Annotated in this window: 105 protein-coding genes and 1 tRNA gene (2 of these 106 cut by a window edge); 40 read left to right on the forward strand and 66 right to left on the reverse strand. The window is 47.4% G+C overall.

Annotated features, from left to right (window positions below; genetic code table 11):
* Window positions 1-1419: the 5' portion of a DNA internalization-related competence protein ComEC/Rec2 gene (locus tag MHM95_RS01565; protein WP_239384015.1), read on the reverse strand. It extends 711 nt beyond the left edge of the window; the window shows 1419 of its 2130 coding nt (coding positions 1-1419); it begins with the start codon at window positions 1417-1419; its stop codon lies beyond the left edge, outside the window.
* A gap of 108 nt (window positions 1420-1527) precedes the next feature.
* On the opposite strand from MHM95_RS01565, the gene MHM95_RS01570 reads away from it, so the two are divergent.
* On the forward strand, window positions 1528-2046 hold the full coding sequence (locus MHM95_RS01570) for a DUF2062 domain-containing protein (RefSeq protein WP_239384016.1): 519 nt from the start codon (window positions 1528-1530) through the stop codon (window positions 2044-2046).
* Window positions 2047-2098: 52 nt separating this feature from the next.
* Here MHM95_RS01570 and MHM95_RS01575 read toward each other — a convergent pair whose 3' ends face one another.
* The 7 genes from MHM95_RS01575 to MHM95_RS01605 form a co-directional block, all read right to left on the reverse strand.
* A complete protein-coding gene (locus MHM95_RS01575; RefSeq protein WP_026111357.1) occupies window positions 2099-2716 on the reverse strand; it encodes an FKBP-type peptidyl-prolyl cis-trans isomerase in 618 nt (205 codons plus the stop codon).
* A gap of 81 nt (window positions 2717-2797) precedes the next feature.
* On the reverse strand, window positions 2798-3172 hold the full coding sequence (locus MHM95_RS01580; protein WP_239384017.1) for a hypothetical protein: 375 nt from the start codon (window positions 3170-3172) through the stop codon (window positions 2798-2800).
* A gap of 90 nt (window positions 3173-3262) precedes the next feature.
* Window positions 3263-3353 (reverse strand) — tRNA-Ser (locus MHM95_RS01585).
* Window positions 3354-3409: 56 nt separating this feature from the next.
* A complete protein-coding gene (locus MHM95_RS01590) occupies window positions 3410-3787 on the reverse strand; it encodes a hypothetical protein (RefSeq protein WP_239384018.1) in 378 nt (125 codons plus the stop codon).
* A gap of 229 nt (window positions 3788-4016) precedes the next feature.
* Window positions 4017-4568 carry an NAD(P)H nitroreductase gene (locus MHM95_RS01595; RefSeq protein ID WP_239384019.1) on the reverse strand — a complete coding sequence of 184 codons (552 nt, stop codon included), beginning with the start codon at window positions 4566-4568 and terminating at the stop codon, window positions 4017-4019.
* Window positions 4569-4686: 118 nt separating this feature from the next.
* Entirely contained in the window at window positions 4687-5370 is a 684-nt protein-coding gene (locus tag MHM95_RS01600; RefSeq protein ID WP_239384020.1) for a DoxX family protein, read from the reverse strand.
* A 111-nt stretch (window positions 5371-5481) separates the two neighbouring features.
* Window positions 5482-7449, reverse strand: a complete 1968-nt coding sequence (locus MHM95_RS01605; protein WP_239384021.1) for an NADPH-dependent 2,4-dienoyl-CoA reductase — start codon at window positions 7447-7449, stop codon at window positions 5482-5484.
* 198 nt (window positions 7450-7647) lie between these two features.
* Between MHM95_RS01605 and sppA the strand changes: the two genes are divergently transcribed.
* Window positions 7648-9513 (forward strand): signal peptide peptidase SppA, encoded by a 1866-nt coding sequence (sppA, locus tag MHM95_RS01610; protein ID WP_022946603.1) that lies wholly within the window; start codon window positions 7648-7650, stop codon window positions 9511-9513.
* Between the two features lie 55 nt (window positions 9514-9568).
* A complete protein-coding gene (gene ansA / locus MHM95_RS01615; RefSeq protein WP_022946602.1) occupies window positions 9569-10579 on the forward strand; it encodes an asparaginase in 1011 nt (336 codons plus the stop codon).
* 122 nt (window positions 10580-10701) lie between these two features.
* Here ansA and MHM95_RS01620 read toward each other — a convergent pair whose 3' ends face one another.
* The gene (locus MHM95_RS01620) at window positions 10702-12435 is read right to left on the reverse strand and encodes an amidohydrolase (protein ID WP_239384022.1); all 1734 of its coding nucleotides are present in this window, start codon (window positions 12433-12435) and stop codon (window positions 10702-10704) included.
* 99 nt (window positions 12436-12534) lie between these two features.
* The gene (gene gndA / locus MHM95_RS01625; RefSeq protein ID WP_053910488.1) at window positions 12535-13908 is read right to left on the reverse strand and encodes an NADP-dependent phosphogluconate dehydrogenase; all 1374 of its coding nucleotides are present in this window, start codon (window positions 13906-13908) and stop codon (window positions 12535-12537) included.
* Window positions 13909-14184: 276 nt separating this feature from the next.
* Here gndA and pyk point away from each other — a divergent pair, with 276 nt between their 5' ends.
* Window positions 14185-15621: a pyruvate kinase gene (gene pyk, locus MHM95_RS01630; RefSeq protein WP_022946599.1), complete on the forward strand. Its 1437-nt coding sequence runs from the start codon at window positions 14185-14187 to the stop codon at window positions 15619-15621.
* 37 nt (window positions 15622-15658) lie between these two features.
* Window positions 15659-16648: an ATP-dependent 6-phosphofructokinase gene (locus tag MHM95_RS01635; protein WP_239384023.1), complete on the forward strand. Its 990-nt coding sequence runs from the start codon at window positions 15659-15661 to the stop codon at window positions 16646-16648.
* Here the strand turns inward: MHM95_RS01635 and MHM95_RS01640 are convergent.
* The 4 genes from MHM95_RS01640 to ggt form a co-directional block, all read right to left on the reverse strand.
* On the reverse strand, window positions 16645-17472 hold the full coding sequence (locus tag MHM95_RS01640; RefSeq protein WP_022946597.1) for a LytTR family DNA-binding domain-containing protein: 828 nt from the start codon (window positions 17470-17472) through the stop codon (window positions 16645-16647). The genes MHM95_RS01635 and MHM95_RS01640 overlap by 4 nt on opposite strands.
* Window positions 17469-18542 (reverse strand): histidine kinase, encoded by a 1074-nt coding sequence (locus MHM95_RS01645; protein WP_045978310.1) that lies wholly within the window; start codon window positions 18540-18542, stop codon window positions 17469-17471. The genes MHM95_RS01640 and MHM95_RS01645 overlap by 4 nt, the downstream gene beginning before the upstream one ends.
* Before the next feature lie 169 nt (window positions 18543-18711).
* Window positions 18712-20430 carry an NAD-dependent malic enzyme gene (locus MHM95_RS01650; protein WP_022946595.1) on the reverse strand — a complete coding sequence of 573 codons (1719 nt, stop codon included), beginning with the start codon at window positions 20428-20430 and terminating at the stop codon, window positions 18712-18714.
* A 184-nt stretch (window positions 20431-20614) separates the two neighbouring features.
* A complete protein-coding gene (ggt, locus tag MHM95_RS01655) occupies window positions 20615-22372 on the reverse strand; it encodes a gamma-glutamyltransferase (RefSeq protein WP_239384024.1) in 1758 nt (585 codons plus the stop codon).
* Between the two features lie 125 nt (window positions 22373-22497).
* Here ggt and rrtA point away from each other — a divergent pair, with 125 nt between their 5' ends.
* On the forward strand, window positions 22498-23052 hold the full coding sequence (gene rrtA / locus MHM95_RS01660) for a rhombosortase (RefSeq protein ID WP_239384025.1): 555 nt from the start codon (window positions 22498-22500) through the stop codon (window positions 23050-23052).
* Between the two features lie 20 nt (window positions 23053-23072).
* On the opposite strand, the gene MHM95_RS01665 is transcribed toward rrtA, so the two are convergent.
* The 5 genes from MHM95_RS01665 to MHM95_RS01685 form a co-directional block, all read right to left on the reverse strand.
* A complete protein-coding gene (locus MHM95_RS01665) occupies window positions 23073-25559 on the reverse strand; it encodes a prolyl oligopeptidase family serine peptidase (protein WP_239384026.1) in 2487 nt (828 codons plus the stop codon).
* Window positions 25560-25758: 199 nt separating this feature from the next.
* Window positions 25759-26952: an endonuclease/exonuclease/phosphatase family protein gene (locus MHM95_RS01670; RefSeq protein ID WP_239384027.1), complete on the reverse strand. Its 1194-nt coding sequence runs from the start codon at window positions 26950-26952 to the stop codon at window positions 25759-25761.
* A gap of 158 nt (window positions 26953-27110) precedes the next feature.
* On the reverse strand, window positions 27111-28250 hold the full coding sequence (locus MHM95_RS01675) for a 5-(carboxyamino)imidazole ribonucleotide synthase (RefSeq protein WP_045978314.1): 1140 nt from the start codon (window positions 28248-28250) through the stop codon (window positions 27111-27113).
* A gap of 11 nt (window positions 28251-28261) precedes the next feature.
* Window positions 28262-28744, reverse strand: a complete 483-nt coding sequence (gene purE / locus MHM95_RS01680) for a 5-(carboxyamino)imidazole ribonucleotide mutase (RefSeq protein WP_022946589.1) — start codon at window positions 28742-28744, stop codon at window positions 28262-28264.
* Window positions 28745-28917: 173 nt separating this feature from the next.
* On the reverse strand, window positions 28918-29106 hold the full coding sequence (locus MHM95_RS01685) for a hypothetical protein (protein ID WP_151172694.1): 189 nt from the start codon (window positions 29104-29106) through the stop codon (window positions 28918-28920).
* An 82-nt stretch (window positions 29107-29188) separates the two neighbouring features.
* On the opposite strand from MHM95_RS01685, the gene MHM95_RS01690 reads away from it, so the two are divergent.
* Entirely contained in the window at window positions 29189-29725 is a 537-nt protein-coding gene (locus MHM95_RS01690; RefSeq protein WP_239384028.1) for a TetR/AcrR family transcriptional regulator, read from the forward strand.
* A 6-nt stretch (window positions 29726-29731) separates the two neighbouring features.
* Here MHM95_RS01690 and MHM95_RS01695 read toward each other — a convergent pair whose 3' ends face one another.
* The gene (locus MHM95_RS01695; RefSeq protein ID WP_268837975.1) at window positions 29732-30250 is read right to left on the reverse strand and encodes a GNAT family N-acetyltransferase; all 519 of its coding nucleotides are present in this window, start codon (window positions 30248-30250) and stop codon (window positions 29732-29734) included.
* 85 nt (window positions 30251-30335) lie between these two features.
* On the opposite strand from MHM95_RS01695, the gene MHM95_RS01700 reads away from it, so the two are divergent.
* Entirely contained in the window at window positions 30336-30539 is a 204-nt protein-coding gene (locus tag MHM95_RS01700) for a hypothetical protein (RefSeq protein ID WP_022946585.1), read from the forward strand.
* Window positions 30540-30602: 63 nt separating this feature from the next.
* Here the strand turns inward: MHM95_RS01700 and htpX are convergent, their stop codons facing one another.
* The 5 genes from htpX to bioB all read right to left on the reverse strand — a co-directional run bounded on the left by htpX (window position 30603) and on the right by bioB (window position 35223).
* Window positions 30603-31472 carry a protease HtpX gene (gene htpX / locus MHM95_RS01705; protein WP_239384029.1) on the reverse strand — a complete coding sequence of 290 codons (870 nt, stop codon included), beginning with the start codon at window positions 31470-31472 and terminating at the stop codon, window positions 30603-30605.
* A 157-nt stretch (window positions 31473-31629) separates the two neighbouring features.
* On the reverse strand, window positions 31630-32310 hold the full coding sequence (gene bioD, locus MHM95_RS01710) for a dethiobiotin synthase (RefSeq protein ID WP_239384030.1): 681 nt from the start codon (window positions 32308-32310) through the stop codon (window positions 31630-31632).
* On the reverse strand, window positions 32307-33062 hold the full coding sequence (locus MHM95_RS01715) for a methyltransferase domain-containing protein (RefSeq protein ID WP_239384031.1): 756 nt from the start codon (window positions 33060-33062) through the stop codon (window positions 32307-32309). Before MHM95_RS01715 ends, bioD begins: the two co-directional genes overlap by 4 nt.
* Window positions 33059-34180, reverse strand: a complete 1122-nt coding sequence (locus tag MHM95_RS01720) for an 8-amino-7-oxononanoate synthase (protein WP_239384032.1) — start codon at window positions 34178-34180, stop codon at window positions 33059-33061. The genes MHM95_RS01715 and MHM95_RS01720 overlap by 4 nt, the downstream gene beginning before the upstream one ends.
* Window positions 34180-35223, reverse strand: a complete 1044-nt coding sequence (gene bioB / locus MHM95_RS01725) for a biotin synthase BioB (RefSeq protein WP_053910476.1) — start codon at window positions 35221-35223, stop codon at window positions 34180-34182. The genes MHM95_RS01720 and bioB overlap by 1 nt, the downstream gene beginning before the upstream one ends.
* A 97-nt stretch (window positions 35224-35320) precedes the next feature.
* Here bioB and bioA point away from each other — a divergent pair, with 97 nt between their 5' ends.
* Window positions 35321-36613: an adenosylmethionine--8-amino-7-oxononanoate transaminase gene (gene bioA / locus MHM95_RS01730; protein ID WP_239384033.1), complete on the forward strand. Its 1293-nt coding sequence runs from the start codon at window positions 35321-35323 to the stop codon at window positions 36611-36613.
* A 239-nt stretch (window positions 36614-36852) separates the two neighbouring features.
* Entirely contained in the window at window positions 36853-38190 is a 1338-nt protein-coding gene (locus MHM95_RS01735) for a lysine 2,3-aminomutase (RefSeq protein WP_022946578.1), read from the forward strand.
* Between the two features lie 41 nt (window positions 38191-38231).
* Here the strand turns inward: MHM95_RS01735 and MHM95_RS01740 are convergent, their stop codons facing one another.
* Together MHM95_RS01740 and MHM95_RS01745 are read right to left on the reverse strand one after the other, a co-directional pair.
* Window positions 38232-38738 (reverse strand): phosphate-starvation-inducible PsiE family protein, encoded by a 507-nt coding sequence (locus MHM95_RS01740; RefSeq protein ID WP_045978320.1) that lies wholly within the window; start codon window positions 38736-38738, stop codon window positions 38232-38234.
* Between the two features lie 22 nt (window positions 38739-38760).
* On the reverse strand, window positions 38761-39192 hold the full coding sequence (locus MHM95_RS01745) for an ATP-binding protein (RefSeq protein WP_022946577.1): 432 nt from the start codon (window positions 39190-39192) through the stop codon (window positions 38761-38763).
* 550 nt (window positions 39193-39742) lie between these two features.
* On the opposite strand from MHM95_RS01745, the gene asnS reads away from it, so the two are divergent.
* Window positions 39743-41140: an asparagine--tRNA ligase gene (asnS, locus tag MHM95_RS01750; RefSeq protein WP_151172680.1), complete on the forward strand. Its 1398-nt coding sequence runs from the start codon at window positions 39743-39745 to the stop codon at window positions 41138-41140.
* 139 nt (window positions 41141-41279) lie between these two features.
* Here the strand turns inward: asnS and MHM95_RS01755 are convergent, their stop codons facing one another.
* The gene (locus tag MHM95_RS01755; protein ID WP_045978322.1) at window positions 41280-42206 is read right to left on the reverse strand and encodes an FAD-binding protein; all 927 of its coding nucleotides are present in this window, start codon (window positions 42204-42206) and stop codon (window positions 41280-41282) included.
* Entirely contained in the window at window positions 42203-42955 is a 753-nt protein-coding gene (locus tag MHM95_RS01760; RefSeq protein ID WP_239384034.1) for an electron transfer flavoprotein subunit beta/FixA family protein, read from the reverse strand. Before MHM95_RS01760 ends, MHM95_RS01755 begins: the two co-directional genes overlap by 4 nt.
* 231 nt (window positions 42956-43186) lie before the next feature.
* On the opposite strand from MHM95_RS01760, the gene MHM95_RS01765 reads away from it, so the two are divergent.
* The 5 genes from MHM95_RS01765 (at window position 43187) to MHM95_RS01785 (ending at window position 48867) form a co-directional block, all read left to right on the forward strand.
* The gene (locus MHM95_RS01765; RefSeq protein ID WP_239384035.1) at window positions 43187-44833 is read left to right on the forward strand and encodes an electron transfer flavoprotein-ubiquinone oxidoreductase; all 1647 of its coding nucleotides are present in this window, start codon (window positions 43187-43189) and stop codon (window positions 44831-44833) included.
* A 105-nt stretch (window positions 44834-44938) separates the two neighbouring features.
* Window positions 44939-45406 (forward strand): acyl-CoA thioesterase, encoded by a 468-nt coding sequence (locus MHM95_RS01770; protein ID WP_022946572.1) that lies wholly within the window; start codon window positions 44939-44941, stop codon window positions 45404-45406.
* A 249-nt stretch (window positions 45407-45655) separates the two neighbouring features.
* Window positions 45656-46252, forward strand: a complete 597-nt coding sequence (locus MHM95_RS01775; protein ID WP_045978324.1) for an outer membrane beta-barrel protein — start codon at window positions 45656-45658, stop codon at window positions 46250-46252.
* Window positions 46253-46356: 104 nt separating this feature from the next.
* A complete protein-coding gene (gene tsaA, locus MHM95_RS01780; RefSeq protein WP_239384036.1) occupies window positions 46357-47064 on the forward strand; it encodes a tRNA (N6-threonylcarbamoyladenosine(37)-N6)-methyltransferase TrmO in 708 nt (235 codons plus the stop codon).
* Window positions 47065-47139: 75 nt separating this feature from the next.
* Entirely contained in the window at window positions 47140-48867 is a 1728-nt protein-coding gene (locus MHM95_RS01785) for a proline--tRNA ligase (RefSeq protein ID WP_239384037.1), read from the forward strand.
* A gap of 34 nt (window positions 48868-48901) precedes the next feature.
* Here the strand turns inward: MHM95_RS01785 and MHM95_RS01790 are convergent, their stop codons facing one another.
* Entirely contained in the window at window positions 48902-49138 is a 237-nt protein-coding gene (locus tag MHM95_RS01790) for a DUF333 domain-containing protein (RefSeq protein WP_138547342.1), read from the reverse strand.
* 328 nt (window positions 49139-49466) lie between these two features.
* Between MHM95_RS01790 and MHM95_RS01795 the strand changes: the two genes are divergently transcribed.
* The 3 genes from MHM95_RS01795 to MHM95_RS01805 all read left to right on the forward strand — a co-directional run bounded on the left by MHM95_RS01795 (window position 49467) and on the right by MHM95_RS01805 (window position 53488).
* Window positions 49467-50267 carry a UDP-2,3-diacylglucosamine diphosphatase gene (locus tag MHM95_RS01795; protein WP_022946567.1) on the forward strand — a complete coding sequence of 267 codons (801 nt, stop codon included), beginning with the start codon at window positions 49467-49469 and terminating at the stop codon, window positions 50265-50267.
* Between the two features lie 177 nt (window positions 50268-50444).
* Window positions 50445-52022 (forward strand): peptide MFS transporter, encoded by a 1578-nt coding sequence (locus MHM95_RS01800; protein WP_022946566.1) that lies wholly within the window; start codon window positions 50445-50447, stop codon window positions 52020-52022.
* 209 nt (window positions 52023-52231) lie between these two features.
* Entirely contained in the window at window positions 52232-53488 is a 1257-nt protein-coding gene (locus tag MHM95_RS01805; protein WP_022946565.1) for an aromatic amino acid transport family protein, read from the forward strand.
* A 78-nt stretch (window positions 53489-53566) separates the two neighbouring features.
* Here the strand turns inward: MHM95_RS01805 and MHM95_RS01810 are convergent, their stop codons facing one another.
* From MHM95_RS01810 to MHM95_RS01845, 8 genes are all read right to left on the reverse strand, one after another.
* On the reverse strand, window positions 53567-53752 hold the full coding sequence (locus MHM95_RS01810) for a hypothetical protein (protein ID WP_239384038.1): 186 nt from the start codon (window positions 53750-53752) through the stop codon (window positions 53567-53569).
* Window positions 53753-53832: 80 nt separating this feature from the next.
* Window positions 53833-54372: a tetratricopeptide repeat protein gene (locus MHM95_RS01815; RefSeq protein WP_239384039.1), complete on the reverse strand. Its 540-nt coding sequence runs from the start codon at window positions 54370-54372 to the stop codon at window positions 53833-53835.
* Between the two features lie 12 nt (window positions 54373-54384).
* On the reverse strand, window positions 54385-55524 hold the full coding sequence (locus MHM95_RS01820; protein WP_239384040.1) for a hypothetical protein: 1140 nt from the start codon (window positions 55522-55524) through the stop codon (window positions 54385-54387).
* A gap of 40 nt (window positions 55525-55564) precedes the next feature.
* Window positions 55565-56329 carry a hypothetical protein gene (locus tag MHM95_RS01825; RefSeq protein WP_239384041.1) on the reverse strand — a complete coding sequence of 255 codons (765 nt, stop codon included), beginning with the start codon at window positions 56327-56329 and terminating at the stop codon, window positions 55565-55567.
* A 107-nt stretch (window positions 56330-56436) separates the two neighbouring features.
* The gene (locus MHM95_RS01830; protein ID WP_239384042.1) at window positions 56437-57711 is read right to left on the reverse strand and encodes a hypothetical protein; all 1275 of its coding nucleotides are present in this window, start codon (window positions 57709-57711) and stop codon (window positions 56437-56439) included.
* A gap of 100 nt (window positions 57712-57811) precedes the next feature.
* Window positions 57812-59020 carry an ABC transporter permease gene (locus tag MHM95_RS01835; RefSeq protein ID WP_239384043.1) on the reverse strand — a complete coding sequence of 403 codons (1209 nt, stop codon included), beginning with the start codon at window positions 59018-59020 and terminating at the stop codon, window positions 57812-57814.
* Entirely contained in the window at window positions 59013-59804 is a 792-nt protein-coding gene (locus MHM95_RS01840; RefSeq protein WP_239384044.1) for an ATP-binding cassette domain-containing protein, read from the reverse strand. Before MHM95_RS01840 ends, MHM95_RS01835 begins: the two co-directional genes overlap by 8 nt.
* Window positions 59804-60613, reverse strand: a complete 810-nt coding sequence (locus MHM95_RS01845; RefSeq protein WP_239384045.1) for a DUF3025 domain-containing protein — start codon at window positions 60611-60613, stop codon at window positions 59804-59806. Before MHM95_RS01845 ends, MHM95_RS01840 begins: the two co-directional genes overlap by 1 nt.
* 108 nt (window positions 60614-60721) lie before the next feature.
* Here MHM95_RS01845 and MHM95_RS01850 point away from each other — a divergent pair, with 108 nt between their 5' ends.
* Together MHM95_RS01850 and MHM95_RS01855 are read left to right on the forward strand one after the other, a co-directional pair.
* Window positions 60722-62350: a M28 family metallopeptidase gene (locus tag MHM95_RS01850; protein ID WP_235418966.1), complete on the forward strand. Its 1629-nt coding sequence runs from the start codon at window positions 60722-60724 to the stop codon at window positions 62348-62350.
* A 61-nt stretch (window positions 62351-62411) separates the two neighbouring features.
* Window positions 62412-63587: a putative manganese transporter gene (locus MHM95_RS01855; protein WP_235418965.1), complete on the forward strand. Its 1176-nt coding sequence runs from the start codon at window positions 62412-62414 to the stop codon at window positions 63585-63587.
* Between the two features lie 42 nt (window positions 63588-63629).
* On the opposite strand, the gene MHM95_RS01860 is transcribed toward MHM95_RS01855, so the two are convergent.
* The 7 genes from MHM95_RS01860 to seqA all read right to left on the reverse strand — a co-directional run bounded on the left by MHM95_RS01860 (window position 63630) and on the right by seqA (window position 71562).
* A complete protein-coding gene (locus MHM95_RS01860) occupies window positions 63630-63995 on the reverse strand; it encodes a DUF805 domain-containing protein (RefSeq protein ID WP_022946553.1) in 366 nt (121 codons plus the stop codon).
* Window positions 63996-64161: 166 nt separating this feature from the next.
* Complete coding sequence (locus MHM95_RS01865; RefSeq protein ID WP_239384046.1) at window positions 64162-65739, reverse strand: dihydrolipoyllysine-residue acetyltransferase; 1578 nt, start codon at window positions 65737-65739, stop codon at window positions 64162-64164.
* 10 nt (window positions 65740-65749) lie between these two features.
* Window positions 65750-66727 (reverse strand): transketolase C-terminal domain-containing protein, encoded by a 978-nt coding sequence (locus tag MHM95_RS01870; protein WP_239384047.1) that lies wholly within the window; start codon window positions 66725-66727, stop codon window positions 65750-65752.
* Window positions 66727-67944, reverse strand: a complete 1218-nt coding sequence (locus tag MHM95_RS01875; protein ID WP_022946550.1) for a thiamine pyrophosphate-dependent dehydrogenase E1 component subunit alpha — start codon at window positions 67942-67944, stop codon at window positions 66727-66729. The genes MHM95_RS01870 and MHM95_RS01875 overlap by 1 nt, the downstream gene beginning before the upstream one ends.
* A 291-nt stretch (window positions 67945-68235) precedes the next feature.
* Window positions 68236-69270 (reverse strand): succinylglutamate desuccinylase, encoded by a 1035-nt coding sequence (gene astE, locus MHM95_RS01880; RefSeq protein WP_022946549.1) that lies wholly within the window; start codon window positions 69268-69270, stop codon window positions 68236-68238.
* Window positions 69271-69365: 95 nt separating this feature from the next.
* Complete coding sequence (pgm, locus tag MHM95_RS01885) at window positions 69366-71006, reverse strand: phosphoglucomutase (alpha-D-glucose-1,6-bisphosphate-dependent) (RefSeq protein ID WP_239384048.1); 1641 nt, start codon at window positions 71004-71006, stop codon at window positions 69366-69368.
* Window positions 71007-71016: 10 nt separating this feature from the next.
* Window positions 71017-71562 carry a replication initiation negative regulator SeqA gene (gene seqA, locus MHM95_RS01890; RefSeq protein WP_053910513.1) on the reverse strand — a complete coding sequence of 182 codons (546 nt, stop codon included), beginning with the start codon at window positions 71560-71562 and terminating at the stop codon, window positions 71017-71019.
* 182 nt (window positions 71563-71744) lie between these two features.
* Between seqA and MHM95_RS01895 the strand changes: the two genes are divergently transcribed.
* The 5 genes from MHM95_RS01895 (at window position 71745) to fur (ending at window position 74275) form a co-directional block, all read left to right on the forward strand.
* Complete coding sequence (locus tag MHM95_RS01895) at window positions 71745-72521, forward strand: alpha/beta fold hydrolase (RefSeq protein WP_239384049.1); 777 nt, start codon at window positions 71745-71747, stop codon at window positions 72519-72521.
* Between the two features lie 125 nt (window positions 72522-72646).
* Window positions 72647-72868 (forward strand): DUF2788 domain-containing protein, encoded by a 222-nt coding sequence (locus tag MHM95_RS01900; protein ID WP_022946545.1) that lies wholly within the window; start codon window positions 72647-72649, stop codon window positions 72866-72868.
* Between the two features lie 2 nt (window positions 72869-72870).
* Window positions 72871-73149 (forward strand): LexA regulated protein, encoded by a 279-nt coding sequence (gene ybfE, locus MHM95_RS01905; protein ID WP_022946544.1) that lies wholly within the window; start codon window positions 72871-72873, stop codon window positions 73147-73149.
* A gap of 14 nt (window positions 73150-73163) precedes the next feature.
* On the forward strand, window positions 73164-73691 hold the full coding sequence (gene fldA / locus MHM95_RS01910; RefSeq protein WP_022946543.1) for a flavodoxin FldA: 528 nt from the start codon (window positions 73164-73166) through the stop codon (window positions 73689-73691).
* A 137-nt stretch (window positions 73692-73828) separates the two neighbouring features.
* Window positions 73829-74275, forward strand: coding sequence for a ferric iron uptake transcriptional regulator (gene fur / locus MHM95_RS01915; RefSeq protein WP_022946542.1), 447 nt, complete (start codon window positions 73829-73831; stop codon window positions 74273-74275).
* Between the two features lie 53 nt (window positions 74276-74328).
* Here fur and MHM95_RS01920 read toward each other — a convergent pair whose 3' ends face one another.
* Window positions 74329-77133 carry a collagenase gene (locus MHM95_RS01920; protein ID WP_239384050.1) on the reverse strand — a complete coding sequence of 935 codons (2805 nt, stop codon included), beginning with the start codon at window positions 77131-77133 and terminating at the stop codon, window positions 74329-74331.
* 313 nt (window positions 77134-77446) lie between these two features.
* On the opposite strand from MHM95_RS01920, the gene MHM95_RS01925 reads away from it, so the two are divergent.
* Window positions 77447-78481 (forward strand): GGDEF domain-containing protein, encoded by a 1035-nt coding sequence (locus MHM95_RS01925; protein ID WP_045978342.1) that lies wholly within the window; start codon window positions 77447-77449, stop codon window positions 78479-78481.
* Between the two features lie 39 nt (window positions 78482-78520).
* Here MHM95_RS01925 and MHM95_RS01930 read toward each other — a convergent pair whose 3' ends face one another.
* The 12 genes from MHM95_RS01930 to MHM95_RS01985 all read right to left on the reverse strand — a co-directional run bounded on the left by MHM95_RS01930 (window position 78521) and on the right by MHM95_RS01985 (window position 96269).
* A complete protein-coding gene (locus tag MHM95_RS01930) occupies window positions 78521-80038 on the reverse strand; it encodes a glycogen/starch synthase (protein WP_239384051.1) in 1518 nt (505 codons plus the stop codon).
* 2 nt (window positions 80039-80040) lie between these two features.
* A complete protein-coding gene (glgC, locus tag MHM95_RS01935) occupies window positions 80041-81333 on the reverse strand; it encodes a glucose-1-phosphate adenylyltransferase (protein WP_239384052.1) in 1293 nt (430 codons plus the stop codon).
* Between the two features lie 2 nt (window positions 81334-81335).
* Window positions 81336-83831, reverse strand: a complete 2496-nt coding sequence (locus MHM95_RS01940; protein WP_239384053.1) for a glycogen/starch/alpha-glucan phosphorylase — start codon at window positions 83829-83831, stop codon at window positions 81336-81338.
* Window positions 83828-85903 (reverse strand): glycogen debranching protein GlgX, encoded by a 2076-nt coding sequence (glgX, locus tag MHM95_RS01945; protein ID WP_239384054.1) that lies wholly within the window; start codon window positions 85901-85903, stop codon window positions 83828-83830. Before glgX ends, MHM95_RS01940 begins: the two co-directional genes overlap by 4 nt.
* On the reverse strand, window positions 85896-88127 hold the full coding sequence (gene glgB, locus MHM95_RS01950; RefSeq protein WP_239384055.1) for a 1,4-alpha-glucan branching protein GlgB: 2232 nt from the start codon (window positions 88125-88127) through the stop codon (window positions 85896-85898). The genes glgX and glgB overlap by 8 nt, the downstream gene beginning before the upstream one ends.
* Window positions 88108-90111, reverse strand: coding sequence for a 4-alpha-glucanotransferase (gene malQ / locus MHM95_RS01955; RefSeq protein ID WP_239384056.1), 2004 nt, complete (start codon window positions 90109-90111; stop codon window positions 88108-88110). The genes glgB and malQ overlap by 20 nt, the downstream gene beginning before the upstream one ends.
* 2 nt (window positions 90112-90113) lie before the next feature.
* A complete protein-coding gene (locus MHM95_RS01960) occupies window positions 90114-90416 on the reverse strand; it encodes an isoamylase early set domain-containing protein (protein WP_045978348.1) in 303 nt (100 codons plus the stop codon).
* Window positions 90417-90866: 450 nt separating this feature from the next.
* Window positions 90867-91274: a GFA family protein gene (locus MHM95_RS01965; protein ID WP_045978349.1), complete on the reverse strand. Its 408-nt coding sequence runs from the start codon at window positions 91272-91274 to the stop codon at window positions 90867-90869.
* A gap of 150 nt (window positions 91275-91424) precedes the next feature.
* Window positions 91425-92210: a DUF2071 domain-containing protein gene (locus MHM95_RS01970; RefSeq protein WP_045978350.1), complete on the reverse strand. Its 786-nt coding sequence runs from the start codon at window positions 92208-92210 to the stop codon at window positions 91425-91427.
* Window positions 92211-92869: 659 nt separating this feature from the next.
* On the reverse strand, window positions 92870-94114 hold the full coding sequence (locus tag MHM95_RS01975; RefSeq protein WP_045978351.1) for a hypothetical protein: 1245 nt from the start codon (window positions 94112-94114) through the stop codon (window positions 92870-92872).
* 78 nt (window positions 94115-94192) lie between these two features.
* Entirely contained in the window at window positions 94193-95173 is a 981-nt protein-coding gene (locus MHM95_RS01980) for a hypothetical protein (RefSeq protein WP_045978352.1), read from the reverse strand.
* 535 nt (window positions 95174-95708) lie between these two features.
* Window positions 95709-96269 (reverse strand): type 1 glutamine amidotransferase domain-containing protein, encoded by a 561-nt coding sequence (locus MHM95_RS01985; RefSeq protein WP_239384057.1) that lies wholly within the window; start codon window positions 96267-96269, stop codon window positions 95709-95711.
* Between the two features lie 439 nt (window positions 96270-96708).
* Here MHM95_RS01985 and MHM95_RS01990 point away from each other — a divergent pair, with 439 nt between their 5' ends.
* The 4 genes from MHM95_RS01990 (at window position 96709) to MHM95_RS02005 (ending at window position 99729) form a co-directional block, all read left to right on the forward strand.
* Window positions 96709-96924 carry a hypothetical protein gene (locus MHM95_RS01990; protein ID WP_022946522.1) on the forward strand — a complete coding sequence of 72 codons (216 nt, stop codon included), beginning with the start codon at window positions 96709-96711 and terminating at the stop codon, window positions 96922-96924.
* Between the two features lie 45 nt (window positions 96925-96969).
* Window positions 96970-98322 (forward strand): N-succinylarginine dihydrolase, encoded by a 1353-nt coding sequence (gene astB / locus MHM95_RS01995; protein ID WP_239384058.1) that lies wholly within the window; start codon window positions 96970-96972, stop codon window positions 98320-98322.
* 100 nt (window positions 98323-98422) lie between these two features.
* Window positions 98423-99097, forward strand: coding sequence for a lytic transglycosylase domain-containing protein (locus MHM95_RS02000; protein ID WP_239384059.1), 675 nt, complete (start codon window positions 98423-98425; stop codon window positions 99095-99097).
* Between the two features lie 92 nt (window positions 99098-99189).
* Window positions 99190-99729: a DUF2937 family protein gene (locus MHM95_RS02005; protein WP_022946519.1), complete on the forward strand. Its 540-nt coding sequence runs from the start codon at window positions 99190-99192 to the stop codon at window positions 99727-99729.
* Here the strand turns inward: MHM95_RS02005 and MHM95_RS02010 are convergent.
* Window positions 99701-100582 carry a LysR family transcriptional regulator gene (locus tag MHM95_RS02010; protein ID WP_239384060.1) on the reverse strand — a complete coding sequence of 294 codons (882 nt, stop codon included), beginning with the start codon at window positions 100580-100582 and terminating at the stop codon, window positions 99701-99703. The genes MHM95_RS02005 and MHM95_RS02010 overlap by 29 nt on opposite strands.
* 142 nt (window positions 100583-100724) lie before the next feature.
* On the opposite strand from MHM95_RS02010, the gene MHM95_RS02015 reads away from it, so the two are divergent.
* Window positions 100725-101417 carry a haloacid dehalogenase type II gene (locus MHM95_RS02015; protein ID WP_239384278.1) on the forward strand — a complete coding sequence of 231 codons (693 nt, stop codon included), beginning with the start codon at window positions 100725-100727 and terminating at the stop codon, window positions 101415-101417.
* Window positions 101418-101420: 3 nt separating this feature from the next.
* Here the strand turns inward: MHM95_RS02015 and MHM95_RS02020 are convergent, their stop codons facing one another.
* On the reverse strand, window positions 101421-101990 hold the full coding sequence (locus MHM95_RS02020; RefSeq protein ID WP_239384061.1) for a DUF922 domain-containing protein: 570 nt from the start codon (window positions 101988-101990) through the stop codon (window positions 101421-101423).
* A 223-nt stretch (window positions 101991-102213) separates the two neighbouring features.
* Here MHM95_RS02020 and MHM95_RS02025 point away from each other — a divergent pair, with 223 nt between their 5' ends.
* Window positions 102214-102957, forward strand: a complete 744-nt coding sequence (locus tag MHM95_RS02025) for an EAL domain-containing protein (RefSeq protein ID WP_239384062.1) — start codon at window positions 102214-102216, stop codon at window positions 102955-102957.
* Between the two features lie 17 nt (window positions 102958-102974).
* Here MHM95_RS02025 and MHM95_RS02030 read toward each other — a convergent pair whose 3' ends face one another.
* Window positions 102975-104288 carry a PAS domain-containing methyl-accepting chemotaxis protein gene (locus MHM95_RS02030; RefSeq protein ID WP_239384063.1) on the reverse strand — a complete coding sequence of 438 codons (1314 nt, stop codon included), beginning with the start codon at window positions 104286-104288 and terminating at the stop codon, window positions 102975-102977.
* 231 nt (window positions 104289-104519) lie between these two features.
* Between MHM95_RS02030 and MHM95_RS02035 the strand changes: the two genes are divergently transcribed.
* The 3 genes from MHM95_RS02035 to MHM95_RS02045 all read left to right on the forward strand — a co-directional run bounded on the left by MHM95_RS02035 (window position 104520) and on the right by MHM95_RS02045 (window position 106684).
* Complete coding sequence (locus MHM95_RS02035) at window positions 104520-105743, forward strand: HD domain-containing phosphohydrolase (protein WP_239384064.1); 1224 nt, start codon at window positions 104520-104522, stop codon at window positions 105741-105743.
* A gap of 132 nt (window positions 105744-105875) precedes the next feature.
* On the forward strand, window positions 105876-106157 hold the full coding sequence (locus tag MHM95_RS02040) for a PepSY domain-containing protein (protein WP_045978359.1): 282 nt from the start codon (window positions 105876-105878) through the stop codon (window positions 106155-106157).
* Entirely contained in the window at window positions 106157-106684 is a 528-nt protein-coding gene (locus tag MHM95_RS02045) for a cytochrome b/b6 domain-containing protein (RefSeq protein ID WP_151172633.1), read from the forward strand. Before MHM95_RS02040 ends, MHM95_RS02045 begins: the two co-directional genes overlap by 1 nt.
* Before the next feature lie 199 nt (window positions 106685-106883).
* Here MHM95_RS02045 and MHM95_RS02050 read toward each other — a convergent pair whose 3' ends face one another.
* The 3 genes from MHM95_RS02050 to MHM95_RS02060 are packed head-to-tail and all read right to left on the reverse strand — an operon-like array spanning window position 106884 to window position 108632.
* Entirely contained in the window at window positions 106884-107384 is a 501-nt protein-coding gene (locus MHM95_RS02050) for a hypothetical protein (protein ID WP_239384065.1), read from the reverse strand.
* A complete protein-coding gene (locus MHM95_RS02055; RefSeq protein WP_239384066.1) occupies window positions 107377-107712 on the reverse strand; it encodes an STAS-like domain-containing protein in 336 nt (111 codons plus the stop codon). Before MHM95_RS02055 ends, MHM95_RS02050 begins: the two co-directional genes overlap by 8 nt.
* Window positions 107709-108632: an ATP-binding protein gene (locus MHM95_RS02060; protein ID WP_239384067.1), complete on the reverse strand. Its 924-nt coding sequence runs from the start codon at window positions 108630-108632 to the stop codon at window positions 107709-107711. Before MHM95_RS02060 ends, MHM95_RS02055 begins: the two co-directional genes overlap by 4 nt.
* Window positions 108633-109320: 688 nt before the next feature.
* On the opposite strand from MHM95_RS02060, the gene sbcB reads away from it, so the two are divergent.
* Window positions 109321-110772: an exodeoxyribonuclease I gene (gene sbcB / locus MHM95_RS02065; protein WP_239384068.1), complete on the forward strand. Its 1452-nt coding sequence runs from the start codon at window positions 109321-109323 to the stop codon at window positions 110770-110772.
* A 17-nt stretch (window positions 110773-110789) separates the two neighbouring features.
* On the opposite strand, the gene MHM95_RS02070 is transcribed toward sbcB, so the two are convergent.
* Window positions 110790-111674 (reverse strand): NAD(P)-dependent oxidoreductase, encoded by an 885-nt coding sequence (locus tag MHM95_RS02070; protein ID WP_239384069.1) that lies wholly within the window; start codon window positions 111672-111674, stop codon window positions 110790-110792.
* Between the two features lie 97 nt (window positions 111675-111771).
* Between MHM95_RS02070 and MHM95_RS02075 the strand changes: the two genes are divergently transcribed.
* Both MHM95_RS02075 and MHM95_RS02080 read left to right on the forward strand, forming a co-directional pair.
* Window positions 111772-112284, forward strand: coding sequence for a glutathione peroxidase (locus tag MHM95_RS02075; protein ID WP_022945131.1), 513 nt, complete (start codon window positions 111772-111774; stop codon window positions 112282-112284).
* A complete protein-coding gene (locus MHM95_RS02080; protein ID WP_239384070.1) occupies window positions 112250-113230 on the forward strand; it encodes a 2-hydroxyacid dehydrogenase in 981 nt (326 codons plus the stop codon). The genes MHM95_RS02075 and MHM95_RS02080 overlap by 35 nt, the downstream gene beginning before the upstream one ends.
* Before the next feature lie 18 nt (window positions 113231-113248).
* Here the strand turns inward: MHM95_RS02080 and MHM95_RS02085 are convergent, their stop codons facing one another.
* Window positions 113249-114571, reverse strand: a complete 1323-nt coding sequence (locus MHM95_RS02085; RefSeq protein ID WP_239384071.1) for a sodium-dependent transporter — start codon at window positions 114569-114571, stop codon at window positions 113249-113251.
* A 90-nt stretch (window positions 114572-114661) separates the two neighbouring features.
* Here MHM95_RS02085 and MHM95_RS02090 point away from each other — a divergent pair, with 90 nt between their 5' ends.
* Window positions 114662-115343 carry the 5' portion of a 4'-phosphopantetheinyl transferase superfamily protein gene (locus MHM95_RS02090; RefSeq protein WP_239384072.1) on the forward strand. It continues 32 nt past the right edge of the window, so the window shows 682 of its 714 coding nt (coding positions 1-682); its start codon is at window positions 114662-114664; its stop codon lies beyond the right edge, outside the window.

Genomic DNA, 115343 nt, shown 5'->3' on the forward strand with positions numbered 1-115343 from the left:
GACATCAAGCACATCAAGTTGCCATCTGGGTTGATAAACCCATTGCTGTGCACAATAGCCAACAAACAATCCCCCTGCATAACACACAGGCCATAAACTGGGTTTTATCAGTATGGCCATAACTGTAAGGTAATAAATAATAACCACTGTGGTATCAAGCTCACCGGTGGAAAACCAAAGTACTGGGCCAAGCTCTATCGCCCCTTCTAACGTCGAGGATAGCGCCAAGTCCAATTGACGCAATAGCCATAGCATTGGTTCGCTGAACCCAGTTAATACCACGACAATCAGTAAAGGCAATAAAATAAAGCTGACAAAAGGCACGGCAATCAGATTCATCGGGGCACTGGCCCATGAAAATCCACCGAATGTCGCTGCACTCAATGGCGCTAAGGCAATAAACAACCATAGCTGAATGAACATATAACGACTAAGCCAGTGCCATCGTTGCGACTGCACCAAAGCAATAACAATGGCCGCCACAGCTAAAAAAGAAAACCACAGCCCGATATTAAGTAACGCAAAAGGATTCGCTAACAACACGCAGGCCAAGGCGATAAGCAAGCAGCGCGACAACGAATAGTGTTGTCGTGAAAAATACAGCCAAACAAAAACGGCTAACATCAGCCAAGCTCGTTGAGCACTGATAGGCAGCGCGCATAACAGCACAAATATACCGGATATCAAAAGCGCCACATCTGCCACTAATCGGTTTGTAAGGGCCTGTTGCCATTGTCCTGAGCGCACCCCATGCGCTGCACACCAAAGTCCGCACTTAATACCTATAAAGCACAACCCGTACAGCAAAGAGATATGCAACCCGGAAATAGCTAATAAATGGATAATACCGCTGTGTTTGAAGAACTGATTGTGCTTGGGCTCTATATCACTGCGTTCTGCGCTCAGTAGTGCTAAGTATACGCCTTTTAACTCAAGCGGTTGCAGCTGCGCTTTCAACCAAGCCAGGTAACGCTGCCTTATCGACGGCGGTGCGTTAGTAATCGTTATGTTTTTAGCTGAGCTTCCCGTGAAACTGAACCCATGTAAAAACCCATAAATTCGCCTATCGAGCACATCGTAGTTAACACGCCAGCGTTTCGATTTGACGCGCATATCAGCGCTCAGCTTAGCACCCATTGCGACAGGCTGATTGGCATGCACCGCTACACTGAGTAAATGGTTTTGATAAAAAGGAACAGCGTAATCAGCCACATCATTGAGGCGCAAGGTGACAAATTGAGTTGCCCCCAATACCCGTGTTTGTTGCACTGTGCCATGCACCTCAACGTATGCACCACTCAACGATGGTCCATGCCAGGTAAATATAAGTTGGTAGTAAACCAGGGTATAGCCAATGGCGAAGACCACACCGCGAATAAAGCCTAAAAATACACCACAATACACCCTGATTATTGCCATTATAGGTATTATGATAAAAAGTACTGGCAGTGACGGGGTGAAAAGTGACAAAATACACCCGAACGCGAATCCACTGCACACCGCAATAGATGTACAGGGCCCTATCCCATGGCGAAGAAAACCATTCAACGGTTTTTACCCGATCACAATAAGATTAAACAGCAAAAGTCGCTACGCATATTTGGGCGATTTTTACATGACGCTAATCTGTGGCATTTAAACAGACGATCGGCGCGAGGTGCCTTTTCCGTAGGCCTATTTTTCGCATTCATTCCGGTTCCCTTCCAGATGATTTTAGCGGCTGCTGTGGCAATACCTCTGCGGGTCAACCTGCCTTTGTCCATCGCCCTAGTGTGGATCACCAACCCTTTGACTATGCCGCCGATTTTCTATTTTTCTTATTTGGTCGGTACGTGGATTTTAGGACATCAAGAGCAAGCCTTTTACTTTGAAGCGAGTTGGCAGTGGCTGAGTGACAGCCTCACAACCATTGGGCCTGCGTTTTTAGTAGGTTCGCTGGTGTGTGGCACAGTCGCCGCGCTTATTAGCTTTATAGTAGTTGATTTTTTGTGGTGTCGCGGTGTTAAAAAAGCATGGCAAGCTCGAAACTCTGACCATGGCAGCTAAATTTAAGCCATAAAAAAACCGCCAGTTGGCGGTTTTTTTATGCGTATAACACTTACAGGATATCGATAAGCTCGATATCGAAAATAAGTGTTGAATAAGGAGCAATAGCTGCACCTGCACCGCGCTCACCGTAAGCAAGGTCATGCGGCACATACAAGCGCCACTTTGAACCTGTAGGCATCATTTGTAACGCCTCGGTCCAACCTTTAATAACACCACCTACTGGGAACTCTGCAGGTTCGCCGCGCTCGTAAGAGCTATCAAATACAGTACCGTTGATAAGTGCACCGTGGTAATGAGTGCGAACGGTCGCATCAGCGCTAGGCTTGTCACCTTCGCCCTGTTCGATTACTTCGTACTGTAGACCCGATTCAGTCACTGTTACTTCTGCACGCTTAGCGTTGTCAGCTAGAAAAGCTTCGCCTTCTGCGGCCAATACTTTTGCTTCTTCTTCGCGGCGTTGCTGAATCTCAGCGTTAATTTTTTCAAACGCTGCCTGGATTTCAGGGATTTCTACTTGGAAGCTTTCACCGGTAAAGGCATCCTTCATTCCTTCAAACACGGAATTTACGTTCATTCCTTCGAAAGGGGTTGCTTTTAGTTGCTCACCCATTTGTAGGCCAATGCCGTAGCTTGCCTTTTCCGCGTCGGTATTAAATTTATCAGACATAAAGTTGTTCATCTTTTGTTTCTATAAATGCCTGCACAGGGTAACACACTGAAAAACGCACGTCAGTGCTGGCTAGAAAATCTAAGACGATGAGCGCTCATTTGCCGAACTATTGGCCACTTTTGCGCTGATCCAAGGCATTAACCAAACGAAAAGCAGCAAAGACACAATGCTAAATACCCATAGCCAATAAGGGAGCCCAACGAATAATGGCTGGATCATGACCCCAAATACGATGATGCCCAAACAGCTTATGATCAGTGCGCTTAAAATAGCCAAGGTGTTATCGTATTTTGTGATTAAATGGGCGGTAAGCAGGTTAAAACTGGCGATGGCAGTTAACGTCATAATCCAGTTTAGCTCGGCATCGCGAACAAGAGTTAACACCACATCTAAGCCCTGTGCATATAAAAATGCCACAATGCCCCAAGCAACAATACGCATTACATTATGCATGAGCGAGTAAATCCTAATAGGTTAATAGCCGCCATTATAACGGGAAGCAAAACGAAAAAAACCGCCAATAAGGCGGTTTTGGGAATGAGGTGGCGGAGAGATAGGGATTCGAACCCTAGATGGGCTATTAACCCATGCCGGTTTTCAAGACCGGTGCATTCAACCGCTCTGCCATCTCTCCGAATTGGCGCGCATATTAATGGCTTTTGTTGGCGCTGTAAAGCGTTTTAAATCAATTTAGTAATATTGCCGAGGGCGCTTGGCGATCAGCGCACAAATAACACAGCCTATAAGCGCCAACAGTGCAAAAATCACACTTTGGGTAATAAGTTCTGGCCGTTGATTCTTACTGGCAGGAACAATGAGCAAACACAAAGCCGGTAATGCACTGAAACACAAAATATAAGCGGAGACCTTAAGTGCTCGTAAAAAGCCAAAACGTTTAGTGTAAAGCATCCAAATGGCAATAAACACGACCACGGCCATGGCGCTCAAGGTGATGTAAAGAGGCGCTTTGGTTAGCATCGCCACATAGGTCGTCATTAACGCCCCAACGACACCCCAGAAAGTCCATAAGCCCCAGCGTTCTTTCTCTCTTAAAAATAGGTTACCCATAGCAATACATCTTCTTCTTATTATTTATTAGGGTCTGCTCAAAACTTAGCCTAACAAAAATAATCATGATAAAAAACCGAGCATTTAGATTATTTTCCCGTTAATTTGGCGAAATTCGACACACGATAACAAATAAAAGGTTAATGAAAGATGACTCATTCGTAGCTGCGGGCACAATATAATGCTCGTTGCCCGCACAGGGCGTTTGACACTAACTTATTAAAATAGTTCACAGCGAGTCAGTAAAAAAATCAGCGACTTGGTGGCGACGCTTCTTAGGACAATCCACGGTAGGCGTTCCCAGATAAAGGAAGCCGACAATTTCATCGTCATCAGTGAGCTTTAAAGCCTGTTTAACTGTGGCTGATTTTGCAAATGCACCCGTTCGCCAAATACCCGATAAACCTTGAGCAAATGCCGCTTGTTGCATAGCAAATGTCGCGCAGCTAGCACTGGCCACTTGCTCGACCCACGGCACTTTATCGTGTTCAATGTACTTCATGATACAGACGATCACCATTGGAGCTCGCTCAGGCAATGACGCTGCACGCTCAATCACTCGCTCGCCCATGTCTTCTTTTTGCGCCGCCTGTAAGAAAATATCACCTAGCTTTTCGCGCTGGCGTTCTTGTAAAACGATGAATTTCCACGGCGCAAGGTGGCCATGATCTGGTACTCTCAATGCCGCTTGCTGAATAAGTTCAAGTTGTTGAGCATTAGGCCCGGGAAAAGAAAGCTGGCTATCAGATTGACGATTTAATAAAAGCTCTTTTGCATTCATGGCTATATATGAGAATGTGAATAATTAACAAAAGAGTACCATATTCAAGCGATGATAAAAATGGCCCAAACGGGCCATAGAATTGTAGCTCCTGAGAATGAGTGTCTAGCACCTGGCGTTATTCACGAGGTGCTGGACGCAAGTAATAATCGAGGCTGACAAAACGACCACCACCATAGAAAAATAGCGCTAACAACATGGCAAAATAGATACTCGCAAACTCAATACCGTTATTAAGAATGACGATGTTGCCGGTTTCATATAAATACTCAGGGCGGCCATTTTCGGCAATCAGCTGCTTCATAATATCGAGCCGCTGCTTAGCTTGCATGGAGTTCTCTAGACTCTGCTGCGCTCCTGGAACCCCTCCCCAATCAAGCACTTTTGCGGCACTGGTATCTGGGTTAGTTGGCGTAATTGCAAACCAGCCATTATGCCAATGCACGGTTGTAGCGGCCACAACCATGGTAAACATTAAAGGGATACTCACTAAGCGTGTAAACAAGCCAACAAGGATGAGCCATCCACCTAAAAACTCGGTCCACCCGGCTAAAAAAGCAAGTACCTCAGCAAATGGTAGGCCTAAGCCCCAGTCGCTATTGCCGAACCAAGCAATGACATTGGCATCGGCGAGTAATCGTTGCGACCACGCAAGGTCGCTATTAGCAAGGTTGAGTTTATTAAAGCCCGCAATGATCATCACAGGGGCAAGAATTAAGCGCATACACAACGATGGTAGCCCATCGAGAAAGCTGAGTTGTGATAGCAGTGAACGGTAAACACCGGTAACGGTGGTGAGCATAGGGCACCTTGGGTCTGAGTTAACTAATATTGATATAGCACACAGACCGCCGGGTGCCGGAAGTTATTTCATATTATTGACAGCAGTTAGCTTTTGCTTTGCTAGGCACTATTAAATTTCTCTCGCTACTAGTAAGGCTTCTTTAATTGCCCGCTTAGCGTCAATTTCTGCTGCCAGCTTAGCACCACCTATCACATGGACTTGAGCACTATGTTGCTGATCAACTTGCTTAAATTGGGCATCATTGGCAGTTTGCCCAATGCAACCTATCACAGTATCAACATTCAGCACTTTTGCTTCGCCATTTACACGAATATGTAACCCCTCGTTATCAAAACGCTCGTACTGACATTCACCAATTTGCTCCACGTCGTGCATTTTTGCCACTTTACGGTGGATCCAACCCGTGGTTTTCCCTAACCCCTTACCGAAGTGCCCTGCACTGCGCTTAAGCATATAAATCTTTCTATTGCTTTTATGCAGTTCAATAGGTTGCTCAATGCCCCACTGGGCTTTGAAATGCTCAACGCTTTGGTGATGTTGCTCGGTTAAAAACGCAACCATATCAAAGCCTATCCCACCTGCACCTAAAATAGCGATGCGGTCGGTGAGCGTCACGTCACCGCGAATAACCTCGTCATAACGATAGATGCGTTTACCATCGGCGCATTCAATATCCGCTTCACGAGGCGACACCCCACAGGCGAATACCACATCATCGTATTCGTTAAGCATGGCCGGCTCATATGCCGTATTGGTTTGTAAATCAACGCCTTGACGCACCACCTCTTCACTGAAGTATTTGAGTGCTAATTGAAAATCTTCTTTACCCGGGATACGCATGGCGAGATTGAACTGACCGCCTAAATCATTGGATTTTTCGATTAAGGTGACATTATGGCCACGTTGGCGTAAATAAATACTTGCTGCGAGTCCCGCAGGTCCAGCACCAACAACCAATACCTTTTTCGCTTTTGCGGCTTTTGTGATGGCGTAGTCAAGCTCAAATGCAGCGAGTGGGTTCACCAAGCAAGTGGCTCGTTGCCCTTTAAACACGTGATCCAGGCAGCCTTGGTTACACCCTATGCAAATATTGATTTGTTCGCTGCGTTGTTGCGCATATTTATTAAAGAGCTCTGGGTCAGCAAGCAGTGGCCGAGCCATGGATATCATGTCGGCTTGACCTTGGTTTAAAATGCTATTGGCTATGTCCGGCGTGTTGATACGGTTGACGGCAATAACGGGCTTATCTGTTGCTTGTTTAAGGCGCTCTGAAGCTTCTCTAAAGGCCCCTGGCGGCACCATAGAAGCAATTGTTGGCACGCGCGCCTCGTGCCAGCCAATGCCGGTGTTGAAAATATCAACGCCCGCCGCATCCAGCGCTTTGGCCTGAGCAGTAACCTCTTCGGCTGTCGAACCATCAGGAATTAAATCCATCACCGACAGGCGAAATACAATCATAAAGTCATCATTGACAGCAGCGCGCACGGCTGAGACGATTTCCTTAGCTAAACGCATACGGTTTTCATTGCTACCGCCGTATTCGTCGGTGCGCTTATTGGTATGCGGTGCCATAAATTCGTTTATTAAATAGCCTTCTGAACCCATGATTTCGACACCATCATAACCGGCTTTTTGCGCTAGCTTGGCGCTTTTGGCAAAGTCTTTAACGGTGCTTTTTATCATCCCCACCGACATAGCCTTCGGTGTGTAAGGCGAAATAGGCGCCTGAATAGCGCTCGGCGCGCAGCTAAATGGGTGGTAGGCATACCGTCCGGCGTGAAGCAGTTGCAAACAAATCTTGCCACCGTGCTTGTGCACGGCTTGGGTGTATTTTTTATGCTTTACTACATCAAATACACTGTTAAAGGAGGACGAAATAGGCGTAAGCTTACCGCGAATATTTGGACTATAACCGCCTGTAACAATGAGGCCCACGCCTCCCTTCGCGCGTTCTTCGTAGAATGCAGCGAGGCGTTTGCGATTATGCCACCCCTCTTCTAAACCGGTGTGCATAGAGCCCATCACGAGCCGGTTTCTTAATTCTCCATGCATCAATTTTAGTGGTTGTTCTAGCATGGTGTTACCCCTTTACTATTATCTGGTCATACCTGTTTCAGGGTAGCGATCTTTGCCGCATTGAGCAAGCACTAGCGATACAGTATTCGCCAATATAAACACTTCGTTACTTTTTTCTGTTTAAACTTTTCAACCCTTTAGGCTAATATGGGATTCTATCCCGTACGCCCCCAAAATGGATAAAGTAAGGATCTGATTTTGATTAAAAAAGCAGTAAAGGCCACTTGGCATGGAATTAACTTCTCGCGCCAACTTTTGGTCAACATTCTTTTTATAGTGCTTGTTATCGCTATTATAGCGTCTATTGCAAGCGATGAAGGCGAGATTATCGTCCCTGACGGTGCCGTGCTGACACTTAACTTAAATGGTTATTTAGTTGAGCAGAAACGCTATGTTGACCCTCTCGATGCAGTATTTGCTGGACCGTTTGGGGGCCAAGATGAGCCGGCAGAAATTTTGGTTGATGACGTTGTTGATGTGATCAATAACGCTGCTAAAGATGATCGTATCACCGCTATGCTGCTCGATTTACAGCAGATGGGTGGCGCGCACATTAATAAACTCAATGCCGTTGCCGATGCCATTGACGCTTTCAAAGCGCAGGGCAAACCGGTTATTGCTACTGGCTATTATTACACCCAAAGTCAATATTACTTGGCAGCGCATGCTGACGAAGTAAATTTACATCCTTATGGCGGCGTTTCAATCGATGGTTTTGGTGTCTACCCAGTGTATTTCAAAGAAGCACTCGATAAACTTAAGGTGACGCAACACGTTTTCCGCGTCGGTACCTTTAAGTCTGCGGTTGAACCTTTGATTCGTAACGACATGTCCCCCGCCGCAAAAGAAGCGAATAAAGAGTGGTTGGGTGAATTGTGGCAGCAGTATAAAGATGAAATCACCGCACTACGTGGCTTCGATGCCAGCAACTTTGATGAAACCCTTGACGACTATTTACGCAAGCTTTCGCAAGTAGACGGGAACAGCGGTGAGTATGCACAGCGTTTTGGTTGGGTGGATGCACTTAAAAATAATCAACAAATTCGTCAACAGATGGTCGACCTAGTCGGTTACGACGACGAAGGTAAAAACTTTTTACAAATTGGCTTTAACGACTACCTCGCATCGTTTAAATCGCCCATGCCATTCGAAAACCCAATCACGGAAAAGGTGGCGGTTATCGTTGCTAAAGGAACCATTGTTGATGGTGAGCGACGCGCTGGCGAAATCGGCGGAGACAGCACAGCAGCCCTACTTCGTGAAGCCCGTGAAGACGACCTGGTAAAAGCCGTGGTATTACGCATTGATTCCGGTGGCGGCAGCATGTTTGCCTCAGAAGTTATTCGTCGCGAAGTCATCGCTCTTAAAGAAGCAGGCAAACCTGTGGTTGCCTCTATGGGCTCAGTGGCAGCTTCGGGCGGTTATTGGATTGCTTCTGCAGCCAATGAGATATGGGCTGCTCCAAGCACCATCACTGGTTCAATCGGCGTGTTTGGCACAATCATGACATTTGAAGACAGTGCTGCCGAGTTGGGAGTATATTCTGATGGTGTGGGGACAACCGAACTGAAAGGCTCATCCATTCTGTTGGGTCTAAAAGATAAGATGGCACAAGCGATTCAAATGAGTGTTGAGAATGCCTACGAGCGCTTTTTGAATGTGGTTGCACAGTCTCGCAATATGAGCCCTGCTGAGGTGGATGATATCGCCCAAGGCCGAGTGTGGATTGCAACTCAAGCAAAAGAGCTCGGGCTAGTGGACAAACTTGGTGATAAAGACGCAGCCATCAGCGCTGCCGCTGAAATGGCCAGCCTCAAGCAGTATGACGTTAAACTCATTGAGCAACAGCTGACGCCGCGTGAGCAACTGTTAAATAGCTTATTGAGCTCGTCCATGGTTAGCACGCTAATCGATAAGCAGACCCCGGCAAGCGCAAACCTTGGTGCGACCATGCAGGTCAATAGCTTACTAAAACAGGTTGAGCAGCAGGTTCAGAGTTTACAAAACTACAATGACCCTGATGGCATCTACGCTAAGTGCTTGGTATGTCGTGTTTCTAACTAGCGCTTAAAGCCTGGAATGATATACTAGCCCGATGAATTTCATCGGGCTTTTTTTTATGAAACGTAAACGCATTTATATCGCTTATACAGGCGGTACCATAGGTATGAAAAAATCCAGCCAAGGCTATGTGCCAGCGGCGGGATTTTTAACCGAGACGGTGAAAAACAGTGCTGAATTTAATCGCGACGAGATGCCGCTGTTTGACATTGAAGAATATTGCCCGCTGATCGATTCTTCTGATATGTCACCGGCGCATTGGCAGATGATAGCCGACGATATTAAAGCCAAGTACCACGACTACGATGGTTTTGTGGTACTTCATGGCACCGATACCATGGCCTACACCGCGTCTGCCTTATCGTTTATGTTTGAAAACCTGACCAAACCAGTCATTATCACCGGCTCGCAAATTCCGTTGTCACAGCTGCGCTCAGATGGTCAAGTGAACCTCCTAAATGCGATGTATTTAGCAGCTAACTACCCCATTGCAGAAGTCAGCCTGTTTTTTAATAATCAGCTATTTAGAGGCAATCGTGCCACCAAAATCCACGCCGATGGGTTCAATGCGTTTGACTCTCCAAATTTGCCGCCGCTGGCAAAAGCAGGGATTAACATTCGGCTGCTAGAAGGCCAGCTAAGCCCCTATATCGACAACGATTTACAAGTCTCGCGCATCACCCCTCAAGCTATTGCCGTGCTGCACTTATACCCAGGGATCAGCGCCGATGTGGTCAGCTCTATTATTAATGACGATATTAAAGCGCTCATCTTACTGAGTTTTGGTGTCGGTAATGCGCCTCAAAACCACGAGTTTCTGGAGCTTTTAGCAAATGCGAACGAACGTGGCATTATCGTCGTAAACCTTACCCAGTGCTTACAAGGGCAAGTTAATATGGGCGGCTACGCTACGGGCAATGCACTGCTAAACGTCGGTGTGATCAGTGGCTATGATATGACCCTAGAGGCTTGTCTCAGTAAGTTACACTACTTGCTAAGCAAAAACGCAAGCCCGCAAAGTATTCGCCATTTAATGCAAGATAACTTGCGCGGAGAGTTGAGTCGCTAAGTGATATTTAGGCACGGCAGCGCCTGTGCCTTTTATTGCTAGTGGTATCTATCTGCACGCATAGTTCACTAGCGCAATAAGATAAGCCGCAGCCTGTACCAACTCGCTTTGCAAAAGCCCCATCACAGGGCGTGATTCACATCATAAACCACTTGGTCTGCTTTTATGGTTTGCTGAACCTGTAATTGCTCAAGTTGCTCCGGCTCAACGCGTAGCGGGTCTTTATCAAGAATAGCGAAATCAGCTAACTTCCCTACCTCTAACGTCCCTTTATTTGGCTCTTCAAAGTACTGCCAAGCCGCCCACTCTGTAATAGATTTCAAAGCGATATAAGGGCTCACTTGATGGTGCGCCCCCAACACTTTGCCAGAGCGTGTCTTGCGATTAACAGTTGTCGATAACACGCGTAATGGGTTGGGCTTTACCACAGGTGCATCATGATGTTGGGTAAAGCGCATGGCGTGTTTTTGCGCCCACCCTGTGGGAGAAATATTCTCAGCACGCTCCAGTCCTAATACTTCATCTCGGTGCCAATCTCCCCAATAGAAGGTATGCATAGAGAAAAAAGACGGGATCACTGCTAGCTGTTTCATACGTCTAAGCTGATCTTCACGAACAGTTTGCGCGTGGATCATCACCGTCCTGCGACCTGCCTGCTCAAATCTTGTCACTGCGCTTTCTATATCTCGCAATAAGGCGTCTGCTGCGGCGTCGCCATTGGTATGAACAATCAGTTGCCAGTTGTTGGCATAGGCCTGTGCCACGAGCTTAGAGCGAGCCTTATCATCGGCAATGGCTGGGTAGCCACGATACTCTGAGTTATGCCCTGCTGGCGGATGAAGATAAGGTTTACTGAGCCAGGCTGTTTTCCCTTGAGGCGAGCCATCAAAACTCAATTTGACGCCTGCTATTCGTGCCCCGCCTTGGTAATCTTTGCTAGCGCCTTGTTCAAGCATAAAATCATATTCCTGCTCAAGATCAGGGTAGATAGCCACATCAATCGGCAAAGACTGCTTTTGCGCCCGTGCTAACCAATACATACTGGTGCTTTTATCTGCACGACCTTCTTGCGCCGTGGTGTAACCATTGGCCATGTAAAGGGCAAGCCCTGCGCTCGCGATTTCATCTTGTAATTGCTTATCAATGGCCGAAAAAACACTAAACAAGGGCTGAAAAAGAGCCATTTCCTCAAGCACCCCATTCGCTTGATTAGAAAGTTCATCAATACGTATTACGCCGCCATCAATGTGTGGGGCCTGTGGTAAGTAACCCACCATTTCCAAGGCTTTGGTATTCATAACCCCCAAATGCCCGGACTGATGCATAATCAAAATAGGTAGTTCGCTGGAGACTGTGTCGAGCTCTGTGGCTGTTGGGTGCCGGCGCTGCGCCAGTTGTGAGTCGTCATACCCCATGCCAACGATCCAGCCGAGCTTTTTCGCTAACATAGGTTGACGCTGGTGCCATTGCGTTAAGGTGCTCAGCAACGCCTCAATAGAATTTACTTGGCCGTCAGGCCCTGGGAGTAAATCAGCACTCAACTGTGCTAAACCAGCATTGAAAAGGTGACTGTGGGCATCGATAAACCCAGGCAATAGCGCCTGCCCTTGTAAGTTCACTTGTTTAGTCTGCTCGCCAACATGATCATTTGCTTTATTAAGTTGACCGGTAAATATGATCCGACCACCTTTGGTTGCAAGCGCCTCAACATACTTGGGGTCGTCACCGACCATCGTTAGAATCGGGCCGCCAAAGTATAGGGTATCGGCATTTACGAGTTTATTTGCGGGTTGTTGAGGCTGAGTGCAGCCAATAATACCTACACTCAACAGTGCCAAACAGAGAATGCGTAACACTTTAAAGTCCTCAAAAAAGAAACTTGGAATGTGTTTTTAGCATATACAATAAAGCCCTGTATGGACAGGGCTCTTTTGATTGAAAAAGCAGCTAATTAATTAGCGTACTTTAGCGTCAATATCGACCAGATCAGTTAGATGACATAACTCACCAGTGTGGGTTTTAATACCATGCTCACCAAAGTAGTCACGCTGCGCTTGCACTAGGTGACCATTACTTGGAGTGCTTAGCGTTGCTAAGTAGTTTTGTGTTGCACACAGTACCGGGAATGCCAAACCAGTGGTCACGGCCGCACCAGTCACACTACGAAGCGCCTTCGCCTGCTCATCTAAGGTATCAATAAACTCAACACCCTGAGCAATTTGGTCTAGGTAATCTGCACGAATAATGCACCCTGCACGCCAAGTTTGCAGTGTTTTGTTTAAATCAACTTTCCATTGATGGTTTCGTGACGCGCCCTTGATCAGTGCCAAGCCTTGGCGGTAGCAAAGCAGGCTCGCTAAATGAAACGCTTGCTGCAACTGGTCAATATCAATATCGATACTGTCCGTTTGCTTTGCTGCATAGGTCATTTCTTTAGCCGCGTGGGTATCACCGGTATTAGTTAAGTGACGTGCCTGCACCGCAGCAACAAGTGATGGCACGGCAATACCAAGCTCCAAGGCATTTTGTGCCGTCCATAAGCCGGTGCCCTTGGCGCCCACCTTGTTATCGATTAAATCGACCAGCGGTGTATTGTCCTTGGTTGCTAACTTGAGGATATGGCTAGAGATAGAGAGTAAATAGCTGTTGAGCTCGCCCTCGGCCCAGGTATCAAAAATCTCGGCAATTTGCTGTGGTGTTTTGCCAGCGCCCAAGCGCAATAGCTGGTAAGTCTCGGCAATAAGCTGCATAAGGGCATACTCGATGCCATTGTGCACCATTTTCACAAAATGGCCACTGGCGGATTGGCCAACGCGGGCAAAACACGAGTCGCCGTTGTAACTGGCAGCTACTTTCTCAAACCAAGGTTCAATGCGCTCCCAGCCTCCTTCGGAGCCGCTCGCCATCATGGCCGGACCATGGCGTGCGCCTTCTGCACCACCGGAAATCCCCATCGTGGCAAACTCAAATTTGTTTTGGAATTTCAATTTGCGGGCAATGCCGTCTTTATAATTACTGTTACCGCAATCGATGATGATATCGTCTTTACTGACACCGGCATCGACCAAGTCGTGGCAGACTTTGTCAACCAACTCGCCTGCCGGTACCAACAAAAGGATAGAGCGCGGCGTTTCTAAACGACGCACCATGTCGTGAAGGTCTGAAACAATGTGCAAGCGCTCGGCCATTCCTTGTGATTTGGCGCAGCTTAACAATTCTTCCCCGGCATCGGGGTTGGTATCATAGGCTACTAGGGTGAGCCCTTTTTCGATTAAGTTCAGGGCGAGATTTTTGCCCATCACCCCAAGACCTACTAATGCAACTTGCATCCAGTTTCCTCCTCGGTAAAACGTACGACTGGGTAATTCAACGTAAATACGGCGGGCATTATAGGGCATACGATGCCCCATTCAATCCCCGGCGCTGAATTATATCAAATTAACGCAAGGTACATGGATAAAGTTTGCGGGTAAGCTTAATTGACTGAATCTGACACCGGTGTCATAATGCTGAAATCTTGTTAACGAATAATAGGAATTAGAGCTGGCGGAGCGTCCTTCCCTGCTCTAACATGCTATAAGCAATAATGCCTACAGGAGAAATGCATGCCAAGACGTACGAAAATTGTGGCCACCCTTGGCCCTGCCACGGACAGAGATAATAACTTAGAAAAAATCATCCGCGCTGGCGCCAATGTCGTGCGCTTAAACTTCTCTCATGGGGTGGCCAGTGACCACCAAGCGCGCGCCGAGGCCGTGCGTGAGATCGCTCAGCGCCTAGGCACTCATGTTGCCATCCTTGCTGACTTACAAGGCCCGAAAATCCGCGTAAGTACCTTTAAAGAAGGAAAAGTGAACCTCGCCCCTGGCGCCCCCTTTATCCTTGATGCAGCGCTTGCCCCAGGTGAGGGTGATGTTAATGGCGTTGGGATCGACTATAAAGAATTACCTCAAGACGTTAAAGCTGGCGACTTGTTGTTACTTAACGACGGTTTAATCCAGCTTACCGTAGAGCGTGTTGAAGGACAAAAAGTACACTGCAGCGTGAAAGTCGGCGGCGTATTGTCTAACAACAAAGGCATTAATCGCCTCGGTGGTGGCCTGACTGCCCCTGCATTTACTGATAAAGATAAAGAAGATCTTATCACCGCGACTAAAATTGGCGTCGATTATATCGCCGTGTCTTTCCCCCGCTCTGGCGATGATATGCGCTATGTGCGTTCATTAGCAGAAAAGGCCGGTTCAGATGCTCAATTGCTAGCGAAAATCGAACGTGCAGAAGCTGTAGAGACGGTTGAAGCCATAGACGACATTATCCTCGCATCAGACGCAGTGATGGTCGCGCGCGGAGATTTAGGCGTTGAAATCGGTGATGCGGAGTTAGTGGGTAAACAAAAAACCATTATCAGCCGAGCTCGTTCATTGAACCGTGTGGTGATCACCGCAACACAGATGATGGAATCAATGATTGATAACCCCATGCCCACGCGTGCTGAAGTCATGGACGTTGCTAACGCCGTGCTTGATGGCACCGATGCGGTCATGCTCTCTGCTGAAACAGCCGCAGGGGATTACCCTGAGCAAACAGTTGCCACCATGGCCCGTGTTTGCCTAGGTGCTGAGTCACAAAAAGAAACACACATTTCTAAGCACCGCCTTGATAGCATGTTTGCCGATAATGCAGAAACCATCGCACTATCTGCTATGTATGCGGCTAACCACCTGGGTACAGTGAAAGCCATTGTCGCGCTCACTGAATCAGGCAACACCTCTAAGCTGATGTCACGCATCTCTTCGGGTCTGCCTATTTATTCACTTTCACGCCATGGCAAAACACTGGGTCAGACCGCGCTGTATCGCGGCGTATATCCAGTGCGTTTTGACTCTACTAACTTCACCAAAGAATGTATTGTTAGTGAAGCAATGAATACCTTAGTAGAGCTTGGCGAATTGCAAAAAGGTGATACCGTGATCCTCACCCACGGTGACTTGATGGAAACCATCGGTGCCACAAATACCTTGAAAATTGTCACTGTAGGGTAAATAGTAGACATAAGTTTTCTATCTGAAGCAGCAACTTATGTCTCATTCAAAACGAATTGCAGTACTCACTTCCGGCGGTGATGCCCCCGGTATGAATGCTGTAATTCGCGCTGTTACGCTCAGCGCGCTATCTCATCAACATCAGGTCTTTGGCTTTTTTAGTGGCTACAACGGCCTTATCAATGAACACTTCACTGAACTCAACGCAGCCAGCGTAACCGATATCATCCACCGAGGTGGCACTATTTTAAAGTCGGCCCGCTGCCCGCAAATGCACCACCCAGATGGTTTGTTACAAGCTGCCAATAGCCTGCGTAAGTGCCATATCGATGCCTTGGTCGTCATTGGCGGAGATGGCAGCTTTAAGGGTGCTCAGGCACTTGCAGAGCACTGGTCAGGGCAAATTATTGGGATCCCCGGTACCATTGATAACGATATTAATGGCAGCGATGAAACCATTGGCTTTCACACCGCAATAGATACCGCATTGGGGTGTATCGATAAAATTCGCGATACCGCGCAAGCGTTTGAACGTACTTTTGTTGTCGAGGTAATGGGTCGAGATTGCGGCATCATTGCCATGGAAGCAGGCCTTGCCAGTGGCGCGGAGCAAATAATTTGTAAGGAACTGATTGATGACGAGCCACAGTTTTTACAGAAACTGTATGAGCAAGTAAAAGCGAATGTTAATAATGATGCCGGTCATAGCTACGTGCTGGTCATGGCAGAGCACTCGCTATCAATTAGCGCCGAGCAATTAGCGGCCCAGCTGACCGAGCACAGCGGCGTTGAAAGCCGCAGTGCCATTTTGGGCTATGTACAGCGTGGCGGTGCCCCTGTGGCAGGCGATCGCATATTAGCAACGCAGTTAGGCTGCAGCGCCATCGAGCATCTTAATGCTGGCGCTGATGGTGTCATGGTCGGTGTCGTTAATAATCAGCTTAAAACTTTGGCTTTTGAGCACACCAGCGACACACAACAGCGTAATCGTGATTTTGTCGCCCGCTTAAAACGCTTTCGCCGTTAATTGGCCAGCGCCGCTTTGACTTTATCTCGATAGCTGCGACTGACTTTAAGCTCCTGTCCGTTGGTGAGCACCAGCAGGTATTCACCACTGACTTGCGTCACTAGCTTGTTGATTTGTTTTGAATTAACAATGGCGCTGCGGTGCACACGAACAAACAACCCAGGGTCGAGTTCTTGCTCAAGCTCTTTCATGGTTTTACGCAGAATATGGGTTTGCCCATCCCCACAGTGCAGGCACATGTAGTCCCCTGCCGCATCAACCCATTGGATAGTATTAGTAGGCACACGGATGATCTCGCCCTGCTCTTTCACCGCCAGCGACTCTGGGTAGCGCTTAGTTTCTAATGAATCGCCCGAGGCTAGTTTCTTGAGAATTTCCTCGCAATTATTGCCTGTGATCCCAGCCACAAAACTCGCTAGCTTTTTCTTATGGGTGTTGTCTTGTTGTGTTTTTAGATGTGATTGCACTTTCTCCACCGCCTGTTTTAGTCTGTTGTCATCTACGGGTTTGAGTACATAGTCCAAAGCATGGACTTCAAAAGCTTGAACGGCGTAACGGTCGAAGGCAGTGACAAACACCACCAAAGGTTGTTGTGAGTCTGGCAGTTGCGCTAACGCATCCGCGACCTCAAAGCCATTCATACCTGGCATCTGAATATCCAAAAAAACCAAGTCGATAGGCTCGCTGCGACAAATATCGACGGCCTCTTGCCCTTGAGCGCATTGCTGTACCAGCTCAATGCATTCAATATCAGCTAATCGTATAGCCAACCCTTTACGGGCCAGCGATTCATCATCCACGATGAGGGTTTTTATGGTATTCATTCTGCTACAGCCTTTTCATAGGGGATACGTATGTTTACCGTCAGACCGGTGGGCGTATTCCCTGATAATACAAATGAATAATTGTTCTCGTAAAGTGTCTTTAGTCGATCTTTAGTATTGGCCACACCGACACCGGTGGCATTGACCAATTGGCCATCTTTAAGCTCAGCGCCAGGGCCATTATCGCTCACTTCCAGTAACAGCTCGTTGGCAAACACTTGGGCTTTAATACTGATCACCCCGCCTTGTGTCATCTGCGCAATGGCATACTTCAATGAGTTTTCAATTAACGGTTGCAAAATCAAGCTCGGGACCAAGGCATGGCTTGCTTCATCACTGACTTGCATGTCCACCGCTAGGCGGTCATCAAAACGTACTCGCTCGATTTCCAAATACAGACTCAACGCATGGATCTCTTGCTCGAGTGGCACTTTCTTTATCGGATCGGTATTGAGCGTATAGCGTAAAAAATCGCTTAACCGTGACACCATCTTGTTGGCGTCTTTATTCTCTTCCACTAAAATCAGCGTCGATATCGCATTAAGGGTATTAAACAAAAAATGCGGATTAAGCTGATAGCGCAACATTTTTAATTGCGCCTCATGAGCCATGGTATTGGCTTTCAGCGCTTTTTGTCGCTCCCCTTGGAGCAACTGGTAATATTTAATGCCAAAGTACAAACCACTCCAACAAAGGATGATATAGACCGCATCAAGGCCCTGTTGAAAGTAATAAAACCACTCATCAGGGCGGTAACCATGGCGATAAATTTCCCACAAATTAAATTTTTGTACCACCGACCACAAGGTCCCTGTGGCGTAGGAAGCGGTGAACACCACCAACACGAGCAGCCACGGCTTGGCATTCCACACCCGGCGATACAAGTAACGCAGCGGCACCGTCATTAAGCAGCCAGCATAGGCATTAAGCAAGATCACAAAGACGTAGATGTCGCGCATCTCAAATACTTTGGAGCCAATGTAATTCACCAGGGCATAACCTATCCAACCGGCTATCTGTAACACCCAAAAGAATCGTTGGCGATTATCAACTAGCTGCTGCCAATTCAAAATTCGTTTTACTCCTTTGCAACGCAGCCTTATCCACAGCGGTTGCATACTTATCTAACGCCATTATTAATAAAGACAACTAAAAAGGCACTGTGATTGGTCTTACTTAACCTTTCCTTCAACGCAAAACGCCGTGCAGTTGCACGGCGTTTGCTCATATTCGTGAAGGCTAGATGCTGACTCGCTTGTAGTTACGATACTCAGGGTGCCAGTAATTATTATCAATGGCTTTGATAATATCCTCATCGCTAAATTCCAACGCTTCACCTTGGGCGATGGCGACTTTAGCCACAGCAAAGGCGATACGTTTAGATAGCGATTCAATCTCAGTCAGTGGCGGCAGTAGGCTCCCTTTGCCATCATTGGCAAGGGGTGAGCTCGACGCTAAGGTTTCACTGGCCGCCATCAACATTTCATCGGTAATGCGCTTAGCTTTAATGGCAATTGCACCAAGGCCAATGCCAGGGAAGATATAACTGTTATTACACTGCGGAATAACATACTGCTGGCCATCATATTCCACGCTGCCAAATGGACTACCTGTGGCGATGATGGCACGCCCCTGTGTCCACGCCAACACATCACTCGGATGCGCTTCAACCTGTTTGGACGGGTTTGAAAGCGGGAAGATAATCGGATTTTCGTGGCTTGATGCCATTGCGCGGATCACCTGCTCAGTGAATAGCCCTGGCTGCCCAGATACGCCGATAATAATGCCTGGCTCAGCACAATGCATAACATCAAGTAAAGAGGCATAATCACCGCTGTACTGCCACTGCGAGAGCGCTTCATTGGATTGTACCAACGCCTGTTGGAAGTCACGCAGGCCTTGCATGCCTTCGCTCAGTAGGCCAAAACGATCAACCATAAAGATTTGACTGCGCGCTTGCTCTTCACTGATCCCTTCAGAGACCATTTGGCTGATCACCTGCTCGGCGATGCCACATCCTGCGGAGCCAGCCCCAACAAACACTACCTTTTGGTCGCTTAAACGGGTGCCCTTCACTCGACACGCGGCCAGCAAGGTGCCCACAGTGACAGCGGCAGTGCCTTGAATATCATCATTAAAGCTACAAATTTCGTCGCGATAGCGTTTCAGCAGTGGCATCGCGTTAGGCTGAGCAAAGTCTTCAAATTGCAGCATGACATTGGGCCAACGACGCTTCACGGCTTTGATGAACAACTCTAAAAACTCGTCATACTCTTGCTGGCCAATACGTGGGTGACGTGCGCCCATGTACATTGGGTCGTTCAGCAGTTTCTCGTTATTAGTGCCAACATCCAGCATCACCGGCAACGTGTAGGCCGGGCTGATGCCCCCGCATGCGGTGTATAACGACAACTTACCAATGGGGATACCCATGCCACCAATGCCCTGATCGCCTAGGCCAAGGATACGTTCACCATCGGTCACAACGATAACCTTCACCTTGCCTTTAGTGGCATTACGCAAAATATCATCGATATTGTGGCGGTCTTCATAGGAGATAAACAAACCGCGCGAGCTACGATAAATATCTGAGAATTGCTCACATGCATCACCCACTGTTGGCGTGTAAATAATCGGCATCATCTCTTCAATGTGGTCTCGCACCAAACGATAGTAAAGCGTTTCGTTATTGTCTTGGATGGCGCGCAAGTAGATATGCTTATTAAGGTTATCTTGGAAGCTAGAGTACTGTTGGTAACAGCGCTCTACTTGCTCTTCAATGGTCTCAAAACGTGGCGGCAGTAAGCCTGCCAAGTTGAAGCTCTCACGCTCACGCTGAGAAAATGCGCTGCCTTTATTTAGTAGTGGCGTTTCTAATAAGGTCGGACCAGCGTAAGGAATGTACAAGTAATTGGGATCGGTGTGTGTATTGGTTTTATCGTTGGATTTGTCTGTCATATTGCCTACTTAGCACAGAAGGAGATTGCCTGATATTATTGCCCTTAGCGCGCAAATTGCAAACCCATTTGGGCTTATCAGACCATTGATTTATCGCTGATTGGCGCATTATCATTTTTGATACACACCAATGAATCTTTGTTAACAAACAGCAGGCATTCAAATACCTGCTGTTTGTTTACCTTTATTTTCCGAGAGCGATTCCCTCTCGGCGTGGATCGGCACTGCCATAGAGCTTACCGCCTTTCACCTCGACTGCATGAATGCCAGAGTTAAGGTCGCCAATACGCACTTTGTGGCCCCATTGCTCGAGCTGCGTTTGTAGCTCCACCAGCTCAGTGCCCTGCTCTAAGGTGGTGATATGGTTACGATTAGTAATACGCGGCAGATTGATCGCTTGCTGAGCGCTCAGTTGCCAATCCAACACCCCGACCAATGCATGGGCCACGTAATTAATGATACGGCTGCCGCCGGGCGAGCCAATCACTAAACGCAAAGAACCATCTTCATTAAATACCATCACGGGGGCCATAGAGCTGCGTGGGCGTTTACCGCCTTCAACGCGATTTAATACATATTTACCATCACGCTTTGGCGACAGCGCAAAATCGGTGAGCTGGTTATTGAGCAGATAGCCATTGACCATCACGGTGGAGCCGAACGCCATTTCAATGGAGGTGGTCATCGACACCGCGTTGCCTTGATTATCAACAATGGAAATGTGGCTGGTATTGGGCAGCTCAAAGGCATCGTCTTTACCATAGGCAATCCCCACACCCGGGTGCCCAGCTTGCTTTTTAGCATCATGCTCAAGCATCAATAAGGCACGTTTTTCAAGGTAGCTATTATCGAGTAGCGCTTGCGTCGGCACGGGTTGGTAGTCGGGGTCAGCCATATAGACCTCGCGATCAGCGAAGGCTAAGCGCGACGCTTGGGTGAAGTAATGCAGCGCTTTAGGGCTATTAACCGCATATTGGCTGAGGTTTTTGTCCTCCAGCAGTTTCAAGATTTGCAAAACCGCCATGCCACCGCTGCTAGGCGGTGCCATCGAGCACACTCGGTATTGATGATAGCCTACACACACCGGGGCACGCTCTTTGGCGACATAGTTGTTAATGTCTTGCTCAGTGAGTAAACCTGGGGCGATGGGACTTGTTTGTACTGCTTTAGCAATGGCTTTGGCATTGTCGCCATGATAAAAGGCTTCCACTCCCTCGCTGGCCAAGCGTTTATAAAGCGATGCCAAGGCGGGGTTTTGCTTTACGGTGCCAATAGCCAAAGGCGCACCACCGGGAAAGAAATACGCCCGCGCCGCAGGCATTTTCTCCACTCCCGGGTTAATACGTCGCGCTAAAAGCTTATGTAATCGCGGTGACACCTTAAACCCTTGCTCGGCTAAAGTAATGGCCTCCTCAAATAAACGGGACCAAGGTAATTTGCCATCACGTTCATGGGCTTTGGCCAGCGCCTTCAAGACCCCAGGAGCCCCCACTGAGCGCCCGCCAACCACTGCATCAATCCAGCGAACAGCCTTGCCATTGCCGTCAACAAATAACTCCGGTGTCGCTTTGCTAGGAGCTTGCTCGCGGCCATCATAGGTGGTGAGTCGGCGCTGCTTTGCATCATAGTGCAAAATAAAGGCCCCACCGCCAATACCGGACGATTGCGGCTCGACTAATGTCAGTACCAATTGCACGGCAATGGCTGCGTCTATGGCACTGCCCCCTTCAGCTAAAATCGCTTCACCGGCGCGCACCGCATAGGGATTGGCAGCGGCAACCATGTAATGCTCACCGCTCACTTGTTGTTTTGTCACCACCGCCGTGGTGGCCTCAGGCTCTCTATCGGCGAGCACCTGTTTATTGGTGGTCGTGGTGGCTGTGCAGCCAGAGCTAATAAGCAACGAGAGAGCCGCTGCTATCTGGGTATAAGTTCGTAACATAGCGCTGAATGTTATTGTCGTGGTTAATTAATTGGCATCTTAAAGGCAAAGGGGCACAATAGGCAAAAAATAACGACCACTGTTAAGTTATGACTGTGTTTAAAACCCTCTTTTCGCACCGCGCAATGCTGTCCGTCTGGCCACTGATCGCACTGTGTACACTGTTTATGGTAATTGATGCCGCTGGGCCATTGTCTTTTCAGCGCCCCGCCATCGCTGAGGGCCAGTGGTATCGCTTGCTAACGGGACACTTTTTACACAGCAATTGGCCGCATTTAGGCATGAACATGGCAGGTGCTCTAGTGCTGTGGTCGCTCCATGGCCATTTTTTTAGTGTGCGTAAGTATTGGCTTTATTTGCTGCTCTTGTCTTTTGGGGTTGGCCTCTGTTTATACGGCTTTAGCCCGAACATCTCTTTATATGTCGGCTTAAGTGGTTCATTGCACGGCTTGATTGCCTATGGTGCAATGAAAGATATTCGCTGTGGTGAAAAAACTGGGTATTTAATTATCGTAGGCGTAATAGCCAAGGTGGCTTATGAGCAAATTGTTGGCGCCAGTAGTGACGTTGAGGCATTAATTGACTCCCGCGTGGCTATTGAGGCTCATCTATTCGGGCTATTGTGTGGCTTGGGCTTAGCGCTGCTAGAGTGGCGAGGCATAAAAAAACCCGAGGCTTAGCTCGGGTTTTTCATTAGCGATTAAAGGTTGTCTTCAAACAGCTTATAAATGCGGCGGTATTCATCTAGCCAGCTTGAGGGCTGCACAAAACCGTGCGGTTCAACTGGGAAGATAGCCGTTTCAAAGTCCTCTTTCTCCAGTTCAATCAAGCGCTGCACTAGGCGCACAACATCTTGGAAGAACACATTGTCATCAACCATAGGCGCATTGATCAATAGCGGCTTCTCTAACCCTTCAGCGAAGTAGATAGGCGAGCTACGCTCGTAGGCAATAGGGTCAACATCTGGGTGATTGAGAATATTAGAGGTATACGGGGCGTTATAATGAGCCCAATCGCTCACAGGGCGCAGTGCCGCTCCGGCTTGGAATAGTTCAGGCTCGGTGAACAGCGCCATAAAGGTCATAAAGCCACCGTATGAGCCGCCGTAAGTACCGACCCGCTCAACATCAACATTGGCGTTAGCCTGCATCCATTTTACCCCATCAACCAAGTCTTGCGTCTCTGGCGTTCCCATTTGTCGATAAATGGCAGTACGCCAATCGCGGCCATACCCTTTCGAGGCGCGGTAGTCCATATCCATAACCACATAGCCTTCGCTGGCAAGCAACGAGTGGAACATAAACTCGCGGAAGTAACCGGACCAGCCAAAGTGTGAGTTTTGCAAATAACCGGCGCCGTGGTTGAAAATAACCGCCTTGCGGGTATTACCGCTTTCATCGCTTTGGTAATCGCTGGGATAATACACTTTCGCATACACCGGTTGCTCACCATGGCTCGACGGTACGGCAACCACTTTCGGAGCCACCAGCTTAGTCGCTTTGAATTGCTCTGATACGGTGTGAGTTAGCTGCGTAACCTTAGCCCCCGGTGCCGCATCCATGACATAAAGCTCCGGCGGGTGCATGATTTTTGAGTGCTGTAACAGCAGTTTTTGCTCATCAGGACTCAAACTATAGTCAGTCATGCCATCAAGGCTGGTTAGCGCCTCGCTGTTGCCGCTATCCAGGTTTAAGCGATACACCTCGTAAATACCTGGGTGCTTTTTATTCGCTTTGTAGTAAAGATATTGGTCATTTTCGCTCAAGGTCAGATCGGAAACCTCAAATTGACCCTTGGTACGCTGGCTTGCTTTACCTGTTAACGGCTTTGTGTAGATGTGGCTATAACCGGATTGCTCTGACAAGAAATACAAAGTGTCGCTGGTGTTTAACCAACCGAAATCATTAAAGGTGTAGTTAATCCAAGCATCGTCATGTAAACGGTGTTGGTTCACTAACTTTTTACCTTTAAAGTCAACGGTCGCTATCCAGCGGTCTTTGTTGTCCCAGGCTTCGAGCATAACAGCAACTTGTGAGCCACTGCGGTTCCACTGAATGGCACTTTGACCCCAGCCCCAATCCATCATCAAATTGATTTCACGGCGCTTAGTTTCGCTTTCATACTCTTTACCTTGGCGGGCATAGTTTTCACGCTTCACCTCAGCAAGCACATCTTCATTCCAACCGGGCAAAGTATTATAGGTCAGTGTCGTTTTTGCTTTGCTCGGCAAGTCGATATACACCAACTCTGTGCCCTGTGGCTTGGCATCCGCAACCCGGCGACGGGCTGGTACCGATTCTACCCCTGCATCTTTGGTAATGTAATTAGGCATGATGTCGGTGTCGGCGCGCCAGCTTCTGTCATCGGTTAGCGCAACGATAAGCTTACTGCCATCGGGAGAGAGCTGGGCATCCACTAAACGCTTTTTATCGCCTAGGTAAATGGTGGCATCGACTACCGCGCTATTTTCATTCGCTAACTGCTGGTCGCGCTCGAGGGCATCTTTTTGGTTTTTTAGCTGCAGTGCAACATAGTCAATAAGCTTATGTTGTTCCTTAGCAATATAGCTTTTCGGCTCATTAACCTTGATTGGCTTATCTTCGAGCTTAAGATTGGCCAACTCACTATGCAGCCCGGTGCCTAAGTCTACATGCATAAACACGTTACCACGGCGATATACTAGGCTGTTATCATTTAAAAACTGCGGCGCAGATTCAAATGCCGACGTTTTGGTGATTTGCACTAAGGTGTTGGCAGAAGTATCACGAACAAACACATCCCCTTTAAATACATAGGCTTGTAAGCGGTTATCTTGACTGTATACGGCCTTGTCATCGCCCAACGTGTGTAGCTGCGCCAGCGTTACTTTGGTTGCACTGTCTGCGCCAACGGCCTGTGTGTAGGTGTCGCGTAGTTGATTACCTTGTTGTTTTTGCTGATAAACAACGGTGTTTGAATCGCTGTGCCAGAACGCGCCTTCTGGCTGGTTACCTATCCAGTCCGGATCAGCCATGGCTTGTTCTAAGGTAATAGCCACTGAACCTGGTTTTGCCGGTGTCTCCACTTGGCTTGGGGCGGAAGTTTGATTCGTTTCTACTTGCGTGTTGCTTTGTTGTGCGGTGCTTTGACAGCCGCTGAGGATAAAACTGGAAGCAATGGTCGCCGCCAGTACTGATTTATGGAACATGATTGTCTTCAACTAAATACACGGTGCCCTGATTTAAGCAAAAACTTACAAGCAAAGACAGTGTTTTAAGACCAACGGCAGTTTACTTAGACAAAAAAAAGGTCAGCAAGGGATGCTGACCAAAACTCTGCGCTAGCAATAACGAAACAAGTACGGGACCTGCTTCACATATATATAGAGTACTAAGCGGCTAAATGGTTCACTGTTTTTTTATTAATTTTAGGTCCATCCACACAAGACGATGATCTGACGAGGCTTTTCTATCACTAATTAATTTGTATTGTGCCGGGTTTTGCTCCGTCGGCCAATATACACCTGCCGAGATAGGCTCAAAACCGAACTTTGATGGCAACACATAATCAGCTCTAGCACGCCAGCTTGCGGTGTAATAACGCGCATACGCTTGCTCTTCCACCCCTGCTCCTCCGGTGCTCTCGGGCACCATACTGGCATCCACTTTATCATGAGCTAACACTTGATTAATGGCCTCAGGACGCGCTTTATCGCCTTGCGGTGCAGCGTTCAAATCTCCGAGGATAACAAATCGGCTGTTGTCATCGAGGCCTCCTTGGCGGCCTTGGTCATCCACCAAATAATCGCTTTGATTATCTAAATAATCGGCGATTAGTTTAATCTCAGCTTTATTGCGCAGACCGTTTCTATCTTCCGGACCATCGAATACCGGTGGTGTAGGATGAGATGCCAACAGATGCACACGTTTACCATCAACGCTGATAGGCACATCCCAGAATGACTTAGAGCTTAAGCGCGCAGCTTGCCATGTACGGTTATCATAAAAAGCATTGCCATCAAGCATGGGCATCTGCGCCTGCGGTTGTTGCGCCCATTTCAATTGTGCAAACGTGCGCACGCGCTCATGGTCAATGGGATAGCGGCTTAAGATCACCATGCCGTATTGACCAGGGTAGAAACCAAAGCCATAAGCATCCCCGCCATTGCCAGAGAGCTCACCATTGCCGTCAAAGTCGTAGTCGCTGGCAACACCGGTATTAACGGGCGCACTATAGCTGTAGGGGTAGTGAATGGCTTTTACACTGCAATGATCCTTGCCTAGATAGTGGCGTTGAAAAGCATCGACTTGTTCGCGCCAATCCTCGTTATAGTCGAATTCATTGAGTAATATCACATCAGGACGCACCCGTTGAATAATATGCGCGATATTGTGAATTTGTGGGTGTTGCCCTTGGGCTAGCAAGGCAGGTAAAGGCGATTCACTTAGCTCACTGGGATTAGTAACGTAGTTCGAGCCATCCATACTAACGTTAAAGGTCGCGATACGCAGCGTTGTTGGCACAGACGAATGAGGTTGCGCACAGGCCGCAACGAACAGACACAAGGAGCCAATAAGGCCAAAACGTTTGCACAAGGTCATTTAGGGTTTTCTCTTATATAAGCAAAATGAAAACGCCATACTAGCAGCTGTTAATGACATTGTGTCAGCGTTTGGGATGAAAAAACCGAGCTTCAAGGCTCGGTTTATTCGCTTAAATAGTCTTGTTGGTTGCTAGCGGTACTGCGCAACCACAGGTACTAGTTGAGAATTAACTGATGGGCTCGTGCTTCAATACCAGGATAATCCTGCTCGCTGAGGTGCTCATGCAATTCACCGAGACGCTCCCCAAGCTCATGCAAGGTATTAGCACTGACATTGATATGACCCATTTTTCGCCCTGGTTTTACCGCTTTACCATACCAGTGACTGCGAACGCCAGTGGTGGCCAATACCTCTGCCGGGATTGCTGGCTGACCCAAAACGTTAATCATCGCACTCGGCTGCAATAGATAAGTACAGCCCAAAGGCAAACCGGCAACAGCACGCACATGGTTCTCGAACTGGCAACAATAAGCGCCTTGCTGTGTCCAATGACCCGAGTTGTGAACACGCGGCGCAATCTCATTGACTAGCAATTCACCGTCAACATCGAAAAACTCGATAGCAAGTACGCCAACATAATCCAGCGCATTGGCTATTTTGCTGTAGGCATCAACCGCCTGAGATTGCATATCTTGGCTGACGATGCCTGCTACCGACAGCGTCAACACCCCGTCAGTGTGTTCATTTTCGGTGACCGGGTATACTTTTACATTCCCCTGTGCATCGCGCGCACCTATCACTGAAACTTCACGGTCAAACGCAATCATCTTTTCACAAATAATGCGATGCGACGCATCTTTATCTAAAAATGCCTGCATTTCTTGCCAGATTTCATCAGTCTGGTCGATGCTTTTTAAGCGCCATTGGCCTTTGCCGTCGTACCCAGCCTGACAAGTTTTGATCACCAAAGGTAAGCCCAGTTCATTCACCGCTTGCTCAAGGTGAGTACGTTCACTCACTAAAATATACGGAGCACTCGGTACGCCAGCATTATCGAGCAGCGCCTTCTCTTTGGCGCGATCGCCGCCGCATTCAATGGCTTTTTTACCGGGGAAGAATTTGCCGCTTTGCTCACAGGCCGCAAGCACATCGCTGGGAATATGCTCAAACTCAGCAGTAATACGGTCGCTACTGGCGATTGCTTGCTCTAACGTTTGCGTATAGTGCTCACCGGTTACCGGGTGCACCACTTGTTTGCTAGCCACGTCATAAGCACGAATATGGATATCCAGCGGCGCTGCCACAAGCGCCATCATACGCGCTAGTTGGCCCGCGCCCAGAACTAACATTTGCATATACAACTCGCTTATTCAGCTGGGTTAGGGTTAGCTAAAACAGTCTCTGTCTGCTCGGCACGAAATTGGTCAATTTTCGCCAGTAGCTCTGGTTGCTGACAGCCCAAGATTTGCGCTGCCAACAGTCCCGCATTAGCGGCACCGGCATCACCAATAGCTAAAGTACCTACCGCCACACCTTTTGGCATTTGGCAGATTGATAATAACGAGTCAACACCATTGAGCGCTTTCGATTTTACTGGCACGCCCAATACCGGTAGCGAGGTAAAAGCGGCCGCCATACCCGGTAAATGCGCAGCCCCGCCAGCACCGGCGATGATCACTTTAATACCACGCTCAGCAGCTGAGCTGGCATAATCAGCTAAAAGTTGAGGAGTGCGATGCGCAGAAACCACTTTGGTTTCATACTCGACACCGAATTTATCCAGCATGTCCGCCGCATGTTGCATGGTGGGCCAGTCTGACTTTGAGCCCATAATAATTCCTACTTTCATTGCCACTCCTCAGTATGAACGATATAAATGTAAATTACGCCGTATGATGACCAAGCATCAAGGGGGGTTAGCGCCGCAGTGATTCTCTTTCACCGCAAAAATTGTCGCGCATTATACTAAAAAGCCCGATAAAAAGCATGGCTAAGTTTTGTTGCTAGAGGCAATGAACAAAGTTATCCATTCGCTGCTTTCCAAACTCGCCATGCCTTAGCAGGCCCTATTATCAATGCCAAAACCACCACCCCTCCGGGGATGAGCACCGCCTTTAGCACCGGTCCTAAAACATAGCTGTAAAAGCATATAAAGGGCACAAATAACACATAACCGATTATCCGTGATACTATATTAACGACTGATTCCATTGTAGTTTTCCATCAACTTATAAAAATGAGCATGCTCATTATAATAATTGAGCGCGCTCAATATCAAGCAAAAGGGTTTGTTTTGAGTAACCAATTGACGCCTAAAAAACTGCAAACACGAACACGGATCTGCCAAACCGCGTGGGAGCTGTTTATTGCCAAAGGGTTTGAGAGCACGTCAACACGTGATATTGCCAAGGCAGCAGGGATAGCAAATGGCACCTTGTTTAGCCATTTTGCGAATAAAGATGAGTTGCTCAAGGTGTTAATGATTGCGCAGATTGATAACGTCATCGCTGATGCCCAACGCAGTGACGACCATCAGCAGCCAAAACTGAAAATGCGCCACTATGCCGCTCACCTGTATGCGTTTTATTTGCAGCATGTGGAATTCAGTAAGACCCTACTACAGAGTTTGATTTGGCAAGGACAGTTTTTCGATGAGCAAATACAGCAATTTAAAGCGTTGTTATTTGCATCGGCTCCCCAGTATGACGAGGTGCGCGCCGCAGCCATGATGGACTGTTACTTTATGACTTTGATAGAAGGTTTAAATCAGCCAGCCCCTAACGCTAATGCTATGGTGCGTCGCTTAAGTGCCAAGCTCGCCCTACTCTAATCAGGATTAACTTGCTTGATTGAGTTGCTCGGCAACATCGAGTGTACAGGCCGGTAACGCTAAACTATAGAGTTGCGCGCTACTTGGTTTGAAGCCTGCACGGGTAAGCGTGTTAATACTGCGGTGATTTTCGACCATCACTCGTGCTTGGATACGTGTGAGCGGCTTATCAATATAGCGGCCGTATTCGGCTAATAGCAAAGCTATTGCTGCTTGCATATAACCTTTACCCCAATGCTGAGGATGAAGTTCAAAGCCGAGCTCCGCGCAACCTTGGGCGATATTATACAAGCCGCAGCTACCAATGACCTGGTGCTGGTGAATGATAGCAAAGCGCACGCCTTGCCCTTTTAGAAGTAGTTCAATGTCCGCTTGAATCATACTACGCACCTCAGTTTTAGTTTTCGGTGGTAAATAATCATTAAAGCGAAAAACCAAAGGCTGCGAGAGAATAGCAAACATTGCCGGCGCATCTTTGTGGCCTATGGGACGTAAACTAAGCCCGCGAGATGGGCAGCGATTCATAGCAGTAAGAGTATATCGGGCTTGAGTTAGCGAATTATTGCCTTAAACTATGCTCAAGAGCAAGCACTAGAAGTTAAAAACCCCCATGGCTGATGATTTTATTATGGTTCCTCCTACTACCACGGTGTACTGCCCTAAACGCGGCGAAGGCTGGACGTTAACAGGGATCACTGGCATTGAGGAGTTCGTCTCGGTGATGTTTGATGGTGTCCGCTACACCCTAAGCGCCAAAGAGGTGGTTGAAGAGTTGATCCCCAACCAGCAGCAACGCCAGCAACAAAGCGCGTAATTGCTTAACTGAAAACAAAAAAGCGCACTCTTAAGTGCGCTTTTTTTAGTTCCACAACAGCCGTTAGCTTTGTGTTGACAGTGCATGAATTCGCGCATCCAATGGCGGGTGTGAAGCAAATAGCTCACCAATAGAGCGCCCTGGTGCGATACCAAAGGCCATCATTGAGCCTTCCAGCTGTGACTCATGGTTGCCTTTTAAGCGCTCTAGTGCAGCACGCATTTTATGTGCGCCCACTAACTCGGCTGCGCCTCTGTCTGCGGCAAATTCACGTTTGCGGCTGAAGTAAGCAACGACCACGGAAGCGAGTATGCCAAATAACACCTGAAACACCATGTCGAATATAAAATAAGTCCAGCTTGGCCCACTTTGCTCCTCATCGCCATTGAGGAAATTATCAACGATACCAGCCAATATCTTAGCAAAGAAGATAACGAAGGTATTCACGACTCCTTGAATCAACGTCAATGTCACCATGTCGCCATTGGCCACATGAGAGACTTCATGAGCGAGTACCGCTTCGGCTTCTTCTTGGCTCATGTTGTGAAGCAAGCCACTGCTTACCGCGACTAACGCGTTGTTTTTCGATGGTCCAGTAGCAAAAGCATTGATTTCTGGGCTGTCGTAAATAGCGACCTCTGGCATGTTGATACCACGTTGACGCGCTTGCTCGGCAACCGTGTTTACCAGCCACTGCTCGGTACCGGAGCGCGGCTGCTCAATAACATATGCGCCAGTAGAGCGTTTAGCTATCCACTTAGACATCAACAATGAGATAAAGGAGCCACCAAAACCAAACACAGCGGCGATGATGAGGATCCCCCCCATACTGCGACTTGATATCCCCAGCACTGAGAATACGATAGATAACACCACACCTAGCACTAACATAACGGCAAGGTTGGTCAATAAAAAGAGCACAACACGTTTCATACTACATTTCTCCAACGGGTAAGATTATTCATTAGGGATCATCGAGTGATCCATAATGGATAGCGTCACCCTATCGACGCGTTATGCTCAATATATATAGGCAGATGTTTACGGTATCAAGTTATTTCGGCAAACGGATTTGTAAGCAACTGTAACCTTAACCTAACTCGAATAGCTCCATTAGAGCGCGGTGGATTTTTAGCTTTGGTGTGTGCCCGGTATAAGGGCTTTCTCCGAGATATGGGGCTGGCAGCCTTGCTTTCAAAGTGGCTAAATTGGCATCGTATTCCTGCATCTGTGGATCCACTTGGTTGGCTATCCACCCAGCGACGTGTACACCTTGATGCGCCAGCACTTCCATCGTTAACAATGCATGGTTGAGGCAACCGAGTTTCATACCCACCACTAAAATGACTGGCAGCTGCTCAGCAAGCACCCAATCACTTAACAGCTCCGTGTCATTAATGGGTAATAGCCAACCTCCGGCGCCTTCGGTAATGAGAATATCGGCACCGCAACTTTTAAACTCGTCGTATGCGCTGCGTAACTTGCTAACGCTAATATGTTCACCTTGCTGCGCAGCGGCAATATGAGGTGCAATCGGTGGCGCAAAAATAAACGGATTTACTTGCTCATAGAGCACATTGGTGTTGCCGCTTTCGATGAGTGTCAGTGCATCGGTATTGACCAGTCGGCCAAACGCCTCCTCAGCACCTGCGGCGATGGGCTTAAACCCGGCCGCCTTCTTTTTATGCTGTACAGCGAGTTTCAGTAGCAAGCTGGTAACATGGGTTTTACCTGCATCGGTATCGGTTGCGGTAACAAAAAATTGTTTCATTTAATGAGCTCCAAAAATGCGACGTTGTAGCTTAACTCCACGCCCGGCTGCGATCCCTGCAAATGCTTGAGAATCTGCATATACTGATTTTTCGATAAGTGACGGTGGCCATGCTCACAGCTATTGGCACCAATAGCCGATAAGCTTTTTAACGCCTGTTTAGCACTGTCAAAGCGATCAAGTAGCCTTGCTTGATGCTGCCATTGTACCTTAAACCCAGCCTGCTTTGCTGCTATGGTCAAATCGCCAACACGTATAAATTGGTTAATGGCTGGCACCCCTGCCGTGGCAAAAGCAGCTTTCACTTCCTCAAGGGAGCCTTCGCTCACCACAGCAATATATGCCCGCCCATTCGCCGTTAAAATACGGTGTAACTCGCAAAGTAAGGCAGCTAAATCAGCAGACCATTGCATCGCAAAGTTACTAAAGACGGTGTCTATCGCTGCACTGTGTATTGGTAGCGTGTCCATATCTGCGCACACCACATGATTGTCATCGCCACCTAAGGTTCGTGCACACTGTAGCATGGATTCTGATAAATCAAGGGACACTAACTGCTGTGCCCTGACACTGAGCGCATGGCTATTCACGCCGGGACCCGCGCCTAAGTCTAAACATACACCCAAATGTCTGGCGCCAATGTGGTCTAACAAAACTGTACTGCTCGCGGCTTGCACTCGCGCATGCTGCTGATAATTCGTTGCCGCTTTGGAGAATTGCCGCTGGGTAGTAAGTTTTAATGCCGCACTCATCGGCATTGCTCCAAGGCGCTGACTAAGGTGTCGATATCTTGCTCAGTATGAGCCGCCGTTAAGGTGATACGCAAACGCGCAGTATTGTGGGCCACAGTGGGCGGTCGTATGGCACTCAGCCATATGCCTTTTTCACGAAGTTGATTTTGCATCACCAACGCTGATTCACTATCGCAGACGATCAACGGCTGTATCGGTGTATCTGAGGGCATCAGTGCTAAATGAGCCGCCGCACATTGGCTTTTAAAGTAATCAATCAGTGCAGATAAATGTTGGCGCTCGGCGTCGGCCGCCAACAACTGCGTTAGTCGCTCGTCAATCACCTCACATTGCAAAGCGGACAGTGCCGTGGAATAGGTGTAATCGCGATTACTTTGCAGCAGCAAATCGATGACCTTGTTGCTAGCTAGTACGATAGCCCCGTTGGCAGCCAGCGCTTTACCAAAGGTGAGCACTAAAATATCAGGCTTAAGCACCGCAGCGCTGCCTTTGCCTCCACCGAGTACCCCAAACCCATGGGCATCATCAAGCATTAACCAGGCCCGGTGCTTCTCACACTGACTGCGTAGCTGTTCAAGCGGCGCGCAGTCTCCATCCATTGAGAACACGCCCTCGCTTACTACCAGTTTATGGTGAGCTTTGGATTTACCCAAGCGCGCATCCAGATGCGCCATATTATTGTGATTAAAGCGCTGCATCTGTGCGTTTGCCGCAAGGCCGCCATCGACTAAACTAGCATGATTCAGTTTGTCTTGCACAATCAAGCCTTCACGGGCTTGAGCAAACAAGGCTTTTAGCACACTGGCATTAGCACTAAAACCGCTGGCAAACAGCAGCGCTGACTCAAAGCCATAAAGTGCACAAAAACGTTGCTCCAGCTCTGCTTGCTCACGACTGTAACCAGTAACCAACGGCGAACTGTGCCCGCCACTGCGCCCTTTCAATGGCGGCAGCGGCCGATCGCCTAAGGCAAGATAGTCATTGGACGCAAAATTTAAATAGCGTCGACCATCCACGGCCAAGGTGCGCGCACAAATGTCATCGACTACCACGCGCTGGCGCAGTAAGTGCTGCTCTTTGGCACCCTCGAGCACATTATCAATGTATTCAAACGCCATTAGGGTGCTTCGTAAAACAGCTCAGAGGTTTTCTTATCAGCGATAGCTGAACTCAATGACGCTTCATAGGCCTCATCTGAGTAATCCTGAGCCTGCTCTGGGCGCATCCCCAGTTTGCGAATAAGGTTCATATCGGCATCGGCTTCAGGGTTATCGGTGGTCAGCAGTTTGTCACCATAGAAGATGGAATTTGCCCCGGCAAAGAAACACATGCTTTGCATCTGCTCATTCATTGCCGTGCGCCCTGCTGATAAACGCACGTAGCTTTTCGGCATCATGATACGCGCCACAGCAATGGTGCGAATGAATTCGAACTGGTCTAAATCATCGACGTTTTCTAAAGGCGTGCCCTTGACCTTAACCAGCATATTAATCGGCACACTTTCCGGTTGCTTAGGCAAGTTTGCCAGCTGGATCAATAGGCCATAGCGATCAGAAGCCTGCTCTCCCATGCCGATAATGCCACCGGAGCATACCTTCATGCCGGCATCACGCACATGATCCAGTGTGTCTAAACGGTCTTGGTAAGTGCGCGTGGTGATAATCTGCTCATAGTATTCAGGAGAAGTATCGAGGTTATGGTTATAGTAGTCTAACCCCGCCCCGCGCAGCTGCTTGGCTTTATCGTTATCGAGCTTGCCCAGTGTCATACAGGTTTCTAAACCCAGCTCTTTTACTTCTCGGACCATGCGCTCAATGTAGGGCATATCGCGGTCTTTAGGGTCTGACCATGCTGCGCCCATGCAAAAACGGGTCGCACCTTTTGACTTGGCTGCCCTTGCTTGCTCAACCACTTTTTCTACTTCCATCAAGCGTTCACGCTCGAGGTCGGTTTTATAGTGCCCTGACTGAGGGCAATATTTACAATCTTCTGGGCAGGCGCCGGTTTTAATCGATAATAAAGTCGAAATTTGCACTTCGTTGGGGTTAAAGTGTTGACGGTGAATGCTTGCCGCTTTGAACAGCAAATCATTAAATGGCATGTCAAAAAGGGCTTTAACTTGTTCGTGCGTCCAGTTATGACGGATTTCGGCCTGTTCCATAGAGTTCTCTTTATTATCGACGGTAGAATTTAATTTTGTATCAGTCTAAGAGTTGCCTTAGTATTGTCAACGCTGCAATGACATTTGAAGTTTACCTATGAGCAATAATTATACACATATCGACACTGAGTTTGATCGTGAGCACATTTGGCACCCCTACACATCAATGCTCAACCCTCTTCCCAATTACCCCGTTACCCATGCTGAGGGGACCCGCATTTATCTACAAAGTGGCGAAGCCTTAATTGATGGTATGGCATCATGGTGGAGTGCCCTGCACGGCTACAATCACCCCCAGTTAAATGAAACGCTGCAAAGCCAAAGCAACAATATGAGCCATGTTATGTTTGGCGGTATCACTCACGCGCCAGCAGTTGAACTGTGTAAAAAGTTAGTGGCGATGACCCCCAAAGCGCTCGACAAGGTGTTTCTTGCCGATGGCGGCTCAGTAAGTGTGGAAGTGGCGATAAAAATGGCAGTGCAATATTGGTATAGCCAAGGCCATAAACAAAAGCATAAACTTATGACCCCGCAAAAGGGCTATCACGGCGATACCTTTGCCGCTATGAGTGTGTGCGACCCGGTCAACTCAATGCACAGTATGTATCGCGGATTTTTACCCGAACAAATCTTTGTGCCGCCACCCCGTAGCCGTTTTCATGAACGCTTTGACGCAGAAGAGGCGCACACCCTAGAGCAGTACTTTGATAAACATCATCATGAAGTGGCGGCTTTTATCATTGAGCCGATTGTCCAAAATGCCGGCGGTATGAACTTTTATCATCCCGACTATTTAAAAACCGTGCGAAAGTTATGCGACCGCTATGAAATATTGCTTATTTGCGACGAAATTGCCACTGGCTTTGGCCGCACCGGTACCTTGTTCGCTGTTGAACATGCCGATATAACTCCAGACATTATGTGTGTGGGTAAAGCTCTTACCGGTGGCTATATGACCCTAGCCGCGACACTGACCACGAATCATGTAGCACGCGGTATTTGCGAAGGCGAAGCAGGCGTTTTGATGCACGGCCCCACCTTTATGGGCAACCCGCTGGCCTGCGCCGTGGCCAACAAAAGTCTCGAATTGTTGCTCGATAATAATTGGCAAGGGCAAATAAACGATATTCATCATTGGCTTGGTGCCTTAGAACGCTGCCGCGAATTAGCCGCCGTGGTTGATGTACGCCGCCTTGGCGCCATTGGTGTAGTTGAGCTCAATAGTGCTGTGGATGTCGCCAAGATACAGCAGTTCTTTGTCAGCCAAGGAGTATGGATCCGCCCCTTTGGTAAATTGATTTATCTTATGCCGCCTTTCGTTAGCAGCAAAAGCGACATTCAGCGCTTAGCCACAGCAATATACGATGCCATCGCTCAGGGTCACTACTAATGAGGTGGTGACTGTTGCCTCTTTGAGCTGGGAATCACCACAGTTTATAACCAGCTCAAAGAGTTAACTTACTTTTCACTGAACAATTAGTTTCACTGCGTAGCAATTTTATACCTGCTTGGGCGCGCCAAAGGCCGCTCTTTGCGTGTTACAGCGCAATTATATTCGCACTTAGGACTAGGAATTGGCTTGACCTTTTTGTTAGAGTACCAACCTTTTCAACTAGCAAGTGAAAATATATGCAGCAAACCGTTCAAATACAGCCAGCGGAAACCTTTGTCCCGCCTAGGTTTACCGTGTATCAACACCGTCAAATTGATAAAATTGAAGCCCTACACCAACTACCAGAGCATATGCGCTTTGAGATGAAGGTCGTGGCCAGTGTATTCCCATTCCGCGTAAATAACTTTGTAATTGAAGAATTGATTGATTGGGATAAAGTTCCCAATGATCCGGTATTCCAACTTACGTTCCCTCAGCGTGGTATGTTAGATGACGAGTCGTACGAGCAAATGGCTGCGCTGCATAGAACGGACCCAACCGCTGAACAGGTAATGGAACTGGCACAACAGATCCGTAACAAGCTGAACCCGCACCCTGCCGGGCAAATGGAAAAGAATGTGCCCGAGCTCGATGGTGAGCGCGTTGAAGGCATTCAACACAAATACAAAGAAACCGTGTTATTCTTTCCAGCACAAGGACAATATTGTCACTCTTACTGTACTTTCTGCTTCCGCTGGGCGCAGTTTGTTGGTAAAGCGACACGATTCAATAACAACGATGCGGACTTACTGCATAACTATCTGCGTGAGCACAAAGAGGTTACCGATCTACTCGTAACCGGCGGCGACCCAATGGTGATGCGTACCGTTAAACTTCGTGGCTATCTTGAAAAGCTTAAAGATCCCGAATTTGACCATATTCGCACCATCCGTATCGGCACCAAGTCACTGACCTTCTGGCCATTCCGTTATTTAACCGATCCCGATGCGCAAGACTTACTGGCCTTGATTAAAGAGCTTGTGGATGCGGGTAAGCACGTTTCTATTATGGCTCACATAAACCATAAGCAAGAGCTGCGCACCGCCGCTACACGTGAAGCGATTGCCCTATTGCGTAAAACTGGCGCGCAAATCCGTACTCAAGCACCACTCCTTAATAACATTAATACCGACCCTAATATGTGGGCGGAAATGTGGAAAGAGCAAACGCAGCTAGGGATGATCCCGTACTACATGTTTATTGAACGTGATACCGGGGCCAAGCGGTACTTTGAATTACCCCTGTATAAAACCTGGGAAACCTTCCGCGAGGCTTATAAACAGGTATCCGGCGTCAGTCGCACCGTGCGCGGCCCATCTATGAGTGCAGGTCCAGGTAAAGTGGAAGTATCTGGTGTCAGCGAGATTGCCGGTGAAAAGGTCTTCGTACTGCGCTTTATTCAAGCTCGCAACCCAGATTGGGTGCAGCGTCCTTTCTTTGCCAAGTATGACGAAAACGCCACGTGGCTTAATGACTTAAAGCCGGCATTTGGCGAAGAAAAGTTCTTCTGGGAAGACGAATACAACGCCATGTAATAAAAAAACCGCCCTTGAGGCGGTTTTTTATCAATATCCATCTAATGGTCATAATCATCATTGGGCGCTTTGCCCAAAAGCCAGTAGGTTATCCCCAGCGCTAAAGTTGTGGCGGCGATACCTATCAGGTAAAGCGGGGTGAGGGTATCAAAATCAAGGATGATCACTTTACGAGCGATAGCCATCAAAGCAGTCGCGACGACAAGCTTGACAGGAAACACGTTGCTGCCTAGATACATCCTAATGTTGATAAATATTTCCACCGCTATCAACACAGCCATAAAGCCACCAAAGGTATAAAAGATGTCATTGACATCTAGTAAAAAGTAAGGTGGCTGCATTAATCGCTCGTAGATAATGTACATAACATCACCCACCCCCCAGAGTATAACTGCCACCATACACAGGGCTAAAACACAAATAGCAAAGCGAATCACTTTGTGTAGCATGCGAAAAAACGCATCGGGATGATCAACGGGAAGTTCTTGGTGGAGCTCATGCGCTAGTTTAGGTTTTTGGGTGTCATGCTCTACTTGCTTGTTACTCATGAATGCTCCTTGATATGGTCAATTACCACTCAAATTGATAGGCCATTTTCGCTATCGTCCGCAGCGCTACTTTGTGGGTGTTGCGCTGAGCATATAGGTGTTGCATTGCTTTGTCTTTTACCTCGCCAACGATCACCTCTTTGACTTGATAACCGAGCGCATGCGCGGCTTCAATGTAGGCGATAAATTCCCACTTTTTGATATTGGTGTTATCAACAATCACTAACGGAATGCCCTCCGCGAGCGCTTTAATATAACGGGCTAAATTAAGATTGTGATATTCAGGTAACTTGTGCTTATCAAATTGATAGTGGCCATCTTGCACGAAGAAATCGTCGGTACTGCAAATAAAGTATTGGCTAGCATCGCCGGCAACGAGGTCGTCGGCAAGGCTCTGCGCATAGTGGGTTTTACCACTACCTGGCAAGCCGCGTAGGATAAAAGCTTGTTTCATTAACTACTCACTGCGTTTTAACTTAAGATTGCAAGGGTAAAGCTGACACACAAAAACGCTAAAGCAATAAGCGAAAGTGCAGCCAGATGCATCATTTTATTTATATTTCTTGCCCTTATAATGCCACAAACGCAGCAAAGACCACACAGCATTAGCATGATTAAGGCACTATTTTTCGGTTTTAAGAGCCAATGCTCGCGAATGGGCACGTCGAAATAACGTAATATGCCGTAATCTACATCAGGGCGAGCGTAGTGAATCAATACTAATACCACAACAAAAAGCACCCAGCCTACACCTGCACACCAAGCGACTAATCGAAAAGGGCCCGGTTTATCTCCCCTCAACATGCTAAAGCGTCTCGATAATAAGTTATATATGATTAGTTTAGGTGATATTTTCTACGCTTTTACGTATTTCTGCCCTGATTGAGGCAATTGGCAGTTTTTTTCTCCCTAAATCACGGTTAAGATAGGCCTCTTAACTTTCATCATAATACTGCTGCTGCCAAGGTGCAGCACAGTGGGCAATAGTAATCATTGGAGTGAAAATGAGCCATACAGCAATCGCCGAGCTATTAAAAGGCGCCGTTGCCGTGGACACCCAGGTCAACATTAAAGGTTGGGTGCGCACACGTCGCGATTCTAAAGCAGGTATTTCGTTTCTAGCCGTTCATGACGGTTCGAGTTTTGATCCTATCCAAGCTGTAGTGCCTAATTCGCTCAATAATTATGATGAAGTAACGCGTTTAACGGCCGGCTGCTCGGTAAGCGTAACCGGTAAGCTCGTAGCGTCAGCCGGTAAAGGTCAGGCCTTTGAAATTCAAGCGGACAGCGTTGAAGTAATTGGCTGGGTAGAAAACCCTGACACTTACCCTATGGCAGCAAAGCGCCATAGTATTGAGTACTTACGTGAGCACGCCCACCTGCGTCCACGCACCAACGTGATTGGCGCTGTTACCCGTGTTCGTAACTGCTTATCGCAGGCTATCCACCGCTTTTTCCATGAGCGTGGCTACATGTGGATCAGCACTCCCATCATTACCGCCAGTGACTGCGAAGGTGCTGGTGAAATGTTCCGAGTGTCGACATTGGATATGCAGAACCTACCACGCACTGATAAGGGCGATATTGACTACAGCGAAGACTTTTTCGGTAAAGAAGCATTTTTAACGGTATCAGGCCAGCTCAACGGTGAAACCTATGCCAGCGCAATGTCAAAGATCTACACCTTTGGCCCAACCTTCCGTGCTGAAAACTCTAACACTTCGCGCCACCTTGCAGAGTTCTGGATGGTCGAGCCGGAAGTGGCTTTTGCCGATTTGAACGACATCGCCAAACTTGCCGAGGACATGCTCAAGTATGTATTCGCAGCGGTATTGGAAGAGCGTCGTGATGACATGGAATTCTTCGCACAACGTATCGAGAAGACAGCCATTAGTCGTCTTGAAGAATTCGTCAGCAAGGACTTTGCGCAGGTTGATTACACCGACGCTATCGAGATTCTTAAGGCGTGCGGTAAGCAGTTTGAATACGCTGTTGAGTGGGGCGTGGATTTACAGTCTGAACATGAGCGTTATCTGGCTGAAGAGCACTTCAAAGCGCCTGTAGTTATCAAAAACTACCCGCGCGATATCAAAGCCTTCTACATGCGCCAGAACGAAGACGGCAAGACGGTGGCAGCGATGGATGTCGTTGCCCCAGGCATTGGCGAGATCATCGGTGGCTCTCAGCGTGAAGAACGTTTAGATGTGCTTGATGCTCGTTTAGAGGAAATGGGCTTAAACAAAGAAGACTATAGCTGGTATCGCGACTTACGCCGCTACGGCACGGTGCCTCACTCAGGCTTTGGTTTAGGTTTTGAACGTTTAGTCGCTTACGTGACCGGTATGGGCAATGTCCGTGACGTGATTGCCTTCCCACGCACTAAAGGCAGCGCTACTTACTAATAACGGCGCACGCTATAGACATCAAAAACCCGCTCACGTAGCGGGTTTTTATTTGCGCCTAAGCTCTTGAAACAACATTACCTACAAAAAAGCCCACAACACAAAAACAGTCGCGGGCTTTTTGTAAACTAGTTGCGCTTTAAAGCTTGGCTTCTAACTCAGGTAGAACATCGAATAAATCAGCCACTAACCCATAGTCAGCCACTTGGAAAATCGGTGCTTCTGGGTCTTTGTTGATAGCTACAATAACCTTTGAGTCTTTCATACCTGCCAAATGCTGGATGGCACCACTGATACCCACGGCTATGTACAAATCAGGAGCGACAATTTTGCCGGTTTGCCCTACTTGCATATCGTTCGGCACAAAGCCCGCGTCTACCGCAGCGCGTGATGCGCCAATAGCCGCACCGAGCTTATCGGCAATACCTTCTAACAGTTTGAAGTTTTCACCATTTTGCATACCTCGGCCGCCGGAAATAACCACATCAGCAGCGGTTAATTCAGGGCGTTCAGACTCAGTTTGCTCTTTAGAGACAAACTCACTGTTCGTTGAGGCCATGCTATTGTCAATCTTTTCGATGCTAGCACTGCCGTCGCTGCTCACTGCATCAAAGGCACTGGCACGCACAGTAATAACGTGCACAGACTCAAGTGACTTCACCGTCGCAATGGCGTTACCAGCATAAATCGGGCGTTTGAACGTATCAGCGTCGATAACATCAATAATGTCCGATACTTGCGCTTTATCTAATAGCGCTGCAACCCGTGGCATAATGTTTTTGCCGGTGGTCGTCGCACTGGCAAATAGATGGCTGTAATCACCCGCTAGGCTCACAATTAAATCAGCGGTGTTTTCAGCTAGTTGGTGTGCATAGTCACTGCTATCAGCAACCAACACACGGCTTACACCGCTGAGCTTACTAGCCTGTTCAGCCGCGTCATTCAGGTTCTCACCAACCAGCAACACGTCAATATCAGCGCCTACTTTGTGCGCCGCGCTTAATGTCTTCGCGGTTTCAGGCTTTAGTTCACCGTACTCGTGCTCAGCTACCACTAATGCTTTCATGACACCACCTTTGCTTCATTTCTTAACTTGTTCACTAAGGTTTCAACGTCTTCAACGATTTCACCACCTTGACGCTGAGCGGGCTCTTCCACGCTCACTAACTGCATTCGCGCAGCAAGGTCGACGCCCATATCCGCAGCGCTTTTCACATCTAAAGGTTTGCGTTTTGCTTTCATAATGTTAGGCAATGATGCATAACGGGGCTCGTTGAGACGCAAATCAGTCGTGACAATCGCAGGAAGCGTGAGCGCTACAGTTTGTAAGCCACCATCAACCTCGCGCGTCACGTTCACTTTGCCATCGTTAATATCCACTTTTGAGGCAAATGTGCCCTGCCCCCATCCGCGCAGCGCAGCCAGCATTTGCCCAGTCTGGTTATTGTCCGAATCGATACTTTGCTTCCCTAAGATAACCAGATCGGGTTGCTGCTCATCAATTAATTTGTCGAGTAGTTTTGCCACATGCAGTGAGTCTAGCTTCTCATCACTTTCTATATGAATAGCGCTATCTGCACCCAGTGCCAGTGCAGTGCGCAACTGCTCTTGCGATGACTTATCACCAATAGTCACAGCAACCACTTCCGTTGCCTTACCTGATTCTTTTAGGCGAATAGCTTCTTCTATGGCGATTTCGCAAAATGGGTTCATCGCCATTTTCACATTCGCCAAATCGACATCGCTGTTATCTGCCTTTACGCGTACTTTGACGTTGTAGTCGATGACACGTTTGATGGGCACTAATACTTTCATATTTGCTCCTGTTGACACGCGAGTGGACGTTTTAAAGTGGCTATAACCTGCGCGGTTACTACTGACACGCCCACATCTGACGTTAACGTAAACTTATTTATTTGATGAAATCAGACTACTTCCTGTTGACGTAAACGTCAACCTAAAATAACCTTGGACAATAACCTTTTGTGTAACGATTAATTTGCATTTCGTAACACCTTATACCGTCATATAAAGCAGGGGATCATTATGGTAGAACGCGAAACCATGGAATTTGACGTGGTCATCGTCGGTGCAGGGCCCAGCGGCCTTGCTAGCGCCATTAAGCTTGCGCAATTAGCACAAGAACAACAACAAGAATTGATGATTTGCGTGGTTGAAAAAGGCTCTGAAGTAGGTGCTCATGTGCTCTCCGGTGCCGTTTTCGAAACTCGCGCACTCGATGAGCTACTCCCTAATTGGCAGGAGTTAGGCGCGCCACTGCATACCCAAGTCACCGAAGACGAAATTTTATGGTTCAGTGATGAGCAAAAAGCTAAATCCCTGCCCCACTTTATGGTGCCCAAAACATTTCATAATAATGGCAACTATATCGTCTCTATGGGCAACGTTTGTCGTTTTTTAGCCGAGCAAGCAGAACAATTAGGAGTCGAAATTTTCCCTGGTTTTTCCGCGCACGAACTACTTATTGAAGACGACAGCGTCAAAGGCATCATTACCGGTGATATGGGTCGCGATAAAGAGGGCAATGAAAAGCCTGGGTTTATGCCGGGGATGGAGCTCAGAGCAAAATACACCATTTTCGCAGAGGGCTGCCGAGGCCACTTGGGTAAACAATTGATCAATCAATTTGCCCTTGATAAAGACCGCTCTGTGCAACACTACGGTCTTGGTTTTAAAGAAATCTGGCAAGTAGATGCACAGCAACATCAACAAGGAAAAGTGGTTCATGGCACTGGGTGGCCGCTTAGTGGAGATACCAATGGCGGCGCATTTATGTACCACTGCGAGGATAAACAAGTGGTGGTGGGCCTCATTGTCGACCTTAACTACACCAACCCGCACTTAAGTCCTTTTGATGAATTTCAGCGAATGAAACATCATCCTGTATTCGCCGATGTGCTCAAAGGCGGTAAACGCTTAGCCTACGGCGCGCGTGCTATAGCCAAAGGCGGGTTACATTCGCTACCGAAAATGCACTTCCCGGGCGGCCTACTCGTAGGCTGTGACGCAGGTACGCTGAATTTTGCCAAAATCAAAGGCAATCACACCGCAATGAAATCCGGTATGTTGGCAGCCGAAAGTATTTTCGCGGCAATAAAAGGCGGTGATCAACACACTGATTTGGCGGACTTTGCGCAGCGTTTTGAATCTTCTTGGGTGTATGATGAGCTTTACCGCTCACGCAATTTTGGGCCGGCGATGCACAAATTGGGTAAGTTCTTCGGGGGCGCGTACAACACACTGGACCAAAACCTATTCGCAGGAAAGCTGCCTTTTACCTTTAAGGACAACACCCCTGATTACGCGACCCTACTGAGCAGCTCACAAGCACCGAAAATTGACTACCCAAAGCCAGATGGTGAGCTTAGTTTTGACAAACTCTCATCGGTCTTTTTGTCTAACACCAATCACGAAGAGTCTCAGCCGTGTCACTTACAATTAAAGGATGCTGCGATACCTATTACGGTTAATTTGCCACGCTTTGATGAACCAGCACAGCGCTACTGCCCAGCTGGGGTTTACGAAGTGGATGACAGTGAAGGTGAGGCAAAATTTGTGATCAATGCGCAAAACTGTGTGCACTGTAAAACCTGTGATATCAAAGATCCTAGCCAAAACATCACCTGGGTCACCCCAGAGGGAGCGGGTGGTCCTAACTACCCTAATATGTAGTTGTTATTAAGTACTTTATCCTAAGTTGCAACTGGGGCGTAAGCCCCTTTTTTATTTATATACACTACACTTGCTGTAACAGGTCGAGCATATTTGGGGAGCTCTATGAGTCAAGATACGGTTACTTTTCGATTTTTAGCCGAGCCTACCGATGTCAATTTCGGTGGTAAGGTCCACGGCGGAGTCGTCATGAAATGGATAGATCAAGCTGGCTATGCCTGTGCCGCAGGTTGGAGCGGTCATTACTGTGTCACGGTATCTGTGGCCGGAGTAAAATTTCGCCGGCCAGTGTTAGTGGGTCAATTAGTTGAAGTTAACGCCTCTATTGCGCATACCGGTAAAACCAGTATGCAAATATTTATACAAGTACGCTGTGGCGACCCCAAGACGCAACACATGGTCGAAACTAACCACTGCGTGATCAGCTTTGTCGCTATGGACCAAGCCGGCTACCCAGTAGAGGTGCCATGCTTTAAGGCAAAAACAGAAGAGCAGAAGCGCCTAGAGGCGTATGCGATTAAAATGAAAGAGATAGCCATCGAAACTGAAACACTTTTACAGAAGACCTGTTAATCGACTATTAATCAATTAGTTAGGTTCCATTCAGGGTGTAATTTTGACATTTACCGGAAAATTTTACACCTTTTTCAGGTCCATACAAAACAGCCGCGCGTTACACTCCTTAAGGCTTTGTAAACAACCCTGCGCTTTTCTGTAACTAACTGAATTATATATTAATAAAACACCTAATTTTAGTTGTTTTAAGACTCTTGGCATGGCCTCTGCTTTGTTAGGCATGAACTAGCAAAATGGAGAATCAAGATGAAACACACTAATAAAACTGCTCGCTTTTCCCTTTGCGCTTTAGCTATGGCTTTAACGACAACCACAGCGATGGCGGCCCCTTCAAGTTATGAACCAAGCAGTGAAGTGAACCCTCGTTTCTACACCGGTATCGGTTACGGCCAATACTCATTTGAGTTCGACAATGATGACCTAGATACTGAATTTGATGACGATGCCGGTATGCTTGAAGCTTACGTGGGCACACAGCTCAATGATTATTGGAGTTTCGAGCTCGGCTATCACAATTTTGATGAAGTGTCTGATATCGACCAACAAGCAGAACTAGATGGTGTTTCGCTATCAACCAAACTCGCTCTGCCTGTTAGTGAGCGTTTCAAAGTTTACGCCACCGCCGGTTGGCTAGAATGGGATGCAGACCTACGTGCGCAACTTGATGACCTAACCATTGCCACCACGCAGGCCGATGGTGGCGATGTATTTTACGGCGCCGGCGTACAGTTTGCGATGACAGAGCAAGTACGCTTCAACCTTGAGTACGAGCGTTATGAACTAGACGAACAAATTGACCCCGAAATGGACGTTGCGTCTGTATCGGTTGAATACCTATTCTAATTAGCCCAGCACTTTCCCTACTTGTACAAGGGGCCCTGTGCCCCTTGTTTTTACCCGGTGCCATGACTACACTGCGCTCACCTTAATTCGCTGTGTAAAACATTGTGTCGTCCCAGTATCAAATCACCGCCATTGGCCATATTCGCTCTCCGTATAAACAAAAGTTTGCTATCCCGCGACAACCTCGGCTAGTTAGCGCGGCGCGCGCTGATCTTATCTTTACCGATGAATTTAACAGAGAGGAGTTTGTGCGTGGTATTGAGGAGTTTAGCCACCTATGGCTGTTGTTTCGTTTTCATGAAACGGCTGATAAAGGCTATTCACCGTTAGTTCGCCCTCCTCGCTTAGGCGGAAACGCTCGCAAAGGTGTGTTCGCTACGCGAGCGACATTCCGTCCCAACGCCATTGGCATGAGCGCAGTCGAATTGCTCGGTGTGAATTACCTACACGGGCAGCTTAGTCTTCGTTTAGGGGGAATCGACTTACTCGATGGCACCCCGATTATTGATATCAAACCCTATCTGCCTTATTCCGATGCCATGATGGATGCCAGTGCTGGCTTTGCCGATACCCGGCCGCACACCCAGATGAGTGTCAGTTTTTCTGAACAAGCACAAAGTGTTATCGACAACAGCGACCCTGCTTTAGTGCTTGAGCAATTTATCACTCAAGTGCTTCAGCAAGACCCACGGCCAGCGTATAAAAAGAGTCAGGCAGGGGTGCAGCACTACGGCATGACCTTGTATGATTTTAATATTCGCTGGCAAGTAGACGGTGAGCACAATCATGTTCTCGAAATTTGCCCGCTTTAGCGCTTTGCCCTGCGCCCGAGCGCTGCTAAACTAGCGCTCTTACCTATTAATCATTAAATAAAAAACGGAATATTCATGCGTACCAGTCAGTATTTACTTGCGACCCTGAAAGAGACGCCCTCAGATGCCGAGGTGGTGAGCCACCAGCTCATGCTTCGTGCGGGCATGATCCGCAAACTCGCCTCCGGCCTATACACTTGGCTGCCTTCCGGCGTTAAAGTGCTGAAAAAAGTTGAAAACATTGTTCGTGAGGAAATGAATAAGGCTGGCGCCATTGAGATGCTCATGCCCATCATTCAACCTGCTGAGTTGTGGCAGGAGTCGGGCCGTTGGGAACAATATGGTCCTGAGCTTTTGCGTATTGAAGACCGTCATAAACGCCCTTTTGCGTTAGGACCTACCCACGAAGAAGTGATCACTGATTGCGTACGTAAAGAAATTAGTAGCTACAAACAGCTGCCAATCACCTTATACCAAGTACAGACCAAAGTGCGCGATGAAATTCGTCCTCGTTTTGGCATCATGCGCTCGCGCGAGTTCGTCATGAAAGACGCTTACTCGTTCCACCTAAGTGACGAGTGTTTAGCGCAAACGTATGAAAAGCTACACCAAGCATATTGCAATATTTTCGACCGTTTAGGCTTAGATTACCGCCCAGTTCTTGCAGACACCGGTTCCATTGGTGGTAATTTGTCTCATGAATTTCACGTATTGGCCGAATCTGGTGAAGATGCTATCGCCTTCAGTGATGGCAGTGATTATGCCGCAAATATCGAAAAGGCAGAGGCAAAAGCCCCGAACGAAGCCCGTCCTGAGCCCAGCAAAGAATTGCAAAAGTTCGACACCCCGAAAGCAAAAACCATTGCTGAACTTAAAGAGCATTACGGCGTTAAGCCGCACCGTGGTGTGAAAACTTTATTTGTTTACGGCGAAGCTGACGAGCAAGAGCAACGCCCACTGGTTGCTTTAGTACTGCGTGGCGATCATGAGCTCAACGAACTCAAAGCAGAGAAGCTTGAAGGCGTGCAGGCACCACTGGAAATGGCGAGCGAAGCGGACATTGTTAAAACAGTAGGCGCTCGTCCTGGCTCTTTAGGCCCTGTTGGCTTAAATACAGCGATTATTGTTGACCGCTCAGCGGCGGTGATGGCGAATTTTGTCGCCGGTGCCAACGAAGATAATGTTCACTTCAGTGGCATCAACTGGGATCGCGACGTCAATGACTACCAAGTTGCGGATATTCGTAACGTGGTTGATGGCGATCCGAGCCCTTGTGGTAACGGTACTCTGAGTATTAAACGAGGGATTGAAGTTGGTCATATCTTCCAGCTTGGCACCAAGTATTCCGAGGCTATGAAAGCCGGAGTATTGGCAGAAAGTGGTAAAAACCAGACCATGACTATGGGCTGTTACGGTATTGGTGTATCCCGTATCGTTGCCGCTGCCATCGAGCAAAACAATGATAAATACGGCATTATTTGGCCGAAAAATATCGCTCCGTACGAACTGGCTATCGTGCCCATGAATATGCACAAGTCACATCGTATCCCTGATATTGCTGAGCGCTTTTACAGCGAATTGCAACAAGCTGGCGTTGATGTACTCTTTGACGACCGCAAAGAGCGTCCTGGGGTCATGTTTAACGATATGGAACTACTGGGTGTGCCACTGACCTTAGTGATTGGTGAGCGTAACCTCGATAACGATCAGGTAGAGCTTAAAAACCGCCGTACAGGTGAAAAGCAGTTGCTGGATATTGATGGTGCGGTAGCCGCCATTGTTGCCGAGCTTGCTAAAGCATAAACGAAAAAAGCCAGTCGAGAGACTGGCTTTTTTATTACTGGTATTTGCGGAAAAACTCCCACGCGTCAATTTTTGATCCGTTATCCAATACACAAAAGCTGCTCTTGCCTTGGGGCTGCTGCTCAACAAGGTATTGCCCGCCCTGATCAACACAGAATTTTGCAGCGGGATTACTCATATCCACAGGCAGTTGTTGCGTTAATGGCTCGTCTTGGCAACCGCTAAGCGCAGCTGTTAACACGATACACAGCCCAGCTAAACGATACTTCATGTTGCTCTCCTATTACGCTTTACGCGTTTATCCTCGTTACACCCAACTTTTATGGTCGACGAGGCACTGCTAAAACATCGCCAAAATGACCGGTTCTTGGCAAAGCGTAAAGCCTGTTAAAGCGAACAAATCATTGCTTTGCTGTCATATTGGCTCATTGTCTCCCAGCACTTGCTCACCAAGGCTGGCTGAAGGTCGCAATAATAATCAGGCTCATACCGTTAGACAAGCAGATCCGATAGTTGTCACGGATTGTTCTTTTTTTAGTCTTTTTTTTGTCATCGCTACGCTCTAGCCTCGCTATTATTACGCTGCGAGTCACACCATTATGAAACAACGTAAAACCACCCATTACCCGGCCGTATTTATCTCTGATATTCATTTAGGTTGCAAAGATTGTAAAGCCGACTATTTACTCGACTTTTTAGCCCATATTCAGTGCGATACACTTTATTTAGTGGGCGATATTATTGATTTATGGTCAATGAAAAGGCGGTTCTTTTGGCATTCCAGTCACTACCATGTACTACAAGCACTGCAGGAGAAAGTAAAAGCAGGCACACGGGTCATTTACGTACCAGGTAATCACGATGAGACCTTTCGTAAGTATGATAAAGAGCTGCTCATGGGCGTGGAAGTACACCGGCAGTTTGTGCATACCACAGGTAATGGTAAGCGCTTTGTTATCTTGCACGGTGATGACTTTGATTCTGCAACGCGTTACAGCAAACTGATCAGTATTATCGGCGACGCCGCCTATGACTTTTTGCTGTTTTTAAATCGCTGGCATAATCGAGTACGCCGCCTTTTTGGTGGCCGCTATTGGTCTTTAGCAGCGTGGTTAAAATCTCGTGTACACAAGGCCCAACAAGCGATTACTGCATTTGAAGATGCGGCCATTCACGAGGCCAAGCGCCGAGGCTATGACGGCATTGTCTGTGGTCATATTCACCAACCCAAGCTACGTGTCAGTGATGGTATTATTTACTGTAACGATGGCGACTGGATAGAGAACTGTAGCGCCTTGGTAGAGAATCATCAGGGCCGTATTGAGCTTTTGCACTGGTCAGACACTCAGCATGTGATGGCTTCAAACCCGTTAAGCGAAGTGAATAGCAAGGCAGCATAAATTCATTACATGGCTGTAGGCATTATTCAACGACACGCCCAAGGTTGATTAATTTATTCACAGCTATTGCTATAAATCTAACCATCTAGCCTCTGTAAGGCGCGATTTGGTTGCATATTGAGCTTATTTCACGTACTAATAACTGCTCACTATAACGACAATAATGGAAGTGAATCTATGTCTGATGAGCAGATACCCACGCCACCGACTTCGGCGGCTGGGGATTCAAAATTGGATACCGCCTTTTTCGGTCATCCCAAAGGGTTACAAACCCTGTTTTTCACAGAAATGTGGGAGCGCATGAGTTACTACGGCATGCGTGCCATGTTAGTGCTGTTTATGACCGCATCGCTGCAAGAGGAAGGTTTGGCCTTCACGGTAGCGTCTGCTGCGGCAATTTACGGCCTCTATACCGGTGCAGTCTACTTCCTTGGCTTACCCGGTGGTTGGATCTCAGATCGCCTGTTAGGCGGTCAGCGAACTGTCTGGTATGGCGGTATCGTTATTATGATCGGCCATATTATCCTCGCAATTCCCCACCCTAGTTCGTTCTTTATCGGCTTAATATTTGTTGCTACCGGCACCGGTTTATTAAAACCAAACATCAGTGCCATGGTAGGTCAGCTGTATAAAACCGAAGATGAGCGTCGCGACAGTGGCTATGCAATTTATTACATGGGCATCAACCTCGGCTCTATGATTGGCTACGGTGTATGTGGCTACTTTATGGAAAATGTCGGTTGGCACTGGGCCTTTGGTGCAGCAGCCGTGGGAATGGCCATCGGTTTAGTGCAGTACCGCCTGACTCAAGGCAGCATTCGCGGCATCAATGATAAGCCAGCAAACCCACTGTCGACCAAGGGCGCATCGCTTGCTTGGACTGTCATTGGCGCATCAATTGCGATGGTCGCACTGACTGTTTACGCTGCACACAATGGTTGGTTGGTCATTGACCCGGTCGCTTTAGCGGGCTCGGTAGCCATCGTCTTTACCATCACCTTTTTCATTTACTTTGGCTACATCTACTTTTTAGGTGAGCTAACAGACGATGAAAAGCAGCGCATGTGGGCACTATTCTTAGTCTGTGTGGCCTCAGCGTGTTTTTGGTCAGGGTTCGAACAGGCTGGTTCATCGTTGAACTTATTCGCTCGCGACTACACCGACCGTATGCTTGGTTCTTTTGAGATCCCAACAGCATGGTTCCAGTCAGCGAACTCATTTTTCATCATTATATTGTCGCCATTTTTTGCAGCACTGTGGATTAACCTTGCCAAGCGTATGATCACGCCATCGTACAGCGTTAAATGTGCCGTGGGTCTTATCATTATGGCAACCGGCTTTTTAGTCATGTTCTTTGCCGCGCAATATGCTGCTGATGGCCTGAAAGTCGCACCTTATTGGCTTATTACCACTTACTTCCTACATACAGTAGGTGAGCTATGCCTAAGCCCAGTCGCACTCAGTGCGGTAAGCCGCTTGTCGCCAGCACGTTATGTGGGCCAAATGATGGGCGTATTTGTTCTTACCTACTCCATTGGTAATATTATCTCTGGCTTACTAGCTGGTAGCTTTGACCCAGAAAACGTTCAAGAAATCCCTGGCCTGTACATGCAAATAGCCTTGTTCAGTATTGGTGTAGGTATTATCTTGGTATTGTTTAACTTCAAAGCGAAGTATTGGGAGCGTGCGGGCCAAAATGCCCCAGAAGTTCCTGAACCGAACCCAAGCGAACAACCTGCAGAACAAAAGATTTAATACTAAATCACGACTGCCAACGGCCCTTAATAGGGCCGTTTTTATTTCAACACCACACTCTTTGGCTAAAAAAAGAACATCACTTAGCTAGTTATTCTAATTAGTACGACCAAAGTTGGATTGCTATAACAATTTTTGGCATAAGTATGAATTACCTTGCCAAATTCTGTATGATTGCCACGTTTTTATGCAGTTCAAAGGTAGTATCTATGAGTTCCTCTCAACATGTGCTCGGCGGTGAAGGCACCACCACAGCACCGGCGTGGTCTCGCCACGATACCCATTGGGTATTAAGTTTATTTGGCACCGCAGTCGGTGCAGGTATTTTATTCTTACCCATTAATGTCGGCCTTGGCGGCTTTTGGCCCCTCATCATTATGGCCTGTGCCGCATTCCCAATGACCTACCTCGCGCACCGAGGCTTAGCACGCTTTGTGTTATCGTCTAAACACGACGACAGTGACTTCACTGATGTGGTGCAAGAACACTTCGGTGCTGGCGCTGGCAGATTAATCTCACTGCTATATTTTCTATCTATCTTCCCTATTTTACTTATTTACGGAGTCGGCCTAACCAATACCGTGAATGACTTTATCGTGCATCAACTGGGCTTTGCACAGCCACCTCGTGCGCTACTGTCCGGCGTATTGGTCGCAGCCATGGTGGCCGTGATGCTCGGAGGCGAAAAGCTAATGCTGCGCGCCTTTGCCATCCTGGTTTACCCTTTAGTTGCGGTACTGTTTGGTTTATCTCTGTATTTAATTCCACACTGGCAGGTCCCCAGTACAGATATCGCCCAAGCGCCGCAGTTTATTGAGAACTTATGGCTGGCCGTGCCTGTTATCGTATTTTCTTTTAGTCATGCTGCGGCGATCTCCAGCTTTGCCAATGCACAGCGTCGTCATTATGGCCAAAGTGCACGTGTAAAGTCTGACAAAATCCTCAAGTACACTGCAATTATGCTGATAAGTTTTGTACTTCTTTTTGTATTTTCATGTGTTTTTGCGCTTAGTGCTGAACAGCTTGAAGCCGCAAAGGAAGCCAATATTTCCGTGCTCTCTTATCTTGCTAATACCTATGACAACCCTCTTTTGGCCTATGTTGGCCCCTTGGTGGCCTTTATTGCCATCACCTCGTCGTTTTTTGGTCACTTCTTGGGAGCACGGGAGAGCTTTAATGGCTTAGCGGTTAAGCATTCGAAGTTAAGTTATCAGGGGGCGGATAAGCTAGGTGTTGCCTTGATGTTTGTGGCGATTTGGATTTGCGCCATCTATAACCCCAGTATTTTGGATATGATGGGGGCGATTTCAGGTCCAATCATCGCGATGATCTTATTTATTATGCCGATGATTGCAGTGTACAAAGTCCCTTCCCTTGCACGTTACAAAGGCAAGCTCAGTACGTACTTTGTGTTACTTGTAGGTGTACTAGCCGTCTCTGCGCTTCTGTATAACTTGATAGGTTAGTTGTTTGCAGCGGCAACCATGACGGCTGCCGCTGACTCCCTGTAAACCTTTTATACCTGTATCTGGAAAGCGGAACGCTTAAAGGTTTAGGGGTTTACGCGTAACGAGAAAGAGACTCGATAAACACAGTAAACTGCCCACGGCCATCATTCCAATATTGATAAACCCAGGGGGTTCAACAAATAAAAATAGCTTCACCGCAGCAAATGACAGTAATGAGATCCCCACAGTCCCCACTAACAGCCCTAATCCTTGTCCTTTCATGTGTGTCTTTCCTTCTTTTATCCCTATGCACTTTATGCACATTGAAACTGAGCGAACAGCGCTAAATTGGCAGCCCCTGCTTAGTTTGATTGTTTTCTGGAACGTTTGAGGTTGTCTTTAAACTCTTTCCATCCAGAACAAAGCTCTCCACCGGCCTTGGCACACTCATTGAGCACTTCCTCGGCTTTTTGCTCATCCACGGCAACACCTTTGCCATCTCGATAGGCTTCATATACATAGTACATAGCGGTTAAATTGCCATTGTCAGCACCCTGCTGATAATAATCGAACGCCTTTTCAGGATTCTTGTCGCCAAACTTTCCCTCTTCATATAATTTTGCATAAAAATAGAACGCGGTTGTGTTTCCGTTTTCGATAGCTTTATTGAGCCAATAGTGCGACTTATCATAATTTGGCTTTAACCCTAGAGCAAAAAGCCAACCAGAGCGAGCCATAGCTTGTGCATCCCCCTGTTTAGCTTTCTCCAGTTGGATATCAAGATTACTATCGTCTTTGCCAAACAAAGTGGCTTTCAGTGAGTTATCAGTTTTCACTTGTTGAGCATAAGATGCGGTGCTACTGATAACCCCCAGCAAGACTATTAACGTTAGTTTTTTCATAACAATCCTTATTTATAGAAAACGAATCATCGATGAGATGATAATGCCAACAACGCCCAATAAAACGGCAATACGTATATGAAACAGCATCGGCAGTGCCTGTTTTGTTGAGCGCTCAAGCGATACCGGATAGTTCTTATGGGTAAGCGCTAATAACAGCGCTTGACCATTAATGGCCATATTGCTCACCGCGATAGTCGGGCCTTCGTCGGTGATAAAGGTTAATGACACCACGTGTGGGCGTTTAATTTTGCGTCGAGACCAGCCAATGGAATAGCTATCTACTACGTAATAATTCCATCTTGCCTCTATCGAGCGGACGTGCTCCTTTGCTACCTTACGCGCTTTTTTATCTGCAAACAGCAGTGCCGGGAGCTGTAAATACTGCTCGTCAACCACAATATCGCTTTGAGGTGATTGGGCGATAAAGTAATACTGATTACATAAATGGGCTCGAACCAGCCAATAACTCAGGTAGGTCAGCGCTAAAAGAACACACCCAGCAATCCAGTTTTGGGATGAGCTCACAACGCCTATAGTTATTAGCAAACCAAAAGCGACCGCAATATATACAGCCTTACGTTGACTGTTTGGCAGTGGCATCGCAAAGCGCGACACGCTATGGCTTGAGAGTATCTCGCCAGGAGAGGTATGGCGATAGAAAATATCAGCCACAGTGTCTTTGCTGGCTGCACAGGCTTTGTGCCCCTTTTTACTCGCTGTCCCCTTACTACGTAGGGTGTAATCAATGCCTGAGTCCGAAAGTAAGCGCTTGATCAGTTCACCTTGGCCTCTAAAGTCGAAGCGCTCGACTTGAGTGCTATGCTCAGATGAAAAGGTAAGCATTAATTCATTCTTAGCGCGCCCACACGTAAGCACAAGCTCATTGAGCGATGACAGCGCAATACGCTTTACGCTAAAGGTTATCATCCCGATGCCAAACAACTTTAGTTGGCTGCGAATTAGCAGAGCGTCGTTATCGAGTATAAAGCGCCGCTGATAAGCCGCAAGCAACAATACAAACAGCGTGTTTATAACAACAGACTCAATATCACCGCTAACAATAGCTAGGACGACTAACAGTGAAAAGAAGCCAGCTAAAATGGTCGCTATCCACTCCCGCAACGATTTTATCTGTAATCCTTGGCTCATTTTTATTCCTTTTTATGACCGAGCTTTGATTTGGTTTGATTTAGTTTAAGCTTTTCTGCTCGTTTAAATTTTGCAGGTATTCCATGAGGTTGAGAGTTTGTTCAGTGATGTCTTTTTTAAGATACCCTGTGGGCAAAGAAAAGGCCGACGGCTCTACGGCCCCCCATTTGTGCTTTTGTAGTGTCAATACATAGCCGCTATCAAGATCCTCAATGCGACTTGGAAGCGCATCATGATCATAGGTAAATAAACGCAGTAACTCATCGACGTTGTCGGCCATTAATCCAAGTCCTGACTGGGGAATTCTCATCTGCTGCTCTAAACGATTTTTGAGCCACTCAAGCTCGGAGGCACTAAGTCGCGATTGCTCAGTCTGCACACGATATACCACAACCTCATCACGCACTCCTTGGTATTGTTGTGTGTTTATTTGAGAGAAAGTAGCCGCACTGGGGTCGTTGCTAGGGTCGAGCATCATCTTCCATAACTGCTGCTCACTCTTGCCCATTCTCTCTGCCATAGCTTTAAGTTGCCTACTGGCATTTTCATAAAAAGGCTGAAAGTCGCGAAACAAGATCTGCTTGTGGCTATGAATAAGCACATACTGGCCCTCGCCTTCCCGGGTGATTTGCGATAACTGCATATCGGGCAAGCGGTAGTGGTTGGCAATGGCCGAATTGGATATATGTAACACCGCTTCACCGCGCTCACTGGTGTGGCGGTTGTCTACTTGATAAACGAGGGTAAGTGACTGGGCCGAAGCAGAGCTGGCTACCATCGCCAGCCAGACCAATAATAAGCGCATGATTATCGTCCATTGATAAAACAATCCTTTGAATAATGGACGATATTAGCAAACTAGGCTGCCAAGTAAAGCGCCGCTAAGGGCGCATGGCTGAAAAAGCCCTTTACCTATTTTCCTTCGCCGCTACCGTGAATATGGGTGAAGATATGACTAACTTGCGCATTACTTTGCGGTCCGCTATAGCCGTGACAAGCAAAACAATTAGCTGCGGGTTGCAGGTTACTGTTACCACTGTAACTCAATTCATCGAACCCTTGCTGAGCATTGGTCTCCATGGTGGTATTAGCAAGTTGAATAGAGCCTCGTTGATTCTCAAGGCTGCTGGATTGACTGGTATCACTGACCCACAATGCCCCAACTAACTTGTACTGGCTGAGTACCTGGAGCTCACTGCTATTAGGCAAGGCGGCAAAGCTGCTTTGTAACTGCTTATTAATGGTAGTGATATTAGCGCGATTTTTTGTCGCTTGATTATCCCCTTCACGTGTACCTTGTGCGTAGACTTGGCAAATTTCTGTTGGCGTGCCAGTTAAGGGGGTGCTGCCGGAGATATCCGCTGTTTTATTGAAGTCACAGCCCGCTTTCGGGTTAGGTAGGGAGCTTGCGCATTGGCTACTGGCAAAACTCCACCCTTGCGACGTTTGTGGCTTAGTTTGACAGTCGGGGGCGTTGCTACGGTGCTCGAACGTAGCCCAAATAAACTCTGGGTGCAGCGCCGTACTTTTTACTAAATGAAAACCCACCATACCGTAAATCTCGTCGCTCTCAAGCTTGCCGTTGGCGTTAGTATCAGATTGGATCCACACATAGTCGCTTTTCTCTTGTTCGCTGATCTTGCGCCAAGACGACTTTATCTCCGTCGTGCCAGCAGGCAGCGTTGTCGAGGTTGATGCAACATTACACATGCCTTTATTAAAGCGAGCCTCGTAGAGAACGACGTTACCTTGTTGGTCATAAATAACTGCGTCGTTGAGCGCCTGGTTGGTGCCGCTAGGCAAAGTGAAATCACTGCTGCTAGTGTGGCTGTCTTTCTGCGTGCGAATAAAGAGCTTTGACGCAACGGTGTTTGTTGCACAGGAGTTTTGTTCAGTCCCCAAAAACACGGGATATTGGCCGGAATCAAGGAAATTGCGTGTCGATTGTGGCGCTGCCATTAGATTGATAAACCACTGCCAAGAAAATTGATAAAACTGGCATAGGTTCTCACCATCCCCCGGTATTTCTGCCGGTGGGTTGCTGGGGTTGGTAACCCATTTCTGACTGGCCTTGCAAAACAGCGGATCACCGCTTTGGATTTCATCAGCCACTGGGGTCGCATTGTTACAGCCACTAAGCACCAGCGCGATGCTAGTCGCCAAGATGAGCGGTTGGGTAAGATTCATGACGGTTCCTTCTATACCATTTAGCGTAGTGCTGAGTATAGAAGGAACGTCTTATATAGATATTACATCGGGTAACAATTAATTAACTAAATTACCTAATTTAGCGAAACAACACATCCTCTTTATTAAACCAGTAGGTACAAAATGCCAGTAACGCCCCGGCAAGCACCACGGTGGCTGCAAAGATAAGTCCCACTAAGCCCAAATCAACTGTGCCTTTAATGATCTCTTTGATAGCCAGGCAAATATTAGTGATAGGGATCAGCGCTGTTTTAGCGGTCAATTCCATATTCGGCATGATGGCGACAATGATAGGGATGAACACTAAAAATGACAGCGGCGACATGTAGTTTTGTGCTTCTTTAAAGCTGCGAGCATAAATAGAAATGGTCAGCGCTAAAGAGCCAAAAATCGCGGCAACCGGAATTAATAGCAACAAAATCAATAATAAGTCGGTCACCATTACCGTACCAAAGGCTTCTTTAAGCATATCAAGCTCAATAAATTGCCCAGCTAGGGTGATCCATAAGCCAAAACTGAGCACCGTGACCATGGCACTGGTAATGCCACTGCAAAATACCGTTAAGAATTTACCGAGCACCACTTGAGTACGTGATAGAGGCGTCAATAACAGGGTTTCCAGAGTACCGCGTTCTTTTTCACCGGCCCCTAAGTCAATGGCTGGATACATGGCGCCGGTCAGCACTAAGGGTAGCAGCAGATAAGGGATATAGGCACCGATTTTTTCACCGAGATTCTCACGCTGATCGGCGGTATTGACCTTCTCAAGCTCAATGGGCTGTAGCAACGCCGCCTGGGCATCTTCACTGACCCCAAGCTCAATAAGCTTGGCACTTTGTAGTTGCTGCGCGTATTTGTCCGCCACTTCTTTCAAGTTGGTAAATAAGAAGTTGATGGCTTGCGCATCATTAAATATAACTTGCCAGGTGCTTTGCTCACCGTTATCCAGCGCACCTTGTGCATCCTGTGGAATGTAAATACCGACATCGATGGTCCCGGCTTCCACCGCCGCTTTTAAGTCTTCAATGCTCTGGTATGAATGCTTTTGTTCAAGCTCTTTAAAGCTTTTATGAAAAAAGACTTCTTTCGCGAAAGGCTCGGCATATTGGGCATTAACGATGGCATATGTGTGCACTTCCTGCTTAGCCTCAAGCGCGGCCTGCGATGCTAAAAAGCCAATAAGCGCAAAAATTATCGGAAAAATAAGCAGCGGCAGCGCAACCACGAACATCAGCGTTTTTCTATCGCGTAACAACTCTTTTATTTCCTTTAAAAATACTTCATACATGGCGATGATCCTCAAGAATATTCATAAACGCGTCGTTCAGGGCTGTCGCGCGCCCTTGCTCGCTAAACTGCGCTAAGGTGCCGTCAAAGCAAGTGACCCCTAAGTCAATGACACTGACACGGTCACACAATAACGCAACCTCATCGAGATGATGGGTCGAGAAAATCACGGGTGTGCCCTGCTCTTTAAGGCCTTTAATAAAGTTAATCACCGTTTGCGTGGTCATAATATCTAAGCCTGTGGTGGGCTCATCCAATATCACCACATCGGGCTTATGTACCACGGCTCTGGCGATATTGGTTTTTTGCTTCATTCCAGTAGACAGGTTATCGGCTCGTTTATCCAAAAAGCTGTGCATATCCAATAAGGTAAATAGCTCATCACAACGCTCAGCGAGCGCCGAACCTCTCAGACCATGGAGTTTGGCGAAGTACTCAACATTTTCTTTCGCTGTTAAGCGCCCATATAAGCCTGTTGACCCCGAGAGAAAACCAATGGCTTTGCGCCCCGCTAAGGGCTTTTTAACTGCGTCCACGCCATTGACTTCAATGCTTCCTGAGTCGGGTTTTAATGCGGTTGATAGCATTCGTAGCGTGGTGGTTTTACCGGCGCCATTAGGCCCAAGTAATCCCAGTACTTCACCTTGATTGCAATGAAAGCTGACATCGCGAACCGAATGGAAAAAGTCTTTGTCTTCACGTGGATCTTGCTGCGACTCTTTGACGTTTTTCTTATGGTCTTTGGTGAGTTTGAACTTTTTCTGTAGCCCATTCACTCTTATCATTATTTTGTGTTCCTTCGTTTTGGTCGAAAGTAGTCCGTATTGGCATAAAAATTTGGGTCGACATTATCGTCATACCATCCCGGCACCCCGAGCAAGGGAAGCGGGGATAGCTGCGAGTTATCAGCCAACACATTTTGCTCGGCTATCATCTCATATAGGCGCGCATCGAGGTAGCGGTATTGGGCACTTAAATCTTTACAAAATATATCAGCGTCAACGTCGATAAATAACGCTTTCCCCGTTAAGCCAATAAACGGCTGTGTCAGCATTTCATAATTAGCGTGGCCAAAGGTATAGGCACGAATGCTATGTTGCCACCGCTCTTTGCGCTCTACAAATACCTCCTGCCACTGGTGTTGGCGAAAGGCGGTTATCCAACTGGGGTCACTCACCGCTAATACCACGGCACATTCATCAAATAAGGTCAGTGCATTACGGGTTTTACTGCGCTTAGAGCAGGTTTGCAGGGCCATTTCCTCAATATGTAAGCGATTGAGTAAGGCCTTGGTTTTAGGAAATAGCCGCCATATATAGGCACCAAACAGATCATGCCAGTTTTCGCTGCGCGTGGGGACTTTGCCAGTTTCATAAATGAACTGCTCATAATAGCGCCCATCCAGTTCAAACTCGCTATTGGCTATAAATTCTATGGCCAAACCTTGGGCGTTCACCAATTGATGTTGGTTTAACTCACTTAAACTCGGCCAGTCGCGATATTGCTCTAAAGCAAACAGGGCGTTGAGGTGGGCGAATGCACCACCTTGTAAACAATTAGTGCGCCACTGTGGATAGGGGGTAAAACGTTTCATTACTGCTTATTTTAACCGTAAATTTTGCCTAGTTTAGCGCAAAAACTGGTGTAATTTCATCGCTATCCTTATACTGGCTGTCGTCTTATAGCAATGAAATGAATAAATATGAAACGCTATTTCCCACTGACTTTACTTGCCGGCGGCATCCTTGCTGGCTGTGCAAGCACACAAATTACTGAACAAGACGTTATGGCGGGCTGGAACAGCATCAACGCTGAACAACTCGCGCAGCACGTTAAAACACTGGCTTCCGATGAGTTTGGCGGACGTGCCCCGTCAACCAAAGGCGAAGAGCTTACGCTGGCTTATCTCACCGAGCAATTTACGGCCTTAGGCTTTAAACCCGGCAATGGTGATAGCTTCTTACAAGAAGTGCCGCTGGTATCAATTGAAGCCGACCCCAACATGACCCTCAATATTGGTGGTAAAGACTACCAATATAAAAAAGACATGGTCATGGGGACTAGCCGTATTAGCGCTAAAGAGGCCATCAATGATTCTGAGCTAGTGTTTGTTGGCTATGGTGTGAATGCCCCAGAATATGGCTGGAACGACTATGAAGGCCTTGATGTAAAAGGCAAGACCGTGGTGATGCTGGTCAACGATCCGGGGTTTGCCACCAAGGATCCGGAGTTGTTCACCGGCGATGCCATGACCTACTATGGCCGCTGGACATATAAATACGAAGAAGCAAGCCGCCAAGGCGCTGCTGGTGCCATTATTGTCCACGAAACCGCACCTGCGTCCTACCCGTGGTCAGTGGTCGAAAACTCGTGGAGCGGCCCCCAGTTTGGCTTCCAAAAAGATAACAACAATATGGACCGCGTAGCGGTTGAAGGCTGGGTGACTGTGGATGTAGCCAAAGAGCTATTCGCAAAAGCCGGTCTGGATTTTGACCAAGCTAAGCAACGCGCAAGCGAAGGTGCTTACCATGTTGATATGGGCGATTTAACTGCCAGCGTTGAAGTAAACAGCGAAATCAAAAAATCGATTTCCTATAACTTTATCGCCACGCTACCGGGCAGCACGAAACCTGATGAGCACGTTATCTACTCCGCGCACTGGGATCACTTAGGAACCGATAAGAATCGTAAGGGCGACCAAATTTATAATGGCGCACATGATAATGCCACCGGTACTGGCGGTATGATTGAAGTCGCTGAAGCCTTTGCCACATTGCCCAAAAACCCAGACCGTTCAATGACGTTTTTAGCCGTTACTGCTGAAGAGCAAGGTCTGTTAGGGGCAAAATACTACGCTGCTAACCCGGTTATCGATATCGATAAAACTGTTGCCAATATCAATATGGACAGCTTGAACCTGCTCGGTAAGGTTAAAGACATCAGCGTTGTGGGCATGGGTAAGTCTGAACTTGATGATATGCTAAGCGAAGCCGCTAAAATGCAGCAGCGTAGTGTGTCTGGTGACCCTAAACCAAGCTCAGGTGGGTATTATCGCTCTGATCACTTTGCCTTTGCCAACATGGGTGTGCCAGCGATGTACGCCGGGGGTGGCAGTGAGCCTGCAGATGCGCAAACGGCTAAGTACCGTAAACGTATGGGCCTAGTGTTGCGCGGCTGTTATCACCAGCCTTGCGATCGCTACCGCGATGAATGGGATTTATCCGGTGCAGTACAGGATTTGCAGCTGTTCTATAAAGTGGGCTATGACATCTCACAGCAAAGCGAATGGCCGCAGTGGTATGCAGACGCGGAATTCCAAAGATCTAAATAGGTTTAATTATCATTTAGATTAAACTATAGTGTAACCTAGTTTATGATCTAGGTTACACATTATGCCCGTATCGACTCTCTCACCCTGTGTTCTTACAACCAATTGGATGAAAGTCATTAATAAACGGTTATTTTTCCCTCTTGGTTTGGCGCTACTGTTGGCCTTACCTAGCACCCGCGAACTGACGTTAACGGCGCTCAGTGATGCGTTCTTTCAGGTCAGTGTCTTTGTCGCTGCTACCCTACTGCTCTACTACCTGCTGATAAAGCGTTATCCTTTACTGGAATTAGGCCAGTTTTCTCAGCGTTACCCTAAATTTGAAGTGTTATTCGCGGCGTTCTTAGGCGCGTTGCCTGGCTGTGGTGGCGCCATTATTGTCGTAACCCAATTTACCCGGGGGCAAGTCAGTTTCGGTGCCGTTGTTGCGGTGTTAAGCGCCACAATGGGGGATGCTGCCTTTTTGCTCTTGGCAGCCAGTCCTTTTGATGCCCTGTTAGTCCTTGCTATTAGCTTGGTGGCGGGCACGTTAATGGGCACGCTAGTTAATAAAATCCACGCCGATATCGAATTTCACCATAAAAAACCAGACCCCGATGTATTGCAAGGCAAACCTGCAAGCCCGCTATTGATGGCGACAAAGCAAATATGGATATGGGCATTACCATTGCTATTACTTGTTGCCCTCGTTTTGGCGTTTAATATCGAGCCGGCAACCCTATTCCAAGGTGCCGACACCATGGTGCTGTATGGCGGTAGTTTTTTAGCGGTGGCGTCGATGCTGGTGTGGGCGCTCACCAAAAATGAGGGTAATTACCAATCTATTGCCTGTGAAGACTGTCCGCCCGAGCCAGAATCTGCAACTCTTAAGGCTATACAAGATACCCACTTTATTACTGTATGGGTGGTGGCTGCGTTTATTACGTTTGAACTTGTCAGCACCCTCGCAGGGCTTGATTTAGCGGTGTGGTTTAATCAGTATGCACTATGGACACCCTTAATCGCTGCGCTGATTGGTTTAATTCCTGGTTGTGGCCCGCAGATTGTTGTCACTGGCCTATACCTTCAAGGTGGGCTCCCATTCAGTGCCTTGTTGGCCAATGCCATCTCAAATGATGGGGATGCCTTATTCCCTGCCATCGCCCTGTCACCCAAGGCCGCATTTATTGCTACAGTCTATACCTTGATACCGGCGCTCGTTTTAGGCTATGGCTGGTATTTTATAAACCAGTGGACATAAAAAAAGCCGGTACTAAACCGGCTCTATATATCTCGTTATCGATTAGGCAGTGGCGCCTTCGATATCACCTTCTTTAGGGTTTGCACCCCAATCGTTGTCACCTTCTTGGCTGTCTTGCGCAAGGAAGATAATAACTACGATAAAACCGATAATTGGAATAAGGTAAAGTAGTTGCCACCAACCAGAACGGCCAGTATCGTGTAAGCGACGAGCACCCGCAGCTAAACTTGGAACAAGTAGCACTAACGAGTAGATTGAACCGATAAAAGCCGTGCCTAAAACGCCATCAATCACCGCAGTAACGATGCTAAAGATGAAGTTGAATAAAAAGAACATCCAGTAAGCTTTACGACGGATACGGCCTTTAAAATCAGCAAAGCGTTGAAACGCTTCAATATAATAGTTCATCACTATTTTCCTATTAGTTATTTTGAAATTCCTTTGTCCTGAGCGATGTACGTCAGAGCAAGCCACCTTTGCAGCGCAAAAGTTAGGATAATAATAGAGGAAAATGGCTATAAAAAAAACTAGCCGGAGCTAGTTTTTTCAGTTTTTGTTCAGCTAATTGGACCAGTTAGCGCATTGCCATCAGCATTTTACTTGGCTGCTCTAGGAAATCTTTCCATAAATTATTAAAGCGGGCGATGGTGCCGCCATCAATTACACGGTGATCCCCAGACCAACTGACCTGCATTATTGCACGCGCTTCAACATCACCGGCTTCGTTAAAACGCGGCAATTGCTGTACTTTACCAAGGGCAACAATGGCTACTTCAGGCTTATTGATAATCGGTGTGGCTGTCGTGCCGCCAATAGCACCGATGTTAGAAATAGAGATAGTCCCTGATTTCAAATCGGCTGGCGCTACACGCCCTTCTCGGGCACTGTCAGTAAGGCGAGTTACTTCGTTAGCGACATCAACAATCGATTTGCTCTGCACTTGTTTTACATTCGGTACCAGCAATCCAAGTTTAGAGTCAACGGCCATGCCAATATTGTGGTCATCGAAATAAGTTAACTCGGTACACTCATCATTGACTTGCGCGTTTAGCACCGGGAATTCTTGCATCGCCAGTGATAGCGCCTTGATGAAAAATGGCATCATAGTTAACTTCACGCCTTGCTGCTTATACTGCTCTTTGAGCGTGCCGCGCAATGCGATTAAGTCCGTAAGGTCGATTTCGTCACTGTATGTAAAGTGCGGAATAGTGGAAACCGACGCCGACATCTGCTTCGCCATGGCCGCTTTCATGCCTTTAATTGGCTCTACACGAGAGCCGCCACTTTGTTGATTGGCGTTACTCGATGTAGTGTTGCTCGGCCCTTGCTGCGAAGCACTTTGCGCTGTGTCACCAGATGCCAAGAAGCGTTCAATGTCTTCTTTGTATACACGGCCATTTTTACCGCTGCCAGGAACTTTGCTGATGTCAATATCATGCTCACGCGCACGGCGACGCACAGCCGGTGATGCTAATGCTTTTCCTTGGGCAACAGAGGTGTCAGTATTGGCCTCTGACGCTGCTTCATTGTGCTGTGATTGCGCTGCCGAGTCAGTGCTCTCGCTACGTTGCTCAGCGTGTGCCGAACCGGCAATTTCCATTTGGAATAGCGGGCTGTGCACCTTAGCAATATCACCCTTTTGATAATAGAGCTTCACCACTTGACCGTCGTACTTAGCAGGGATTTGTACCAACGCCTTATCGGTCATCACATCACATACCGCTTGGTCTTCTTTAATGGTATCGCCTTCACTCACCAGCCATTCAACTATTTCACACTCGACAATGCCCTCGCCAATATCAGGCAAGATAAAGTCCTCGTGCTGAGTACCCGCGCTGTTAGACGTTGCACTCGCTTGCTTTACTTCGGGCTCTTGCTCGGTGCTTTGCGCCTTGGAGCTGTCTTCTTGCTCGCCGTTTACATCCATTGCAAACAATGGTTGATGCACTTTAGCAATATCCCCTTTGGCATAATAAAGCTCAGTGATTACGCCATCATGTACCGCTGGGATTTGCACTAGGGCTTTGTCAGTCATGACATCGCAAATGGGTTGATCTTCTTTGACTTCGTCACCGACTTCCACAAGCCACTCAACCACTTCACATTCAACAATGCCTTCACCAATATCTGGTAAAATAAAATCTTTTGCCATGATTATCCCCTTAAAACTCAACCGCGTTTTTAATGGCTTCGAATACCTTCAGCGCATCTGGAATATATTCTTTTTCTAATGCTAATGGATACGGTGTATCCAAGCCACACACACGCGTGATGGGTGATTCCAAGTAAAGGAAGCATTGTTGCTGGATGGTCGCCACAATCTCGGCGCCAAAACCGTTAGTAATAGGCGCTTCATGACTCACCACGAGTCGACCTGTCTTTTTCACAGACTCAGCAACGGTATCGACGTCCCAAGGAAGGATGCTGCGCAAGTCTATCAGCTCCACACTGATCCCCTGCTCTTTAGCTTTCTCAGCCGCTGCTGCAATGATTTCCATCTGTGCACCCCAGGCCAATACAGTCACGTCTTTACCTTCTTGCACCACTTCGGCTTTGCCCAGCTCAATGGTGTAATCTTCCTCGGGCACTTCGCCAGTAGAGGCCCGATAGAGACGCTTTGGTTCGAAGAACAGCACTGGGTTGTCATCTTTGATGGCAGCGCGCAGTAAGCCTTTGGCTTGGTATGGGTTACGCGGTACTACAATCTTTAACCCCGGGGTGTGCGCAAAATACGCTTCAGGTGATTGCGAGTGGTATAAACCACCGGCAATGCCACCACCATAAGGTGTACGAATGGTAAGATTACCGACATTAAACTCGTTACCGCTGCGGTAACGGAACTTCGCTGACTCATTAACGATTTGGTCAAAGGCAGGGAAAATGTAATCCGCAAATTGAATTTCAGCAATCGCTGGCGCACCAAACGCAGCTAAACCATTGGCGAATCCCGCAATCCCTTGTTCGGTTAGCGGCGTGTTGAATACCCGGTGTTTCCCGTATTTTTCTTGTAATCCGGACGTGGCCCGAAATACACCGCCAAAGTAGCCAACATCCTCACCGAAAATACAGGCATGGTCGTGCTCTGCCATAGTGATATCCAACGCCGAGTTGATAGCATGAAGCATGTTCATTATTTTCATTATTTCAATCTCCCTGCTGTTGTTGGATAGGCATCGGGGTACTTCTTAATATGAGTCTTTAATTCATTGTATTGCTTTTCAAGACTCGGGATGGGCGTGTCATACACGTCGCTAATAAGGTCTTCCAACGGTGGCTTAGCCACTTTCTCTGCCGCTTTCAAAGCTTCAAGAATTTGCTCACGCACTTTCTCTTTAACTTGCTCGTCTTCTTGCTCATCAAGCCAGCCTTTACTCAGCAACCAATTGCGAAAACGTGCGACTGGACAGTTTTCACGAAAGCCCGCTTCTTCATCTTTAGAGCGGTAGCCGCTCGGGTCATCCGAAGTTGAATGCGCTCCTAAACGGTAAGCGAGTGATTCAATTAGCACAGGTTCACCTGTTTCGGTGGCAATTTCACGTGCCTTTTTGGTCGCCGCATAAACGGCTAAGGCATCGGCTCCATCTACACGGATAGCTTTAATACCATAACCCACACCACGCGATGCAATACCGTCGCCGGCAAACTGCTCATCGGCGGGCGTGGAAATCGCATAACCGTTATTACGAGCAAAAAATAGCACTGGCGCTTTATGTACAGCGGCCATATTTAACCCGGCATGAAAATCACCCTCTGATGCCGCCCCTTCGCCAAAATAGCAAATGGTGACATTATCAATGGTGCTATCGAGCTCGCCGGAGTCTTTGTTGACGTGCTTCAGTTTCTGCCCATAAGCATACCCAGTCGCTTGTGGGATTTGCGTGCCCAGCGGTGACGAGATGGTCATGTAGTTGAGCTCACGTGAGCCATAGTGGATTGGCATTTGGCGGCCTTTACCCAAGTCCTGCTCGTTAGAGAACATCTGATTCATGAACTGCTCTAGGGTAAAACCTCGGTAGCGTAGCGCCGCCTGCTCACGATACTGCGCCATGATCATATCATTATCATCAAGCGCCGCCGCACTGGCGGTTACCGCAGCTTCCTCACCTAAACACTGCATATAAAAGCTGACACGCCCTTGGCGTTGTGCTGCTTGCATACGCTCGTCTAAGGCACGAATGAAGCGCATGGTATCGTATATTTTTAGCGCTGTTTGCTTATCAATTTCTGGCTCTTTTGCACCCTCAAGCACACTACCTTGTTCGCTAAGAACGCGATAAGTAGGCACATCGAGGCCATGGCCATCAATAAATTCTAGTTCGTGATTAATATTCAACGAAACATTATTGGGGTTAGTCATAACCTTCCCTTCTGTTGTTGTCACCAAGCTAAGCGTTGAGATGTTGTTATTGTTGCTTTGCTGAAAGACTAACTTGCAATAGTTAGTCTTTCAGTTAGTGAATAGTGGTCTAAATCTTCCACTACACGCGCTTAGTTTAAATTATGCTGCCGCCACTTTACGTCAACGTAAAGGTATATTCAACTAATGATAGCCGAATATTCACATCATTGAGAATGGGGCCTTGGCAAGTTCCGTGTACGCTCCGTAACGTATTGAAATAGATGGATATTACGGAGCAAAGTGGTCGGATCAGATGAACTCATCGGTGAGTTTTGTGGGGACAACTGTGAGCAAAGCTCGTTGCCCCAATGCGACTTTAGCGTTAGGGAAAATAATCGCCTCACCCTCTACCTCGGCACGAATTTCTTGCTCACCATCATGACCTAATAATTCACCTTTGGCGAAGCCAGTGAAATTAGGCACATCGTCGGCAAAGGTAAAGCTGAAATCTTCATGATGGCGATTAATGGTGCGATAAACCGAAAATAACTCAACATCATCCGCATGAAGTTCAGGGTAAGTCACGGTTTCTTGCGTGATCAATGCCTCAAGGGTGGCTTTGGCTTTAGCGAAACGGCTCATGTCGTTGTCACCAAAAGGACGCACTTTCCCTAATTCAATAGTGAACGCATCTGCATCAAAATGACGGGAAGAAAAATAACTGAAGGTGGATGCGGGTTCAGACATTAGCAACACCGTTTGTACACCACAACTAAGCAAAAACTGTAGTTGTTCGCGTTTATGGGGTTTACCATGTAAAAACGGATACACCGCAAATTTCTCGTTCTTGGAGTCGCGAATCGCTGTATGCAGGTCATAATGTGCACGATAGCGCCCTTGCCCCGCCATGGTAAAGAACTGCTCTACATAGTGCTCAAGCTTTTTCGCGCGCTGACGCTCAGGGTTATCTACCCCACCCTCGCTGTGCTTGCCGCAGAACAGACGATTAAGGTTTTCATCGACAAAACGCTGACCAATATTAATTGATTTCGGATTACCAAAAATGAACAGCACACGGTGAGTTAAAGTAATGTGTTCAGCGATAATGGCTTGGATCAGTTGATCACAAATTTCTATAGGCGCTGTTTCATTGCCATGCACGGCACTGGAGAAAACAAAATCCTTATCACCGTATTGCGCTGGAGTGAATTCAATGACTCCTGTGTCAAGGACCTTTACAATTGTGCCATTATCAAGCGTGAACTGCTCTGGCGGCAGATTGAATTCATTTTCACGGGTTATGCTAAGGAAGTCACCGGTCTCTTTCAGACGCTGTAAATACATAGTACACCTTTATTGTGAGAGCTTCGCCGCCTATCGGCAGCGTTATCAAGATAAACAGTAAAAAGCCAGTCGAACGACTGGCTTATGTGAGCGGGTTAAGCAATGGCGTTATCAACCAACGCCTTGGCTGCTTGTTCTAATTGTTGTAAATGTTCTTCACCTTGGAAGGACTCAAGGTAAATCTTGTAAATGTCTTCGGTGCCCGACGGTCTGGCCGCAAACCAGCCATTTTCAGTCACTACTTTTAGACCACCAATCGGAGCATCATTGCCTGGTGCATGAGTCAGCTTGGCTGTGATCGCATCTCCGGCCAATTCCGTGGCCGTAATGGCCTCGGCACTGAGTGCTTTCAGTTTCGCTTTTTGCTCACTATTAGCAGGGGCGTCAATGCGCTTGTAAACAGGCTCACCAAATTTTGCCACTAGTTGCTGGTAATACTGCGAAGGCGTTTTACCAGTAACGGCGAGAATCTCAGCAGCAAGTAGCCCCATAACAAATCCGTCTTTATCGGTGTTCCATACCGAGCCGTCTAAGCGCAGATACGAGGCTCCGGCACTTTCTTCACCGCCGAAGCACAATTCGCTGCTGTGCAAACCGTCAACAAACCATTTAAAGCCCACAGGGACTTCAAACAAAGTTTTACCGTGGCTTTGTACCACTTTATCAATCATCGCACTGGAAACCAGGGTTTTACCGACTTTCACATCGCCCGGCCACGCGCTGCGATGAGTCAATAGGTAATCAATAGCGACGGCAAGAAAGTGGTTGGGATTCATCAACCCGTCTGGGGTAACAATACCGTGGCGGTCATAATCTGGGTCGTTACCAATGCCAATATCGAAGCGGTCTTTTAGTGCGACCAAATTGGTCATCGCATAAGGGGATGAGCAATCCATTCGGATTTTGCCATCTTTATCTTGTGGCATAAACGCAAAACGAGGGTCTATCGCGTCGTTCACAACCGTGAGGTTTAATCCGTATTGCTTGGCAATATGCGGCCAATAATGAATTCCCGAACCACCGAGGGGGTCGATACCTATGGTGATCCCTGATTTGGCGATCGCGTGCATATCAACGACATTGGCTAAATCAGCAACAAATGGGGTTATTAAGTCCACGTATTTGATAAAACCAGAGCGCACGGCCTTAGCAAAGGGGAAAAGCTCCACTTCCACCAGATCTTCAATGAGTAACTGATTCGCTCTATCTTCAATCCATTTTGTGGCGTTGGTATCAGCGGGCCCACCATTAGGTGGATTATATTTAAAACCACCATCTTGAGGTGGATTATGTGAGGGCGTCACCACAATGCCGTCAGCCAATTCATGTGGGTGGGCTTTATTATGGCTCACTACCGCATGGCTTATCACCGGAGTGGGCGTAAAGCCATCGTCTTGCTGGGTAATGATTTGCACTTCGTTGGCAACCAATACCTCAATGGCAGAATTAAACGCCGACTCCGACAACGCATGCGTATCTTTGCCTAAAAACAGTGGCCCGAAAATATTCTCTTTTTTGCGGTAATCACAAATAGCCTGGGTAATAGCCAAAATGTGAGATTCATTAAATTGCGTATTAAAAGAACAACCACGATGACCGGAAGTACCAAATGCGACCCGGTGCTCTGGAAATTGCTCCACATCAGGCTCGTTGAGATAATAAGCGCTCATTAATTTAGGTACATTAACAAGATCGGCTTGCTTGGCGAGTTTTCCGGCATTGGGGTGAAGGGCCATACCTGATTCCTTATAAATAGTCGCGAATAGTTTCTGCTTGCTCTTTAGTGTAACCCAGCTCTAACGCCGCTTCATGCAACATCATTTTCTTACGGGTGGTATTAGAGTTGGTCATTACCCAAAAAGGACTGTCATCGATATTCTTTGGGTTTAGACTGCTACCACTGGCCTGCAACTCCTCTTTACTTTTACCAAAGTATCGACGGTCACGGCCTTTAATATTCAGTACGCGGTGGAATGTGGTTTTATGGGTGCGGTGCAGCGCTGCAAGAATAAACAAGAAGCGGCCAACAACGCCCTTTTGCATCGCCAATTCTTCTTTATTAAGAATGTCGAACACGCTAGCTTGGCTATCATCAGCTTCAGCTATGGGCTGCGCTTGCTGCTGCTCGGGCTCATCGCTTACATCGGTTTCTACAGTGGCTGGCGCAGCTACGGGCGCTGCGCTTTGCAAATTCAATAAACGACGCAAAATCTCAGAGGCACTTTCGCCAATGCTTTGGGTATTGCTGGCAATATATTGGTATAGCTCGTCGTCTATTTCTATTTTTTTCATGATATTCCTGTCATTACTGCCAAGTTTACAAATGCTTTGCAGAATTATACCCAAGTTACCTGAATAAGCTAGGGGGCGTGCCCTGTATAGGCCCTTAGCAACTGAGCAGTGTTTGACCAAGTGTTGCATTGCGCGCGCCCAGTGGGCACAATTTACCTACTTTCATCGATGATAACGTGTTTATGTTACTAAATTATCAAAGCAGCTCTGAGGCGCCAAAAAATGCGCCCACTGTGATTGTTATTCATGGTTTATTTGGCTCACTAGATAATCTAAAAGTCGTTGCCAGAGCCCTCAGTGAGCAGTTTCATGTAATTAACGTGGACGTGCGCAATCACGGTCAATCTTTTCACAGCGAGACCATGACCTACCCGGCTATGGCTGAGGACATTATTGCGCTGATGGATGAGCTGGAGATCGCACAAGCGCACATTGTGGGTCATTCCATGGGCGGCAAGGTGGCTATGCAAGTAGCAATAGATGCACCCGAGCGCGTCAGCAAGCTCGTTGTACTTGACGTGGCTCCAGTGAGTTACCACTCCCGTCATGACGCCATTTTTCAAGCGCTTGAAGGCGTTGCCAGTGCATCGGTTAGCTCACGTTCGCAAGCGGATGAGTTAATGAGTGAATACATAGCCACACCGGGTGTACGCCAGTTTTTGGCTAAAAGTTTGAAAAAAACCGACAAAGGCTCCCTAGAATGGCAATTTAATTTGCCAGTGCTAAAACAGCAATATGCAAATATCCTATCGCAGCCAGTTGTAAATGATTCTTGTTTGTGTGATACACTGTTCGTTAAAGGTGGCGACTCAGATTATATTTTGCCTGGGCACAAAGAACAGATCATGACCCTGTTCCCGAATGCCAAAGCAAAAGTAATTCAAGGCACCGGACATTGGCTACACGCTGAAAAACCGGCAGCAGTAAATAAATCCATCGTTGATTTTTTAACACGTTAATCCATATCAATAGTATGGGCGTAATTTAGGGTGAGTATAACGGAGGCTAAAAGCCTCAATATCACCTAAATTATTGGATTTTTCTGTGCTACAATGCGCGCCGTTTTACAGATAGGTAGCAGTCAATGGTCGACCAATTAATCAATGAGATCGATACCCTCGGGTTATATTTTGGCCTTGCTGGCATCTTTTTTTTCATCGGCATGGCAATTCAAGACGTACTTAAAAAAGGCGATGTGCCTAAATTTGGTCGTTATATTGTCTGGCTTGTGTTGTTTTTAGGCTGTTCCGGCTTTATCGCCAAAGGGCTTATTCAAGTCTTCTGGCAAGGAGCAGGTGTGGGTTAACCATGGCCAAGTCAGAGCTAGATAGAACCACGCTCGATTTATTCGAGTATGAGCGACGCCCGGGTCGTCCAAAAACTAACCCGCTCCCTCGGGAGTTACAACTGAAAGTAAATAAGCGTAACCAGCTCAAGCGCGATAAAGCGCGGGGCTTGAAACGCGTCGAATTTAAAGTTTCATCAGAGCTGTATCAAGCATTAAATGATATGGCAGATGCGCAGAATATTAGCCGAAGTGCGTTGATTGAAACCATTTTGCAAGAACGATTGGCTATAGATACATAAAAGGTTATTTATTCATGGCAAGTGTAGGTATATTTTTTGGTAGTGATACGGGTAACACTGAGCACGTTGCAAAAATGATCCAAAAAGAGCTCGGCAAGAACATGGTAGCCGTGCACGACATCGCGAAAAGCAGCAAAGAAGAGATTGCAGAGTTTGACCTGCTGCTCTTTGGTATCCCCACATGGTACTACGGCGAAGCGCAGTGTGACTGGGATGACTTTTTCCCTGAACTAGAAGAAATCGACTTTGACGGCAAGCTATGTGCTATCTTTGGTTGTGGTGATCAAGAAGATTACGCCGAGTACTTCCTTGATGCCATGGGCATGGTCAACGACATTATCACCGAGCGTGGTGCTATTGTAGTCGGTAATTGGCCTACCGAAGGCTATGATTTTGAAGCATCAAAAGGGCTGGTTGATGACGAGCATTTCGTTGGCTTGGGCATTGATGAAGACCGTCAACCAGAGCTGACCGATGAGCGTGTGAAAACCTGGTGTAAGCAGATTTTTGATGAAATGTGCCTAGCAGAACTTGCCGACTAAGAACAAAAACGCTAAGGGTAACTTGGCTTTACACTTGATAGTAAAGCACGTTATTCTTAGCCATTATTATGCGTCGCACGCACCGCTTGCTGTCCCTTAGCGGTGCAACCAAGAATCTAAAATCGAGAACAAGTTGAATGACTGATCATAATCTAGAGCTTAAAAAAGCGGGCTTAAAGGTCACGCTACCGCGTATTAAAATCCTAGAAATCCTCCAGTCTCCGGATAACCAGCACATCAGTGCCGAGGACGTCTACAAAATCCTGCTTGATAACAGCGAAGAGATCGGTCTGGCTACTGTTTATCGCGTTTTAAACCAGTTCGATGATGCTGGCATTGTCACCCGCCACCACTTCGAAGGCGGCAAATCGGTATTTGAATTGGCCGGCTCTACGCACCACGACCATTTAGTGTGTTTAAAATGTGGTCGAGTGATCGAGTTTGAAGACGACATGATTGAACGTCGTCAAGTAGAAATCGCAGAAGAAAACGGCATTACGCTAACTAATCACTCACTCTATCTATATGGTGAGTGCAAAGATGTTGAAGCGTGTAAGAACTACGCCGAGATGAGCAATAACTAATTGCTAATATGAAAAAAAACCTGCGCTAACGCAGGTTTTTTTGTGTCTTTAGTTTACTGACAATGGCCCTCATCAATACTGAGTTTCAAGCTCGCTCCAGCGCTGTTGCCAGATACTTTTAAATACCCCCAGTAGTTGCTTTGACCACTCACCGATAAACACTCCACGTTTCCTGATGTATCGCTGCGGGCCTCAACATTGCTGCCGTTGGGCCAGCCTTGGTTGGCATATTCCAGCATTAAATCGCCACTGCCATGGGCCGTTTCGATACGCACACTTTGCGCTGCGGCGACATTTTCAATACTAAACCACATCGGTGCCTGCGCACCTAAGCAGATAGTCTCACCGGCCACTAAGCGACCATCAGTACGCGGTCCTTGTTGCGCGCACATATCATCGATGTGAGAAGGCGCCTGATAGCTGGCTGTTAGGCTCACATCTGCAAACGCATTATACCCTCTGACCATGATATACACTTCACTGGTCGCGCTACCTAGATTGAGCTGGCATTGTTCCTCATTACCACCAATATACGGACGACAGTCAAACTCGCCTGTGGTGGGGGCTTGCTGTTCACGAACATAAAGGTCAGCATCACCACTGCCTCCTGAAAGGGTCACATCAAGCGCTGAAGTGCCTTGCGGCAATGTGATACGGAACACTTGCTCGCTATCTTGTGCACCACTGATAGACACGCTTTGCCCATTGCTCAGCTCAGTAATACCGCCGCTGCTATCGGCCTCAATGGTAATACTGTGACTGATGCTGTGGCTCAGGCCCTGCTCATCACTCACACTCAAGGTCACGATGTAACTTCCCGGCTGATTATAGCTATGCTGTGCAATAGCCCCTCGCCCTGATGTGCCATCGCCAAAATCCCAGATATAGCTTGCGATAGCGCCTTCGTTGTCGCTGCTCGCACTGCCATCAAAGCTCACACTTTGATTCACAACCCCGGTATCGAGGGCGTTAATGCGGGCCATTGGCGCGGTATTGTTCTCGCCACCGGCGAGCGCTTGTGTCCAAGTCGTGAATTCATTGCCATAACTCGCCGCCCAGCTATTCATTTGGCTTTGATAGCCTTGCCAGTTGCCCTGGCGAGTATTCGCCAGCATGTTGGCCAACTCGCTGCGGTGACGCTCAAACATAAAGCGCACCCCCAAGTATCCCCAGCGATAAATTCTATCTTGGTCAAAACCGGCATACGTGGTGGCAAACACCTCGCCTAATTGGTAAGTGCTGCCATCTTTTATGGTCTCAATTGCAGCGCTGTTGTCCTCAAGTAACGAGACATATTCAGCCACTCCCTCACTCCACCAAACTATATCAGCTGTCGGGGCGTTAAAGTCACCATAAAGATTAAAGCGCCCGTCTAAGTAGTGAACATATTCATGCTCTAAATTCCAGACATAGTGTTCAGCGTTAGCATAGCTGGCCTCGTAAGCAACAAAGTTGGCCTGATTGTCAGGGTTGCTCGGATCCCCCTCTAAATACATACCGCCATTGTTGGTATCGATGCCAAAAATAACCCCAGCATATTTTTTATAATCGTCGCTGCTATTGAACACATTCACCTGTAAGAAGGAGTTCAAATCATCGGCAACAGGTTGATTATTAGTGGCTAACTTGTCGTGGAACACCCCTTCTTCGTAGGCCATTTTTTCACAGGCTGCTTGTTGTTGGCTGGCACTTAATTGTTGTGCACGAATGCGAATGGTGTCACTGCACTGGTGAATTTGACCCAATACCTGCTGCTCAACCTGTTTTTTAAAACCACATACCTCAAACTGCGCGCAGGCACCGTAGTAATCGACGATGTCGGCTGCGCCTAACCAGAGGGCATCACCGTAGCCAACCATGTTATAACGGGCAAATAGTGCGCTAAGCTGCTTATCGGCCTCATCTTCAATTGGCTCGCCGCTGTGCATTTTTAACCGCGCTAACTCCCTTGCCGCGTTGGTGATCAGATATTCGCTGTCACTACCTATCATCCAGGTTTGCGCTGTGAACTCACCTAACAGTCGTGCCAGCTCGGTATCGGTTTTTGCCAGCGCCATGAATTCATCATTCCATTGGCCTCGGAACAAAATGGTAAAAATACCATTTACCGCCGAGCGCATATGCCAGCTATTACCATAACTTTGGTCCCAACGAATTAGCCATTGTTTAACTTGCGGTAAGTAGCGGTGTTGTAATTCAGCGCTATCCATAGTGATGATCACTTCACTAAGCGTCTTGCCATGGGCGTCGCTGTTGGCATAAAAGTGGGTATTGGCAACAAAGGCATCCAGTGCTTGCTGGGTCGCCTCAGTTGCAGCTGGCGATAAACTTACCTGATCGTTATAGAACTCGACATAGAAGCCAGCGCGCAGGAACAAAAATAGCGCTTCCAAATCAGCACTGCCTTGGCCGTTATAATTGCTGGCAAGCACAAGCGCCCTATCGGCAACTGCTAACATTTTACCATCAGTAACAATTTGCCCAGCGACTTCATTGCTGGCACTAAATAGCGCGTTGACGCAATCCACACCCTGGCTGGTCACTTGCTCGGCGATGGTGGCGCTCGACGCGTCAGCCAGTTGCTGCAGGGCACACTGCGCACTCGCATCTGCCATCAAGCTAGAATGTGATAGCTCATTAACTAAATGGACTGAAGAAAGCTGCTTTTGCCTATCAGCCGTTGGCGGCGCAATATGTTGTCTCTGCTGATCCGCCTCATGGGCAACGGCCAATGAATGCTGTGCACTTATAGGTTTAAACAATCGCTTGCCATCACTGGTGCCCGGGTGCGCACTAACGTGGCCAGCTACGCAGCCTAGCGTAACCACCAGTGCCGACGTAATTGCTGATTTTCTCATAATGTACCTTTTCTGGGTTGATTGAACTCGTGGCAAAGTTAACATTTAGTTAATAATGTATACAATATATTTTATATTCGTTGTGGTTATATCGTTAGATTCAAATTCCCTTTTTTGATTACAAGCAACATGTTAGGCCATGGCTCGCTGCGAGCCGAGCTGCAAGAGGCCAAGCGTACGGGTCGGAACAATAAAGAGAAGAAAATATGACAATGATGGAAATGGACGTCCCGGTTTTTATATATTGACTATACTCAGGGCTAGCGACCATGTAGGTCGCATTATGTGGTAAATTTATAGGGCCTACCGAATCATGCAAGAAGAATTATTAAACTCGGTTATCAAAATTACTAAAACCAGAGATGTAAACTCCCTCGAATACAGCCTAGTCACCACCCTACAAGAGTTCATACAGTGCCAAGAGATAGCAGTTTATAAGGACTTACAGGACTTTGGCCGCAGGGTCATCGAGTGCAGCCTGGTGCTACACCACGAGAATGCCGGTCAATATCAATGGCACGACACACACATTGTAGAATCCCCTGAATCTGAACTTCTCTCGTGTTTACAATCCGCTTGTATCATTACCGTACAGAACAACAATGGCATTGAGCATCGCTGGCTGCCCATTTCGATTTTTGATAAACCTGTGGTCGCCATCAAGGTGGTCAGTAATCACTTGAGCTCATCACAACAAGTGTTACTGAACGCCTTTTGCCGCATTTACGAAAATTACCTAACCATTTTACATGAGAATGAGCGCGACAAGCTGACCGGATTATTAAATCGGCAAACCTTTGAGCGTAAATTTAAACGCCTGCTAGAAAAGCAAGTGAGGAACCAAAAAGCCCACAACCGAGATAATAATAACCGCAAGCGCCAACCCGAGAGTTACTCGTGGTTAGCAATGGTGGATATCGACCACTTCAAACAAGTTAATGATAACTATGGTCATGTCTGTGGTGATGAGGTATTGCTTATCTTAGCTCAGCAGATGCGCGGCTTCTTCCGCGCTTCAGACTTAATGTTTCGCTTCGGCGGCGAAGAATTTGTACTTATTTTTGAGCCTTGCAAACAAGAAGATATCAATGAAAAAATGCAGGCGTTTATGGACCATGTGCGCAACACCCACTTCCCCTTTGTAAAAACGCTGACAGTCAGTGTGGGGATGGCTCGTATCAGCCCTTATGACTTCCCCATCAGCGTATTAGAGAACGCCGACAAAGCACTTTATTATGCAAAAAATAATGGCCGTGATCAGCTGCACTTTTTTGATGATCTTGTGCAATCCGGTGCAATTTCACCGGACAATGCTAATCAGGATGAAGGGGATATCGACCTGTTTTAGGCCGCTCCCCAAGGTGTCGCTGAGTCGTTTGCGCCGCAACTAATGGGTGTACAACTGCTCAAGGTAACTGACGGCGACTTGGTGCCAGTCAAAGCGCGTGTTTTTGGCTTGCGTGCACAATGTCTGCCACTGCGCTGGCTCGTTATGGTAAACAGCAAGAGCACGCTGCAAGGCAGTGAGTAGCTGCTGACTTTGCTGTTTTGGGCTATTGCCCGTGAAAGTGAAACCATTGACGCCTTCGGCAATGGTGTCTTTAAGGCCGCCCACTTGATGTACTAAGCAGGGCGTGCCCTCGCGCATCGCTAAAAGCTGACTGATGCCACATGGTTCAAATGAGCTGGGCATACAAAATAATGACCCAAGCTGGTACATCGCATCACCCAACTCCAGGGCGAAACCACGCAAAAACAAGAAGTTGTCATGCTCGGCCATCGCCTGTGTTAGCAACGCTTCAAGCGCCGGATCGCCAGAGCCCAGCATCATAAAGTGCTTGCCTTGCTCAGCCAAACATCGCAGCAGCTCATCCAGCGTATCATCATCAAGCAATAGCGCGACTTTTTGCGTGCTGATCCGCCCTACCGAGCATAGCCAGGGTGTGACCTCGTTAGCACGCCATCGTTGCAGGCGAACATGGGCGATGTAATGGCTCGCGCTTAACTGATTGGCCTTGCCCATCCATTGTAATACAGCCTGCTCAGCGAGCTGCCATAACCGTTTTTGAGTGTAATTTACCGACTCGCTTTGGTAGTCACAGCCATTGAGGATGCCCAACAACCGATTTTGCTGCTGCGCGGCAACCAACTGATTTTCCAACCCTTCTCCACCGATAAAACCATGCTCCATATTGCTTGGACGCTGAACCTCTTGCATATACTGGGGCGAGACCACGTGCACTTTGTCACATAGTTCAATGGCAGCGCGCATTGGATTATAGCAATGGGGATAGCGCGGATCGCAAATACGCTGGCCATCGTAACTTAACCATGGAAACCACGATTCAAGCGCCGACGGGTCGTGGGCAAACGGCCTCACACCTTGCAATGCTAAGTTATGAATGGTGTACACCGTGTGCATGGCTTTTAGTCTTTGCAAATCTTTGCCATAAGCACGAAGCACTGCCAACGTAGCACTGTGCCAATCATGTAAATGCAACACATCAGCCGCTAGTACACCTTGCTCTATCGCCTGCGCCACCGCCAAGCAAAATAAGGCAAACTTACTGGCGTCAGCGGCAAAGGGCCGGCCATCTTCATCGTGATGATAAACATGTTCACTGCACAGCCACGGATGCGATAACACATAGTGACTGACTCCATCGCGTTTGCTTACCAATAAAAGCTGTATATTAAGCCGTTGGTGAGCAAAGTGAACCTGCACCTCGGCACAGGGCTGCGCCTCAATGAGCTCCATGCATTGGTAATGCGGCAAAATGACATCGACTCGGGTACCTTGCTCGGCCAAGGCTTTTGACACATTGCCCACCACATCAGCCACCCCACCCACTTTCGCACCGACAATGGCGCTACTCTCAGCACAAACAAATAACACTGACTTCATTATTACGCTCGCTGCTGACTCTGGGCATCGGTTTTTTGCGCAAGCGCCGCCAACATATCGCGCGTTACCAACACAATGCCATTTTTGGATACGCGAAAGCCGTGTTCAATATCTTCCTCATGATCTAAGCCAATAGTCAGTCCTTCTGGTATTTCACAGCCCCGGTCAATGATCGCTCGCTTAATATGGCAACCGCGATGAACGACTACACCGGGGAGCACCACCGCTTGCTCAATTTGACAAAATGAGTGCACGTGCACATTAGAAAATAATAGCGACTTGCGCACTTGCGAGCCGGAAATAATACAGCCACCGGAAACCGTTGAATCCACCGCCATCCCCCGGCGTTCATCGTCATCAAAAATAAACTTCGCTGGCGGTAATTGCTCTTGATAGGTCCAAATTGGCCAACTGGGGTCGTACAAATCCAATTTCGGCTCCGGTTCAACCAACTCCATATTCGCTTCCCAAAACGAATCTAAGGTGCCAACATCACGCCAATAGGGCTGCCCAGACATGCTCGGATCGGTAAATGGGAAGGCATATACCTGGTGATTGTCGATGATTGCCGGGATGATATCGTGACCAAAATCTCGCCCCGAGCAGCTGTTTTGCGCATCTTTTTGCAATTGCTCAAATAAAAATTCAGTGTTAAACACGTAGTTGCCCATCGAAGCTAAGCACCGACCCGGCTTTGCTGGAATTTCATTCGGCACAGCGGGCTTTTCATCAAAGCGGCGAATACGGTTTTGTTCGTCGACGGTCATAACGCCAAAGGTGTTGGCAGCCTCTTCGGTATCGACTTCAATACAGCACACCGTCATATCGGCGCCCGTTTCTACATGTTTTGCCAGTAACGCCCCGTAGTCCATACGGTAAACATGATCGCCTGATAAAATCATGACATAACGGGGTAGCTCATGACGAATGATGTCCATATTCTGAAATACCGCATCGGCAGTGCCGCAATACCACTCATCGCCGTAGCGCTGTGACGCGGGTAAAATCTCTACTGACTCACCGAGCTCTTTTTTAAAGTGTCCCCAAGCGCGATGTACATGACGAATTAACGAGTGCGACTTATATTGAGTCGCCACCCCGACCCTACGTATCCCCGAATTGATGCAGTTCGAAAGCGGAAAATCGATGATGCGATGTTTACCCCCAAAATACACGGCCGGCTTGGCGCGCCAGTTGGTCAGCTCATGTAACCGCGATCCTCTGCCTCCGGCGAGGATCAAGGCGTAAGTATCACGGGTTAAAGTACTAATGTATCGATTTGCATAACTTGGCATCGTTATTCTCCTTGGCGCGTTGGCATGGCCTGTAACTGCCATATGTCTTCACTGTATTGGGCAATAGTGCGATCACTGGAAAACTGACCAGAGGCAGCGGTATTTAAAATACTCATTTGTGTCCAGTGTTTAGGGTCTTGATAAGCTTTGCTGACAGCTTGTTGAGCCTGGCAGTAACTGGCAAAGTCATAACAGGTAAGCCAAGGGTCGCTATCGTCATAAAGGAGGTTAATAATGGGAGCGAAAATATTCGGCTCACACAAATTAAAATGACCGCTTTGTAGCAAGGCGATTACTTTTTGCAGCTGCGGGTCGTTCTCAATAATAGCGCGTGCGCTATAGTGTCTGCGGATATCGTCGATTTGCTCAATCTTGGCGCCAAAAGTAAAAAAGTGCTCGCCACCGAGTGCTTCAAGCATTTCCACATTGGCACCATCCAAGGTGCCTATGGTCAGTGCGCCATTCATCATAAACTTCATATTGCCGGTGCCTGACGCTTCCTTACCCGCCGTGGATATTTGCTCTGATAAATCCGCTCCAGGGCAAATTGTTTCCATCGCTGTGACATTGTAATTCGGTAAAAACGCCACCCTTAACCATGCCTTCGCTCGAGGGTCATCGTTAATGGTGTTGGCAACATTACATATCAACTTAATAATGCGCTTAGCCATATCGTAACCGGGGGCCGCTTTGCCCCCGATCAGCACACAACGGGGCACCATGCCTTGCGTATCGCCATCACAAATGCGCCGGTATAAATGAATCACATGCAAAATATTGAGCAACTGGCGTTTATATTCATGAATGCGCTTGACCTGCACATCAAACAGCATGGTCGAGTCAAATTGCACGACGCAGCGCTGTTGCACCAACTCGCACAGCCGCGCTTTGTTGGCTTGTTTTACCTTTTGCCACGCGGCAATAAAACTATCATCATCGTAGTAACGGCGAATACGGTTAATATGCGCGAAATCTTTTACCCAATCATCGCCTATTTTGGCGGTGATCAATTGTGCCAACTCGGGGTTACAATGAGATAGCCAACGCCTAGGCGTGACCCCATTGGTCTTGTTATTAAACTTCTGTGGCCACAGCGCATAAAAATCTGCAAACAACTGCTCTTTTAGTAAGCGGCTATGCAGCGCCGCCACCCCATTAACGGAATAACTGCCAACGATGGCTAAATAAGCCATACGCACCTGGGGATTTGCCCCCTCTTCAATAAGCGACAAAGCACGCTGTTTTTGTGCACACCCGGGCCACTGTTTGGCGACTAAGATTAAGAACCGTGCGTTAATTTCATAGATAATTTGCATCAAACGCGGCAGTAGCCGTTGCATTAAAGCCACAGACCATTTTTCCAGCGCTTCAGGTAGCAAGGTGTGGTTGGTGTAGGCCATGGTACGAGTGGTTATCTGCCAAGCATCGTCCCAACTCAAGCAGTGTTCGTCGATAAGCAGGCGCATTAATTCAGCTACGGCAATACTGGGATGCGTATCGTTGAGTTGAAATACATGATAATCGGCAAAATCTGTAAACTGTGCGCCTTTGATTGCTATCCATTGGTTGAGCCGGTCTTGCAGTGCGGCACTACAGAGAAAATATTGTTGGCGCAGGCGCAGCTCTTTGCCATTTTCACTGCTGTCGTTGGGATACAGCACCATGGAAATTTGCTCAGCGAGGTTTTTTTGCGCCACGGCCTCGGCATAGCCACCAGCATTGAACTCACCAAGGTCAAACTCATCGGTGGCCTCACTTTTAAACAGCCGTAAGGTATTGACGATATCATTACCATAGCCTGGCACGGGCACATCATAAGGCACAGCTAACACATCTTGGGTGTCCAGCCATTGGCGGTGTTCGCGGCCTTGATGGTCTCGATAAATATCGACATGACCAAAAAACTTCACCCGCACGGTTTTATCCGGTGCTGGTAATTCCCACGGATGGCCTTCACGCAACCAATGATCGGGCTGCTCTATTTGATGACCATTATCAATGCGTTGATTAAACATGCCGTATTCATAACGAATACCATAACCTGTGACCGGCAAGGCCATGGTCGCACAGCTATCTAAGAAGCACGCAGCCAAACGCCCTAAACCACCATTCCCTAAACCAGCGTCGTGCTCAGCGCTGGCTATATGTTCGAGTTCGGCGCAGTAATTGGCTAATGCGGCGCTCACCTCAGCAGCCATATCTAGGTTTAAAATAGCGTTATTTAAGCTACGTCCGATGAGAAACTCTAACGACAGGTAGGCAACTCTTCGTGTTGGCACTGAGGTGGTGACATTGCGGGTTTGTCGCATGCGCGCCACCAGCCTATCACGTATTGTCAGCGCCAGTGCTTGATACAAATAATGCTGCGATTCGCCCACTTTGTCGCGCCCGAGGGTATAGTGAAAATGACGAGCCAAATCATCGGCTAACGTTTCGCTATCAAGTAGCGGCGCATCCTGCCAATCCACAGGGTGGCATACAGTGCCAGACGTAGTCATAGTGTTTGCCTTGTATTGTGTTTGTTTTCAACGTTACTAAACACCCAACCACTACAGGGAGTTAAGGTTATTTCTTGATCCACAGCGATGCCCTGCGTTGCAGGCTCACTGTGTTCGTCCGTACTCAAGCGCAGGTGCCATTGCAGTGGCGTATTATCAGGGCTCACTAAGCGCAGCGCTTGCTCGCGCCCGCCGCGATGCAGTACCACACATAAATAGTGATGGGCCTGGGTATCGATACTGTAATACACCAAGGTATGCAGCGAGGGGTCATGCCAATCGTCATTGCTCATCGGCCGCCCGTCAGGGCGATACCAAGCAATCACAAAGCGCGGGTCGTTGTCATGGATGTACTCCGGGTGCGTAAAAATGGCGAATTCACGACGCAGCCTTTGCACATCGCTGATAAACAGTGCTAACGGATGGTGGCGAGAGACATCGTGCCAACTAAGCCAATTAATGGCGTTATCTTGGCAATATGCATTATTGTTGCCCCCCTGTGAGTGCCCCATTTCCGAGCCGGCGCTGAGCATGGGTACGCCTTTGGAAAGTAATAAGGTGAGCAGTAAGTTTTTTTGTGCTCGCAAACGCAGTAACTTGATGTGAGCATCGTCGCTGTGCCCTTCCACACCATAATTACAGCTGTAGTTGGCATTATGGCCGTCTTGGTTGTGCTCTCCGTTGGCGTGATTATGCTTTTGCTCGTAGCTGACCAGGTCGGCCAAGGTATAGCCATCATGACTGGTTATAAAATTAATGCTGTAGCTTGGCACCATGCCGGTGGCGCTAAAAATGTCGGCAGAGCCATGCAAGCGCTTGGCTAACACGCCCAGTAAATCGCTATCGCCGCGCCAAAACCGCCTGACAACATCGCGATATTGGTCATTCCACTGCCGCCATGGAGCAGGAAAAGCGCCAAGCTGGTAACCTCCGGGGCCAATATCCCAAGGCTCGGCAATCAGTTTCGCGTGTTGTAATACCGGGTCTTGAGCAAGGCATTGAAAAAAGACATGTTCAGGGCTAAAACCATGGCGCTCTCGGCCTAAAATACTGGCCAAGTCAAAGCGAAAGCCATCAACCCCATATACCTGATACCAATGCCGTAAGCTGTCCATGACCAAGCGCAACGCACCCTGTTGGGTTAAATCTAAGGTGTTACCGCAGCCGGTGTCGTTAATATAATGACCTTGCTCATCAAGGCGGTAATAACTGCGATTATCGATGCCCCTTAGGTGGCAACAAGGGCCAAGGGCTTCGCCTTCACAGCTGTGGTTGTAAACCACATCAATCAGCACTTCGATATTGTGTTGATGTAACTCCGCGACCATGGCTTGAAATTCGTGCACATCGCCGCTAACCAAATAATCACTATGCGGAGTGAAAAAGCTCAGGGTGTTATAGCCCCAATAATTACTCAACCCGAGTGGCTGTAAAAACGCTTCACTAATGAACTGCTGCACGGGCATAAGCTCAATGCTGGTCACACCTAGCGCTTTGATATGCTCAATGAATTGCGGCGTTGCTAAGGCTGCAAAACACCCGCGTTGGGCGTTCTCAATATCGGGGTGGCGCTGCGACCACCCTTTAACATGACATTCGTAAATAACAGTGTCATGCCAGGCAATCTCCGGGCGTTTACCTTTATACTGGCTCAGCGCGGTTACCTGAGCTTTAGGCATTAAGTGAGCATTATCAAACGGACATAGCTTACCTTGCTCATCAATAGCGCGGTGGCGAATACTGTGTTGAAAATCACCAAATAGCGAGTGTGCATAAGGGTCGAGCAGCAACTTGTTAATATTAAACAACTGCCCTTGTTCAGGAGCAAAAGGACCATCCACACGATAACCATATAGCTGCCCTTTTGCAGCCCCTGAGACATAAACATGCCAATACCCGGGTTCACCTTTATGTAGGGCTATGCGTGCAATTTCACTGTGCCCAGAAGCATCATACAGACATAAGTACACGGCACCGGCATGACGCGAGTACAAGCAAAAATTAACCCCTTGGTCATCAATATAAGCCCCCAAGGGAGCACCAACGCCCGGCTTGGTAATAAATTTACTCATGATCAGGTGCCTCCCACAACAGATAAACACAAGCCAATGGCGGCACACAGATGCTGACAGACTGACTTTGCCCATGCCAGGGTAGTGGCTCCGAAAGGAGTGGTTGCTCATTTGCAGGTCGCTCAGCGCACACCCTAACGCCACTGCCGAAGTATTGACTCTCATCGCTATTAGCGATAACTCGGTAACTACCAGCGTGAGGCACACCAATGCGAAAATCATGATGTACTTGAGGCGTCATATTCACAACCGCGAGCACGACTTGCGGGCGGCTACTGGCAATACGTACAAAGCTGTAAATGCTTTGCTGGCTATTATTCCCATCTAACCACCGAAACCCACGCTCATCACAGTCATTTTCATGCAGAGCCGGGTACGAACGATAAAGCTGATTCAGGCATTTAACCCAACGCTGCATGCCTTGGTGCGCTGGGTCATCAAGCAGGTGCCAATCCAACGCATGGTTATGGTCCCACTCGCGCTGCTGAGCGAACTCGCCGCCCATAAATAGCAGCTTTTTGCCAGGGTGAGCCCACATAAAACCTAAATAGGCGCGCAGGTTCGCGTGTTGCTGCCAACTATCCCCTGGCATTTTGCTCAGCAGCGACCCTTTGCCATGAACCACCTCATCATGGCTTAAAGGCAAAATGTAATTTTCGCTATAGGCATAGACCATGGAAAAGGTCATGTCGTGGTGATGGTATTGGCGGTAAATCGGGTCTAACTGCATGTAGCGTAATGAGTCATTCATCCAGCCCATATTCCACTTAAAGCCGAACCCTAAGCCGCCACTGTCGGTGGTTTGTGTGACTCCAGGCCATGCGGTCGATTCCTCTGCGACCATCATAATGCCGCGATTTCGCCCATAGCACACACTGTTGATTTGCTGTAGGCAAGCAATAGCACCGAGGTTTTCTCGTCCACCCAAGTGGTTGGCCAACCACTGCCCATGCTCACGACTGTAATCAAGGTATAGCATCGATGCCACGGCATCCACGCGCAACCCGTCTACCCCGTATTGCTCTAACCAAAAGCTGGCGCTAGAGGTGAGAAAGCTACGTACCTCTTGGCGCTCATAATTGTAAATATAGGTATGCCAATCTGGATGATACCCTTGGCGATGATCGGCATGCTCATACAAATGCGTGCCATCAAAACGCCCCAAACCGTGAGCATCTGCCGGGAAATGCCCCGGCACCCAATCTATTAGCACACCAATATTGTGCGCACGGCATTGCGCGCAGAAATAGGCAAAATCATCGCCACTGCCGAAGCGCGAGGTGGGCGCGAAAAGACCGGTGCTCTGATATCCCCACGAGCCATCAAAAGGGAACTCGCTAACGGGCATTAATTGAATATGGGTAAACCCCATTTCTTCAACGTACGGAATTAATTGCGCGGCCAACTCACGGTAATTTAAAAATTGGTTATCGGCGGTGCGCCGCCAAGAGCCAATGTGCAGCTCATAAATACTAATGGCAGCATCGATGGCATTGCGGCGCTCGCGTTGCTCATAGCTTTGCTCATCCAGCGCTTTAGGCAACGTAACAGCGCTGACACGCGAGGCGGTATTTGGCGGCAGCTCTGTAGCAAATGCATAGGGGTCGGCTTTTAATAAGGCCTCACCCGATAACGTACGAATATGGTATTTGTAGCACTGGCCCGGCGCTACATCAGGTATAAAAATGGCCCAAACACCGCTGTCTTCAACCCGCGCCATGGGGTGCTGGCGACTATCCCAGTGGTTAAAATCCCCAGTCACACTCACCGCGAGGGCATTAGGAGCCCACACGCTAAAACGCACGCCACGGTGGCCTTGCAACGTCATCATATGAGCACCAAGGTGGCGCTGCGCCTGTTGCTCTGTGCCTTGGCGGAAATAATATAAATCAGCGGCACTGAGCCCTAAGGGTAAGCAAAATGGGTCGGCCTGAACTACCACCGCCTCTGGGTAAGTAACACGGAGCTGATACGGAACAAATTCCGCCTGCGCCGGCGCGATAAACACCTGTGAGTCTGAATAGCGCTGGGCAATACAAGTGTGAGTAGCAAATTGCACCTCCACCGCCAAAGCACCGGGCTTGTAGAGAACCACATACCAGCTGCCGTCAATGCATTGATGGCCCAATAGCTGTCGCGGCTCACCCACTTGCGCCCCTTCAAGGGCGCAAACAGCATCGGCTAAATCAGGAAGTGGCGTATTATCAATCATCGCATGTTCCATGACGACTCCTAGTCAGTTCACAGATAAACTGCTGTTGCTGCTGTAAAATAGCGACAGCAGATTGGCTCAACTGTCGTCGCCAGTTCGGGTATTCACGGTGCGTACCGGGGATATTGACCGGCGTATGTTGGCCGTCTAAATCATCAAGTTGTAGGGTCAGCAACTTACTACTTCCTTGCGCAAGTGCCCGGCACAAGGCGCGATACACATCGGCACTGGTGCTGTGTAACGAAACCGACTCCCCTTGTTGAGTGAGTCGCTCAATCAGCGCACTTTTATGGTTTTGACGTTGCTCATATAACGACTGTTTTTGCTCTGCACTGATAATTGCCAGTTGCAGCGCTTGATTAAGATCATCGCCCTGCCACCACTGGGCAAAAGGCGGTAAATCGTGGTTGCTGATCATCAATAAGGTATGCTCATCAAGGTGTTGCGGCGCGCTAAAGGCTGAGTGCTGGTAACAAAAGTAATACACGGTGTTGGAGAATATCTGCGCTTGTGCCAAGGCCTGTCGAACTTGCTCGGGCACCACGCCTAAATCTTCACCAATCACCACACAACGGTGTTGATGACTGAGTATTTTTATTAGCGCTAACAGCTCATCAAAGGGGTAATAGACATAACAGCCCTGCTCATCGACACACCACCAAATGCGCATCAACGCCATCACATGATCAATGCGCAGCGCCCCCGCCCCTTGCATATTGGCGCTAAATAACGCTTTGGCATAGGCAAACCGGTGGCGCTTCATCGCTTGCGGCAACAATGCTGGCATGCCCCAATTTTGCCCCTGTGGAGCAAAATCATCCGGCGGCGCACCAATACAGGCATGGGGAGTAAACAGTGCTCGGTAACGATTAAACTCGCCACCCCTATCACTCACGCCAACGGCCAAATCATTGATAAGGCCCAACTTCATACCCGCCTCTTGCGCTATATTTTGGCATTCTTGGCGCTGCAGCCAGGCTTGCCATTGCCAATAACAAGCCTGCTGATCATCTGGTTCATCCAAGGTATCGAGAGCCACACGTTGCTGCTCTTTAAACTGTGCAAATTCGGCCTTACGCTCAGCACTTGCCGTGGTGCAAAAACGTTGGAACAACGCGCGTAATAATGGCAGCTTAAGCGCGTAGACTTGTTCATAATCAAGCCAAGGCGCACTTGCGACAATGTTATAGTGTCTTTTGGCCTCATTGAGCTGCGCTAAAATCGCCGCATCACATTCCGGTGAATCCTGAACGGCAATGTACAGCGGATGGATAAGCATGCGGCTGCTAGGGCTGTACGGGCTATGCCTACTGGCATCATTACAATCGAGTAAGTGCAAGGGATTAAGTAGCACATAATCTATGGATAACGCAGCGGCTTCGCGCAGCAGCGCTTTGAGATCCGCAAAATCACCCATGCCCACCCCGTGTTCGCTCACCAAGGTGTACAAGCCGCACGATAACCCCACACTTTTAACAGCTGCTTGCTGGCCATAAGCGCCTTGATAAACGTGTTGTGGCGCCCACCATAGCTCTAGCTCAGCGCTATGCTCTGCGACGCTGATCCGAGCGGCGTAAAACCCAGGCGCCAACCAACCTTGACCTAGTTCATAGCTAAGTGCGAGGTAGCGACAGCCATCAATCACGTAGTCACCGGTGACTTGCCCTTGGCTAATGCACCAGTTAGCGTGTTGTGCGTTCACCTCTAGGTGCAAGCTCGCACTCTGCTGCCGCTGAAACTGCAACTCGCTCAGGCGGATAACTAAACGTGGCGAAGGCTCCGAGATAACCATAATGTCATCGCAAAGTTGCTGCCAAGGGGCCGCGTCAAGTTGACAGTTAAGCGCGGCTAAGGCGTCGAGGTTATCAACATCGACCCCCATGGCCTCAAGCACTTTTACCCGCAACGCTTGATCAAATTGTTGCTGTTGCCCTTGGTAATCCACGTAGCTGTCGCCAACCCCCATCAGATAGAGGCTTTGTGCCAGCGTCTGCATTGTTAAGGCTGAACGTGGGTTGATACCACACTGTTGTCAGTGCCATAGGCATTGGCAACATAGGCATCGGCTTGGTGGTCGTTATCCCACTCTTGGTCATCAATTAAGTAACGAAAATGAAATTCGCTGTTTTTAGGGAGGCGCGTTTTAACGCGAAATGTGCCGCCTTTTTTCGAGCAGGTCATGGGCAAAGGTTGCCATTGATTAAATTCCGCCACGAGCGCAACACGGGCTGCGTGTGGGTGTTCATACTCAAAGGTCACTTCTGCTTCGTTTTTTGTTTTGAAAAAACGCTTCTTTAACATAGCTGGGCTCCAAACAAGTGTATATTTGTTCGCCACATCAATGTGCTATGGATACTGCTCAGCAAATCGGTGTGTTTTGCAAAGTCTGATGGCGAGGTTAGCAAAGAAATATGGACGCATTATTACAGTGCAGAAAATGCGCTTTCTCGGTGCAAACACGCCGAAAAGTGAGGGTGTCACCCGCCACATATAGGCTGTTAGCAGGATAAGTGCCAAGGCATCTGCTGCGAACCTCAAATAGATACAAGGGATAATAGAAACAAACCAACAAAACGCATAATGAGATATTTTCACGCGTGCTTGCGAGCAGCTCACGGGGCAACAGACTATTGCAAACCTAACACTGTTTTAGAGGGAGTTTGACTGAAGAAATTAATATAAGGCAGCGCTATTTCCTAAAAAGCACTCAACGCCGTCGGTACCAGATTGCAGCCTAGCGCAGCGCCAATTTCACTGGCGCCCAGGCTCGTGCTTTTCATAACGAGGGAGCGCTGCGTCTAACTCATCCCAGTTTGCTTTTGAGGTCACAAAATTATGAGAAATGGGTCGCTCTGTAATATCACTGTCTAACGTTCCTAGGCGCAGCCGATACCTGTTTGGCGACTGCGCATTGGCACTGTAAATGGGCGCCCCGCACTGGCTGCAAAAGTATTTACGTTTACCCTCGGCACTTTGGTAATAAGTCAAAGTACCCGCTTTGTCTGTTATTTTTAAATCTTCTGCATTAATGAAGCCATTGGTTGCATAGGCACTGCCGCTGGCCTTGCGACATAAAGAGCAATGACAATGAATGATATCAGTGAGAGTGCCCTGCAATTGAAACTGGATTGAACCACACAAACAACTTCCCTTATACATCTGAATTCCTCTTTTAACTGTTCGCTCTGGGCCCACAAATTAACTACACGCAACTGACTCCGCGTTACAGCGGGCAGTAAGCCATGGCAAAAAGTGCGCCCACCCTAGTGCCAAGGGCCGCCAATGACGTTTCCACGCCATACTGTAGTTTTATCGAATCACTTTAGGGGGTAAATAAATAGTAAATTCATTAATAGGTTCAACAAGAACGCTATGCGCTACTTGTTGCTCCTCTGGCGTCACTAAGCCCAAGCGCGATAACAAACCAAAGTTGGCCGATTCAAGGTTTGCCGGCTTCACTTCTAGCGCTTTGTGCCAGACTCGATACGTCCCCAGTTGACCGTCACGGCGATAATAAAAGCCCGCGAGCGGATGAGTTAAATACACCAACCCCGTTTCTACATCAGGAAAGCCCGGTAACTCCAGTTTAGATTCTGGGCTTTGGGTTAGTTCAACATGTGCTGGCGCCCAATCGGCTTGGGTAACCATTTTATATTTTGAATATAGCCTGGTTGATGAATCGAACTCACAATCAAACTTCACTTTGCCACTATACCAAGGCAAGTTCCAAACAAACCTAGGGACAGCTAAAGTCCAAGAATCCAACGTGGTACCCAGGAACCAAACACACCTTTCGTTGGTCTTTTTATCGATAATGTATATGCGGTAGTTTGTTTGGCCCATGGTAAATTTAGGGAATGGAAAAACGGCCGAGGTAAAATCAACATCAATGAAAGGAACAACAGAAATTAACGCCTTTTCTTCACCATTAATTTCTAGGGTATCCAATTCAAATCGCTCCGGGAAAAGCCCCTCAAACCGTGAAGGGTCCACAGCATAAGTAATAATTGAGAAGTGTTGTAATTTGCATAGAACATCAATCCCTCTTGGCGCAGGCCGAGGGTGAAGAAAGTCTTTTAATTTTAATGAGTCCATCAACGTACATTCCTTGAATCGCTGTCATCCACTAAAAGTGGACGTCCTTGTTGGGCATAACGCCCCTCTGACACCACTGGCGGTATGTTACCCCCATGTTTTATGTTGCCGAGCGCGGTTATGACCACTCTTTATAACTGCAAAGATACCGGATTTTGCCAGCTGAGGCGAATGGCGTTCACTGCAAACACCCGCTTAAATTTTAGTAACTCACCAATCGCCGCTGTACGCCCTAAAGCAATGAGGTAAATGCCACGACCTAGTCTGCCTGAGGGTTTAAGGCGCAGTAGATATAGCCAAAAGCAGGACGATAAAGCTTGTTCTTCAGGGTTAAGGGTTTTAGAGTTTAGAAAGGGTGAGTAGATAGAAATTGGCTTAAGGTATCGCTTTAAAGCGGGCTTCTAGCTACCAGCTGAGTTAATGATATAATTTGCATGGTTTTCAATCACCTGACTTTCTCGCAAGCGGTGTGAAAGTCCTCAGCATAAATGGCGGCGTGGCTTCTAGGAAATCCGAGACGCTTTAGAATTTCGGCTCTTCAGCTACATCTTGTAATTTTTCACCTGACATATTCTCTATTACTCTCTAATACGGCTAACGCCCAGCGAAGGGTCAATTCTGGAACGCAGTGGAAAATTTTTTCACACTTGCGCTAATTGTTAGCTTTCTTTACCTTCAGCCAGCTTGATAACCTTAACTAACTCTTTGATTTGCTCAACCACTTGAACATCCTGATCCTTTATCTTGATTTTACTAAAGGCACTCTCACTAGCTATATTCCAGTTCTCGAATATCTCAACCAACTCGCTCCTGTCCACTGCATTGCCATAAATTTCAAAATATAGTTTTCCGAAATTTATGGCATGAGCCCTATCAGATCTTTTTATAGCCTCGTGCATATAAGCATTGCTCACGGTAAAAGCGTGCCTTGCCCACAGACCAAGAACACTCAACACAACAAGTCCTTTAAAAGATATGAAAATTAGTAAAGGCCAACCGATATCTTCAGCTTTTTGATCAAGGAAACCCGTACCCAGACTGGATATAACTACCGTGACAACTACTGCGGCAATGAGAACAAGCGTCCCATGTATACTCCAGTTTCTCGCTTTTTCTCTATATTTAGTTTCAAGATCCTCTAGAACCCTGACCGCAGCACTCACGTACTCTGGAACTTTGATTTCTATACGTTGCTGAACTTGTTTTTGATGCTCTTCGTTAAGCTCTGCAACTTTTTGAGCTAATTTTTCTTCCTGCTTTTTTAGCTCTTTTTCTCTTTCCGAGGTTTCACTGAGCAACGAGTTTAGCCTATCTTTTGCTATAGCAATCTCTTCATCTAAATGTTTCTTTTTAAGATTTGCTACTTGCTCGGCCTCTGCTAGCGCTTCTTCCTTGGCTCTAATAGCAGAAGAAAGATCATCAGCTATACGCTTTCTTTCTTCCACTAAAGACACTTCTGCCTGTTTTGCGCTTTCTCTTAGTTCTCTACTTCTGTTTTTCTCTCTTCTTACATAGTCTTCCCACTGCTTACGCCGCTCCAAAGGAAGAGATTTGATAATGGCTTCTCTTCGCTTTTGATCAGAAGCCACATCAATTAGCTTTTCGACCAAGGTATTTGAACTGGCAGCTGAAATTCTTTTCAATGAATTTAACGATGATGCCTGCACGTACCACCGCAATGACTTTTCTGATGCAATATCCAATGCTCGCTTTAAGACATCTACTTTAATTTCGCTGGAAATCTTTCTTAATGTGGATTCTTTCGAGTTTTCAAATATTTTATTGATTAGCTCTGGAGTAGCGATCCTAAGAAAGTTTTCTACTTTTCCAGACTCTTGTACAGATAGGAAATTATCTACTTCTAGTTTTGAAAGCTCTTCCAGTTCAATCTCAAAATCTTTCATAAAACCCTCTGAAGCTAACGCCTTACTAACCGGAAGATTAGGAGCGTAGCGAGTAATTTTTCCGAGTGCAGCAACTTGTTATAAGCCATAGCACTCAGAGCTAGAATTAAATACATTTTTGTTACACTGATACACTACATGTTTATTGTATTGCTCAAGTGCGTTCAAATCATTGACTATATTGTGTACATCAATTGATTTAGGACATGCCTTGAACTTTTCTAAGAGCTCCTTAGGAGCAGTTGCTGGAGCAAGTAGATCTAAGTTTCCAAAGACATACCTTATAAAGCCATGAGAATACAGATTGAAATCCCACGCCATATGTTCATTTTCGGGGAGAGGGATACTATAACCTCTATCAGAAAGGAGACAGGTTTTATCATCGTAGGTATATATGAGTACCATGATGAATGAATCTGGACTTTCATATAGCCCTTTTACAACTTGCTCTAGAAAATTTGGTTGGCCTTTCTCCAGTGGAGTTAATAAAAGAAATATTACAGACAGCCAGTCCGCATACTCTTCTTCGGTTACTTCCAACTGCTTACAAAGGTATGCCTGTTGTGGCTTTCTTCCGTTCAATACACGCTCAAAGTTTTTATAATGAACGGGATCAGTTGGGTGAACGTTTCTAAGCTTAGGAAAGGTATTTAGTACTTTTTTAATTGAGTATGGATTTCTAACAAAATTAAGAAATTTGGAAAGGAAAATATTTAATATTTCAGACTTTATATCTGCTCCAGCGGTAGGCAGTTTTGAAATTAGACTGTCTGTATTTGTTTTGATACTAGCTTCATATTGATGAAATAAGCTTTCAAAGTTATATCGTGCAGCCTCTTTTTCTAGAACATCAAAACTAAATATATCGTTTAGGCTTAGAGTGTTTGATATTTTGAAGCCTTTCTCTGAGTCTAGATTTATTGCATAAGATTCTCGATCATCCAGGCTGAATGAGTAAATCTTTTGATTTTCTTCTTTAGCTAATGGGTTAATTGCATTAAGCCTTTGTTCTACTTGAGGAACAAAATGTTGGTTTTTAGTTACATCCTTCAAGTCCATGCCTTAGTCTCTATTGGCTCATAAGAGTTTATTAGCGTTCATTTCGGGTTAAGCCGAATAACTTTTGTATTTTTACCACACTAATGTTCATTCATTGTTAATAAATTATTAAGCTATCAGCGCAGGGGGCTAATGTCGATACCGGGGTATGTTGTGGAAAACGCGCAATAAGATAACCGAGCTGAACTTGGCCTGTTATGCAAATAGATAAATCTCTTAATTTCAGATAGTTGGAGTTATTATTTACTTTTTTTGGCTGGTATTACATTCCATAACACGCCCCGTTGGATAGGTTTTCGGGCGCTTCACCTATGAGCATGTCCAATGTGGTGACGCATAAAAAACCCATATGCCTATTGAAGAGAAATATTAACTCTCAACAATAACGCTTAAACATCTGAGTCTGCTGCTTTTCATATAAAAAATACGCTGCGTTTACTAGTGGGTTTAATAAAGTACAGTTTCATTTATTGCATCCACAAAAAAGCCAGCAGTGAGGCTGCTGGCTTTTATATTGAGAAGTAAATGGGGATAATTATTCGCTGTGGCGACCTTCCCATACCTCTTCAACTAGTTTTTTGTTAAAGGCTTGCAAATCGCCAGGCTTGCGGCTGGTAACCAGGCCATTATCCACCACAACTTGCTCGTCTACCCAATTGGCTCCGGCATTTTCTAAATCGGTGCGTATGCTTGGGTACGAGGTGACTTTGCGCCCTTTTAACTTATCAATTTCCGCTAGCATCCATGGGCCATGGCATATAGCTGCAACGGGTTTGATGTAATCTTCTTGGAAGAAACCATCCACAAAGCGTTTTGCTTCGGTGTCTTGGCGCAGTGCATCGGGGTTAAATAAACCGCCGGGCAGCACCAAGGCGTTGTATTCAACCGCGCTGACTTCTTGCGCTAGCTTATCTACTTTTATTTCTTCGCCCCAGTGGTCACCCTCCCAACCTCGAATAGTGCCTGGCTTAATAGAGATAATGTCTACCTCGGCACCGGCATCGAGTAACGCTTTACGAGGAGATACCAGTTCGCTTTGTTCGAACCCATCAGTGGCTAGGATGGCTACTTTCTTACCTGCTAAAGGTGTACTCATATTAATCTCCTTTAAATTAAACACATTTAAGTATGAGCAGCCATCGTGCCAAATTAATAACCTACTGAAATAAATAACCTTTATAGTTTCTGGCTGTGTTTTTAATGACAGCTTGCCTGCAAAGCTTTCAGGCTTTAATGAAACACTTACATGACTAAACGATGGGTGCTTAATACTTGCACACACTGTGCAAAAGCATGGTGCAACCTCAGTTAAAAATGACCCAAAACAGTGCTTAACGCCCCTTTTAAATACTTCCATCAAGCTATAGGCCTATGTATTTATTACTCTTTGCATTAGTGGCACAGATTATTCATTAACTACAGCGTCACCCACATTAGGAGCGCCGTTATGCAACAGCTACGTGAAACCCTTTACCTACTTTGGCATTTCGATATTAGTATTTGGCAAATTCATGACTATGCGCAGGGTAAAGACGATGAATAGCCTCGCGTCTGTGATGCCCCGCTTGTTGAATAAGCAAATTAGCGTCTCGCAAGCGGCCGCTCATACTAAGCTCTCTAAACGGGAAATATACAAGGCGCTGCGAATGCACGACCAAAGCTCATCGCGAGGCACTTTGCTCAAGCGGCGCCAGCAGCTATTAAAACAACTCAATGACGTTGACATTGCACTTGCACAACATCACCGCTAGGTTTAAAGCTGCCCTTTACTGTTACAGGCATTTTTAAGGAGTACTATGCACAGCTATGAAGTAAACTTTGACGGCTTAGTGGGCCCCACCCATAACTACGCCGGATTGTCTTTTGGTAATGTTGCCTCTAAGCGTTTTGCAGCGCAGCCATCCAACCCTAAACAAGCGGCCTTGCAGGGGCTTGAGAAAATGCGCACGATGCGCCAGCTGGGTTTACACCAAGGTGTACTGGCCCCTCACGCACGCCCTCATATGGCATTGTTAAAGCAGCTGGGGTTTACTGGCTCGGATGCACAAATACTCGAAAAAGCGTACAAATATAACCCGACTTTATTAAGTGCGTGCTTTTCTTCATCAGCAATGTGGAGTGCGAATGCTGCCACCGTATCCCCCTCAAGCGACAGTGCCGATAACCGCGTTCATTTTACGGTGGCCAATTTAAGCAATAAGCTGCATCGCTCCATTGAAGCCCCAACCACAGGCCGGGTATTACAAGCAACGTTCGCTAATTCAAACTATTTTGCCCATCACGCCCCCTTACCTGGGCACGACCATTTCGCCGATGAAGGCGCTGCAAATCATACCCGCTTATGCCCAAAGCACGGCGATAAAGGCTTGCATTTATTTGTGTATGGGCGCGAGGCCTTTAACGAAGGCGGTGTGAAACCACAAAAATTCCCTGCTCGCCATACCCTTGAGGCCAGCGCTGCGATTGCCCGCTTGCACCAGCTCGATGATAGTCAACAGCTGTATATTCAGCAGAATCCTGAGGTGATCGACCAAGGCGTGTTTCACAATGATGTCATTGCCGTTGGTAATGAGCAGCTGCTTTTTTGCCACGAGCAAGCCTTTTATAAGCGACACCAAGCACTGGATACAATAAGCTCTGCTTACAGTGCACTGTATAACGACGCCCATCGCCTTAGTATTGTTGAAGTGCCCACCGAGGCGGTAAGTGTTGCCGATGCCGTGAGCAGTTATTTGTTTAATAGCCAGCTTATTACCCTGCCTAGCAATGCCACAGCGCTGATTGCGCCGCAGGAGTGTGCTGAGAACCCAGCGGTTAAGGCGTATTTAGATGATTTACTCACTCAGCCAGATACCTTGGATGAAGTTCATTACGTGGATATCAAACAAAGTATGCAAAATGGCGGTGGCCCAGCTTGTTTGCGCTTACGAGTGGTGTTAACTGAGCAAGAATTGGCTGCCACAAACCCAGCCTGTTTGTTCTCTGATAAGTTACATCACACCCTAAGTGATTGGGTGAAGCGTCATTATCGTGACCAGCTATGTCAGGACGATCTGCGCGATCCACTGCTAATCCAAGAATCTTACGCCGCCTTAGACGAATTAACTAAGCTTATGAATTTAGGCAGTATTTATGATTTTCAGCGGTGATCGCTTAGCGCCTTAAAGCGATCGTGCAATGGCTATTTTATCAGCCAAAAGGCTGACCCTGTGCTAGGCTTAAAGAACGTTTATCACAGGGTTTGGCACTATGTTGTTAACGCGCATCATCTTCGCCTCCAGTATTTGGATGGCCTGCTCCATATCCGCCTTTGGCGCCAACGATCCGGTGATCTACCACTATTACAACAGCGAGGGCATTGCGGTATTCACCGATCAAAAACCAAAAGTCAGTGGCTTTCGTGTTGTTGAAGTAAAATGCCAACGCTGCGAGCAATCGCGTTATCAAAGCTGGTATTCAACCCCTTTGCACCCCTACAAGTTTCGTCAAACCTTGTACGAAGAAGCGCTCAAAAATGACTTAGATGTGGCATTGTTACAAGCCATAGTGCATGCCGAGTCGGGCTTTAACCCTAATGCGCAATCAAATAAGGGCGCCAAAGGGCTAATGCAACTCATGCCTTTACTAGTCAAAGCCTACAACATCGATAACCCCTTCGACCCCGATAGCAATATTGCCGCCGGCAGCGCCTATTTTGCTAAGCTATTAAAGCGCTTTAAAGGAAATACGAAACTGGCCGCAGCGGCCTATAACGCCGGCCCTGGCAACGTTGCCCATTACAGTGGCGTGCCTCCTTTTCAGCAAACCCGCGACTTCGTTAAACGTGTCGATATTCTCCATAATCGTTACCGCCAACATCAACAGCTATTAACTTTAACAGTACCGCGCCAATACCCGAATGGATTGCTCAGTGCAGCGCGCTAGCTACGCTAAGACATACCAATTGTGTGAGTGAAGTGATAACTTAATCATCATAACTGGAGTCAGTGCGGCAATGTGCCCGTAGATGGATGTGTATGCTTAAAGATATTATTCGTTGGTGTCGTCATTATGTGCGTTTATGCGTGTTTTTTATTGCCGCGTTGCTGGGTTTGCAAGTACCGGGCTTTGTTGACGATTATGGCCATGCACTGCGTGCAAGCAACGACGAGGTAACTCAGGCCATTGCCCCGTTTAAAGACGACGCCAAGCAATTCTTTGATGGCTCCTTAGAAAAACTATTGGCCCACTATCAACAAAGTGACGACCGCATTTATGCCAAAGGCGGTGACAATTTAGCCCTACTCTTGGAGCGCCAAGAGCAACTAGAGAACGCAGTATCGGATTATCAAAGTAACCCTTATTGGCATTTGCTGACTGCGCCGGTGATTGATGTCGGCCAGTCGGTATGGCAATCCTACCGCCCGCAAATCCAACTGAATATGGCCTCTTTAGGCAGTGCCTTGGTGGTGGCGTTAATGATTACTTGGTGTGTTGAGGGGCTGTTTGTTTTATTAACCAGTGCCCTGCTCGCTGTGTTATCGCTGTTTATAAATGTGCGAAGCACGTCTTCATAAACTCATAAAACACTTCAACTCTGCGCGTGGCTAAAGAGTGTTGCGCGCGCAAAAACCACACCGGCGCTTGTGGGTTGACAAGCGCTTGAGGCAAGACTTCGACTAATTCACCGCCGTCCAATGCCTGCTTAATGGCTATTTTTGATTTTATGGCAATACCATGGCCTGCCAGTGCCGCCGAGGTCATGTTATCTGAATTCGAAATGGTAAAACGAGTACGGGCATTATAAGTGCGCACCTGTTTGCCCACCTGCAGCTTAAATTGCCGTTGCCAAGGTAAGCACACAAAATAGTGCTGCTGTAGTTGTGCAACACTCTGTGGCATCCCATAGCGGGCAATATAACTAGGCGCGGCGCAAAGTAAACGGTGGTTATCCACCAGTTTACGCGCAAGCAAACCCGAGTCGGGCAATTGTCCAACGCGAATAGCCACATCCTGGCGCGTTTCAACGATATTGACAAAGTGGTCGGTAATATTGAAATCCAAGGTTAATTGCGGGTATTGCTGTTCAAACTCACCCAGTCTCGGCATAACAAACTGAGAAAAGACCCAAGGCGGCATGGTTACTTTGAGTACGCCCGCCACCGTGGAGCTACGCGCGCCTATTTCAAATTCTGCGTCGTACAGCGCCTCTAAAATGCCCTCAATTCGCTGATAAAAAATCTCACCTTGCGGTGATAGCTTTAATGAGCGCGCATCACGAAAAATAAGCACACTGCCTAAGTGGCGCTCTATTTTAGCCAGCCGATGGCTGACCGTGGCAGGCGACAGCCGCAGCTGTTTAGCGGCGTTCACAATGCCCTGATGCTTAATGATGGCAATAAAGGTTTCCAAGTCGGCGGTGCTATACATGATTTAATTATTTCGAATTTAAGTTTCGTTATTTAGCACTATATGTAAAAAAATTAAATCAATAAACTGATGAAAACACACTATGGAGACCACCATGCGTACGTATTTCGTCATTCTCACTCTGATTTTTGGAGTTTTAACTATGCCCGTAAGCTATGCCCAACAACAACCTAAAGTTATCTTTTTTGATGTTAACGAGACCCTGCTTGATCTTGAAGCAATGCGCACTTCAGTTGCTGGGGCACTGGATGGCCAGCAACAATTGTTACCGCTGTGGTTTTCAACCATGCTACACCATTCACTGGTAACAACGGTCAGCGGCGACTATCAGGATTTTGGTGATATTGGCGTTGCCGCATTGCAGATGGTGGCAAAAAATCAGGGGATTGAACTTTCAAAGCAGCAAGCAAAACAAGCGATCGTGCCTGCTTTATTAAGCTTGCCCGCGCATGCTGATGTAAAACCGGGGTTACAGCGCTTAAAAGATAACGGCTTTACCTTAGTGAGCTTAACCAATTCATCAAATTATGGCGTGAAAACCCAGTTTGAACATGCAGGACTGACAACGTATTTCTCGCAGCGCCTGAGCATTGAAGACCTAAAAATATACAAACCTGATCTTCGCGCTTATCAATGGGCACTGAAAGAGCTAAACGTTTCGCCCGAGCAGGCGCTGATGGTTGCAGCCCATGGCTGGGATGTGGCCGGAGCTAAGGCGGCGGGTATGCAAACCGCCTTTATTGCGCGCCCAGGCAAACAGCTTTACCCTTTAGCCTCAGCGCCTGATTATGTAGTTAACAGTGTTGACGAGCTCGCAACCCTGTTAACCCCTTAACGGCTAATTGGGTGTGGCTTGGAGATGATCCACCAGCCACGCCTTTTCAGTGCGGCCATGATTGGTTTGCTCGTCGTATGCTTGCAGTTGCTGCGCTAGTTCTTGTTTCAGAGCATTGCCGATAAGCGCTGCCTGTTGTTCAATCACGCGGCAACTGCCCAACTCGGGAATGGCCTCTAGTTGCTCGTCTATGCGCTGTGCCATCGCCTTTATCATACGACCATGTTCATGCTCATGCTCGGCCAAATACGAAAACCACTGTGACCACGCTTTTTTCACACTCTCAGTACTATCTGTTAGTTGTGGCAGCGTGTATTCCAGCTCTAACGTAGTGGTTACCTTATTGATATCACATTGGCGTGACTTACTATCAAACCAAAACTGCCAGCGGATGTCGTAGTAGGTGTAACCATGCACAACCTTGTTATCACGTTTTACCGGCGAAGCACTATCGAGTGCGTGTAAAAGACCATCGGGCGCTTCGGCGCTGACGGCATAGTTTTGTGTGGTTTCATCAATGACAAGTTGAGCATGGAGCGAGAATGAAAAAAGTAAAAAGATGAGATAGCGCACAAGAGTTCCTTTTTGGCGTTGGCTTGTTAACGCCGCTATTTTATCAAGTACGTGGGTTTGTACCACTAAAAGATAACAATTGTGTGAAATATCATAAATTTGCTGCCAACTGTGGAGATTATGCTCAGGTCTCTCCAAAAATCATCGACTTAGCTTGTACAGCCCACAAATACCAGCTAGTGTTAATACTAGTGTTTGAAGTTAATAATAAGAGAATTCATTGATGGCATCTCAGTGTCGCCGCTGCATTAACACGCCCCCTCTCCCTTTTGACTTTACCATGGCGTTCCAACCCATTGTTGATTGCCAACAAGGCGAGGTATTTGGGTATGAAGCGCTTGTGCGTGGCGTTAACAATGAACCCGCCGGTGCGGTAATAAGCCAGCTCACCGATGAAAATAAATATATGTTTGATCAGCATTGTCGTATTAAAGCTATTGCCTTGGCTGCCAAGCTGCAAATATCCTCGATGCTGAGCATTAACTTTTTACCGAATGCCATCTATGAACCTGAACGATGTATCAAAACAACTCTTGAAGCCGCTGAGCGTTACCAGTTTCCTATTGAGCGAATTATGTTCGAGTTTACCGAAGCTGAAAAGGTAGGTGATGCGCACCATATCAAACGCATCGTTGAGTATTATCGTAAATTGGGCTTTATGACTGCCACGGACGACTTTGGCGCCGGTTATTCAGGACTTAACCTATTAGCTGACTTTCAAACCGACATTGTTAAATTAGACATGTTGATGATCCGCAATATCGACCAGGATAAAACCCGACAGATCATCATAAAAAACTGTGTGAATTTGCTGCGTGAGCTGGGTATTCAGGTGCTTGCCGAGGGCATTGAAACAGAGGGCGAATATCATTGGTTGCGAGCAGCCGGCATTCATCTAATGCAGGGTTATTTGTTAGCGAAGCCCCAGTTTGAAGGGCTCCCAGAGGTACATATACCGAGTCACTGAACGCTTGAGCGGCTGCCTTAAGACAGCCGGTTAGCGAATTGTGATACCGCATCCACGACTTTTTGAGACGCTTCGCGTATTTCCTCAATCACCGCACTGGCATCATTGACTTTCTCAGCCACCTCGGTGGCTGTGTCTTTATTTTCACCTATGGTTTGCACCGCTTCCAAGGTCAGTTGCGCGTTATCATTGACCACTCCAATGATTTCCTCGGTCGACTTTGAGGTTCGCGAGGCCAACTCTCTAACCTCATCGGCAACTACCGCAAAACCGCGCCCAAGCTCACCTGCCCGCGCAGCTTCAATGGCGGCGTTAAGTGCCAATAAGTTGGTTTGCTCGGCGATGCCGCTGATGGCTTGAACAATTTTATTTATTTGCGCCGATTGCGCTTCAAGGGCATTGATCTTCTCAGACGCACTGTCCATTTTTGCTGCTAATTGGCTCATAACCGCTGCGGTTTCTTCCATAATGGCGGCCCCACTGCTGGCACTACTTTGAGTGTTAATTGAAGTGTCGTAAGCGATTTGAGCAGCATGATTTACCTGGCTTTCGCGCTCTACTTGCGCAGTGATGTCGGTGGCAAACTTAACTATTTCATAGAGCTGACCATGGCTATCGAAAATGGGGTTATAAGAGGCTTCGAGATAAATTTCTCGTCCCTGCTTGTCGATACGCTTAAAACGGTCGGCAATGTAATCTCCACGATTGAGCTTTTGCCAAAACTCACGATACTCATGGCTATTTGCCAGTGCGGGCTCACAAAACATGCTGTGGTGCTTGCCTTTGACTTCCTCAAGGCGATAACCCACAGTGTTTAGAAATAAGTCGTTAGCGTCGATTATATTTCCTTGAGGGTTAAAGCGGATCACGGCCATAGAACGCTCAATAGCGTTGATGACATTTTCATTGTGCCTTGAGGTATTAATGGTGCGGGTTAGGTTCGATGCGAACAGATCAAAGTGCGTACAGTGCCCACTGGCATCCACAATCGGCTGCAATACCACACGTAACCATAAGTGCTGGTCATTGTTTTGCATTTCCAAAGCACCAGCCCAGTGTTTGCGCTGAGTTAGCGCATTTTTAAGTGCCTTATAGTGCTCTGTGTTGCGCGCCAAATTTGGCACGAAGTCGAGCAACGCCTTGGCCTGCCACGCGTGGCTGCTAATCTGGGTCTCAGTTTCAAAAAGTGTGTTGGCAGAGATAATCACTCCCTGCAAATCCAAGGTTAGATGGATCATCTCTTCACTTAAACTAGAGAATATTTGCTTGTAAATGAGCACTTCATCTTGCAAGCTTTTCAGCTCAGCGAGGTGACTTTTTCGCAGAAACATGGTGGTACCATCAAAGTAAATAATAATAGAGCTAGCGTTTAAGAACGTTTTGCATGGTGTGGTGGATCATAAAGCAGCTTATCGCAGCATTATTTGACATAGCGCATAACATTCTCCTTAAGTTGAATGCTCACCCTTTGATTTATTATTGTATTATTATGCAGATATAGCGAACAGTAAAATGCGACGAGTATAAAAAATGGGTTCATCGCACATTTTTAAGAGCAGTACATGAGAGGGCTAAGTCGAAATCAAATAGTTGGCCTTTATGCTGTTATTAGCACTCTTTGGATAGTTTCCAGCGATTGGTTATTGGCATTAGTATGGGGAGATTTCGAAGACTCGTTGGCGCTTTCTATTGGCAAAGGAGTGAGTTTTGTCCTGCTAATGTCTATCGCCTTGCACTTTTTACTGAAGAAGCTCAATAACGCTCAAACCTTGGTCTCTGCCGCCAAGAGCGATGAGCAGCTGCTCCTATACAAATTACCCAACTACTTTAAACACATGCCTATTGTCACCTACGCCATTGAGGTGACTGCTCAGCGCAGCCAAACCGTGTGGGTGAGTGACAATGTCACCAAAGTGCTGGGATACCAAGCTGAGCAAGCAATGGCCATGGGTTGGTGGTCGAAAAGTCTACACCCAGACGATAAACTCCGTGCTCAAGAAGAAAGTCATCGTATTATCGGCGCCGGTGGCGGACATCACTATTACCGCATCAAACACAAAGATGGCCACTATATTCATATTCATGACGAAATGCACTTAGTGAGCGGCTCTCACCCGCAGCGCTATATTGGTATTTTGTGCGATATTAGCGCCGAGGAAGGCGCGCTTAATCAGGTAAGACACTATTCTAGCCGGTTGGAAAATACCGTACTTGGCACGGTTGAAGCTATCTCGAGCATGGTTGAACTGCGCGACCCCTACACAGCTGGCCACGAGTCCAGAGTGGGTGATTTAGCGGTGCAAATTGCTAAGCAAATGCAGCTCAACGCCGACACTCAATACGGTTTACGCATTGCAGGCTTAGTGCATGATATTGGCAAAATCAGCATCCCCTCTGAATATTTGACCAAACCCACGCGCTTAAGCCACAGCGAGTTTGCCATTATTAAAACGCACGCTGAGCATGGCTATCAAATTTTAAAGAGTATTCCTTTTCCTTGGCCCATCGCCCAAGTGGCTTATCAGCACCATGAACGCATGGATGGCAGCGGCTACCCGCAAGGCTTGAAAGGCGAGGATATTTTGCTTGAAGCGCGCATTATTGCCGTTGCCGATGTGATTGAATCAATGGCCACATCTCGACCCTACCGCCATGCGCTGGGACTGGACGCTGCCCTTGCGGAAATAGAAACTAACGCCGGTAAATTATATGACCCCCAGGTTGTTAAAGCAGCGTTAAGCTTATTTCGTGAGCAAGGCTACCAGCTTTCGCAGCCCACCAACTAAGCTTAGCAACGCTGATAGTGTTTTTGGTTTGTAGGCGGCATCAGATACTTTGCACATTTATTGATCAAGCGCATTGATCAACTGCCCCAGGTTTGTTTTAGTGATACAACAGCAAAGAAGGAGAAATGGGTTATGTATATTAAACGAACTCTATCGCTTGCAGCAGCGATGTTAATACTATCTGGCTGCGGTGTTGCTAATGATGTCACCGTTTGTACTGATGCGCCACAAAGCCAATGGCTGGATCAAAGCGACTTTAAAACAACACTGCAAGCCAAGGGCTATAGCATCAATGAGTTTAAAGTGACCGATGGCAGCTGCTATGAGATTTATGGCACCGATAAAGATAACAAAAAGGTTGAAATTTACTTTAACCCAGTAGACGGCTCGGTAGTTAAACAAGAAGCGCATTAGTGAGCAGCACAATCAAAATATGGGACCCGGTGGTACGTATCGTCCATTGGTCCCTTGTCGGCATCTTTATTACTAATTACTTCATTATTGAAGCCGGTGGCACATGGCATCAGTGGCTGGGTTACAGCGCTGGTGTTTTAGTGCTACTGCGGCTGATTTGGGGCCTCTTTCCCTCGGGCTACGCCCGTATCCGCGCAGCCGCTATCAACCGCGCTGCAATAAGCGCGCACATCACTCACCTCAAAGAGCGCCATATCCCTACCGAATCCGGCCATAATCCTATTGGCTGGCTGATGGTGTTTGCAACTTGGCTACTATTTATTGCGCTTGCCGTTACTGGATTTATGCTTGAGGAAATCGATGCCCTATTCGGTAACTCACTACTGCAAGACATCCATGCCTTGGCAGCTAATACTCTGTATGCCATCGCCATTATCCATATTATTGCGGTTATCGTGGTTAGCTGGTGGGGGCGCATCCCGCTAATACCGCCCATGATTACCGGGCAACGCAAAAAGCGTGACTAATGGTGACAACCTAATTATTAAACTTCCACACTAGTAAACTCAAGCACTTAGGCTGTATACCTCAGAGTTGACTTTGGCAACTTTACAGACAAAGCCTAAATCGATGGTAGCCACCTACTGATTGCAAAAGTATATCGTTTGAGGAGTAGATGATGTGGGGCTGCAAATAGTAATGCCTGCGGTCGCAGGCATTACTAACCTACTCAGGTGCTACAAACTTATAAATTTCAGTATATGAGATGTGTACTTTGCCCCTTAGCTCTTCGGCACTAGAAATTATCTCGCTAACCTTAACCATTTGTTCGGGAGATGCAACTGACGAAGCCCTTTCCATATCGAGCGTAATTTGCTTTCTTAGGGCTCTAAACTCAGCGTCAACTGCTAAATTTATTCCATACACACTTAGCTGGTTCGATAAATTACGTAATGTCTGAATACGGGCTATAAATTTTTGGCTTGATATTAAACAAATATCTTTGCTTGGCGCTGACAAAGAATCGAATGTCCAAAAGTTTACTGCGTCGTTTTCAATCTTATTTAACTGAGACAAAAAATTATTTTTCAACACACTGGCTTCTGCTCTGGAGGCAAGTCTACGCCCGTTCAAATACGCTTCACCCCACCCATAAATAATTGCGCTCATGCTCAATAAGAAAAGAAGGATGCTGACTAAAATGGATGCAACAGCAGATTCAGTCATTTACTCCCTCATTTTCTCTTTCATCCTCAATATACTCCCAAATCTCATCAAAGTAATCTTTGTTTTTGGTAATGATTTTCAGGCGGTTTTTAACATCGGAATAAGATACTCCTTGTCTAATAAGCCCCGCAAATGCTTCTTCAAAAAAGCTTGAGCCATATCCCCTCTCAACCCCATCAAGATATACCTCTATATCTTCTGTTGGGTTTTTCTTAAAATTTGGTGCCAAAAACTCTTCTCTAAATCGCTTTCCATGAAATTTTGTTTTATCTTCCTCATCTCGGCCAAAAGGTTTTGGTGAAAAGTCACTTGCAATATCAATTTTCATGAGTCACCTCCTAGGTCAAACTCCCATGCTAATAGTGTGCCATTAAAAGGCGCAGCCAATTGATACACGTCAGGCTCCTCTTGTTGGTCCACATACTTATAGACTCCGATATCACTTACTACTATTAATTTGTCTTTTATATCTTTAACGACTGGCTTTTGCATCGTCCACGAGCCTTTCCCACGGTAGTACTTACCCGTAGATGTGTTCCCTTTTATCATAGCATGAGAAATAAGCTCGGTCGCGGTTCCCCCTTTTATATTTTTGAAACTATTGGGGATTCCAATCCCTCTATCAGCGATACAGAACACAAGTTTATTCTTTTCTCTGTTTATGTACGAATATTGCCACCATCGGCTTTCCACTTCTTTTTTGTATGCATGCCTTACAATATTGTTATAGGCTTCATTTATCGCCTCTTTCAATTTGTCTGGAAACTGTCTGTCTAAGTTTTCTTGCAAGATATGTAGCGTTGGATCTAGGTGCCTATCCGGATCATCTCCACTTTGAAAATTATTTTTAGTATCCCAAAGCTTATCTAGTTTTCTTAAAGTTCCCGGCCTCACAGCATCCCAAAGCCCTGAACGCCTAAACAACTTGTCGGCCTTTCCATCCCTTGGAGGGACCATTTTTATTATGAATGATTTATTTGTTTCTAGTTGACAGCGTGAGACGCATGAAAATAAAGCTGTAGCACCACTAGCGGTTATTTTCTGGACATTAGATAAATCAATTACAACTGGGATCCCTCCATCCTTTATGAGATGCCGCTCTATTTCGTTAATAGTTGAGAATAATTGACTTGCAGGTTCTTTATCATAGGCACACAATTTTTTCTCCATCGAAAACCTGCGCCTTTCTTCTCCTTGGAACTCAACTCTATCGAAAGTGCGAAACCGCCCCCATTGTACAACACCCATTTTAGCTTCCTTTCAACACTACCTAATATGAAAAATATACTATCGTTATAGAGGGCTAATACCAAGTAATGCTTATGAAAAATGTTACCCTACTTCTCCCTGTAACTGCATTTTTTATTAACATTGCAAATTTGGGGTGTTGTGAAGCCCTACAAACTAGCCCTGACTTAAGTGTTTAGTCACCATTTGTTTGCTCATTAACTGCCATGGAAGGTCGTACCTTTCTCTCAACTGCAGTCTTATTCATTGTAAATATCTGAATCAATCCATTATATTGCCTTACTATTGGGCCAGATACGAGCGAATACCGCCGAATTAGAAGCGCTTTCACTTATTGGGCTAGCTTTTTCAAAAAACTGAACAGCTCAAGCTACTAACTACGACAACTTTGCAATGAGGCGATATTTTGTTCTTTATGGATAACTAAGAATAACCAATTAGAATAAGAATGGCTTGCTTATCACTAAACCGAAGTCGATATTACTAAGTAATGATAACCTCTTTCGATACCCTTACACCCCGGCTGTCTATGTGCGATAATGCGCACTGTGCTCGCTATTTACTATGCATTTTTCTTAACTTGGTGTTGCTATCCACCGTCACAAAATTCATACGGACACCGCTTGGAAATTATAAAGAGCACCAAAAACATAATATAAAAAGACGCTTAAAAAAGCTCGGGGATTGAATGGCAAATTCTAACTATAATGAGAATCGACCCACAATCTACTGGCACGATTATGAAACTTGGGGGGCAAACCCGCAAAAAGATCGTCCCAGTCAGTTTGCTGGTATTCGCACCGATTTAGATCTGAATATCATCGGTGAGCCGCTTATTGAGTATTGCCGTCCGGCGCCGGATTATCTGCCTCACCCCGAGGCCTGTTTAGTCACAGGGATCACGCCGCAGCATGCGCTGCGTCATGGCCTTAATGAAGCAGAGTTTATCGCTAAAATTCATGACGAATTCGCCCGCCCGAATACCTGTGTGGCTGGTTACAACAGTATTCGTTTTGATGATGAGGTTAGCCGGTACACTTTATACCGTAATTTTTATGACCCTTACGCTCGTGAATGGCAAAATGGCAATAGCCGTTGGGATATTATTGATTTAGTACGTGCCTGTTATGCCCTGCGCCCGCAAGGTATTAACTGGCCGCAAAAGGAAGATGGCAGCGTCAGCTTCCGCCTTGAAGACCTAACCAAAGCCAATGGCATTGAGCACGCCGATGCCCACGATGCCCTGAGCGATGTAAAAGCCACAATTGCGCTGGCAAAACTGATTAAAGACACGCAGCCCAAGCTGTATCACTTCTTTTTCTCGTTGCGCCATAAAAAAGCGCTGCTTGATTTGGTGGATGTATATAACATGACGCCGCTGGTGCATACCTCTTCGCGTATTCCTGCAAGCCACGGCTGCACGACTTGGATTGCGCCAATGAGCTTTCATCCCAGTAATAAAAACGCGGTGGTGTGCTTTAACTTAACGCAAGACCCGCAACCGCTGTTGGATTTAAGTGTCGAGCAATTACGGGAGTACCTCTATACCCGTCATGATGAACTGCCTCCTGGGCAAGCGCCGATTGGCTTAAAACTGGTGCATGTGAATAAATGCCCTATTCTTGCCCCCGCGAAAACCTTGTTGCCAGAGAATGCCGAACGTTTGGGGATCGATCGCGAACAATGTTTAGCCCACTTAAAGGTACTAAAGGCCCACCCCGAATTACGCGATAAGGTCGCCGAAGTGTTTAACGACACGCGCCATTTTGCTGATACTGGCAACCCCGACTATCAACTTTATAGTGGTTTTATCAGCAACAGTGATAAGGCCAAGTTTGATATTATTCGCGCCACTGAACCCATGCAGCTCGCCGGTTTAGACATAGACTTTGAAGATGATAAATTCACCACCTTGCTATTTCGTTATCGCGCCCGTAATTGGCCGGAAACGCTGACCCCCGGCGAGCTTGACTCGTGGCGAAAGTACTGCCAAAACAAGCTGATGAATGGCGAGGACAGCCCCTCTATTGGCGCGCAAGACTTCATGCTCAGCCTAGAAAACCTAGTGCACGAGAATGAAGGCAATGAGCGCAATATGGCGGTGCTCAAAGCCCTATACCACTACGCCCAAAGCCTTTAGCTTGTGGGCGTATACCGCTACTTACTGGGGTTCAGCTTTTCCAACCGCGCCAGTAAGCTGGAGGTATCAAAACGGCCACCGCCCATAGCTTGTACGTCACTGTAGTATTGATCCACCAATGCCGTAAGACCTAGGCTAGCACCGTTATTGCGCGCCTCATCAAGAGCAATACCTAGGTCTTTGCGCATCCAATCGACGGCAAAACCAAACTCATACTCTCCTTGCCACATGGTTTGATGGCGATTTTCCATTTGCCAAGACCCGGCTGCCCCCTTGGCGATAGTCTCTACCACCTTGTCGCCATCGAGCCCGGCTTTTTTCGCAAAATGTAAACCTTCCGCCAACCCCTGTACCACACCGGCAATACAAATTTGATTCACCATTTTACAGAGCTGGCCGCTGCCGATATCACCTTGTAATTGGCTAAAGCGACTGTAGGCTGCCATCACTGGCTGCACCTTGGCATAAGCCGCATCGCTCCCGCCACACATCACGGTTAATACACCATTCTCGGCGCCCGCCTGGCCACCAGAGACCGGCCCATCAATAAAGGCAATACCTTGGGCTTTAGCGGCATCACCCAACTCACGGGCGAGCTCGGCGGAGGTGGTGGTGTGATCGACAAGCAAGGCGCCCTCGTGCATACCCGCCAGCGCCCCATGCTCACCATAAATCACGCTGCGCACATCATCGTCATTGCCAACACATACAAACACAAAGTCTGCGCCTTGGGCCGCTTGTTCTGGCGTTGCAGCACTGCGCCCGCCATATTGCTCTACCCACTGCTGCGACTTTGACGCTGTACGGTTGTATACACACACATCAAACCCTGCTTGTTGCAGGTGCCCGGCCATGGGGTAGCCCATGACGCCTAAACCGATAAAGGTACACATTTTTGACATAATTTTGACCTATTTGCCTGATAGCCTCGAGAAAACGCAAAAAAGTATAACAAAGGCATCGTACAAAAACGCCTTGTTTTGAGTTATGGAGCTCACAATGGATAGTATTTACCATTTCAATGCCACCCTCATCGATGGCACGCCCTATTCATTTAAACAGTTACAAGGACGCGTTGCACTTATTGTAAACACCGCCAGTACCTGTAACTTTAGTAATCAATATAGTGCGTTGGAGCGTGTTTTTAGCGACTACCAACAGCGGGGCTTAGTGGTATTGGGATTTCCTTGCAATCAATTTGGCCGCCATGAGCAAGGCTCAAATGAGGATATAAAAGCCTTTTGCACCAGCACATTTAATGTTAGCTTTCCATTGTTTAGTAAGGTAATGGTCAACGGTCCTGACGCCCACCCGCTGTTTAATTATTTAAAAGAACACACTCGGGGCATTGCACAAAACCGGGCAATAAAATGGAATTTCACTAAATTTCTAATAAACTCTCAGGGCCAACTGGTGAACCGCTACGCACCTCGGACCAAACCCGATACCCTTCGTGCGGTAATAGAGAGTCAACTTGATGAAATTAGCCCTATTCAGCTCGCAAAGGTATGAGCAACACGCATTCAGCGAACATTGTCCAGATAACGTTGAGATCCATTTCTTCGATGCTCAGCTTAATGAGCTCACTGCCTCGCTGGCGCAAGGGTGCGACAGCGTGTGCGTATTTGTAAATGACGTGGTCAACAAACAGGTGCTCGATAAGCTCAACGAGCTAGGTATTAAGCTGGTTTTACTGCGCTGTGCAGGTTTTAACAACGTTGATTTAGACCACGCCGCACGCTTAGGTATTGAGGTTGCGCGGGTGCCCGCCTACAGCCCAGAGGCTGTGGCAGAACATTGTCTCGCCCTGATCTTGACCCTATCGCGTAAAACCCACAAAGCCTATAACCGTGTGCGTGAGGATAACTTCGACCTCAACGGCCTGCTAGGTTTTAACTTACACGGCAAAACCGTGGGGCTTATCGGGTGCGGTAAAATAGGGCTGGCGCTGTGCCGTATACTGAATGGTTTTGGCGCCAAAGTACTGGTGGTCGACCCAGCAAAACCTGAAGGCGACTTTACCCTGGTTGATAAAGCCACATTATTAGCGCAAAGCGATATTATTAGCTTGCATTGCCCCTTAACCGAGCAAACCCACCATATTATAAACAGCGACGCACTGAGCCACATGAAACGCGGCGCTATGTTGATTAACACCGGGCGCGGCGCCCTGCTCGATACCAAAGCCTGTATCAATGCGCTAAAAAGCGGTCAGCTTGGGTATTTGGGTTTAGACGTGTACGAACAAGAGTCGGAGTTGTTTTTTAAAGACCGCTCAGAGGAGATTCTTCAAGATGATGTCTTCGCCCGCCTGCTCACCTTCCAAAATGTGTTGATCACTGGGCATCAGGGATTTTTCACCGAAGAAGCGTTGCAGCAAATCGTGCAAACCACCTTTGATAATTTACTGCAATACGCCAAGGGTGAAGCGCTAACCAATCGCGTTTGCGCTCCTTAAAACACTAAGTGGCGCCGGCTATTTCAGCGCCACATTAATAAACACGGCGGTCATTAGCACCGGACATACTAGGCGTATATACCAGCGCAGCGCCATAATACTCATCTTGTCAGATTGCGCTAATTGATTACCACGGCGCCACACCCAACCGAGGGTAAGAAAGTAGAACAATCCCATCAAAGGCAACTGGTACTGAGTAAATACTTGGATCACTAAGCCAAACAGCCAATCGAAGTTAAATACTATGGTGAGCGATGCCAACATCACCACGGCGCTAACCAGCCAAGTGGCTGCTTTACGGCCGATACCATGATTTTCCACCAAAAACGCCACCGGGATCTCGGTCGAAGAAATGGTCGAGGTCAGCGAAGCAATCGACATGAGAACGAAAAAGGCCAAAGCAATCACCAGCCCCATGCTGCCCATGGTATTAAACAATTGCGGGAGCACCGCAAAGATCAGTTGCCCTTCGCCAATGAGTTTGCCGTTTTGGAATACTTCCACGCCATTGTGGCTGGCGACAAAAATCGCGGGCACAATAAGCAGACCGGCCAAAAACGCTACCGATGTATCAAGGGCGGCCACACTCAGGGTCAGCTTGCCGATATTCGCTCCAGGCTTTAAGTACGAGCCGTAGATCATCATGCACCCTACCCCCAGCGACAATGAGAAAAACGCTTGTCCCATGGCGGCGATGATTAAATCTGGATCCCACACCTTAGTAAAGTCAGGTTGCAGGTAATTACTAAAGCCTTCACCGGCGCCGGGTAACGAGCCGATATAGAAAATCAAGCCAACTAACAGCACCAAAAGCAACGGCATTAATCGCCGCGACCAGGCTTCAATCCCTGCTTTGACCCCTTTTAAAATAATGCTTGCGGTTAACACCAACATCAGCGGCGTGAAAATAAGGTTACGGGCAAGAGAATCGCCACTTAGAAATGCGGCAGCGTCATTCATACCCAGCATCTCGCACAGCGGCGCTAAGGCATGGGCCAACATCCACCCAGCCACGATAGAATAAAAGCTCAGCATGACAATAGCCCCGGCTAAACCAATATAACCAGCCCCTGCCCCTATTTTTGCCGCTTTTGGTTGCCAAGCACGTTTAAGTGCTTGTACCGGGTTGGCTTGAGCGGCGTAGCCCAAGTACAGCTCAGTGAACAGTGCCGGTAGTGCCAAGGCAAAGATGACAATGAAATACACCAGTAAAAAAGCACCGCCACCGTGATTCGCTGCTTGAGTTGGAAAACCCCAAATATTACCTAGGCCTACTGCTGCACCAGCTGCCGCTAGTACAAAACCTATACGGCTTTGGAAACCGTCACGCTTATTCGTCATTCGCAGGGATATCTGTTATTGTTTTGCCGCTATTAAATCATAATTACCCGTATTAAAGTAGTCATAGCCACGCTTATCGGAATGTCCTTGATGCTAAACCCTGCCTATCGCTTTTCACCTTTACCGACCGATACCGAGCAACATGCCAAGCACAGCGACGTGGTGTTGCTTTATTGTGCTAAAGCGCACGGTGGATTAAATGACGCACATTTGAACCGCACAGAGCGAGCGGTCTTAGCAAAGCGTAAAAAGGTGCAGGCGCAGCAGGAATATCGCGCCACACGCTGGGCCATAAAACAGCTGGCGCGACAATTATACCCACAGTATCGCGATTACCCTCTTGCTGCCTGGTGCAGTGAATTTGACGTTGATCAGGCGCAGCTGATACTGAGCATTAATGGCCACCCCCTCGATGCGCGGGTGGTCATCAGCCACGCTCACGGCCACATTGCCGTGGCGATGACGCGCGGCGCAACCTTATTAGGCGTAGATATTGAGAAAATTGACAACGCACGCGCCTTTGAAAAGCTGGCGGCGCACTATTATCCCGAGGCCGAGGCAAGAGATATTGGCCGCGATGTTGAGACCTTTTTCCGGGTCTGGACGTTAAAAGAAGCCTACGCAAAAGCGACTAAGCAACCTATTGCCACCTTGTTAGGCCAGCCCATTTTGGAGCTTATCGCCGCCCTTGATGGCCAGGTATATTGTCAGGAACTATTTGCCGGGCACTTTGATATCAGTCTTATCACCGACATGCAGCGCCCGGTGCTCA

It is taken from the genome of Pseudoalteromonas sp. CnMc7-15 (genome assembly GCF_022347925.1).
In the GTDB taxonomy this organism is placed as follows: Bacteria; Pseudomonadota; Gammaproteobacteria; order Enterobacterales; family Alteromonadaceae; genus Pseudoalteromonas; species Pseudoalteromonas ruthenica.

What these genes read in the sequence shown, in the direction of transcription:
- asnS (WP_151172680.1), top strand. Translation starts at nt 39,743, where the DNA reads ATGAGCCATACAGCAATCGCCGAGCTATTAAAAGGCGCCGTTGCCGTG.
- MHM95_RS01870 (WP_239384047.1), bottom strand. Translation starts at nt 66,727, where the DNA reads ATGAAAATAATGAACATGCTTCATGCTATCAACTCGGCGTTGGATATC.
- MHM95_RS01745 (WP_022946577.1), bottom strand. Translation starts at nt 39,192, where the DNA reads ATGAAACAAGCTTTTATCCTACGCGGCTTGCCAGGTAGTGGTAAAACC.
- MHM95_RS01760 (WP_239384034.1), bottom strand. Translation starts at nt 42,955, where the DNA reads ATGAAAGTATTAGTGCCCATCAAACGTGTCATCGACTACAACGTCAAA.
- MHM95_RS01800 (WP_022946566.1), top strand. Translation starts at nt 50,445, where the DNA reads ATGTCTGATGAGCAGATACCCACGCCACCGACTTCGGCGGCTGGGGAT.
- MHM95_RS01815 (WP_239384039.1), bottom strand. Translation starts at nt 54,372, where the DNA reads ATGAAAAAACTAACGTTAATAGTCTTGCTGGGGGTTATCAGTAGCACC.
- MHM95_RS01840 (WP_239384044.1), bottom strand. Translation starts at nt 59,804, where the DNA reads ATGATAAGAGTGAATGGGCTACAGAAAAAGTTCAAACTCACCAAAGAC.
- MHM95_RS02080 (WP_239384070.1), top strand. Translation starts at nt 112,250, where the DNA reads ATGAAATTAGCCCTATTCAGCTCGCAAAGGTATGAGCAACACGCATTC.
- bioB (WP_053910476.1), bottom strand. Translation starts at nt 35,223, where the DNA reads ATGGAACAGGCCGAAATCCGTCATAACTGGACGCACGAACAAGTTAAA.
- MHM95_RS01850 (WP_235418966.1), top strand. Translation starts at nt 60,722, where the DNA reads ATGAAACGCTATTTCCCACTGACTTTACTTGCCGGCGGCATCCTTGCT.
- MHM95_RS01990 (WP_022946522.1), top strand. Translation starts at nt 96,709, where the DNA reads ATGAATAGCCTCGCGTCTGTGATGCCCCGCTTGTTGAATAAGCAAATT.
- fldA (WP_022946543.1), top strand. Translation starts at nt 73,164, where the DNA reads ATGGCAAGTGTAGGTATATTTTTTGGTAGTGATACGGGTAACACTGAG.
- MHM95_RS02010 (WP_239384060.1), bottom strand. Translation starts at nt 100,582, where the DNA reads ATGTATAGCACCGCCGACTTGGAAACCTTTATTGCCATCATTAAGCAT.
- MHM95_RS01830 (WP_239384042.1), bottom strand. Translation starts at nt 57,711, where the DNA reads ATGAATCTTACCCAACCGCTCATCTTGGCGACTAGCATCGCGCTGGTG.
- seqA (WP_053910513.1), bottom strand. Translation starts at nt 71,562, where the DNA reads ATGAAAAAAATAGAAATAGACGACGAGCTATACCAATATATTGCCAGC.
- MHM95_RS01715 (WP_239384031.1), bottom strand. Translation starts at nt 33,062, where the DNA reads ATGAGTGCGGCATTAAAACTTACTACCCAGCGGCAATTCTCCAAAGCG.
- MHM95_RS02015 (WP_239384278.1), top strand. Translation starts at nt 100,725, where the DNA reads ATGCCCGTAAGCTATGCCCAACAACAACCTAAAGTTATCTTTTTTGAT.
- pyk (WP_022946599.1), top strand. Translation starts at nt 14,185, where the DNA reads ATGCCAAGACGTACGAAAATTGTGGCCACCCTTGGCCCTGCCACGGAC.
- MHM95_RS02040 (WP_045978359.1), top strand. Translation starts at nt 105,876, where the DNA reads ATGTATATTAAACGAACTCTATCGCTTGCAGCAGCGATGTTAATACTA.
- ybfE (WP_022946544.1), top strand. Translation starts at nt 72,871, where the DNA reads ATGGCCAAGTCAGAGCTAGATAGAACCACGCTCGATTTATTCGAGTAT.
- MHM95_RS01895 (WP_239384049.1), top strand. Translation starts at nt 71,745, where the DNA reads ATGTTACTAAATTATCAAAGCAGCTCTGAGGCGCCAAAAAATGCGCCC.
- MHM95_RS01785 (WP_239384037.1), top strand. Translation starts at nt 47,140, where the DNA reads ATGCGTACCAGTCAGTATTTACTTGCGACCCTGAAAGAGACGCCCTCA.
- MHM95_RS02050 (WP_239384065.1), bottom strand. Translation starts at nt 107,384, where the DNA reads ATGACTGAATCTGCTGTTGCATCCATTTTAGTCAGCATCCTTCTTTTC.
- MHM95_RS02025 (WP_239384062.1), top strand. Translation starts at nt 102,214, where the DNA reads ATGGCATCTCAGTGTCGCCGCTGCATTAACACGCCCCCTCTCCCTTTT.
- MHM95_RS01855 (WP_235418965.1), top strand. Translation starts at nt 62,412, where the DNA reads ATGCCCGTATCGACTCTCTCACCCTGTGTTCTTACAACCAATTGGATG.
- MHM95_RS01975 (WP_045978351.1), bottom strand. Translation starts at nt 94,114, where the DNA reads ATGAAAGATTTTGAGATTGAACTGGAAGAGCTTTCAAAACTAGAAGTA.
- MHM95_RS01820 (WP_239384040.1), bottom strand. Translation starts at nt 55,524, where the DNA reads ATGAGCCAAGGATTACAGATAAAATCGTTGCGGGAGTGGATAGCGACC.
- MHM95_RS01940 (WP_239384053.1), bottom strand. Translation starts at nt 83,831, where the DNA reads ATGACTACGTCTGGCACTGTATGCCACCCTGTGGATTGGCAGGATGCG.
- MHM95_RS01665 (WP_239384026.1), bottom strand. Translation starts at nt 25,559, where the DNA reads ATGTTCCATAAATCAGTACTGGCGGCGACCATTGCTTCCAGTTTTATC.
- MHM95_RS01600 (WP_239384020.1), bottom strand. Translation starts at nt 5,370, where the DNA reads ATGCTCACCACCGTTACCGGTGTTTACCGTTCACTGCTATCACAACTC.
- MHM95_RS01735 (WP_022946578.1), top strand. Translation starts at nt 36,853, where the DNA reads ATGCAGCAAACCGTTCAAATACAGCCAGCGGAAACCTTTGTCCCGCCT.
- astE (WP_022946549.1), bottom strand. Translation starts at nt 69,270, where the DNA reads ATGTATTTACAGCGTCTGAAAGAGACCGGTGACTTCCTTAGCATAACC.
- MHM95_RS01575 (WP_026111357.1), bottom strand. Translation starts at nt 2,716, where the DNA reads ATGTCTGATAAATTTAATACCGACGCGGAAAAGGCAAGCTACGGCATT.
- glgB (WP_239384055.1), bottom strand. Translation starts at nt 88,127, where the DNA reads ATGGAACATGCGATGATTGATAATACGCCACTTCCTGATTTAGCCGAT.
- MHM95_RS02035 (WP_239384064.1), top strand. Translation starts at nt 104,520, where the DNA reads ATGAGAGGGCTAAGTCGAAATCAAATAGTTGGCCTTTATGCTGTTATT.
- MHM95_RS01795 (WP_022946567.1), top strand. Translation starts at nt 49,467, where the DNA reads ATGAAACAACGTAAAACCACCCATTACCCGGCCGTATTTATCTCTGAT.
- MHM95_RS01865 (WP_239384046.1), bottom strand. Translation starts at nt 65,739, where the DNA reads ATGGCAAAAGATTTTATTTTACCAGATATTGGTGAAGGCATTGTTGAA.
- sbcB (WP_239384068.1), top strand. Translation starts at nt 109,321, where the DNA reads ATGGCAAATTCTAACTATAATGAGAATCGACCCACAATCTACTGGCAC.
- MHM95_RS01755 (WP_045978322.1), bottom strand. Translation starts at nt 42,206, where the DNA reads ATGAAAGCATTAGTGGTAGCTGAGCACGAGTACGGTGAACTAAAGCCT.
- MHM95_RS01765 (WP_239384035.1), top strand. Translation starts at nt 43,187, where the DNA reads ATGGTAGAACGCGAAACCATGGAATTTGACGTGGTCATCGTCGGTGCA.
- MHM95_RS01740 (WP_045978320.1), bottom strand. Translation starts at nt 38,738, where the DNA reads ATGAGTAACAAGCAAGTAGAGCATGACACCCAAAAACCTAAACTAGCG.
- MHM95_RS01825 (WP_239384041.1), bottom strand. Translation starts at nt 56,329, where the DNA reads ATGCGCTTATTATTGGTCTGGCTGGCGATGGTAGCCAGCTCTGCTTCG.
- MHM95_RS01595 (WP_239384019.1), bottom strand. Translation starts at nt 4,568, where the DNA reads ATGAATGCAAAAGAGCTTTTATTAAATCGTCAATCTGATAGCCAGCTT.
- MHM95_RS01605 (WP_239384021.1), bottom strand. Translation starts at nt 7,449, where the DNA reads ATGCTAGAACAACCACTAAAATTGATGCATGGAGAATTAAGAAACCGG.
- MHM95_RS01835 (WP_239384043.1), bottom strand. Translation starts at nt 59,020, where the DNA reads ATGTATGAAGTATTTTTAAAGGAAATAAAAGAGTTGTTACGCGATAGA.
- MHM95_RS01700 (WP_022946585.1), top strand. Translation starts at nt 30,336, where the DNA reads ATGGCTGATGATTTTATTATGGTTCCTCCTACTACCACGGTGTACTGC.
- MHM95_RS01685 (WP_151172694.1), bottom strand. Translation starts at nt 29,106, where the DNA reads ATGGAATCAGTCGTTAATATAGTATCACGGATAATCGGTTATGTGTTA.
- MHM95_RS02000 (WP_239384059.1), top strand. Translation starts at nt 98,423, where the DNA reads ATGTTGTTAACGCGCATCATCTTCGCCTCCAGTATTTGGATGGCCTGC.
- MHM95_RS02070 (WP_239384069.1), bottom strand. Translation starts at nt 111,674, where the DNA reads ATGTCAAAAATGTGTACCTTTATCGGTTTAGGCGTCATGGGCTACCCC.
- MHM95_RS01900 (WP_022946545.1), top strand. Translation starts at nt 72,647, where the DNA reads ATGGTCGACCAATTAATCAATGAGATCGATACCCTCGGGTTATATTTT.
- fur (WP_022946542.1), top strand. Translation starts at nt 73,829, where the DNA reads ATGACTGATCATAATCTAGAGCTTAAAAAAGCGGGCTTAAAGGTCACG.
- MHM95_RS01875 (WP_022946550.1), bottom strand. Translation starts at nt 67,944, where the DNA reads ATGACTAACCCCAATAATGTTTCGTTGAATATTAATCACGAACTAGAA.
- MHM95_RS01695 (WP_268837975.1), bottom strand. Translation starts at nt 30,250, where the DNA reads ATGAATCGCTGCCCATCTCGCGGGCTTAGTTTACGTCCCATAGGCCAC.
- MHM95_RS02005 (WP_022946519.1), top strand. Translation starts at nt 99,190, where the DNA reads ATGCTTAAAGATATTATTCGTTGGTGTCGTCATTATGTGCGTTTATGC.
- rrtA (WP_239384025.1), top strand. Translation starts at nt 22,498, where the DNA reads ATGCTGTCCGTCTGGCCACTGATCGCACTGTGTACACTGTTTATGGTA.
- MHM95_RS01635 (WP_239384023.1), top strand. Translation starts at nt 15,659, where the DNA reads ATGTCTCATTCAAAACGAATTGCAGTACTCACTTCCGGCGGTGATGCC.
- MHM95_RS01805 (WP_022946565.1), top strand. Translation starts at nt 52,232, where the DNA reads ATGAGTTCCTCTCAACATGTGCTCGGCGGTGAAGGCACCACCACAGCA.
- MHM95_RS01985 (WP_239384057.1), bottom strand. Translation starts at nt 96,269, where the DNA reads ATGAGTACACCTTTAGCAGGTAAGAAAGTAGCCATCCTAGCCACTGAT.
- MHM95_RS01845 (WP_239384045.1), bottom strand. Translation starts at nt 60,613, where the DNA reads ATGAAACGTTTTACCCCCTATCCACAGTGGCGCACTAATTGTTTACAA.
- MHM95_RS01640 (WP_022946597.1), bottom strand. Translation starts at nt 17,472, where the DNA reads ATGAATACCATAAAAACCCTCATCGTGGATGATGAATCGCTGGCCCGT.
- MHM95_RS01720 (WP_239384032.1), bottom strand. Translation starts at nt 34,180, where the DNA reads ATGGCGTTTGAATACATTGATAATGTGCTCGAGGGTGCCAAAGAGCAG.
- MHM95_RS01675 (WP_045978314.1), bottom strand. Translation starts at nt 28,250, where the DNA reads ATGCAAATGTTAGTTCTGGGCGCGGGCCAACTAGCGCGTATGATGGCG.
- MHM95_RS01810 (WP_239384038.1), bottom strand. Translation starts at nt 53,752, where the DNA reads ATGAAAGGACAAGGATTAGGGCTGTTAGTGGGGACTGTGGGGATCTCA.
- bioD (WP_239384030.1), bottom strand. Translation starts at nt 32,310, where the DNA reads ATGAAACAATTTTTTGTTACCGCAACCGATACCGATGCAGGTAAAACC.
- MHM95_RS01590 (WP_239384018.1), bottom strand. Translation starts at nt 3,787, where the DNA reads ATGGGTAACCTATTTTTAAGAGAGAAAGAACGCTGGGGCTTATGGACT.
- bioA (WP_239384033.1), top strand. Translation starts at nt 35,321, where the DNA reads ATGAGCAATAATTATACACATATCGACACTGAGTTTGATCGTGAGCAC.
- MHM95_RS01925 (WP_045978342.1), top strand. Translation starts at nt 77,447, where the DNA reads ATGCAAGAAGAATTATTAAACTCGGTTATCAAAATTACTAAAACCAGA.
- malQ (WP_239384056.1), bottom strand. Translation starts at nt 90,111, where the DNA reads ATGCAGACGCTGGCACAAAGCCTCTATCTGATGGGGGTTGGCGACAGC.
- glgX (WP_239384054.1), bottom strand. Translation starts at nt 85,903, where the DNA reads ATGAGTAAATTTATTACCAAGCCGGGCGTTGGTGCTCCCTTGGGGGCT.
- MHM95_RS01980 (WP_045978352.1), bottom strand. Translation starts at nt 95,173, where the DNA reads ATGGACTTGAAGGATGTAACTAAAAACCAACATTTTGTTCCTCAAGTA.
- astB (WP_239384058.1), top strand. Translation starts at nt 96,970, where the DNA reads ATGCACAGCTATGAAGTAAACTTTGACGGCTTAGTGGGCCCCACCCAT.
- glgC (WP_239384052.1), bottom strand. Translation starts at nt 81,333, where the DNA reads ATGCCAAGTTATGCAAATCGATACATTAGTACTTTAACCCGTGATACT.
- MHM95_RS01965 (WP_045978349.1), bottom strand. Translation starts at nt 91,274, where the DNA reads ATGTATAAGGGAAGTTGTTTGTGTGGTTCAATCCAGTTTCAATTGCAG.
- gndA (WP_053910488.1), bottom strand. Translation starts at nt 13,908, where the DNA reads ATGCAAGTTGCATTAGTAGGTCTTGGGGTGATGGGCAAAAATCTCGCC.
- MHM95_RS02055 (WP_239384066.1), bottom strand. Translation starts at nt 107,712, where the DNA reads ATGAAAATTGATATTGCAAGTGACTTTTCACCAAAACCTTTTGGCCGA.
- MHM95_RS01930 (WP_239384051.1), bottom strand. Translation starts at nt 80,038, where the DNA reads ATGAAGTCAGTGTTATTTGTTTGTGCTGAGAGTAGCGCCATTGTCGGT.
- MHM95_RS02075 (WP_022945131.1), top strand. Translation starts at nt 111,772, where the DNA reads ATGGATAGTATTTACCATTTCAATGCCACCCTCATCGATGGCACGCCC.
- MHM95_RS01960 (WP_045978348.1), bottom strand. Translation starts at nt 90,416, where the DNA reads ATGTTAAAGAAGCGTTTTTTCAAAACAAAAAACGAAGCAGAAGTGACC.
- MHM95_RS01790 (WP_138547342.1), bottom strand. Translation starts at nt 49,138, where the DNA reads ATGAAGTATCGTTTAGCTGGGCTGTGTATCGTGTTAACAGCTGCGCTT.
- ansA (WP_022946602.1), top strand. Translation starts at nt 9,569, where the DNA reads ATGAAACGTAAACGCATTTATATCGCTTATACAGGCGGTACCATAGGT.
- pgm (WP_239384048.1), bottom strand. Translation starts at nt 71,006, where the DNA reads ATGGCCCTTCACCCCAATGCCGGAAAACTCGCCAAGCAAGCCGATCTT.
- purE (WP_022946589.1), bottom strand. Translation starts at nt 28,744, where the DNA reads ATGAAAGTAGGAATTATTATGGGCTCAAAGTCAGACTGGCCCACCATG.
- MHM95_RS01670 (WP_239384027.1), bottom strand. Translation starts at nt 26,952, where the DNA reads ATGACCTTGTGCAAACGTTTTGGCCTTATTGGCTCCTTGTGTCTGTTC.
- MHM95_RS01920 (WP_239384050.1), bottom strand. Translation starts at nt 77,133, where the DNA reads ATGAGAAAATCAGCAATTACGTCGGCACTGGTGGTTACGCTAGGCTGC.
- MHM95_RS01770 (WP_022946572.1), top strand. Translation starts at nt 44,939, where the DNA reads ATGAGTCAAGATACGGTTACTTTTCGATTTTTAGCCGAGCCTACCGAT.
- ggt (WP_239384024.1), bottom strand. Translation starts at nt 22,372, where the DNA reads ATGTTACGAACTTATACCCAGATAGCAGCGGCTCTCTCGTTGCTTATT.
- MHM95_RS01970 (WP_045978350.1), bottom strand. Translation starts at nt 92,210, where the DNA reads ATGGACTCATTAAAATTAAAAGACTTTCTTCACCCTCGGCCTGCGCCA.
- MHM95_RS01650 (WP_022946595.1), bottom strand. Translation starts at nt 20,430, where the DNA reads ATGACAGACAAATCCAACGATAAAACCAATACACACACCGATCCCAAT.
- MHM95_RS01580 (WP_239384017.1), bottom strand. Translation starts at nt 3,172, where the DNA reads ATGCATAATGTAATGCGTATTGTTGCTTGGGGCATTGTGGCATTTTTA.
- MHM95_RS02085 (WP_239384071.1), bottom strand. Translation starts at nt 114,571, where the DNA reads ATGACGAATAAGCGTGACGGTTTCCAAAGCCGTATAGGTTTTGTACTA.
- MHM95_RS01570 (WP_239384016.1), top strand. Translation starts at nt 1,528, where the DNA reads ATGGCGAAGAAAACCATTCAACGGTTTTTACCCGATCACAATAAGATT.
- MHM95_RS01775 (WP_045978324.1), top strand. Translation starts at nt 45,656, where the DNA reads ATGAAACACACTAATAAAACTGCTCGCTTTTCCCTTTGCGCTTTAGCT.
- MHM95_RS02060 (WP_239384067.1), bottom strand. Translation starts at nt 108,632, where the DNA reads ATGGGTGTTGTACAATGGGGGCGGTTTCGCACTTTCGATAGAGTTGAG.
- MHM95_RS01860 (WP_022946553.1), bottom strand. Translation starts at nt 63,995, where the DNA reads ATGAACTATTATATTGAAGCGTTTCAACGCTTTGCTGATTTTAAAGGC.
- htpX (WP_239384029.1), bottom strand. Translation starts at nt 31,472, where the DNA reads ATGAAACGTGTTGTGCTCTTTTTATTGACCAACCTTGCCGTTATGTTA.
- MHM95_RS02030 (WP_239384063.1), bottom strand. Translation starts at nt 104,288, where the DNA reads ATGTTTCTGCGAAAAAGTCACCTCGCTGAGCTGAAAAGCTTGCAAGAT.